Raw genomic sequence first — 115343 nt, 5'->3', positions numbered from 1 at the left:
ACAACCCCGCATGCATCTGCTCCTGCCCGAACGGTGCCTGCCGCCAGCGGAAATAGCTAACCACCTCGGCCCCATGCGCCACCGCCTCGAGCGACCACAGCCGCACCATGCCCGGTAGCGGAGCCGGGTTGTACGGCGCCCAGTTCACCGGGCCCGGCTGTTGCTCCATCACCCACCAACGACCGCGCCCCACGGCGCGGTAGAGATCATGGTGAAAAGCCTGCATGTCCGGATCGCCCTGTTGCAGGAACGCCTGCTTGTGCGCATCCTCTGCCTCGAGTCGGTCCGAGAGAAACCCGATCGGGTAGCTGTCCCAGCTGGCAATATCCAGATCCGCCCCGACCTCGAAATGATCAAAGTCGAGAACACGGCCCATATAGTTGTGGATCAATGGCGCCTCGGTATGCCGACCCAGCACATCCGTCTGCACCCGATTGAACGCCGCCACCTGATCCGAGCTGAACCGACGGAAGGCCAACACATGGGCCGGGTTCGCCTCGGTTACGGTCTGGTTCGGAGGGTCGATCTGGTCGAAGGACTGATACTCCATCGACCAGAACGCATTGCCCCAGGCCTCGTTCAGTTTCTCTACCGAGCCGTAGCGATCCGCCAGCCAGCGCCTGAACGCCGCAGCCGCAGCGTCGGAGTAGCTGACGGTGGTGTCGTGACAGCCATATTCATTGTCGATCTGCCACGCGGCCACATGAGGATTGGCCCCATAGCGCGCGCCCAGAATGTCCACGATCCGGGCACATTCTTCGCGGTATCCCTGATGGCTAAAGCAATAATGCCGCCGCGAGCCGAACTTGCGCGGGCGGCCATCTGCATCCGCCGCAAGCATGTCTGGGTGACGATCCAACATCCAGCGCGGCGGCGTTGCGGTGGGTGTACCCAGCACCACCCTCAGCCCCGCCGCGCCCAGTGTCTCGATGGCCCGATCCAACCAGTCCAGTTGCAACTCGCCGGGCACGGGCTCCGTCCGGCTCCACGCGAACTCGCCGACCCGAACCCAGCGCAGGCCGGTCTCGATCATCAGCCGCGCGTCTTCGGCCCAGCGGGCCTCGGGCCAGTGCTCGGGGTAGTAACAGACACCCAGTTCCGGTTTCATAGAATGACCCTGTGCTCCGCCTGCCCCTTGCCCGCTTGCTCGCTGGCAAAGGTCATGCCATTGCGCGGTTCAGCCTCCAATGCCTGAGCATCCAGCCCCTCTCTTGCCGTCGTGCAATAGAGCGTCGACAGGTCCGGCCCACCAAAGGCGGGGCAGGACGTGTGCTGCGCCGGAAACTCACATGCCCGAAGAAACTGCCCGTCCGGTGTATATGCGGCAATGCGGCTTGCACCCCATTGCGCAACCCAAAGATTACCCTCGGCATCCACAACCGCGCCGTCCGGGTTCAATCCAGCATCTTTCAGGTCGAGGAACGTCTCAGCCTCACTCACAGGCCAGCCGGTTTCGGCCTCCAACGCCCATCGCATGACGCGGCGCGTTGTGGTATCCGTGTAGTAGGCGCAGGACCGGTCGGGCGCGAAACAGATCGCATTGGAGATGGTGATACCCGGCACCAGCTGCCGTAACTCGCCCCGGTAATAGCGATAGATGGCACCCGCCGCCTTTTCGGCGTTCTTGCCCATGGTGCCGATCCAGAACCCGCCCCATGGATCGGCACGCCCATCATTCGAGCGGGTCACAGGATTGTCGGCCTCAAGCGCCACAACCAACTCGCGCGAGCCGTCAGCGATATCAAACCGCCACAGCCCGGTTTCCGAGGCGATCAGCAGCCTGTCGTGATCCACCCAACCCGCGGCCGAGACACGCTCACCAAAGGTCCAGCTTTCCTGCTGGTCGCCCTTCCGGGTCAAGAGTTGCTTGCCCATGATGTCGAACCAAAACAACTGTTGCCGCTCGGGATGCCACAGAGGCCCCTCGCCCAACTCACAGGCGCGGTCGTCGAAAACCATGGTCATGCCGCCGCCTCGTCATGGGCCGCCACGATCCTTGCGGCCTGAGTGGCCACCTCGGACACCGACATGCCCGGCGTGTAGAGCGCTGAACCGATGCCGAACCCATCGGCACTGGCCGCAATCCACTCACCGAAATTCTCCGGCCCAGCACCTCCCACGGCGTAGACCTGCGTGCCCTTTGGCAGCACGGCGCGCAGGGCGGACAGGCCCGATGTCCCCGCCATTGCGCCGGGAAACAGTTTCAGACCCGACGCGCCCGCCTTGAGCGCGGCAAACGCCTCGGTTGGGGTGAAAATCCCCGGCCAGCTTTCCAGCCCCAGCGCCCGGCTGCGCGCGATGACTTCGGTGTCGCAATTGGGTGAGACGATCAGCTTGCCGCCTGCGTCGGCCACGGCCTCGACCTCGTCAACGGTCAGAACCGTTCCGGCGCCGATCAGGGCGCGGGCACCACAGGCCTCTGCCATAGCGGCGATGCTCTGCAAGGGCTCGGGCGAGTTTAGCGGTACCTCGATCTGGTCGATCCCGGCGGCGATCAGCGCCTCGGCCATCGGCACGGCCTCGTCCGGGCGCAGGCCGCGTAGAATGGCAATGATAGGTCGGCTCATATCTCAGCTCTCCAGCAGATTGCGGGCCGCGGACAGCCCGGCGAGCGTCATGTCCTGCGCGTCGGCCAGAGTGACAAACGCCCCCTGTCGCCGCAACGCGGTGGCGTAGGTCTCGGCAATACCAGGCGCGCCGATCACGGCCAGTTGCTGGCCCAGCCAATAGGGCCGTGCAGCCGCAAGTTCAGCACCGATCAAGAGCCCGGACAGGCGCGCGCGCGCCAAGTTGGGATCCTGCCCCTCAAGCAGATCCTGCGCACGCAGACCGAAGAGGCGGGATGCAAGATTTTCCGGTTTCGAGAGCATGTCATCCACACTCTCGGCAAAAGCACCCGCATCCCAACCATCGCCAACCGAGTGGCGCAGAACCGACTGGCTGCCCAGCAGCTCAAACAGCTCACCGGTCATGAAGGTGCGGAAGCTTACCACCTCACCTGCGCTGATCTGCGCCCATTTGGTGTGAGTGCCGGGCAGGCAGATCACCCCGTCCCAGTTCTGGTTTTGGGCGAGCAACCCGGCGATCTGGGTCTCTTCCCCGCGCATCACGTCCGCCGGTTTGACCTGTTTGAGGCCGGGCACCACATGCGCCCGCAAGCGCGGGCCTGTGTCCGGCACCCGCACCGGCGGCACCGGAAGCGGCGCGGCGGGCACGGCGCTATAGGGCGCCTCGACCCAGCCCTGCCGGGCACCCACCATGCCGCAGGCGATCACGTCAACTGGGCCATCGCCGATCCAGTCACCGACAAGCTCCAGCAAGGCTGGCTCGAACCCGTCGCGACCCAATCGGGACATGCCGTTCCCGGATACAGCTTCGGCCACGGCAGTTTCGCCACGCATCGCCCAGGCCCGCAGGCAGGACGTGCCCCAATCTACCGCAATCCATTCTGCGTTCACGCTCATCCCTTATCCTGTCGTCACAACGCCACCATCGACCACCATGCATTGCCCGGTCATCATGCGGCTGGCTTCGGAGGCCAGAAACAGGGTCGGCGCAATCATGTCCTCGGGCGCCAGATGTTCCTTGAGGCATTGCCGCCCGAGATGCGCGGCAAGGTCCTCGGGCGTCGCCCATTGGTCGAGCTGCTTTTGCGTCAAAACCCAACCAGGCGCCATCGCATTTACGCGGATGTTCTGCGGGCCCAGTTCACGGGCGAGCGACCGGGTCATGCCGGTGATGCCCGCATTGGCGGTGGTGTAGGCCGGGTAACCCGCATTGCCCATCATGTAGCTGATCGAGCTGAAATTGATGATCGAGCCGCCATTCTCAGCCATCTGCCGGGCGGCCTCCTGACAGGCAAAGAAATAGGCCTTGAGGTTGACCGCCTGCATCCAGTCCCAGAAGTCGGGCGTTGCCTCTTCCAGCGTATGCCGCTGGTCGTTGGCGGCGTTGTTGACCAGCACCTTGAGCGGTCCGTGCGCCTCGGCGGCCTTCGTCATCGTGGCGCGCAGTTGGTCGGTGTCGGTGATGTCGCCTTGTAAAAACAGGGGAGCACGTCCGTGTTTGGCCTCCATCTCCGCCACGAAGGCACTTGCATCGGAGCGCCCGATAAAGCCAACATTGGCGCCTTGGGCCATGAACCCATCCGTGAGTGATGCGCCGACACCCGAACCGCCACCGGTGATATAGACCGAGGCCCCGTTCAGGTCCGGGAAGGTTGCGATCTGTTCCATCAATGGCTCTCCCGTGTCACTAGCCGCGTGTCCTTGCCGGTGAGGAAGTCCAGATCGGCCCCCTGATCCGCCTGCAACACGTGGTCGACATAAAGCTTGGCATAGCCGCGCGTGTAATGCGGCGGGTCCGGCTGCCAGGCGGCGCGGCGGGCCTCAAGCTCTGCCTCGTCCACCAGCAGCTCCAGTATGCCCTGGCTGGCCGAGACGCGAATGCGGTCACCGGTCTTGACCAGCGCCAGCAGGCCACCGGCCTGCGCCTCGGGGCTGACATGCAGGATCACGGTCCCATATGCGGTGCCCGACATGCGGGCGTCCGAAATACGGATCATGTCACGTACGCCCTGTTTCACCAGCCGTCCGGGGATCGGCATGTTGCCGACCTCGGGCATGCCGGGATAACCCTTGGGGCCACAGCCCTTGAGGACAAGGATTGTTTCGGGCGTGACCGGCAGATCGTCGCGGTCGATATTGGCCTTCAGGTCCTCAATGCTGTCGAAGACATAAGCCTCGGCTTCGGTCTCCAGCAGCATGTCGGTGGCGGCCGAGGGCTTCACGATGGCCCCGTTGGGCGCCAGATTACCGCGCAGAACGCGCAAACCAGCTGCCGGTTTCACCGGCGCGTCGAAGGCATGGATAACATCGCGGTTGAAGCATTCGGCGCCTTCGTAGTGGGCCGAGATGTACTTGTTCAGAACCGTCGTTGCCGGGCGCAGGTGGTCTTTCAGCTCGGACAGAACCACCGGCATGCCACCGGCATAACAGAAATCCTCCATCAGGTATTTTCCGGAAGGCATGCAGTTGACCAACAGAGGGATCTCCGAGCCGATCTCAAAATCCTGCAAGGTCAGTTCGACGCCCACGCGGCCCGCCAGCGCCAGCAGATGCACCACCGCGTTGGTCGATCCGCCGACGGCTGCATTGGCCAGAATGGCGTTCTCAAAGGCCTCCTTGGTCAGGATATCCGAGGGTTTGAGGTCCTCGTCGACCATCTCGACGATCCGTTTTCCGGTTAGATGCGCCAGCGCCATGCGGCGGGCATCCACAGCAGGAAGAGCCGCGTTGGTGGGCAGGCTCATCCCCATCGCCTCGACCAGAGAGGCCATGGTGCTGGCGGTGCCCATGGTCATGCAGACCCCGGCACTGCGGGACATCCCGGATTCGGCATTCATAAAATCCTGCAGGGTCATCTCACCGGCGCGCACGGCCTCGGAGAATTTCCACACATCGGTGCCCGAGCCGATATCCTGTCCGCGATACTTGCCATTCAGCATCGGGCCGGAACTGACCACGATGGAGGGCAGATCGACCGACGCTGCGCCCATCAGTTGCCCCGGCGTGGTCTTGTCGCAGCCACCCAGCAGCACGACGCCGTCGATACCGTAGGCGCGGATGGATTCCTCGACATCCATGGCCAGCAGGTTGCGGAACAGCATCGCGGTGGGCTTCATCTGGGTTTCGCCCAGCGACATGACCGGGAATTCAACCGGGAAGCCGCCGGCCTCCCACACGCCCCGCTTCACGCCCTCGGCCAGGTCGCGCAGGCCCGAATTGCAGGGGGTCAGTTCAGACCAGGTATTGCAGATGCCGATAACGGGCCGGCCGTCAAAGGCGTGGTCGGGAAAGCCCTGATTCTTCATCCAGGACCGGTGGATGAACCCGTCCTTATCGAGCTTTCCGTACCAGTGTTGCGAGCGACGTTTCTCATTGCTCATAGTTTTTCACCTTCGATGACCCACATGGATTGTGGGAAGCTCCACGGTAGGGTCAGCCCATAACTCATCAGATATTGTCCGCTTAACGTGACGGGCTGCTGTTTCAGGACCGGGTTGCCGCGCGACAACGTTGGCGGTGCCTCGGCTGTTCGGCGCAGTTCTACGCGGTACAGCGCTTCCGCCTCGAGCCGCGTCAACCGCAACGGTCGCGGCGCAATCTGAGCCGACGTTGCAGCCTTGCCCGCAAACACCACGAAACGCGATCCGTCGCTGGTTTGTTGCTGTTCGGCGATTACGGCTGGGTCGGGGCTGTCGAGTCGCAGAATATCCGCAGAATACAGCCAGTCGCGGTTGGCCTTCCACCATGTGGTCACGCCGCGCAGTACTGCTGCCTCATCTTCGGTCAGCTCGCGGGGGTCCATCTCGAACCCCATATGGCGCTGCGCCGCCACCCAGGCACGGAAACGGATATCCAATACGCGGCCCGAAGTGTGGCAGACGCGCGGGCCGACATGGCTACCGGTGACCGCCATGGGCAGGAAGATCGCCGCGTTGTGCTGAATGCGTAGCCGCTCCAACGCATCATTGCTGTCGCTCAGCCAGACCCGTTGAGTGCGTTTGAGGATGCCGAAATCGATGCGCCCTCCGCCTGACGCGCAGCTTTCGATTTCCACATGCGGGAAATCGGCGCGCAATCGGTCGATCAGCGCATAAGAGCCCCGCGTCTGCGCCGCGTCAGGCATCGGCAATACACGGTTGTGGTCCCACTTGATATAATCGATGTCATGCGCCGACAGGATCGCGGCCATTCGCTCATAAAGGAACTCCCGCACTTCCGACAGCGCCATGTTGAGCGCCTTTTGCTGGCGGCCTAAAATCTGATCCTCACCTCCCAGCGCCCATTCCGGGTGGGCCCTGTGGATCGAGCTGTCAGGGTTGATCATCTCAGGCTCGAACCAGATGCCGAATGTCATGCCCAGCGAGTGTACATGCTTGATCAGCGGGTCCAGGCCTTCGGGGTATTTGCGCTGATCGACCTCCCAGTCTGACAGCGACGAGGTGTCATCGTCGCGCTGCCCGAACCAGCCGTCGTCCAGTACAAAGCGTTCCGCACCCAGGTCGGCGGCGCGCGTCGCGATGTCCTTTAATTCCGGCAGGTTGTGGTTGAAATAGACCGCTTCCCAGCAATTGTAGTGCACGGGCCGGGGGCTGTCCGGCTTTGGAAACGTGACGATCCGGTCGCGCAGATGACGCTGGAAAGCCACAGCACAGCCATTGATTCCGTCATTGGAAAACACTGCGTAGAGTGGCGCGGTTTCGAACCGGGTCTGGGCATCGCGCTCCATCCGCGCGGCCTGTCCGAACTGGATTTGACGGCGACCATCAGGCAATTCCTCGGCCACCATCCTATGACCGCCGGACCAGCCGAAATGGAAGCCATACGCCTGTCCCTGGGCATTTGTTGCCCCTCGCACGGGCACGATCAGGCCTGGAAAATGCTCATGGCCCGTGCGCCCGGTGCGGTTCTCGCGATACCGGATACCGGGTGACCAGGCAGTCCGGTTCATCTGAAACTCGCCGCACCAACGCCCGGCAAAATCCAGCATCTCATCCGACAATTGCGGTGCGGGGAAAACCGGCGCGCTGAGCCAGTGGAGCAGCACGGGACGATCCGCCTCAAGGGTTGCCTGCGCCTCGATAATGTGGGTCTTGGGGTCGATCGAAAATCGCGCCGAATAGGTCAACCTATCCGTTTCGTCACGGTAAGTCAGGACGATTTGACGCTCGTCAACCTCTTCGCTTTCATAACAGAACTTGGGCAGTAGCGGCCTGCCCCCACCATCACGGACGATAAGCCCAGGCTGGCCCGGAAAACTGCGGGTGGCCTCGGGACAGATGGACAGTTCCGGGTTGGCATCCAACATGCCGCCGGTAACGTCAAGGCCGTAGGCCTGGAACAGCGTTTCCTGGTTTTCGCCATCTGGTAGGCGAGGCCCGAAATAGACGACTTCGGGAAGGTGCTCGCGATGGGCCGCGAGCACCAGGGATTGTCGCTCATCATGAAGCGACCAGGTTCTTATCATTACTTGACGGCTCCAAGGGTAAGACCCGCGATGAAGTGTTTCTGCATGAGGAAGAACATGGCCACCGGGGGAAGCGCTGCAACGATACTGCCTGCGCTCATCAGATGATAGGCGGCCCGGAACTGGGCATTGAAGCTGGTGATGCCTGCGGTCACCGGCTGGCTTTCCGCACCTTGGGTCAGCACCACCGCCCAGAAATAGTCGTTCCAGATGAAGGTGAACATCAGCACCGACAGAGCGGCCAGTGCCGGCTTCATCAGCGGCAGCACCACATACCAGAAGATCTTGATTTCGCTGATGCCTTCGACCCGGGCGGCCTCGATCAAGGCAAAGGGCAGCGCCTTGATGAAGTTGCGCATGAAGAGGGTGCAGAACCCGGTTTGGAAGGCGATGTGGAACAGAACCAGCCCGGTCTTGGTGTTATAAAGACCAAGGTCCAGGGTCAGGTCGCGCACTGGCACCATCAGGATCTGGAACGGGACGAAGTTGCCCGCCACGAACATGAAGAAGATCCACATGTTTGCACGGAACTTGTAAATCCCAAGCGCAAAGCCGGTCATCGTGCTGAGCGCCACCGCGCCGATCACCGTCGGAACGGTGATCAGGACTGAGTTCAGCATGTAGCGCGGCATGTCGCTGTTGAAGAAGACCTGCCCGTAATTATGCATCAACTCGAAAGAAGACGGCAGTCCCCAGTAGTTGGCGTTGACGAAATCGGCATCTGGTTTGACCGAGAACAGAGCCACCGCCAGCAGCGGCCCCAGCCACATCAGCAGGGCGATGGGCAGAAGCGCCTTGTAGGTGAGTTGGGCTGCCTTGGGCTGTTTTTCGATTGGTGTCGGAAACATGGCTTAGTGTCCCTTCTCTTCACTGTACATCGACCAGAGGAAGTAAACGATGAAGCACATCATGATCATGAACAGCACCACTGCGATGGCGGCGCCATAGCCCATGCGGAAACCGTATTCCGAGAGAGCCACCTCGAACATGTAATAGGCCAGCACGCGGGACGAGCCGAACGGACCACCCTGTGTCATGACCGAAATCAGGTCAAAGGATCGCAGTGCGCCGATGATGGTGACGACAAAGGCGATAAATGTGGCGGGCCGCAATTGCGGTAACACGATATACCACAGCATCCGTGCGCCTTTGGCACCGTCCAAGCGGCCAGCCTCGATCTGTTCGGGATCTACGGCGTTCAGGCCGGTGAGATACAGGATCATGCAATAGGCGGTCTGTGGCCAGAGCCCGGCCAGGATGATACCGTAGGTGACCAGATTTTCGTTGCCAAGAACGTTGATCGGACCCGCCCCGAACAGCCCTAGAAACTGGTTCAGCAGGCCAAAGGTGGGGTCGTAGAACCAGGTGAAGACCAGCCCAACCACAACCTGGCTGATGACAAAGGGAAAGAAGAACAACGACTTGTACAGCCGGATGCCCCAGATGGTCTGGTTCAGCAGCAGGGCAATGAACAGACCCGCCGGAATCGCCAGAAGATACAAAACCAGCCAGATCAGATTGTTCTTTAGCGAGACATAGAATGCGTCGCGATCAACCCACTCATAGTACAAGTCTTCATAGTTGCGCAGACCGATATACTCCGCCTCACCAAGCCCGTCCCACTGATAAAGAGACAGATTGAAGGACTGGAATACGGGGGCAATTACATAGACCAGAAAGAACAGAATCCCCGGGGCCAGAAACAGCCATGGGGCGATCGCTTGTTGGTTGCGGTGGAACCAGCTTTCGGGTTCGGCTTGGGATAGGTCTGTGGTGGCTGTCATGGCGACAATCGCTCCGCAGGTTCGGGGTGACGGGACGGCGGGACATACCCCGCCCTCCCCATTGGCCTAGGCGCGGCGGAGGTCTCACCCCGCCGCTCTGCTCGTTATTTGTAGATGCGCTTGCGGGCGCGTTCGAGCTTGGACAGGATACGGTCCAGGTTGTCGGGCTTGATCATGAACTCCTGAAAGCCTTCCATCGACACCTTGGCCATCTCGGCCGGAGCGTCGCGGTCCCAGAACTGGGCGACACCGCCAGTGCTGTTCGAACTCAGCATTTCAAAGCCTTGCTGCAGGAATTTGTCGTCATCCACGCTGGATTGCGCATTGACCGGCAGCTGACCAAGGTTCTTGCCGTTGTTGATGATCGTCTGTTCCTCTGGCGAGGCTGCAAAACGCAGGAACGCACGCGCGGCTTCCTTGTTCTTCGCAGCGGACGGGATGTGGAACGTGTCGGTCGGCGCATCCTCCGAGAGTGCGACGTCGGGATTGATCTTGACGAACTGGTAGAAGTCCAACTGATCATCGGTCAGGCCAGAGTCGCGCAGCGGTGCCACGGCGAAGTTGCCCATCAGATAGGCCGCCGCCTCACCATTGACCATGAAGGGTAGCGCCTCCTGCCAGCTGTAGGTCTGGTGGTTGTCGATGAACGCGCCCATGTCGATGAGCTCTTTCCAGTTGGCGAAGGTCTGCTTGACCCGGTCATCTTCCCAGCTGACCTTGCCTCCGGCCAGATCCATATGGAAATCAAAGCCGTTGGTACGCATGTTCAGATAGTCAAACCAGCCGCCCGCGGTCCACAGGAACTTGGTCCCGATGGTATAGCAGGCCCGGCCCGACTCGACGATCTTGGCGCAGTTGGCCTTTTCCTCTTCCCAAGTGGTGGGTTCGCTCAGGCCCAGCTCTTCAAAGATGTCTTTACGGTAGTAGACGCCCCACTGATAGTAGGTATAGGGCACGCCCCACTGCTTGCCATCGATGGTCATCGCACCTTTGGTCGATGCCAGATTGTCGGCGATTTCAGGCTCGGCCCAGAGGTCAGACACATCCTCGAACAACCCGGCCTCGACATAAGGGCGCATGCGGTTCGCCGCGTACCATGTAGCCACATCGGGCGCGTTTGCGGTCAGAAAGTTACGGATCTGCGTCTTGTAGGCCTCACGGTCGATCACCGTGATCTCGATATTGAGATCCGGGTTTTGCTCCCCAAAACGCCCAATCATCTCTTCCATTGTCGCGCGCGGCGCCGGGTTGGACGTGTCCAGGAAAATCGTGAGGTCGCCGGTCAGTTCGGCCTTGGCCGGTACGGCAAACGCAAGGCCGACCGCAACGGCGGCGGCGGTCCGCTTCAAGATGGAATGCATGGTTTCCTCCCTATTGCTTCCATTTAGTTCCAATATTTGAAACTAGAATTTATATATTGAAAACTACACATCGACTCGGGTAGGGTTGTCAACAGATTCCTGTCGGGAGGGCAGGACCAAGGGAGGAGACACCGGCAAAGTGTCAGGCGACGGAACAGTCGGAAAAGCATGTGATGTGCTGGACCTTGTTGCAGGATTCAACCGCCCGGTACGGTTCGGTGAGTTGCTCGACCACAGTCCTTTTCCCAAGGCCACACTCTATCGGTTCCTGCAGACGCTGACCAATCAGGGCATGCTGAATTTTGACCCTGACCGTCAATCCTATGCACCCGGGATCCGCCTTATGCGCCTCGCCCATGCGGCCTGGACCCAAAGCTCGCTGGCTCCTATCGCACGGCCCCATCTGGACGCGCTCAGCAGGGATCTTGGCGAGACCGTGCATCTGGCACAGCTCGATGCGTCACAGGTTCTATACGTAGACAAGCGCAACGCCGAGCAACCGGTCGAGATGTATTCGCAGGCTGGAAAGGTGGGGCCCGCTTACTGCACCGGCGTCGGCAAAGCCATGCTGGCCTTTCTACCCGAAAAGGCCCTCGATCTTGCTCTGTCTCAACAAAGCTACTTCCGGTTTACGCCGAACACCCTGGCCTCAGAAACGGAACTGCGGGCAGAACTCGAAACGATCCGTTCGCACGGCTATGCCTTTGATCGTGAAGAGCATGAGCCGGGCATCATCTGCATCGCCGCGCCGATCCTGACGCCGAACGGAAGAATGCTGGGCGCGATTTCGATCACCGGCCCAACCAGTCGGACCGATCTGACGCAGTTGGAAAAATGGGCGCCGCTCGTAAGGCAAGCCGCAGACAATATAGGGCGCGAGGCGCAGGCCTGGCGCTTTCCGGACATACAACAGGAAAAGGTAATACTGACATGACAGGTGTGACGCTGGAGCGCGCGATCAAGCGCTATGGAACTGCTCAAGTCATCCATGGGGTTGATCTGGAAATACAAGACGGTGAGTTCTGTGTGTTCGTCGGCCCCTCGGGCTGCGGGAAATCCACCCTGTTGCGGATGATCGCGGGGCTCGAGGAAACCACCGAGGGCACCATCAATATCGGCGCGCGGGACGTAACCCACATGGACCCGGCCAAGCGCGGTGTGGCGATGGTGTTTCAGACCTACGCGCTCTACCCGCACATGACAGTGGGCGAGAACATGGGCTTTGGCCTGAAGATGAACGGTGTTGCAAAGGCCGAGATCGACAAGAAAGTTCAGGAAGCGTCGAACATTCTGAAACTCGACCAGTATCTGAAGCGCAAGCCCAAGGCCCTGTCCGGCGGTCAGCGCCAGCGGGTTGCCATCGGCCGCGCCATCGTGCGGGGGCCGGAAGTGTTCCTGTTTGACGAACCCTTGTCCAACCTTGACGCCGAACTGCGGGTCGAGATGCGGGTCGAGATCGCGCGTCTGCACCAGGAAATCGGCGCGACCATGATCTACGTGACCCACGACCAGGTCGAAGCAATGACCATGGCCGACAAGATCGTCGTGCTGCGTGATGGCCGTATCGAGCAGGTGGGCGCACCGTTGGAGCTATACCGAAACCCGAAGAACAAATTCGTGGCCGGTTTCATTGGCTCGCCGTCAATGAACTTTCTGGACTGCGATGTAGCGGATGGCGCGCTGGTGCACCCAGCGTTGACCCAGCCGTTCAAACCGTCCGTTGATTTGCCGACTGGAGCCACCAAGGTGACACTTGGCATCCGTCCTGAGCATATCGAAATCGACCGTGCCGCGAACAACCTGTCGGTCGAATTGACCGAGGCGTTGGGCGGCGTGTCCTACACCTATGTCAGCGCGTCGAATGGCGACCGGATGATTGTCGAGGAACGTGAAGACGAACGTAGCACGACGGGCGAATCGGTTGGCATGACGTTCCGCCCTGATCGAGCTCTGCTGTTCGATGTGGAGACAGGCCAGCGCCTCTGACACGACGGTTCGGTGCACCCGGCGGGGATGCTCAAAATCGGCCGATCATGAAAACCGGTCGGTCCTTGCCGTTTCAAAACCCGCCAAAGCAAAGCCCTAGGGCTCAGGAGCTTCCCGGCATCTTACCCAGGATGATCATGCTGAGCAGATCGTCATCCGTGACATCGGCGGTGTTCACGGTCCCCACGAGTTGACCGTTTTTCATCACCGACGCGCGATCGCACAGTGCCATGACCTGATGCACGTCGTGGTCGATGAGGAATATCCCGATGCCCTCTGCCTTGAGCTGCTGGATCAACTCGGCGACCATTTGGGTTTCATGCGGCCCCAAGGCGGCGGTAGGTTCGTCCATGATCAGGATGCGGGCGTTGAAATAGACCGCGCGCGCGATGGCAACCGACTGGCGCTGGCCGCCCGAAAGCGCCGAGACAGGGGCCGAGAACTTCTGAAAGTTCGGGTTCAGCCGCCCCATGATCTTACGGCATTCGGCCTCCATCCGTGCGTCGTCAACGAGGCCCGTGGGCGTCACCAGTTCCCGTCCCAGAAACAGGTTCGATGCGGCGTCCAGATTGTCTGCCAGCGCAAGCGTCTGATAGATGGTCTCGATATTGTAGGTCCGCGCATCGCGGGGATTGTTGATGATGGCCTTTTCGCCGTTCACGAAGATCTCGCCGCCATCGGGCTGATACGCGCCCGAGAGCATCTTGATCAGCGTCGATTTTCCGGCACCGTTGTGACCCAGAAGGCCCACGACCTCGCCCGGATGCAGGTCCACGGTCACGTGATCGACCGCCTTGATGCCCCCGAAGGCAATCGACATGTCGCGCATTTCTACCAGAGGCGTGCTCATGAGCGATCTCCTGTGCGCTTACGGTAAACGATGTCGACCCAGACGGCGATTACCAGCACCGAACCAACAACGATGTTCTGGAACGGCGCATCGACACCAACCATGGCCATGCCGCTTTGCAGGCTCTGCATGATCAGCGCGCCCAGAATGGCGCCGTGGATCGTGCCCATGCCGCCTGCCAGTGCGGTTCCCCCGATCACCGCCGCCGCAATCACCCGCAACTCGTCCAGCGTGCCGATATCATTGGAGTGATTGGTCAGTCGCGCCGAAGCGACAATTGCCGAAAGCGCGCAGAGGAAACCCATCAGAGCAAAGATCTTCACAGTCAGCAGGCGCGTGTTGATCCCCGACAGCTCAGCAGCATCCGGGTTGCCGCCGGTTGCGAAGATGTATCGACCAAGCCTTGTGCGCTTGGCAAGCACGGTCATGGCCACCGCCACTGCGATCAGCAACAGGACCGAAATGGGCAAGCCATAGGCTGCTGTGAAGCCCTCGGGCATGGTCTCACCACGCGCTTCGAACATGCGTTGGAGACGGCGGGTGGGAATCTGGTAAGAGTTCAGGATGCCAATAAAGCCCAGAATGGCGGCAGCGATGATACCGCACATGGCAAACTCGGCCCAGAGCGGTTTGACGGGAAAGCCGTGTCCTATCTTTGACCGGCGGGCGTTCCAGAGTGCGTAGAATGCGGCAAGTGTGGCCAGAACACCTAGGATCCAGCTTCCGGTTGTGCCCAAGGTTCCATTGATGCCGCCGAATTTCATGAAGGTTCCGTCCAGCGGGCCGATGGTCTGGCCGTTGGTCATGTACCAGGCCACGTTGCGCCAGACCAAGAGGCCACCGAGCGTTACGATGAAGGCGGGAATGGTCAGGTACCCGACCAGCCAGCCATGGAACGCGCCGATCAGGGCGCCTGAGGTCAGGCCGATCAGGATGGTGACCCAGGGAGTGATCGGATGGTTCAGCCCCAAGCCAAGCCAACTGGGTAAAATCAATGTCTGCGTCATCGCCATGATGGCCGAACAGGTCGCCAACAGGGCGCCGACCGACAGGTCGATATGCCGCGTCACGATGATGAAGACCATTCCGGTCGCCATGATGGCCACGCTGACGGTCTGAATCGTCAGATTGAAGATGTTGCGCGGTGTCAGAAATCGTCCGTCGGTGGCCAGGTGAAACACCACGCACAGAACGATGAACGCCCCAATCATACCGACCAGCCGGGTGTCAATCTCCAGTGTCTGAAGCAGGGTTCGGCGGGTTTGCGGGGTGTCGGTTGCAGACGCGGTGTCAGTCATTGCAGGGTCCACCATTTTGGGGCCTTCCCGCGCCATACACGCGGGAAGGATCAGTTTTCAGCAGATTAGTTGCAAGGTGCCGGGCCAGCGGTCACGCCCTGACAGAGCGCATCCTTGCCGATCCAGCCTGCATCGACCACGGCCGAGAGGTTGTCGGCAGTTACCGGTACGGGCGCCAGAAACACGGCGGTCATTTCGGTACCGGCAGGCGAAGTCCAGGACTGCGCGCCATCGATATCCGCCATGGCGGTGCCGCCAGCCAGAGCGACCGCGATTTCACCGGCCGCGCGGCCCAGATCGCGGGCATCCTTCCAGACGGACACGGTTTGCGTTCCCTTGGCCACCCGGTTCAGCGCCGCGTGATCGCCATCCTGGCCCGAGACAGGGATGCCTTCCATGCCTTGCGCAGTCAGCGCAGCCACGACGCCCCCAGCGGTCCCGTCATTCGACGCGACAACCGCATCCACACCGTTTTCGGTCGCGGTCAGGATCTGCTCCATGTTGCGCTGTGCATTGGCCGGCAGCCAACCATCCGTGTAAGCCTCGCCCACGATGGTGATGTCACCGGAATCGATTGCTGCCTGCAGCACTTCTTGTTGGCCACCACGCAGAAAATCGGCGTTCGGATCAGTGGGCGATCCCTTGATCATTACGTAGCGTCCCTTGGGCATCGCTTCGAACACGGCGCGGGCCTGCATCCGGCCGACTTCGACATTGTCGAAGGTCAGATAAAACGCGCGCGGGTCTTCGATCAGACGGTCATAACCGACGACCGGGATGCCTTCGTCCGCTGCCGCCTGCACTGCCGGGCCAATCGCCTGCGCGTCTTGGGCCAGAATGATCAGCGCGTCCACACCCTGAGCGATCAGGCTCTCCACATCCGAAAGCTGCTTGGCCGAGGACGATTGCGCATCTGCCGAGACATAGGTTGCCCCGGCCGCATCCAACGCACCTTTGATGGCGGCTTCGTCAGTCTTCCAGCGTTCCTCCTGGAAGTTCGACCAGCTTACGCCAATCGTCAGGTCCTGCGCGAATGCAGCAGTGGAGATGGCCATCGTCAAGGCCGCTGCCGCAGCCGTTGTCAATTTCTTCATGATATCCTCCCAATCGTTCCCGCCCCGGCTTTGGGTGCGGTCCCTTGTTCTTCCACTCTTATCCGATTAAATTCGATTGTCAAATTAAATAAACAGTCTAAACTGCCGACAGTGGCCTTTAGCGCGAACTCCTAAGGACGCGCCGCTGAAACGGCAACAAAACAAGGCAGTATGCGAGCGGGGGGATAACGATGCTCAGGGACCAACGTGTGAGAGGACGCCAGGCGATCCTGGACGTAATCCGCCGGTCGGGACGGATTGCCCGTATCGATATCGCCGGTTCAACGGGAATCAGTCAGGCAACGGTAACGACAGTTACAGCCGAGCTTTTGAAGGAAGGCCTGATCGAAGAGGTCGTAAGAGAGCCTGCCTCAGGCGGAACACGGCGCGGGCGCCCGCGTGTCGATCTGAAGCTGCGGGGACCAGCTCACATGGTCGCAGGTGTCAAGATCGCAAACCAATCCATCACTGTTGCCATCGTGGACTTTGAGGGAGAGCTCTTGGGCGATTTCGAAATGCCTTTGGCCCAAAGCACGTGGTCGGCAGAAGGCCTTGCGTTGCAAATGCGCACTGCCCTTACGAACGCCGCCAAAGGTATCTCCCGCACGCTCACAGACATTTCGGCAGTCGGAGTCGGGATGGCCGGGTTTGTCGATGCAGAACATGGCTTCATTCATTGGTCGCCGTCGCTGGAACACCGCAATGTCGCTTTCGCTAAAGTGCTTCAGACTGAAATCGACAAACCGGTATTCATTGACAATGACACCAACCTTGTCGCTCTGGCCGAGCTCTATTTCGGCCTCGGCCGTGATGCGCGCGATTTCCTGGTGGTTACCATCGAGAGCGGGGTAGGCATGGGCATCGTTCTGAACGGTGAGGTTTACCACGGCGAACGCGGGTGCGGTGCCGAGTTTGGTCACACCAAGGTGCACCTGGACGGCGCGCTGTGCCGCTGTGGCCAACGGGGATGCCTTGAGGCCTATGTCGCCGACTACGCCCTGACGCGCGAAGCTTCGGTGGGCGGACTGTTGCCATCGGACATCCCCGGAGAAAACGCCGTGGAATTTGTGGTCAATGCCGCCAAGGAGGGCAATACGCTGGCCAAATCAATCGTTGACCGCGCCGGACGTATGTTCGCCATGGGGTTGGCCAACCTCGTCAACATCTTCGATCCCGAGTTGATCATCCTGGCAGGCGTGCGGATGCAGGTCGATCACCTTTATGCCAACGAAGTAATTGACAGCATTCGGAATTCCATTGTCGAGGTGGACGCACCTCCGCCCAATATCGTGATCCACAAATGGAGCGATCTCATGTGGGCCCGTGGCGCATGTGCTTTTGCACTGCAGGAGGTTGAAGCCATGTCAGTGCGTGAGTTTGGAGAGAGCGTTGCGTAGCGTTTTGGCGGCAGCCTGCCTCGCTGTTTTGCCGATAGTAGGTTTGGCAGAACCGCGTTTTGAGCAGGTTGACATCGCCGCCCACGAGTACACCGGCGGCTGGGAACATTTCGTTGGCGGCGGGCTTGCCGGCTTTGATTGCGATGGTGACACGTTGCCCGAACTGTTCGCTGCAGGTGGCGAGAACCCGGCGGCGTTGTTTCGTAACACTTCGAAACCCGGCGGGACGGTATCTTTTGTCAAGGAAACACCTGAAAGCCTCGCGATTACCGGTGTCACGGGCGTGTATCCGCTGGAAATAGATGGTGACGGCGTGACGGACCTTGTTGTCCTACGAGTTGGGAAAAATTTGCTACTGCAGGGCCTTGGCGAATGCCGCTTTGCGCCGTTCGCGGATCTGAAACTGCCCGCATTGGATCGCTGGACCACAGCGTTCTCGGCCACTTGGGAGGCTGGAAATCGCCTGCCCACGCTGGCCTTCGGAAACTACGTGGATCGCTTGAACCCCGACGGGCCGTTCGAGGCCTGTGACCGTAACGAACTGTTTCGGCCGACCGGCAACGGTTATGGTGATCCGATGCCGCTGGAGCCCGGATTCTGCGCGCTTTCCATGCTGTTTTCCGATTGGGGCCGCCATGGCCGTGCAGATCTGCGTGTCAGCAATGACCGCCATTATTATGTGCGCGACGGCGAAGAGCAGATGTGGGCGATGGAGACGGACCCACGCCTGCTCACCGCTAGAGATGGTTGGCGGAGTTACAGTATCTGGGGCATGGGCATCGGCAGCCGCGACATGAATGGTGACGGGCTGCCGGATGTCTACTTGACCTCGATGGCGGATCAGAAATTCCAGTATCTTGCCGGGCGCGAGGCGCCGGAGTTCGTGGATGCGCCCTATGCCGCCGGTACGACGGCGCATCGCCCCTATGTAGGCGGCGATGGGCGGCCGTCGACGGGCTGGCACGTGGCGTTGGGGGATGTGCAGAATGACGGGTTGGACGACATGTTCGTCACCAAGGGCAACGTGGACCAGATGCCAGGCAGCGCCATGGACGACCCGAACAACCTATTGCTCCAACTGCCCAACGGCGGATTTGCCGAGGCCGGTGACAGCGCGGGCATTGCCAGTTTCGCCCGAGGCCGAGGCGCCGTGATGGCCGACTTCAACGCTGACGGGCTTCTGGATATTGCCGTTCTGAACCGCCGTGCTGCGATGGAAGTGTACCAGAATGTAAGCGAGCCTGAGGGAACGTGGATCGGGATTCTTCCGCAACAGGCCATATCCAACACCGATGCCATCGGCAGTTGGATCGAGATCGACACCGGCGACCGCATGATCGTGCGTGAGGTTACGGTTGGCGGGGGCCACGCGGGCGGTACACTGGGCCCTCAGCATTTCGGGCTGGGGGACAGCACTCAAGTGAAGCTGCGGGTCATCTGGCCGGATGGCGCGACCAGTGCATGGCAAGGTCTGGAAGCGGGCAAAACCTATGTCGTCACCCGCAACGGGAACGATTTCGACCCGCTGCCCTACTGATCCACGGGCAATCCGCTGGGAACATGTGCTGGAATGCCCAGCCGACCGGCGGCAGCCGTTGGGTCGGTGAGCGTCTCGAGAAAAGCGATGAGATGATCGATTTCCGCCTCGGTCAATTCGACCGGGGTCAGTTCGCTCGCTCCGGCAATCGCGGCGTGTTCGCGTCCGTCCGACAACACAGAAAAGTCGTCCCCAGCGTCGAAATCCGGCAGGATCGCCTGTGCAGGGTCATACGCGCTCAGGGACGTCATCGGATCGAGATGATGGCGGATGACTCTCCGCAAAGTCGCAAACGCGCCGTTGTGTCCGTAAGGCGCCGTCTGGGTGACATTGCGCAGACTGGGCGTTCGAAAGGCGTAAGCATCCGCCGGATCGCCAGTCACCCGCATCCGCCCGATATCCCGCCGATGGGTTTCGAACCGTTCCGCCTTGCCTGGGCCGAACTGCGGCATGGCGATGGCGTGAAACGCATGATCCGTCTGAAACTGCCCGGAATGGCAGCCATTGCATCCCGCCTTGCCATAGAAAAGATCCATACCCTGTAGAGCGGTCGGGGAAAGCGCCACCTCTCCACGCAAGTGCTTGTCAAAGGGGCTGTCGTCAGCGCGCCATTCGAAAGCGATAAAGGCCGCAATCGCGTTGGCGATGTCAGTGAAATGAACCGGCTTGGCGCCTATCACCGCGTCGAAACGCTGGCGATAGACCGGGATCTCCTCGACCCGCCGGGCGATCAGATCCCATGCCCCGCCCTCTCCGGTCAGCAGCCCAAGGCGCACGGCTTTCGATATCTCGTTCTCCGAATAATGCCCGGCCATCTCGTCCGCCGACAGCACCGGAAACATAGACTGCGCCGACAGGACCGAGGCGAATCCAACTTCCATATCCTCCCCCAGCGGCGTTCGGATGCCCGAGGGCCGCGTTGCGTCCGCCTCAAGGCGACCATCGTGAAACAGCGTGACGAACTGGGCCGCGCCGAGATTGAACAGTCCCGGTGCGTTGCGGGGGATGCGTTGTTCCGGATAATTCTCAGGGTCCGGCGCCCGGTCCGGGCCCAGCCCCGAGGCTCCGTCGCCCAAACCAAGCGAGACCCCATCCGAGGTGCCGAAGCGGGGATGATGACAGGTCGCGCAAGAGACGGTTTTGTTGCCACTCAGAATGGGATCGTAGAACAGCAGATGCCCCAACTCCACCTCGGCCGGATCAGTTGGTGCGAAGACCGCATCTGCCGACGGAAGGCCCTGCGCCGAGGCGGCGCCAGACAGGCACAAGACAAGGGCTGCGATCCGTTTCATTCGACCTCCGGAGCAATTTCCACGCTCAGGCTTTGAGCGTAGGGTTGCTCAGGCGTGCAGATAATCGATGGAAAGCCGGGCTGGTTCAATGCATCGGGGAAGTGCTGCGGCTCAAGACAGACACCCGCAAAGGGCTCATGGCTTTGTCCCTCCAGTGGTCGACCATCCGGGTGCAGAAACCGCCCGGAATAAAGCTGAAGGCCAGGCTGATCGCTCCACAACTGCAGACGCAGGCCGTTGGGCGCGCTCAGGTGGGCCACTGGGCCGTTGGTTTCGTCGAGCACGAAATTCGTATCAATTCCCCCAGTCCGCGCAATGGCATCACCCAGCCGCACAGGGTTGCGAAAGTGCAGATCCTTGCCCTCGACGCCTTGGATCATGCCGGTCGGGATCATATCCTGCCCCACGGGTGTGATAGCGCTGGCCTTCAGCGTCAGAAAATGGTCCGATACATCCCCCGTTCCCATCAGATTGTAATAGCTGTGCTGTGCCAGATTGATTGGCGTTGGTCGGTCTGGGCTGGCGCGCATATCATAGGTCAGGCGATAGCCTTCCAATGCGATTGTCACCTCGAAATCCACCGCCCCCGGATAGCCCTGATCGCCGTGCGGTGAGTGTAGCGTCAATCGCACCGCACGCTGCCCGTCCCGCTCCATGCGCCAGAGTTGCCGGGTGAGGCCCCCTGCCCCTCCATGCAGGTGATTAACGCCGTCATTGGCGTCCAAGCTATATGTCTTGCCCTCCATTACGAACCGCGCACCCGAGGTCCGGTTGGCCACCCGCCCAGCGATCACGCCCTTGAAGGTTTCGGGAAACCTGCGGTGATCTTCCGGTTCGGCGTAGGATTGCACCACCGGTACCAGTTCTCCGGCAACCGGAACGCGCCAGTCATGGGTGATGCATCCCAGCGACAGGATGGTCACGGACACATCGCCCGAGATCAGTTTCACGCTTTCGATCCCCCCTTCAGACATGCCTGAGGCTCACACGAAGCGGTTGACGTAGTTCTCAAGCATCTCCTGGCGACCCGAGCGCGGTTCAGGGTTGATGCCCTTAGCCAGAACTCGGTCCGAGATCGTGCCTAGGTCGCTGGTCAGCATCGCCTGCGCCTCCGGCGTATCCCAACCGGCGTATCGCTCGGCCAACGCAGCGTCTAGCCCACCATCCTCAATCATTGCTGCGGCGGCCTTCAGACCGCGAGCACAGATGTCCATCCCGCCTACATGAGCCGCGACCAAGTCTTGAGCATCCAGCGACTGGCGCCGCAGTTTTGCGTCGAAATTGGTGCCACCCGTGGTGAAACCGCCGGATTTCAGGATGTGGTAATAGGCCAGCGCGACCTCGGGCGTATTGTTGGGAAACTGGTCGGTGTCCCAGCCGGACTGGTAATCGTTACGGTTCATGTCGATCGAGCCCAGCATGCCCTCGGCAGCAGCCACCGCGATTTCGTGCTCAAAGGAATGTCCGGCCAGAATCGCATGGCCCTGTTCGAGATTCAGCTTGACCTCTCCCTCCAGTCCGTATTTGCGCAGAAACCCGATACAGGTGGCGGCATCGAAATCATATTGGTGCTTGGACGGCTCCTGCGGCTTGGGCTCGACCAGAATAGTGCCCTGGAAGCCGATCTTGTGCTTGTAGTCCACAACCATGCTCAGGAACCGGCCCATATGGTCCAACTCGCGCCCCATATCGGTGTTGAGCAGGGTCTCATACCCCTCGCGCCCGCCCCAAAGCACGTAATTCGCGCCGCCCAGCTTGTGGGTCGCATCCATGCAGCCTTTGACCGTGGCGACGGCAAAGGCGAACACATCCGGGTCGGGATTGGTCGAGGCACCTCCCATCCAGCGCCGATGGCTGAACATGTTGGCAGTGCCCCAGAGCAGTCGGGTATCCGAGGTCGCCATCTTATCACCGATATAGTCGGTGATCTCATTCAGCGTCGCCAGATTGTCGGCGAAATTGCCCTGTTCGGGCCGGATATCGGCGTCGTGCCAGCAGAAGAAGGGCGCGCCGAGCAGGTCGAACATCTCAAAAGCCACATCGGCCTTGAGGCGGGCACGGCCCATGTCGTCCTGCGGGTGCCAGGCTCGGACGAAGGTAGGACCGCCGAACGGATCCCCCCCCTCCCACGCAAAACTGTGCCACCAGGCAACGGCAAAGCGCAGGTGATCCTCCATGCGCTTGCCCATGACGATCTCATCCGGGTTGTAGTGGCGAAAGGCCAGCGGGTTGGTGCTGTCGGGGCCTTCATAAACGACCTTGTCGATCCCGTCGAAAAATCCCGTACTCATGAAAGCTCCTTCAATGCTGGGTAGATAGCGCGCCAGTTGCGGTAGGCGGCGTCATAGGCGGCGGTCAGGTCCGCGCGGGGCAGTATGGTTTCGGCAATGGCGGGTTTGGTCATGATGTCCTCGGGGCGGGCGCCGGTGGCGGCGCAGATCCCCAGCCGCGCCGCGCCCATCGCAGCCCCGAACTCACCCTGTTCCGGCAGGTCCAGCGGCAGGTTCAGGATCGTGGCCAGTAACTCGACCCAATAGGTCGAGCGCGAGCCTCCACCGATAATCAGCAGACGCTCAGGGCGAGCACCTGCCGTGCGCAGGGCTTCGAGGCTATCGCGCAGGGCAAAGCCAACACCCTCAAGAACGGCGCGCGTCAGGTCCAGTGGGTCGTCGGCAATGCCAAGCCCTAGGAACGCGCCGCGTGTGTGGCTGTCGTTGTGTGGTGTGCGTTCGCCGGACAAGTAGGGCAGGAACCGGATGCGGCCCGGGACGTCAATTTGCTCACCCAGCGCTTGCGTCAACTCCGCCGGATTCTGCCCCAACTGGCGGGATAGCCAGTTCAGGCTGTCGGTCGCCGACAGGATCACACCCATCTGGTACCACCGGTCAGGTACCGCATGGCAGAAAGTGTGCACTGCTGTTTCCGGTTTAGGAACATAGCCATCCCGCGCGGTCAGCAACACACCCGAAGTGCCGAGCGAGACGAACCCCTCTCCGTCATTCAGCGCCCCAACACCACAGGCCGCCGCCGCATTGTCCCCGGCGCCGCCCGCCACGGTGACCGGAGCACTCAATCCCCATTCAGCGACCAGATCAGCACGCAGGTGTCCTGCGGGCGCACAACCCTCGACCAGCCGGGGCATGCGGGCCTGCCGCATACCAGAGGCCTCAAGAAGCTCTGGCGACCAGTCGCGCGCGCCCACATCCAGCCACGAAGTACCTGCCGCGTCGGACAGATCGCCAACCGTCTCGCCGGTCATCCAGAAGTTCAGGTAGGCCGCAGGGAGCAGAACCTTGTCCACACGCGCAAAAACCTCGGGCTCATGCGCCTGGATCCAGGCCAACTTGGGAGCCGTGAAGCCCGGAAAAACGATGTTGCCCGACAATTGGCGGACGTCCGGCTGACTATCCAGCCACGCAGCCTCGGCATGGCTGCGGGTATCGTTCCACAAGATGCAGGGCCGCAGAACCTGCCCATTGTCATCCAGCAGAACCGCTCCGTGCATGTGCCCTGCAACGCCGATCCCAGTTAAGTGGGAAAACGCGTCGGCATCTTGGCTCCGCAACCGCGAGACCACCGTCTGCACGGCCTGGGTCCAATCTGCGGGCGCCTGTTCGGACCAACCCGGAAGGGGGCGGGACACCTCGTATTCCGCCTCGGCTTCGGCCAAAACGCGGCCCTGCGCGTCAACTAGAAGACCGCGCAGGCCCGAGGTGCCAAGATCAAGACCGAGGAAGGTGTCATTTGCCATGCGCATACTTAGCCTCATTTTTAATTTGAAAGTCAAATTAAAACGAGATTGCTCCTTGGGTGGCCCGAAAATAGCGGCATTTGACCGAACCTATCCTTCGGCTCGATACGCGCACCTCAACTCCGCACATTGGTGGACAAGAATGCAGATGAGTTGATATTGCCCGTTCAGCGGATCAGCTCGCGCGACGGATCAGGAGGCAGGCGATAAATGAGCAGGACCCTTGCAGGTCGTACCGCCCTGTCTCTGGCCGTTGGTCTGATCGGAGCGGGCCTTGCAACCATTGCCGGGCTTCCGGCAGCCCCGTTGATCGGTGCTGCAATCACAACATCTGCCGCCGCGTGGGCAGGAGCTACTTTAGCGGTGGACGCCCGGGTCCGCGATGTGGGGTTTCTTATCATCGGCCTGTCGCTCGGCTCAGGCTTTCAGGCGGATATTCTGGATAAGGTCGGATCGTGGGTGCTGTCGCTGGCAATCCTGTGCCTGTCGATTTTCGCAACACTCTTGATCGGCAAATGGCTCATGCAATCGCTCGCCAAGGCGGATCGGGAAACAGCGACGCTGGCCAGCGCGCCCGGCACCATGTCAATGGCCATCGCCATGGCCGTCGAAGGTCGGGGGGATGCGACCCGAGTCACCGTCATACAATCCATGCGCCTGCTTATGCTGACCGCGATCCTGCCACTGGCGCTGGTGGGAACCGGCGTAAGCTTGGCGGATGCAGTGCCGCAACCCAGCATCGATTGGCTTCATCTATGCCTTTTGGCGCTGGCTGGTTGGGTCTGCGCAAGCCTTATCAAACGCACAGGTTTCCCAGCCGCCCTTTTGGTCGGGGGTATGGCCATCAGCGCGTTAGCCCATGTTTTTGGGCTGGTTCATGGTACGCCGCACCCATGGGTGCAGTTTGTCGGCTACTGCCTGATCGGTTCGGTCATCGGCAGCCGATTTTCTGGAATTACCCTGGCCGCAATTCGCCGGGAAGCGGGCTCAACCGCTCTGATCGTTGCCGTTGCCGCAATCGTGTCGGCAATTTTTGCGCTGTGCGTCAGCTTCATGACACAGCTCCCCATCGGGCAGGTCTGGGTCGCTTTTGCTCCGGGCGGGGTTGAAGCCATGGCGGCCATTGGTCTCGCCATGGGGTTCGACCCCGCCTACGTAGCCGTGCATCACCTTGCAAGGATCAGCTTTTTGACACTGTGCTTGCCGCTGGTGCTCAAACGATAGGACAGATGCCCCTGATTCAAGCGTCACAGCCCCTAAGGTAAGGTGGATTGGGCCTGAGCTACAAAGTGGTCTGGATCGACGCCCGGCACCTCGGTTATCCAGACCGGTTGTTTCCAGCTATGGGGATAGGCGGCATAGAAGGTAGCGCATTTGCCGTCAGGATCCTCTTTGAAAAAATTTCCGGAGCGCGAGATCCACAACCGCGACGACATCGCCAATGCCGATGTCATGCCCGGCCTCAAAAACTTCAAAAACCAGTTCCTGCTCAAACAGAACTGGAAGGACGTCACCAGCAGCGCAGCGGACTGAGGTTTCAAGGGACCTGCCCTCTCGGAAGGGCAAAGAGGACAGGTCCGTTCGGGATCAGTCGCCGTCGGCGACACCCTCTGCTCGGGCGCGTGCGCGGCGGGCCCGGTAGCTGGGCAGGATGACCAGGATGATGGCCAGAACCAGCAGGCCCAGTGTCATCGGACGATCGAGGATGAAACCGATACCGTCGGCCAGCTGCATCGAGCGGGCGAAGTTATCCTCAAGCATCGAACCAAGGATGAAGCCGATCAGCGCCGGGGCCAGCGGGTAATCTGCAAAGCGCAGGATCGTGGCGATCACGCCCATGCCGGTCAGCAGCAGCAACTCGGTCGCATTGTTCTGCCCGATATAGGCCCCCATCAGTGTGAAGAACAGGATGAAGGGGATCAGGTAGTTGCGCGGCACCGCCAGAACCTTGGCGATATAGGGGATCAGCGGCAGGTTCAGGATCAGCAGGATCAGGTTGCCCAGATACATCGAGATGATGACCGCCCAGAAGATCGACGGGTTGTCGATCATCAGCCGTGGACCGGGCGAGACGTTCAGCGCGATCAGCGCGCCAAGCAGGATTGCCGTGGTGCCCGAGCCGGGAATGCCCAGCGTCAGCAGCGGCACGAACGACCCGGTACAAGCCGCGTTGTTGGCCGATTCCGGCGCCGCCAGCCCCTTGATCGAGCCCTTGCCGAACTGCTCCTGTTCGTCCTTAGGCGCGATGTTGCGCTCGACCGCGTAACCAAGGAACGAGGCGATGGTCGCCCCCGCCCCCGGCAGTACGCCGATCAGGAAGCCCTGTACCGACTGACGCCCGATGACCGGCGCGATGGATTTGGCCTCCTCCCGGTTGATGCGCAGGTCCTTGATCTCCTGTGACTTGCCGTCATCCCCGCCCGAGCGGCTGGGGTCTAGGACCAGAAAGATCGCCTCGGGCATCGCGAACATGGCCATCGCCAGCGTGATGAAGCCGAAGCCGGATTGCAGGTCCTGGATGCCGCCGGTAAAGCGCGGCAGGTTGAACAAGGCGCCCTCGCCCACCGTGGCCATTATCAGGCCCAGCAAGGTCATCATCAGCGCCTTGCCCACCTGACCGGACCCGGCAAAGGCGGCAATCGCCGAGAGGCCCACCACCATCAGCGCAAAGTATTCTGCCGAGTGAAACAGCAGCGCCACCGAGGCCAGCGCCGGGGCAAAGACCATCAGCAGGATGGCCCCAATCGTGCCGCCCATGAAGGACGAAATCGCGGCTACCGTCAGCGCCTTGCCCGCCTTGCCCGACCGTGCCAGCGGATAGCCGTCGAAACTCGACGCGACCGTCGAAGCCACGCCGGGCGCGTTGATCAGGATCGACGAGGTCGAGCCCCCGAAAATCGCACCGTAGTACACTCCGGCTAGCAGGATCAGAGCCGCCGACGGATCGCCGAGGCTGATCGCGACCGGGATCATGATCGAGATGATCGACATCGGCCCCAGGCCGGGCAGCATGCCGATAAACGTGCCAATCAGGCAGCCGCCAATCACCATCAGGATGTTGGTGATGGAAAAGGCGGTGCCAAGGCCGATGAGAATTCCTTCAAGCATCTGCGACCTCCCTCACACAAACCACGGCAGGGGCCGCATGAAGATACCCAGCACCTCGTCCACCAGGTACCAGACGAACCCGGCAGCGATCACACCGATGACGCCCATCATCACCCAGCGGCGCTCCCCCAGAATGGCGGACCCGGCGACCAGGAAGATCGTTGTCGAGGCAAGAAACCCGATAGGTCGCAGCGCAAAGGCGTAGGCCACCATGAGCAGCAGAAGGCTGACCGCCTGACCCAGCTTGTACTCGGTCAGCTTGCGATAGTTGATCTCGGCCACTTCCGCAGTGTGATTGGATTTTTCGAGCCCCAGCACGATGGTCAGTGCTGTCAGGATACCCAGAACGCTCAGGACCTTGGGAAAGGTGCTGGGCCAGATCGGGTTGTTACGCATGAATGGCGGCAGCCCGGCATCCATCGTGAAAAAGGCGGTATACCCATAGACCGCGCAGATGAGCAGAAAAATGAGTGCTATGACGCGATCGAGTGCCATACCAATCCCTCCCCTAATTGGTAGTGATGCGCCCGGTCGGGCCGGGCGCACTGGTTGCTGGGCTCAGAGAAAGCCCAGCTTTTTCATCAGATCGCCGATCACCTTTTCCTGCTCTTCCAGGAAGGTCAGAAAATCGTCGCCCGAATTGTGGATGTCGACCCAACCGTTGCGGTCGCGCACTTCGGCCCATTCGGGGGTTTCATACATCGCGGCCAGCACCTCTTGGTAAGCCGCCGCCTGTTCAGCGGGCAGGCCCGGCGCGCCAAAGAAACCACGCCAATTCACGAAAGATGTTTCGATGCCCTGCTCTTTAAGCGTCGGTGCGTCCTGATAGCTGGCCACACGCTCGTCCGAAGTTACGCCGATGATCTTCACTTCGCCCGCATTGGCCAAGTCGATTGCTTCGGAGAAACCAGTCGAGAGCGCCGCAATCTCGCCCGAGAGCAGCGCGGCCATGGCCTTGCCGCCTGCGTCATACGGGATGTACTTCACCGCAGTCGGGTCCTCGCCCGCCGCCTCGAACGCCATGGCCGCAACAAGATGGTCCATGCCACCCGGAACCGAGCCACCGCCGACAGCGGTGCCTCGCGGGTCGGCCTTGTAGGCGTCGATAAGATCGCTCATCGAGTTGATCGGGCTGTCCTTGCCCACCACAAACGCCGCATAGTCGCCGATGGTTCCGGCCACCAGCGTCAGGTCGCGGAAATTATGCGGAAACACGCCGGTCAGCGAGCGGATCACGATCGGGGTCGAGTTAACCATCAGCGTGCCATGGTTGCTCTCGGCGTTCTCGATCAGGAACCCGATGGCCTTGCCACCGCCGCCGCCGGACATGTTCTCGTAGCTGGCGGTGCCCACCAGACCCGAGTTGGTCAGTGCTTCGCCGGTTCCGCGCGCAGTTCCGTCCCAGCCGCCTCCGGCTCCGCCGGGGATTAGGAAATGGATGCTTTCAACCTTCTGGTCTGCGGCAAGGGCGGCGTGTCCGCCAAGGCTCAGCACCGCCGCTGTAGCCGTGATCATGACCCGACGGGTCAGGTTCATTTTCATCATGGTGTCCTCCCTGGAACAATTGTCTGGACGTCGCAAACTCGTTGGTTCGCCTTCCGTGCAGGCGACTCTATCCGCCGACCCTGACACCCACCTGACATTAAGCCGATTCCCCGGAGATCTGTTGGTTTCTTGATTTTTACTATTAGAAACAATGAGTTTTATGCCATTATAATGCAAGCTGATTGGGGCAGACAGCATGGGCGGCGTTCAAATCCGAGCACCAGGTCTGGCGTTTGAAGTGCCCGGTATGGACACTTAGATTGCAGCTACTCGTCGCGCCAGATGGAAACCCCTTGGGGCGGAACAACCTGTCCACCGACCAGAAACTGCGGCCGCTCCGGCAACACCACATCCTCATCCCCGAAATTGAGGGCGAACCCGAGCGGGCCGCGCCGGGTTACGCGCAGATCGGGGGGACATTCGGAATGGGGCACGCCGGACCAGTCAAGCACATCCGTCATCACCGATCTGAGCAGGGCCTGACTGGGAAGCACGGCCAGATATGTGGCACGCGTGGATCTGACCACGGCAGGGCTGCCATCCTGATAACGGCTGCGGAACCGCCCGATAACCTCGTGATCCGTCTCGACGATTTCCCGCCATCCGGTGACTTCATGCGGCGCCTCTTTCCTGAACGAAACGGCTTCCGGCGCAAAATCCGGCAAGGATTCAACTCGCAACACCCGAACGCCGGTGAGATCTGCCAGCGGCCCTGGCGCAAGATTGACCGGGGTATGCAAATCCTCGGTCTTGCTGCCCGCGCGGGGGCCGATCAGCAGTTTGGCATCACAGTTTGCCAACCGCATGGCAAATTCCGGGGACAGGATTGTGTTCTGAGGCAAGACCACCAAGACATAACCGGATAGGTTCGCATCCGGCCCTACGATATCCAGATCAACCCCCAACTGCCGCAACGCCGTATACCACTCCCGATGTATCTGCGCATTGGGGAAATCCGCGTCATGCGGCAGGATGTCGGCGGCCCAAATCGAAGGGTAGTCGAACACCATGGCAACCTGCGCCTGCGCGCGCGCTGCCGGGGGTAACAATTTTCGCTCTGCCGCGACCTGAAGCACCTCAAACGCCGCCTGATCGCGGCTGCCATCAGAGCGGTGCAGAGCGGTGTGATATTGCTCTTGCGCAAAAGGCGCCTGCCGCCATCGAAAGAACATCACCGCCTCGGCCCCGTGGGCATAAGCGGCCCAGGTCCACAGGCGGATCATGCCATCTGCCGGCGAGGGGTTCTTTTGCGCCCAATCGACCGGGCCGGGCTGCTGTTCAAGAACCCACATGCGCCCCCGCCCCTGACAGCGATAAAGGTCGCAGTGAAACCCCTGATAGTCTGGCGCGCCGCTGCGCAGGTAGCGACGTTTTTGCTCCTCGGTCAGGGTCGAGCCCAAAAGGTTGCCAAGCGGGTAGCTGTCGAAACCCACGATATCCAGATCGGCGGCGACCGCGTGGTGATCGAACTCGAAACTACCCGCCATGAAATTGTGGGTGATGTCGCGGCCCGTCGCGTGTTCGCGCAGGATGTCCACCTGCGCGCGGTTGAAGAGGCGCACCCGGTCCGAGGAATAGCGAGCGAAATCCAGTGCATGAGTCGGGTTCGGGCTGGCCACGAACCCGGCGGGTAGTTCGATCTGGTCGAAGCTGGAATAGAGCGACCCCCAGAACACCGTCCCCCATGTTCGATTGAGAGTGTCAATCGAACCATACCGCTCCGCCAGCCAACGCCGGAACCCCTGCCGGGCGGCGTCGGAGTAGCTGAGAACCGTGTCGTGATCGTTATATTCGTTGTCGATCTGCCAGGCGTGGACATGGGGGGTCTCGCCATATCTGCGGGCATACTCGGTGGCGATGCGGCAGGCCTCGTGCAGGTAGAGGTCACTGGAAAAGCAATAGTGACGGCGCGAGCCGAAACCACGCACCCGTCCATCCGCCCCCACCGGCAGGATCTCTGGATGTTCATCGATCAGCCATTTGGGCGGCGCGGCGGTGGGGGTGCACATCATCACCTTCAATCCAGCCTCACCTAAGATGCCGACCACTTCGTCCAGCCATCCCCAGTTGAACTCGCCCCGTCGGGGTTCGACCAGGGCCCAGGTGAACTCGGCAATCCGCACCCAGTCGAGCCCCATTTCGGCCATTTGCGCCGCGTCGTCACGCCATTGGGACGGATCCCAATGCTCAGGATAGTAGCAGACGCCCAACTCCAGCCTGCTCATCTGTCTTCCTTCGCCGTCCGGCGCTCGATCCATTTCAGGAAGCTGGCGCAGCCCAACGTGATCACGACGTAGAAGATGGCCGCTGTGTTGAAGGGCGCGAAGGGCAGGAAGCTGGCCGCCTGAAACTCGCGCATCCGCTGGGTCATATCGCGGACGGAGAGGATAGAGAGCAGCGAGGTATCCTTGATCATCGCGATGAATTCGTTGCCCAACGGTGGGGTCACGATGCGCAACGCCTGTGGCAGAATTATCAACCGCGCGGTCTGCCAGCGGGACAGGCCCAGCGAGCCGCCCGCCTCGATCTGGCCCCGCGGGATCGCCTCGATCCCCGAGCGAAAGATTTCGGCCATATAAGCCGAATACCCGACCGAGATGGCGATGATGCCCCGGGTCATGTTGGTCATGTCGATGCCGCCGCCGGTGGCATCCTTGACCGCGCCCGCCAGCGGCAGTCCGATATAGAGGATGATCACCAGCATCGGAATGCCCCTGATCGTGTCCACGAAGAATTCCGAGCCCACTGCCAATGGGTGCAGCTTGTGCTGGGCACCACCCACCGTCAGGATCAGCAGCAAGAAGCCAAAGACGGCGAAGGCAAGCGCAGGATTGCGGGATTCGTCTGGCAGAAAACTGGTCTGCCAGAGCACCGGATAGCCCTGTGTGTGGGCGTCGACCGGAACGAAGGCGCCAGAGACGCTGTCAATGCTCTCGATCTGCTCCAATGCGGTGGCGGCATCGGTGGCGCTGCGGATCTTGATCTGGCGGTCTTCGCCGCCGTCGAACTCTCCGAACCGGATGATGTCGGCCTGCGCTTGCGGGGTGCCGCGCACGATGGCGATACGGGCCTCGGTGCTGCCGACCAGCACATAGCTGACCTGCGGTTGCATGAAGAAGAAGGTCGAGATGGCCAGTAGGGCCAGGCTGACCGAGCCATAGACGACCGTGGTTCGCGCTTTGGCTCGGAATGATTGCAGCCCTACCCAGATCAGGCCGAGGATGGCGGAAAAGATATAGGCAAAGATGGCCGCGCGGAAGGTAATGGCGACCCCGGCGGCGAATTGCCAGTGCGCCATGAACAGCAAGTAGAACAGCGCCGCGCCGGAGAGTATCTCGAAGCCGATACGGAGATACCGCCGCGCCGGACCGAACATTCGGGTCGACACCACAAACACGGCCAGAAGGGCGGTATAGCCACCGAGAGCGGTTTGCAGGCCCGTTTGCACCTGCCCAACTACTTCTGGAAACAGCACCCAGTCCTGCGAGGAACGGTCGATCAGCTTCGAAGTGTTCTCGTCAAGCGAATGGAAGAACGCGGATTCGGCAAAGGGCATCAGAACCTGCGGTGCCAGAATGGCCAGCGTCAACGCGATCAGTGCGGCTGGCAGCGCGGCCCAGGCGGCTACGCGCAGCCAGGCCGGGGCACCCTCGGCAAATCGGGCGTTGCGGGCGCACAGGTATCCAAGCGCCGCCACGGCCAGAAGGATCAGAAATCCCGCAAAAATCGGGCCTGCATTCTCACCGATTCCGATGATCGCGTAGAGCGATCTGAGATATTTCGGAGATGAGGCAAACAGATAGACAATGAACGGGGCAGCGGCGAGCAGGACAAGGTTGCTAGGGCGGATTGAGCTTAGCCGGGACATGGGACCTCTGCGCACGGAAATGGGCCCGGCGATACAAAACCGCCGGGCCAAGGTTTCACCAAAGGGTCAGTTGGTGCCCCAGTACTGGCCGATCAGTTTGTCGAGCGTGCCATCTGCCTTGATCGCGGCCAGCCCTTCGTTGATGGCATCAACGGTGGCGTCGCCTTCCTGAAACACGATACCTAGCGGGTCGGATTTCAGCCCGGTGATGCCAACAGTCAGCTCGCCCGCAAACTCCTGCTCGTAAGCCGCGGCCGAGGTGCCGTCGATGATGACCCCGTGCACATCCGCGTTTTGAAGCGCCAGAATGGCGGCCGAGAAATTGTCATAGAGGCTGACATTCTCGCGCCCCACCAACTCCTCGGCCAACTGCGCATTGGTGGTGCCGGTCTGCGCGGCCAGCTTCTTGCCGCCGGCCTTGAAGTCATCGAGCGTCATCGAGGCATCGTCGACCCGCAGCAGGATCGCCTGACTGACGACAATGTAGGGTTCCGAGAAATCCATGCTCTCTTCGCGTTCCGGCGTGATCGACACGCCCGAGATCACCAGATCGAACTCGCCCTGCTGAAGCGCGGCAAAGATGCCGTCCCAGGCAGTGTTTACGAAGTTCGGAACACAGTTGATCTGGGCGCAAATGGCGTTCATCACATCGACATCAAAGCCCACGATCTTGCCCGTGGCCTCATCCACAGTTTCCATCGGCGGATAGGTGGCGTCGGTTCCGATCTTCAGCACGCGGCCCTCTAGATCGGCGGCAAATGCCGCAGGGGCGGCCAGCGCGGCCATTGTAGCGGCGGCAAGCAGTTTCTTGAACATCTCCGGTCTCTCCTCTGTTGGTTCAGGTGGTAAGCGCCTGTTGCGGCGCGGGTATGTCAGGTTGCCGCTCGATAAGGGTGGCCCTGATCTTCTTTTGGGTCTCGGACGGGTCGGCCCCGTCCAGACATTTCAGCATGAACTCGCCCAGAAGGCGGCTCGTTTCCTCAATGGGAACATAATAGGTGGTGGGCGGGGGCACGAAATAGCGGCTGAGCTGTAAGTCGTCAGTCGATATCACCGTGAAGTCGGGTCCGACCCGTACTCCGGTCTCGGCAGCGGCTGACAACACCCCCAGGGTCATCGCTTCATTGGCACAGATACAGGCGCTTGGCTTGTCGTCTAGTTGCATCAGGGTCTGAAACGCCCGCTTTCCGGTGCGAGCGGTTGTAGGACCGCTGACGATCAGTGCCGGGTCGGTCGAAATTCTCGCCGTTGCCAGCGCGTTTTCATAGCCCTGTCTACGTTGGTCGGCATAAATCAGATCTTCGGGTGGGTTTACCAGCGAGATGCGGCGGTGGCCCAGGCGGATCAGACGTACGGTGGCGTCGAAGGCTGCTGTCTGGCTGTCGAAATCGACAAAGGCATGGGGGCGGGTGCTGTCGCTCATGCCATAACTGACGAAGGGAAAACCCTTGTCCTGAAGGTAGGCGATGCGCGGGTCGTTTTTGAGCGTTGCGGTGAAGATCACTCCGTCCGCCAGCCCTCCGCCGACGATACGGTCGAGCGTGGCCATCGCGTCGTCAGAGTTCGCGACACTGAATACGCTCAGTTCATAACGTGTTCTGGTAATGGCTGAGGAGATGCCCGCCAGAATGCGGGTGAATTCGACGCCCTCCCACTCGTCCGGAGCATCGGTCGAGACGCCGACTAGCACGGCGATGCGGTAGGATTTGTTGGTTCTGAGCTTCAGTGCGTCCAGATTGACCCGGTATCCCAGCTCGACCGCAACGCGCTGGATTTCGTCGCGGGTCTCGGGCTTGACTGATTTCGCGCCACGCAGCGCGTTCGAGACGGTGCCGACCGAATAGCCGGTGCGTTTCGAGATCGACTTGATCGTCGGCCGCGCCACTACCCGCACCTTTCCGCCATCTGATCCATGAGGAAGCGGCGACCGGTCTCCAGCGTCCGCCGGTGGTTCCCGGTTTCGTCATGTTCAACCAATAGATCGGTGCAGGCACTGTCTGCCAGCGCGCACAGGACCGGTGCCCAATCGATCACCCCCTGCCCCAGATCGCGCCAGCGCTCATCCCCGATTCCCGCTGCTGGATCGGCATCCTTGATGTGGGCGGAGACGATGCGGGACGCAAAACGGTCGAGTATCCGTGCAATGTCACAGCCCGCGACGGCCAGCCATCCGATATCCGGTTGCCAGGACAGATTTTCCTGTTCAAGGACAATATCCAGAGGCGTTGCTCCCGTCTCTCCGACTAGATCAAAATCGTGGTTGTGATAAGCGAGACGAATTCCGTGCGACGACAGATGGTCCGCCCATTCCGCCAATTGGCCCGACACCGCACGCCATCCCTCGGCGGTGTCGGGCCGCACCTTGGGCGTCAGCCAAGGCATGACAGCCACCGGGCATTCCAGCAGCCCCAGCAAGGCCACGATATCCTCAAGGCAAGTCTCAAACTCCTCCCAATCGAAATGCGCCGAGCGCACACGAAAGCCAGAGGAGGTCACGCAGGCAGCAACTTCGTTAGGGGAAAGACCGTGAAAGCCGACCGTTTCGACATCCGTGAAGCCGCAAGACGCCACCAGATCCAGCTGCGCCGCCAGATCGCCCCGTTGCCGAACCGTGTATAATTGCGCCGAAACTCGCATCTGACCTTCATTGAAACGTTTCAATGAAGGTGAAACACCGAACTCCGCCTTGTCAAGGTGGTGCTTCGAGCGCCGTGCAAGGCGGTCCGCCAGCCGCGCTGGCGAGCCGCGTGAGGACTACTTTCGCAATGACAACCCGTTGTGGAACAGATGAACCTTCTCAGGGTCCGCCGACATCGCCACCGTCTCGCCGCGCAGGTTCTTCTGCACACCGGGGAGTTTGGCGATCATCGCGTCGTTATCTGCCTCGTTTTCGAAATACAGCAGCGTGACTTCACCCAGCGCTTCGGTGAAATCCACCTTGCCCTGAAGCAGATAGGTTCCGTTGGCTGTATAAAGATCTTCGGGGCGCACACCGACATTGACGCTTTTGCCCTTGTCCTCGGGGCTAGTAGGGATTGCAGACACCGCCGTCCCGCCGGCATCCAGAGCAACGGTTGTCCTGTCACCGGTTTCAGTGATCGTTCCGGGCAGCAGGTTCATCGCAGGCGAACCGATGAACTGCGCCACGAACTCGTTGTCGGGCGTCTCATACAGCTCGAGCGGTGTACCCACTTGCGCGATCCCCTTGTTGGCCAGAACCACGATGCGGCTGGCCAGCGTCATCGCCTCGACCTGGTCATGGGTCACGTAGATCATCGTGCTGTCGGGCATCGCCTCTTTCAGCCGGGCTATCTCGATCCTCGTAGCCACACGTAGGGCCGCGTCGAGATTCGAGAGCGGTTCGTCGAAGAGATAGACCTTGGGGTCGCGCACGATAGCACGGCCAATGGCAACCCGCTGGCGCTGACCACCGGACAAGGCCTTGGGCAGGCGGTCCAGAAAAGGCTCAAGCTGCAGAATGCGGGCGGCACGTTCAACGGCCTTGTCGACCTCGTCTTTCGGCTGCTTGGCGATCTTGAGGGCAAAAGCCATATTATCGCGCACGGTCATATGCGGGTAGAGCGCGTAGCTCTGGAACACCATGGCGATGCCGCGCTGCGCGGGCGGCACATCGTTCATGACCGTATCGTCGATTTCCAGGGTTCCGCCCGAGATGCTTTCGAGCCCGGCGATCATCCGCAACAGGGTTGATTTGCCGCAACCCGACGGTCCGACAAAGACGATCAGTTCGCCACCGGAAATATCGAGATTGATGTCCTTGAGCACATCGACCGACCCATAGGTCTTGGCGACGCTGGTGAGTTTGAGATCCGTCATGCCTTACCCTTTCCTGCGTGCTGCCAGACAGAACTGCCAGGCCCCGAGCGCGACCTGCCCGCTGGCATCGGCAGCAACGCTGCCCAAATCCTGACCGATGATGTGCCAATCGCCCTGTGGTAACGTCACCTGCCCCGTCTCGGTGCCGAGGTTGAAGGCGCAAAAGATTTGCTCGCTGCCATTGTCCCGCAAGAACGAAAGAACATCGCCCGCTGCGGTCATATCCAATTGCGCGCCCGACTTTAGCGCCGGATGGCTGTGACGCAGTGCAATGGCCCGGCGGTAGTGATGCAGCAATGCCTGCGGATCCGACTCTTGCCGGTCGACAGCACTTGCCGCCTGCTCCGCGCTGACCGGCAACCAAGGCCGCGCGCCGCTGAAACCGGCGTTTTCATCCTGGGTTTTCCAGACCATGGGCGTGCGGCACCCGTCCCGGCCCTTGAACTCGGGCCAGAACTCGATGCCATACGGGTCCTGCAGACTTTCGAACGGCACATCCGCCTCAGCCAGACCCAGTTCTTCACCCTGGTACAGGCAAGCCGACCCGCGCAGGCTCATCATCAGAACCGAGTGCAGTCGCAGCGCTGCTTCGTCCAGCCCCCAACGCGAGGCGTGGCGGGCGACATCATGGTTTGAGAATGCCCAACAGGCCCAGGCATCGCCCGCTTTGCTTTCCAGCTGGTCAAAAACCTGCTTGGCATAGCTTGCGGTGATCCGCCGTTTCTCAAGAAACTCAAAGGCATAGCACATGTGCATGCGCTTATCGCCCGAGGTGTATTCCCCCATAATCTCAAGCCCACGCTGGGCATCGCCGACCTCGCCCAGACAAGCGCGGTCCTCGTGTTCGTCGGTAAGCGCGCGCAGCCGTTCCAGAAACGCGAGGTTTTCAGGCTGGCTCTTGGAATAGAGATGATCCTGGTGGTTGTAAGGGTTCACCATCGGCGCGATCGAGGCGTTGCGCTCGGACACCGGCAGGGCCGGGTTGCTGCGCAGTTGCTTGTCGTGGAAATAGAAGTTGATGGTGTCCAGTCGGAACCCGTCTACCCCCATGTCCAGCCAGAACCGTGCCACGTCCAGCAGCGCGTCCTGCACTTCCCTGCAGTGGAAGTTTAGATCCGGCTGCGAGGTCAGGAAATTGTGCAGGTAGTACTGCTCGCGCCGCGTGTCCCATTGCCAGGCCGAGCCGCCAAAGATCGACAGCCAGTTATTGGGCGGCGTGCCGTCCGGCTGCGGGTCGGCCCAGACATACCAGTTATGTTTGGCGTTGTCCCGGCCGGCGCGGCTTTCGCGGAACCACGGATGCTGGTCCGAAGTATGCGACAGCACCAGATCGATCATCACCCGCAACCCAAGCGCATGGGCCTGATCCAACAGTTCCCTGAAATCCTCCATGGTGCCGAACATCGGGTCGACATCGCGATAATCGCTGACGTCATATCCGAAATCCTTCATCGGCGACTTGAAGAAAGGAGAGATCCAGACCGCATCCACGCCCAGTGATGAGATGTACTCCAGCCGTTGTGTAATGCCCTTCAGATCGCCGATCCCGTCGCCGTTGCTGTCCTGAAAGCTGCGGGGATAGACCTGATAGATCACGCCGCCTCGCCACCATTCCGAATTCGACACGGTTGCGGCTGCGATATGCGAAGTGTTTTGCACGTTCATCTGACGCCTTTATTTTACCGACCCGGCCAGCAGTCCGCGGACCAGGTATTTCTGCATTGCAAAGAAGACGGCCAGCGGCACCGCGATCGACACGAAGGCGGCGGTGGCCAAGATTTCCCAGTTGCCGCCGCGCGTGCCCAGCAGCTCGACGATGCGGTTGGTCATCACGGTGGTCTGCCCCGATGCGTCGATCAGGAACACCTTGGCGACCAGCAGGTCGTTCCAGGTCCACAGGAACTGGAAGATCGCGAATGAGGCGAGCGCCGGGAAACTGAGCGGCAGGATCAGCTTGGTGAAGATCTGGAACTCGGTGGCGCCATCCACACGCGCGTTTTCGATCAGGTCGCGCGGCAGTCCGGCCATGTAGTTGCGCAAGAGGTAGATCGCCAATGGCATCCCAAAGCCGGTATGGGCCATCCACACGCCCAGATAGCCTTTGCCGATGCCAATACTCAGGTGGAATTTGAGCAATGGGATCAGTGCCAGTTGCAGCGGCACCACCAGCAACCCGACCACCGCAGCAATCAGCAGGGCGCGACCTGGAAACTCCATCCATGCCAGCGCATAGGCGGCAAAGGCGGCGACCAGAATGGGGATGATGGTGGCCGGAATCGTCACCGTAAGCGTGTTGAAAAAAGCATTGCCCATGCCATCGACGTTGCCCGGGTCCAACAGCACCCTGTTGTAGTTCTGGACTGTAAACTCCGGCGGAGTGGTGGCTGTGGCAAATACACGGCTGCCCCGGCTGCCGGTGAATTCCTCGGCATTCTCCATCCGGTAATCGCCGTTCGACGCAACGGTAATGGTGCCGCCCTTGCGCAGCTCGGCCGTATCGCCGGGCTCAAACGCGCCGATGGCACGGGAACTGATCCCCCATACCGAGATGTTGGCGTCTCCGGCCTCACCAAACAGATTGCCCTCAATCACATAAAGGCCGTCCTGCTGAACCTGCGTCTCCGGCGCGGCGGTGCGCAATGTCAGGTTCTGCTCAGAAGGGAACAGTGACTTCCACCACCCACTTGTGGCAATCTGGTCCGCCGTGCGGAAGGACGAGATCAGCAGACCGAGGGTTGGAAACACCCAAAGCAGCACAAGCGCGGCAACTGAAAGATGAACAACCCATGTAAGCGCCGGCCTGGTTCCTGCGATATCACTCATTGCGCCGCCCCCTTACCGCATTTCCTTGCGCGCATTGCGCACGTTCCAGATCAGGATCGGCGTCACCAGCACCATGATAACCATGGCCGATGCCGATCCCACACCCCAGTCATTCGCCCGAAACAACTTGTCGTACATGTAATTCGCCAGCACCTGCGTCTCCCACTGGCCGTTGGTCATGGCGAACACGATGTCAAAGACCTTGAGTACGGTGATCGTGATCGTGGTCCAGACCACAAGGATGGTTGTCTTGATCTGCGGCACCTTGATGCGGAAGAAAATCTGGAACGGGTTGGCGCCGTCCAGAATTGCCGCCTCGATCGTTTCCTCGGGAATACCTCGCAGGGCGGCCGACAAGATCACCATGGCGAATCCGGTTTGAATCCAGACCAGTACCACCATCAGGAAGAAGTTGTTCCAGAACGGGATGGTCAGCCAGGTCTGTGGATCGGTCCCTCCGAAAAAGATGTAAACCGCGTTCAGGATGCCGATCTGATCCTGCTCCGCCGGGCGCGTGTCATAGACCAGCTTCCAGATCACTGAAGCGCCGACAAAGGAGATGGCCATCGGCATGAAGATCAGCGACTTGGCGACGTTGCCCCAGCGGATCCGGTCGGTAAGCTGCGCAACCAGCAAACCAAAACCGGTCGACAACGCCGGCACGACGATCAGCCACAGCATGTTATTGCGCATGGCTTCCCAGAACTTGGGTTCGGCCACCATCTGCACATAGTTGTCGGCCCCGGCCCATTGATAGCCACCGCCCGGAATACGTTCGGTCAATGACAGGCGGAGGGTTTCATAGACAGGATAGGCCAGATAGAGGCCGAGTGCCGCAAGGGCGGGAAATAGGAACAGCCATGGCCGGATCATGTTGGCGCGGTTGATATTGCGCCCTGCATTTGGGCCACGTGCGGGAAACAGAACTTTGTCCAGAAACTGGTTGGAAAAATAGAAATATCCCACACAGCCCGACACGCCGATGACGATTGTGAGCAGACCTTGGATTGCCGGATGCATGCCGCCCTCCCACTTGCGACAGAGATGTCGGGGCCGCCCACAGGCGCGGGCGGCCCGGTTGGATCAGACGCCTACTTCAGCGCGTCCCAGGACGACTGGATTTCGTCGGCCACGTCCTGTGCAGACTTGCCGCCGGTGTAGTCCACCATGCCGGTCCAGAAGGTGCCGGCACCCACACCGCCGGGCATCAGATCCGAACCGTCAAACCGGAACGTCGTTGCCCCCAACAGGATGTCGTTCATCTTTTTCAGCGTCGGATCCGAGAAGACGGAGCTGTCGACACCCTTGTGGGGCGTCAGGAACCCGGTCAGCGCCATCCAGGTTTCATGCGCCTCAGGTGTCTGCAGATAGGCAATCAGGTCATGTGCGCCCGGGCTGTCGTTGGTGATGGCCCAGAGCGTGCCGGCACCCAGTACCGGGCTACCCAGATCCTTGCTTTCGTAGGCCGGGAAATAGAAGAAATCCGCGTCCTCGCCCACAACCGTGCCTTCCGGGAAGAAGGCCGGAATGAACGACGCCTGACGATGCAGGTAGCATTGCGGCGGTGAGCTGAAGAGGCCCTTGGGACTGTCGCGGAAGTCGGTCGTCGCCACAGCGCCTGCACCACCGGCCACGAAGTCATCATTGCGGGCAAAAGCGCCGAATTCTTCAATTGCCCCGACCACTTTCGGGTCGTTGAACTTCAACTCATTGGACACCCATGCGTCATAGTCCTGCGGCGATTGGGTGCGCAGCATCATGTCCTCGACCCAGTCTGTGGCGGGCCAGCCGGTCGCCCCGCCGGAACCCAGCCCGATGCACCAGGGCGTCTCGCCATCGTCCACGATCTGCTCGGTCAGTGCCTTGAGCTCTTCCATCGTGGTGGGTACTTCATAGCCTGCGTCCTCGAAATTCTCGGGGCTGTACCAGACCAGCGATTTCACATCGACCTTGTAGAAAAAGCCGTAGAGGTGATCGCTGCCGTCCGCGCCGGCATAGGTGCCCAGATCAACCCAGGATTGGCCCGCCGCATAATTGTCACGTATCCAGTCGCCGGTTCCATCAGCCAGCGGCGTCAGGAAACCGTCCTTTGCCATGTCCGAGGCCAGCCCAGGCTGTGGGAACACTGCGACATTCGGGGCCGATCCCGCTTCGGCGTCGATACGGATCTGCTGCTCGAAACTGTCCGAGCCTACATATGCGTATTCATGCCCTGTGGCCGCGGCGAACCCATCAAGCACCGCTTCAACGTTTTCCTGGTCCGGCCCCAGCCACGGTCCGAATACGGTGACCTTCTCTGCCTTCGCTGCGCCGGCCATCAGGGCAAAGGCAGCAACGCTTGCATAAAGCGAGCATTTCATGAGGTTTCCTCCCAATTGCGTTCTGGCGCTGAATATCGCCCCCGTGAGACTCATTTTCAAAGCGCTTTGGATAACGACTGTTATCCGCTAACATCACGTTTCTGTCAATGTCTGGTTTTCGCTGATTAGCAAAAAGCCTGTTTATGCCATTTCAAAGAACGAATCCTCAAAACCGGTTGACGGATCGCTCGATTGCCCACAAAACAGGAGTTGAACAAAATTTGAAGGCGCTTTGAATCCGTAATGAACCTGAAACAGCTCTCTCAGATTCTGGGCTTGTCGCAGACCACGGTTAGCCGTGCGCTGAACGGCTATCCCGAAGTCAGTGAGGCAACGCGCATGCGGGTTCAGGCGGCGGCGGCAAAGCACGGCTACCGCCCGAACAGCCGTGCCAAAGGGCTCGCCACCGGCAAGGCAATGGTGATCGGTCACGTGATTCCGAGCTCATCGCAGCACGAGATGGTGAACCCGATCTTTGGCGATTTCGTTGCCGGTGCGGCGCGGAAATATGCCGAGCACGGCTATGACATGATGTTCACGCATGCCGACGACATCTCGATCGAGGAGGCTTACCGCACGCTCTTCAAGCGCGGCGCGGTGGATGGGGTCGTGTTGCAGGGCCCCAAAGTGGTCGAGCCGCGGATTTCGGTTCTCGCTAAAATGAACGTCCCTTTCATCGTGCATGGCCGCTCGACTGGCGCGGGTGAACCCTATTCGTGGATCGATGTGAACAACAAACGGTCGTTCCTGCGCGCAACCCAGTTTCTAATTGACCTGGGCCATCGCCGCATCGCGCTGATCAATGGGCTTGAAGAGATGGACTTTGCCCAACGCCGCCGAGAGGGATATCTCGAAGCGCTACAGATGGCCGGTCTGGCGCCAGATCCTGAGCTAATGCGCAGCGCCGAGATGACCGAGATTTACGGCCATCACGAAACCCGCAACATGTTGCAACTCGCCGACCCTCCCACCGCCATCCTTGCCGCCTCGATGATCTCGGCCATCGGTGTACGCCGTGCCTTGGACGAGGCCGGGTTGAAGATGGGCCGCGACGTATCGGTGATCGCCCATGATGACGAACTCTCCTATCTGAAGAACGGGCAGGACGTTCCGATCTTCACAGCAACGCGGTCTTCTGTCAGACATGCGGGCGAAATCGCCGCAGAAATGCTGATAGACCGGATCAACACGCCGGAGGATCCGCCAAAAACCAGGCTGCTTGAGGCTGAACTGGTTCTTGGCAGTTCAACCGGCCCTACCCCTGACAGGTCGTGACATGAAACATAGCCGCTCGGATTTTCCCAAGGATTTCCTCTTTGGGGTCGCCACCTCGGCGTATCAGATCGAAGGGCACGCCCAAGGTGGCGCGGGCCGTACCCATTGGGACAGCTTCGCCGCCACCCCCGGCAATGTTGTACGGGGTGAGAACGGCGATGTGGCCTGTGATCATTATACCCGGTTCGGGCAGGATTTGGATCTGGTGCGCGAGGCCGGATTAGACGGCTATCGTTTTTCCACAAGCTGGGCACGCGTGCTGCCCGAGGGTCGCGGGCAAGTCAATCAGGCGGGGTTGGATTTCTATGACCGGCTGGCGGATGCGTTGCTGGAACGCGGCATCCGCCCGTGTGCTACGCTTTATCATTGGGAGCTGCCCTCACCGCTTGCTGATCTGGGCGGATGGCGCAACCGGGACATTGCCGGGTGGTTTGCCGATTTTACCGAAGTGATCATGGGACGCATCGGGGATCGGATGTACAGTGTCGCGCCGATCAACGAGCCATGGTGCGTGAGTTGGCTGAGCCATTTCGAAGGGCACCACGCGCCGGGCCTGCGCGATATACGGGCAACGGCGCGGGCTATGCATCACGTGCTGCTGGCGCATGGGTCCGCGATCGAGGCCATGCGCGGGCTTGGCATGACCAATCTTGGCGCGGTGTTCAACCTCGAATGGGCAGATCCGGCTGAGGACACCGAGGAGGCCCGGCGCGCGGCCGCCCTCTATGACGGCATTTACAACCGGTTCTTTTTGGGCGGTGTGTTCAACAGTGCCTACCCGGAGAACGTACTGGAGGGTCTGGAACCTCATCTACCGGACGGCTGGCAGAACGATTTCGACACCATCGGCGCACCGGTGGATTGGTGTGGCCTGAACTACTACACCCGCAAACTGATCGCTCCCGCCGACGGCGCGTGGCCCAACCTGCAAGAGGTTCCCGGCCCCCTGCCCAAAACCCAGATGGGTTGGGAGATCGAGCCTGACGCTCTTTCCCGCTTCCTGATCCGCACTGCACAGGACTACACAGGCGATTTGCCGATTCTTGTGACCGAGAACGGAATGGCCAGCGAAGAGCGTGGCCAGGACGACGCCCGCATCGACTATCTGAACCAACACCTGTCGGCAGTCCGGCATGCCCTGGACGAGGGCGTTCCGGTGAAGGGTTATTTCGTATGGTCGCTGATGGACAATTACGAATGGGCCTATGGGTATGAGAAGCGCTTTGGCCTTGTGGATGTGGATTTTGAAACCCTGACCCGAACCCCGAAGGCTTCATATCACGCGCTGAAATCGGCGCTGGCCGAGGGTGAGCCTACGAAACTGCCGTTGGCGCAACTGGTTGGCTCACTAAAGCCGCACTGGCAACTGGTGGCGGATATTGGCGGTACCAATACACGCTTGGGCGTGATTTCCGATGATCAGCTAACGGAGGTTCGCAAACACCCGACAGGATCGCTGTCTGACATGCTCGACGCTTTCCATGGCCTGCGCGACGAGATGGGAACCTCTCCGCGCGCGGTCGTCGCCGCGGGCGCGGGACCGGTCAAAGATGGAGTGATCCGCCTGACAAATGCGCATCTGGACCTATCGGAAGCGGATATTGCCAACGCGACCGGCGCCAAGCACACCTTTGTGATCAACGACTTCACCGCTGCTGCCTGGTCGGTTGCCAATATATCCGAAGACGACGTCGAAATACTGCAAGGCATATCCGAACCCCCGGTGGGGACGAGGCTTGTAATAGGACCCGGAACCGGTCTGGGCGCCGGGGCGCTGCTTTATTCGGATGGCCACTATCATACCATATCGGGTGAAGGCGGGCATGTCGGTATCTCACCGCACAACCGCTATGAGGTCGAAGTTTTTGAGGCCGCCCGGCAAATTGCACCTGAGTGGTTCTTTGGTGACAGTTTGGCGTTGGAGGCCGAGGCTTTTTTGAGCGGGACCGGCATACCGATCCTGCATCAGGCAGTCTCATTGGTGGAACATGGCCAGGCTGACAACCGGTCGGCAAAGGACATTCTCCAAGATGCACAGGACGGCTCGACCCAGGCGGCAGTCAATACCGCCCGGATTTTTGCCAGACATCTTGCGGCGGTTACCGGAGATCTCGCTGTCGCCATCATTCCGACCGGCGGCGTTTTCCTTCTGGGTGGCGTTGCGGAAAAGAACCGCTGGCTATTCGACGACGGCTTTGTCGATACGTTCAATGCAGGCGGGCGGTTCACTTCGATCAGGCAATCCCTGAACCTTTATATCTCGAAACAAGAAGAATTTGGTTTGATCGGGGCGCATAACTTCTGCGATAGAGCACTGGAACGCATTTCCAGCTGATCTGCCTCTTGCGCGCAAAGCAGTTCCCGAGGCTCCTGTGCTGAGGAGTTCTGATCGACATGATCCGCGAACCGACGCATTCGGGGCGGGACGACCGGCCGAAGCCAAAAGCGAGGCGAGCGCTTCAGGCTCCGGCAAAGGCGCGCTGGCGCACGATCTGCGGGGTTTCGCCATATTCCCGGCGGAACCAGCGGGCGAGATTGGAATAGGTACCAAACCCGGTAGCCACCACAACCTCGGACAGGGACAGGCTGGTATGGACCAGCAATTGATGCGCCCGCTCGATGCACAGGGCTCGATAAGCCGTCAGCGGGCCGGTGCCGGTACGCTCCAGAAAGCGGCGTTGCAGCTTACGGGTTGAAACGCCCAGTTTATTGGCCAACTCGCAGATCTTCAGGGGTTCTTCGATATGGTCACGCATCAGGTCGATGGTGCTGTCGATCAGCACATCGCCCTGGGCGCGCTGGCGCAGACCCAGTGAGACCTTGCTCTGCGGGCGGGCGCCATCGGCGCTCAGCCCGATATAGTCACTCAGCGCCCCGGCAATGAACTGGCCGTGATCGCGGCCGATAAGTTCCAGTAATAAACGCAAAGCAGCAAAGCCGCTGATCGCGCTGTGCACCGATCCCGAGGCCGCAAAATGGGCGCCGGGGGCCAGTTCGGCCAGTTGCTCCTCGGTTGCGGCGGCCGCGAAGTTGGGGTGGATGGCGACTGCATGCCGCTCCTGCAACCCGGTTTCGCAAAGCAGAAACACCGCACTGCCAACCAGAACCGAGCGGGTTGCCAGACGCAGGATCTGATGGACCCGATTACGTTCCTCAGCGCTCAGGCTCCAGCGGGTGTGGATATCGCCCAGAAAGATCACGGTGCGCCGTGCCCAATACCGGGCATCCTCGGACGGCTGCTCGGACAGGTCCCGCACGGTGACGCGATAGGGTGCGCCATTCACCAGATCGTTTCCGGCGTTGAAAAGGTCCGCCATCATCTGCGCCGCCGACGATGAGGTGCCCTGAGGCAGAATGATATCGATTTCGTTGACCCGCGTCTGGGTCATGGGGAGCGCCGCGACGGGCGTTGCAACCTGTGGAACGGATGCGCAATAGGTCATGTCTGCCTCCTCTTGCGGGTGTCATGCGGCGTGGACGCCGGATCATCATCGGATGATGAGATCCGCGCCGCCGGACCATACCGGCGGCGCGGCAAGGGCCTGGATCAGGCCGCTGCGTCTTCTTCCTCGTAGTCCGACATCGGCGGACAGGTGCAGACTAGGTTCCGGTCGCCATAAGCGTTGTCGACCCGGTTGACCGGCGACCAGTACTTGTCGACACCCAGCGAGCCTGCGGGGAAACACGCCTGTTCGCGAGTGTAGGGCCGGTCCCATTCGCCCACCAGATCGCGCACCGTGTGGGGCGCGTTCTTGAGCGGGTTGTTTTCCGCGTCGATCTTGCCGTCGATGATCTGCTGCGCCTCGTCCCGGATCGAGAGCATGGCATCGCAAAACCGGTCCAACTCGTCCTTGGGCTCGGACTCGGTGGGTTCCACCATCAGCGTCCCCGCCACCGGCCAGGACATGGTCGGCGCGTGGAAACCGCTATCGACCAGACGCTTGGCAATGTCGTCCACGGTGACGTTGCCCTCATCCGCCAGCGGACGGGTGTCGAGGATGCATTCATGCGCCACACGCCCCGTTTCCGAGGTGTAGAGGATCTTGTAGGCATCCTTGAGCCGCGCCGCGATGTAGTTGGCGTTCAGGATCGCGACTTTCGTGGCCTGCGTCAGCCCCGCGCCGCCCATCAGCAGCACATAGGCCCATGAGACGGGCAGAATAGACGGTGACCCAAAGGGGGCCGCCGAGACCGGACCCACTGCGGTGCCGTATTCCGGGTGCCCCGGCAGGTGCTCTTCCAGATGCGCCTTGACGCCAATCGGACCCATGCCGGGGCCGCCGCCGCCATGCGGGATGCAGAAGGTCTTGTGCAGGTTCAGGTGGCTGACATCGCCGCCGATCTTGCCCGGCTGGGCCACACCGACCATGGCATTCATGTTGGCGCCGTCGATATAGACCTGACCGCCATGATCATGGGTGATCTGGCAGACCTCCTGCACGGTTTCCTCGAACACGCCATGGGTCGAGGGGTAGGTGATCATGCAGGCCGCCAGATGGTCCGAGTGCTTCTCGGCCTTCTCGCGGAAATCGGCAACATCGATATTGCCGTTGTCGTCCGATTTCACCGGCACAACCTGATAGCCCACCATCTGCGCCGAGGCCGGGTTGGTCCCATGCGCCGAGGTGGGGATCAGGCAGACGTTGCGATGGGCGTCGCCGCGCGAAGCGTGGTAGTTGCGAATGGTCAGCAGACCCGCATATTCACCCTGCGCACCCGAGTTGGGCTGCTGGCTGATCGCGTCATAGCCGGTGATCTGACACAGCTTGTCGTTCAGATCGGCGATCATCTCGTGATAGCCTTGCGCCTGATCTTCCGGGCAGAACGGGTGCAGGTTGCCGAACTCGGGCCAGGTGACCGGGATCATCTCGATCGTCGCGTTCAGCTTCATGGTGCAAGACCCCAGCGGGATCATCGCACGGTCCAGCGCCAGATCGCGGTCGGCCAGACGGCGCATATAGCGGGTGATCTCGGCCTCGGCCCGGTTCTTGTGGAAGATCGGGTGGGTCAGGTACTCGCTTTCCCGCAGAGCATAGTCAGGCAGACGGTAGTGGCGGTTCTTCTGGCTGTCGTCCTGCTTATCGATGCCGAAGGCGCCCCAGACGGCCTCGATGGTCTCAGGCCGGGTCTGTTCGTCGAGCGAGATACCGACCTTGGTTTCGCCGATCTTGCGCAGGTTGACGCCGCGGAGAACGGCGGCCTCCATCACGGTTTTCTGCAGGTGGCCCACTTCGACGGTGATGGTGTCGAAGAACACTTCCGGCTCGACGCTGAAGCCATGCTCTTCCAGACCGGCGGCCAGACGCGAGGTCTTGCGGTGCACGGACTGGGCGATGGCCTTGATGCCGTCAGGGCCGTGATAGACGGCATACATCGAGGCGATAACCGCCAGCAGCGCCTGCGCGGTGCAGACGTTCGAGTTGGCTTTTTCGCGCCGGATGTGCTGCTCGCGGGTTTGCAGCGCCAGACGGTAGGCCTTGTTGCCACGGCTGTCGATGGACACACCGATGATACGGCCCGGCATTGCCCGCTTCAGCTTGTCGGTGGTCGCCATATACGCGGCGTGGGGGCCACCAAAGCCCATGGGCACACCGAAGCGCTGGGTCGAACCGATGGCGATATCCGCACCCATCTCGCCCGGAGATTTCAGCAGTGCCAGCGACAGGATATCGGCAGCGACGATGGCGATGGCCTTGTGCTCATGCAGAGCTGCGATTTCGTTGGTGTAGTCGCGCACATGGCCATAAGTGCCGGGATACTGGAAAATCGCGCCAAAGACCGCGCCCGCGTCCAGCTTGTCCGGATCGCCCACCTGCACGTCGATGCCCAGAGGTTCGGCGCGGGTCTTGATCACCGCGATGGTCTGCGGGTGGCAGTTCTTGTCTACGAAGAAGGCGGCGTTGTTCGCCTTGGAGCGTCCACCGCGTTTCGCCATCGCCATGGCCTCGGCGGCGGCGGTGGCTTCGTCCAGCAGCGAGGCGTTGGCCACGTCCAGCCCGGTCAGGTCGCTGACCATGGTCTGGAAGTTCAACAGCGCCTCAAGTCGGCCCTGGCTGATCTCGGGCTGATAGGGGGTGTAGGCGGTGTACCAGGCCGGATTTTCCAGGATGTTGCGCAGGATCGGCGCCGGGGTGGTGGTGCCGTAATAGCCCTGGCCGATCAGCGAGGTCAGAACCTTGTTCTTGCTCGCCACTTCCTTCATGTGGAAGAGCGCATCGCGCTCGGTCATCGCCGGACCCCAGTCCAGCGCCTCTTTCTGGCGGATTGCGGGCGGGACAGTCGCGTCGATCAGCTGGTCCAGCGTCTTGAAGCCGATCACCTTGAGCATGTCGCGCATCTCGGTCGGTGACGGGCCGATGTGGCGGCGATTGGCGAAGTCATAGGCTTCGTAATCGGTCAGTTTGAAGGCCATTTCAGCGCTCCTGTTTCGAAACTTGCGCCCGATGGAGACTGCGGGAGCCTCAGGCGGGAGTATTTGGAAAAAGATGAAGCGGTCAGCCGATCAGGGCTTTGTAACCGTCCAGATCCATCAGGTCGTCCAGTTGCGAGACGTCGGCCAGCTTGATCTTGTAGATCCAGGCGTCGCCCTCGGGGCTTTCGTTCAGCGCGCCGGGGTTGTCGGCCAGCGTCTCGTTGGCCTCGATCACCTCACCATCAACGGGGGCATAGATTTCGGATGCGGCTTTCACCGACTCGATCACGCCAATCTCGTCACCCTTTTCGAAATCGTCGCCAGCCTCTTTCTGCTCGACGAACACGATCTCGCCGAGTTGGTCGGCGGCATGCTGGGTGATGCCGATGGTTGCAACGTCACCCTCGACGGTGACCCATTCATGCTCTTGCGAGTAATAGGTTGCCATGTTCTCTCTCTCCTGACTTTAACGCTTGTAGTTCTGAGTGACGAAGGGCAGCGAGACAATCTCGGCCGGTTGCGCCTTGCCACGAATGATGAGGTTGACCTTTTCGCCAGGCTCTCCGTGGCCTGCCGAAACATAGCCCATGGCGACCGGGCCGCCGACGGTGGGGCCGAAACCTCCCGAGGTGATGGCGCCGATGGTGTTGCCCTCGGCGCACTGGATTTCGACGCCCTGACGCGCCGGGGCACGGCCTTCGGGCTTGATGCCGACGAGCTTTTTGGCCGTCCCTTCGGCGAGTTCCTTCTGGACGCGCGCGGCGCCGGGGAAACCGCCTTCTTCCTTGCGGCGTTTCTGGATGGCCCAGCTAAGAGAGGCCTCGATGGGCGAGGTCGACTGGTCGATGTCGTTGCCATAGAGGCACAGACCCGCCTCAAGCCGCAGACTGTCGCGGGCGCCAAGGCCCGCCGGTTCGCAATCGTCATGCGCCAGAAAGGCGCGGGCCACATCGACGGCCTTGTCCTCAGGGATCGAGATTTCGTAGCCGTCCTCACCGGTATAACCCAGACGCGAGATGCGGCACTCGGCACCGTTGATGTCGCCCACGGTGGTTTCCATGAACTTCAGATCACGGGCGACGGGGCACAGTTCACCCACCACATTCTCGGCCGCAGGGCCCTGCACGGCGACCAGCGCACGATCGAAGATCTCGGTCACTTCAACACCGTCCAGATTGGCGGCCATGTGTGGAATGTCCTGATGGCGCAGGGCCGCGTTCACCACGACGAAATAATGATCACCGGCGTTCGATACGATCAGGTCGTCCATGATCCCGCCCTCTTCGTTGGTGAAGAAGCCGTAGCGCGCCTTGCCCTCTTTCAGGGTCGCATAGGCCTGCGGGCAGAGCGTTTCGAGCTTTTTGCCCACATTCTCGCCCTTCAGGATCACCTGACCCATGTGGCTCACGTCGAACAGTGCGGCCTTTTCGCGGCACTGCTTGTGTTCGCCCATGATGCCCATGGGATATTGCACCGGCATCTCCCAGCCGGCGAAGTCGACCATCTTGCCGCCAAGTTCGACATGCAGGTCGTAGAGCGGGGTGCGTTTGGGCGCGTCAGTCATGACAAGTGCCTTTCTCGTGTGCGTTCGGATCAGTCGCGGACAACCATGACCGTGCAATGCGCGTTGCGCACGACACGAGCGAGGTTAGGGCCAATCTCGTAATTGGGGAAGTCGCCTTTGGCGGATGCCATGACAATCAGGTCAAATCCGTCCTTATGGGCGAGTTTCAGGATTTCGCGGTAAACGCTGCCCTCTTCGATGTGCACCGGCACATCGGCGGCATTGCCATTGGCCAGAATCGCGGCCACAGCATTGCGCACATGGTCTTTGGCGCCGGCGCCATAGTTGGCCGGCAGGTTGGGCAGTTTGATGATCTCGGGAATGACCGAAACCGCATGCAACTCGGCACCGTATAATTTTGCCTGTTCCAGCGCGACCGGCAGGGCCTTTTTCCACGAGCGGTCATCCGTGTGATCAATCGGAAGCAGGATTTTCGTGGCCATCACTCGTCTCCTCGAGATATGGAATTCTGTTTAAAGGCGGGGGGCCGGGATGGCCCCCCGTTGAGTGTCAGGGCCGAGATTATTCGGCTGGTGTGCCACCGGATTCTTCGGACTTGCCGCCCGAGGCAAAGAACTCTTTCGTCAGTTTGAAGACGATCGGACTCAGCAGCAGCAGGGCGATCAGGTTGGGCAGAGCCATCATGGCGTTCAGCGTATCCGCCAGCAGCCAGATGAAGCCCAGATCCGCGGTCGCGCCGAAGTAGATCATGACGATCCACAGGACACGGTAAGGGATCAGAGATTTGACGCCCAGCAGGAACTCGACGCATTTCTCACCGTAGAACGACCAACCCAGGATGGTGGTGAAGGCAAAGATCGACAGCGCGATGGCGATCAGGTAGCCGCCAATGCCCGGCAGGGTGGTTTCAAAGGCCAGCGAGGTAAGAGCCGCGCCAGAAACACCCAGTTCTGGGTCCTGATTGAACAACTCTACCGATGCGTCCAGTGCACCCGACGAGATAATCGCCAGACCGGTGATCGAGCAAACGATGATGGTGTCGATGAAGGTACCCAGCATCGCGATCAGGCCCTGGTTGACCGGACCTTTGGTCTCAGCGGCAGCGTGGGCAATCGGAGCCGAACCCAGACCGGCTTCGTTCGAAAACACACCGCGCGCCACACCAAAGCGGATCGCCAACCAAACCGCCGCACCAGCAGCGCCGCCTTTTGCGGCCCAAGGAGTGAAGGCAAAGGCAAAGACGTCTGCAATTGCTGCGCCGACGGAACCGATGTTGAGCAACAGAACCAACAGACCTGCGAGAATGTAGGCAACCGCCATGAACGGAACCAACTTACCGGCAACCGCACCGATGCGGGTGATACCACCCAGAATAACAGCTGCGGTCAGGACCATAAGAACAACGCCGGTGACCGATGTGTTCAGGCCAAAGTTCGTTTCCAGAACCTGTGCCACACCGTTGGCCTGAACACCGTTGCCGATGCCAAAAGCAGCGATCCCACCGAACAGGGCAAACGCCCAGCCCAGCCAGTGCCAGTTCGACGACAGGCCGTTCTTGATGTAGTACATCGGTCCGCCGACAAAGTTGCCCAGCTCGTCCTGCTCGCGGTATTTCACGGCGCAGACAGCTTCGGCATATTTGGTGGCCATGCCCACCAGGGCGGTCATCCACATCCAGAACAAGGCGCCCGGACCGCCCAGGAAGACAGCAGTGGCCACACCGGCGATGTTACCGGTACCGATGGTCGCCGACAGCGAGGTCATCAGCGCGTTAAACGGGCTGATCTGCCCTTCGCCCTGACCTTCACGGCCTGCAAACAGTAGCTTGAAGCCAGTACCGACACGCAGGATCGGCATAAATTTCAGCCCGACCTGCAGGAAGAAGCCGGCGCCAAGGATGAGCACCAGCATCGGCACCCCCCATACGATGCCATTGATGGCCCCTACTAAGTTTGTTAACGCTTCCATGGTTTCCCTCCCAATAGCGTTAGGTTTATGCCCCGGTGGCGATAGCCCGTTGGCGGGCTTGCTTGAGGGCGGCAAAGTCTTCGTCCGCGTGGAACGAGGAACGGGTCAACGGAGTGGCTGACACGTGCAGAAAGCCCTTGGACCGGGCGATCTGTTCCAGCTGGGCAAACTCTTCCGGTGACCAGAACCGGTCGATGGGGTGATGTTTCGGAGTGGGCTGCAGATACTGTCCCACGGTCAGGAAATCGACGCCTGCCGCACGCAGATCGTCCATCACCTGGCGCACGTCGTTCAGGGTCTCGCCCAGACCGACCATCAGGCCTGACTTGGTGAAGATCTCCGGCTTGGCGCGCTTAGCATCATCCAACAGCCGCAGCGAGGCGTAATAGCGCGCGCCAGGGCGGACGGTAGGATAAAGGTGGGGAACGGTTTCCAGATTGTGATTGAACACATCCGGTGCGGCTTCGAACACCACATCAGCCGCGTCGCCCTTGCCCAGGAAATCCGGCGTCAGCACCTCGACCGTGGTGCCCGGGTTCTGATGGCGGACGGCGCGGATGGTCTGAGCCATATGCGCGGCCCCACCATCGGCCAGATCATCGCGATCCACCGACGTAATCACCACGTGGCGCAGACCCAGTTTCCTGACCGCCGCCGCGACCCGGCCTGGCTCGAACACATCCAGCGCATCGGGGCGACCGGTGGCCACATTGCAGAACGAACAACCACGGGTGCAGATCTCGCCCATGATCATCATGGTGGCGTGACGCTTGGACCAGCATTCGCCGATATTGGGGCACGCGGCCTCTTCGCACACGGTCGCCAGAGCATGATCCCGCATCAGGCGGCGGGTTTCATAATATTCGGCGCTCTCGACCTTCTTCTTGCGAATCCACTTCGGTTTGCGCGGGATCACGCTGTCGGCCATTTTGGCCTTCTCCGGGTGGCGGGGGCGGAGCTGGATGGTCATCTGGCTACCCTTTGGTTACGCGTGAATTGCACGGCCCATGGCGTCGAGACAGGCCTCCTTGACCGCCTCACCCATCGCCGGATGCGCGTGACAGGTCGCCGCCACTTCGGCCACCGTGGCGCCCTTGGTCATCGCCAGCACCAGCTCGGCAATCAGATCGCCTCCATGCGCGCCGCAGATATGGGCGCCCAGGATCGTACCATCGGGTCCGGCCAGCACCTTGACCGCGCCGTCGGTCTCCCCGGTCGAGCGCGCGCGCGAATTGGCCATGAACGCGAACTTGCCGACGGTGTAGTCTGCGCCCGCCTCCTTCAGCGCCTCTTCGGTCTGACCGACCGAGGCGACCTCGGGGTCGGTGTAGACGACGCCCGGCACGGTGTTGTAATCCACATGGCTACCCTGCCCGGCCAGCATCTCAACACAGGCCACGCCATCTTCTTCGGCCTTGTGCGCCAGCATCGGACCAGGAATGCAGTCGCCGATGGCATAGATGCCGGGAAGTGACGTCTGGAACGCGCCATCCACCTCAATGAACCCACGTGCGTTCACCGCCACGCCGAGTGCGTCCAGGCCCAGCCCGCGTGTTACCGGACGGCGGCCGACGGCAATCAGCACCTTGTCAGCCTCCATCACCTCTTCCTTGTTCTTGCCGACGCGATCGAGGGTCAGGGTGAGACCGTTTTCGCTCTTATCAACAGACTTAAGCGCGCGGCCCAACTGGAACTTGAGCCCCCGCTTGCTGAGCGCCCGCTGCGCCAGCTTGGCGATCTCGCCATCGATCCCGGGCAGAACGCGGTCGAGATATTCCACTACGGTCACTTTCGCACCAAGCCGTGCCCAGACCTGGCCTAGCTCCAGCCCGATCACACCCGCACCAACCACCACAAGATGTTCGGGCACCGTGTCCAGCACCAGAGCGCCGGTCGAGCTGAGCACGTTTACCTCGTCGATCTCGATCCCCGGTAGCGGGGTCGGCTCGGACCCGGTGGCGATCAGGATATGTTTTGCCTCGTGGACATCCTCACCCACCTTCACCTGACCGGCGGCGGGAATGCTGGCCCAACCTTCGATCATGTCGACGCCGTTCTTCTTGAACAGGAACGCGATGCCCTTGGTCAGATCGCCCACGATCTTGTCTTTGCGCCCCATCATGGCGCCCAGATCGATGCTGGCCCCCTCGACCGCAATGCCATGGGAGGAGAGATGGGAGAGTTCGGCATATTTGGCCGAGGAGGTCAGCAAGGCTTTGGAAGGGATGCAGCCCACATTCAGACATGTGCCGCCCAGAGCGCCGCGGCCTTCGACGCAGGCCGCCTTCAGGCCCAGCTGCGCCGCACGGATGGCAGCCACATAGCCGCCCGGGCCACCACCGATCACGATCAGATCGTATGCGCTCATCGGTTTCCCTCCCCAAAAAACGTGTTCCAAAACAGGAATGTATGCCGTTATACGCGACGTTGCGCCCCCTATAGGAAACTTTTTCCCTATAATCAACAAAAGATATTGTTGGGAAATTTTGACTAAGTAACACACCATAGCTAAGCTGAACGAGAAACAGGAGAAAATGCGCGGATGGAGCCGGTTCAGACAGAGGAAACAGGGATCGCCAGCGAGGCGATGGAGGCCCCGGACGGGGAAATCCTAGGGCGCATGATTCGTGATGCACGCAAGGAAAAGGGGCTGACACTGGAAGAGGCCGCCAAGGCCGCAGCCATCGGCCGGTCGACTCTTTCAAAGATCGAGAACAACCAGACCAAGCCCAGCTTCGACATCATCCGGCGGTTGATGCAGACGCTGGAACTGGAAACCCCGCAACTCTTTGTTCAATCGGCCAAAAGTGACATCTCGGGACGGCGGGACTACACCCGCGCCGGTGAGGGCGAGCACCAGGAAACCCGCACTTACGACCACGAGCTGCTGTGCACCGAGCTGGTGAGCAAGCGGATGCTGCCCTACATCAGCACGATCAAGGCCCGTGACGTGACCGAGTTCGACAATTGGGTACGCCATCGCGGCGAGGAGTTCATGTATGTGATCAGCGGCGAGGTCACGCTCTACACCGAACACTACCGCCCCCTGAAGATGAAGGCAGGCGACTCGGTCTACTATGACAGCGGCATGGGGCACGGCTGCGTTTCCACCGGCAAGGAAGATGCGCGCGTGCTGTGGGTGTCGCTGGCGGACTGACCATCCTCTGAAGATCTGCTCCAACTGCTCCGGTCGCGCGGATACGGCCCAGATGCACCACCTTGAGTTGAGGCGCTGGCATGTGGCGAGTCGCCAGTGGACCAGTCGCAGATATCCATTTTGAAGAGTTTTGTCCGATGCTATGGGCCCTGTCGCACCCCGGAATCATGCGTGCCACAAATGAATTCGAATTTTTGAAGGCGCAATTCTTACAGAAATGTCAAAGTTGAGTAACGTGACCCAAGTCCCGGCAGCTGCGCACCTCAGACATCAAAAACTCAGTGCGCGCTGATGCGAACGAGATGCCGTGACGGCCTAGCGATCAACTAACTTTGTTCACCTTGCCTCAAGCTATGTGCCTGCGAATGAGAGGCAGCGTAATTCCAATATATATCAATACGATAGATCGCGGCTCGTGATAGAAAGCTCAGACATCCTAAAGCCGTCTTCCAAGCGCCTTCTAAAACCACATACGAGACTGCACAAACCTCTCCCCACACCATCTTAGAACAAGTAAGAAATCTCCTCATGGTTGAGCAAAAGATTCACCCGGCAGACACATTTCAGCCTTAATTCGAACGCCAAAATAACTCATTCAGGTCAAATAAACACCGCCTTCCGGGCAATGCTGACTCGGGTAGGAGTTAATGAGTCTTTTCCGTCCGAGAGGGCGGTGTTGCCAGTTTCAACTCAACTCCTAGTTCAAAGGTTTCTAACGTGAGCACCACTCTGCAAAATGCTACGCCGGAGCATGCACATGTCTTTCTCGCAAGGGAGAGCTTTATCGGCGAACTGAAATCACTCGACAGACACTACCCAAAAACGGGCTTTGGCGTCTCGCTGCACACTCACTCGGGCGAGCACTATCTTCTGGCCAACGCAAAGATGCCGCTGCCCGGGAAAAAGTCCGACGGCTTCCCCACCGGGCGCCGGGTTGCCTGTCTTGAAAACGGCAAACGCTTTCGATCCATCGAAGTTCTAGCAGACACACACGAGGACGAAGCATTCAACCCGCGGACGGAGGCCGAAATGCTGAGCGATGTACTGGAACTCATCGCCCAGATCGAAGGCCCCTCGGGCCTGCCCGCGGGACGTCGGAGCACCCAGCACCACGTCGCCAGCGTCGCGACAGGAACCGGAGGCTGAATATGGCGCGCAACGACCATCTGCTGTCGGTCGGGAACGAGGCGCTTGCGCCGATGACCTCGGCCATGACTGCGCTAACCACGCAGATCGACCAGTTGACCGCAGTGGCCGATGCGCGCTCTTCCGCGCGCCTTGCCACGCTCAAGACGCGCATGGAGAACTTTACCGCCAGCGTCACGCTGGTCGGTCAGGTGAAGGCCGGGAAGTCCTCGGTGGTGAACATTCTGGCCGGTCGCCCCGGCCTACTTCCCTCGGATGTGAACCCCTGGACCTCGGTCGTCACCACCCTCAACATCAACACCCGCCCCCCCGGCGATACCAAATCGCGCTTTACCTTCTTCGATCAGGAGGAATGGGACAATCTCATGGTCGGCGGCGGTCGTCTGGGAGAGCTTGCCAATCGTGCGGGTGCCGACGACGAGATGGAGGATATCCGCCGTCAGATCGGGGAGATGAAGGCGAAGTCCGAGGATCGTCTGGGCAAGCATTTCGACCTGCTCCTCGGTCAGAACCATCAGTACGACTATTTTGATGAGGAGCTGGTTCAGCGCTATGTGTGCCTGGGCGACGAGGACGATCCCGACATCGACCCCAAGACAGGACGTTTTGCGGATGTGACCAAATCCGCTGAACTGTTTCTGGACATTCCGCAATACCCGGTGGCGCTGAAACTCTGCGACACGCCGGGCGTGAACGACACCTTCATGGTGCGCGAACAGATCACCCTGCGCAGCCTGCGTGGGTCCGAGGTCTGTGTTGTGGTTCTGGCCGCGAGCCAGGCGCTGACCACGATGGACATGGCGCTGATGCGGATCATCTCGCAGTTCGAGAACCGCCAGATCATCCTGTTCGTAAACCGCATCGACGAGCTTGCGGACCCGCTTAAGCAAGTGCCCGAGATCCGCGACCGGATCACCGAAACGCTGAAGCAGAACAATATCGGCAGCGACACGACCGTCGTGTTCGGCAGCGCCATCTGGGCCGAGGCCGCCCTGACCGGCAATCCCGACATCATGACCGAGGAATCGCGGAAAACGCTCAACACGCTTTACGTCGCAGCCGGCTTTGATCCCGGTGGTGCGTCGTTGGACAAGATCTGGGCGCTCTCCGGCATGCCGGACCTGCTTCTGGCTGTGAATCAGCGGATCTCCGAAGGACCCGGCGCACGGCTCGTTGAGCGTGTCCGTCATCGCGCGCGTAACGTAGCAAGCCAAATCCGTGCGACGTCGGTCGCAAAATCCCTGTCCGGGTCTGAAGAGGTTGTCCGGGATCTGGGGGGCCAGTCGCCGGAAGAGGCAATCTCAACCATCATCTCGGAATACGAAAACAAGGCCAGCGAACTGACCACTTCGCTTCGCAACAAGGTCATGCAGCGCCTTGCGGGTGCCGAAGAGAACTTTGTCAAACGCGCAACGGACTCGCTGATTGCGCATCTTGAACAATATGGCGAGCAAGGCACCTGGCAATACGATCCGGCAGGCCTGCGGACGCTTCAGAGGGCGGCCTATTTCAGCTTTGCCCGGACCATGCGCAAAGAGGCCGGTGCGCTCTACAAGGCCGCCGCTGCCGATGTCGAATCCGTCTATCACAAGCTTCTGGGCAACCATCTGGGCGAATTCACCATCGAAGCCCCGATTGTACCCCGGGTGCCGCCACCGCTTGCCATCGGGCGCACCATCGCGCTTGACCTGCAAAGCACCTGGTGGCGGCGCTGGTGGCAGCGGCGCAAGGGATTCGAGGCATATGCGGCGGACTACACCCGTCTGATTTCGTCCGAGGCGAACTCGATCACCAAGGATATCGAAGAAAACCAGATCGCCGCGGTGCTTGAGAATGTGCGCGCCGGGCTGGCCGATTTCATGCGTGAACAGAAAGAGACACTTCTGAGCATATCGCACTCAACCGAGCAGGACCCGGAACGGCGGGCCGAACTCATGGCCGGATTGCAGCCGGAAAAATCACGCGAAGAAATTCTTGGCGACATCCTCAAAGATCTGAGCACCGAAGCAGCGTAAGAGAACATGACTACAAACAATAACACCCGCTTCGTCACCCCCAGGCAATGGACCCGGATTGAGCAGTGGTCCCGCCGCAAGCCCGTCTTTGCCCTGATGGGCGAGTTCAGCGCTGGGAAATCGACGCTGATGAACTTTCTGCTGCGGCAAAATACGTTGCCGACGCAGGTCACGGCGACACAGTTGCCGCCGGTCTGGTTCAGCTGGGGTAAACGCCCGGCATACGTGCTGCGGCCCGATGGCACGCGAAAGACGATCGGTTTGGATGAGTTGAATCAGATCGGGGTGCAGGACGCGCAGTTCATCCGCATCTATCTTGAGGCTGACATCCTCGAAGCGGTCGATTTGATCGACACGCCCGGGATTTCCGATCCCAAGATCTCGTCCGATGTCTGGCAGCGCGCTGTTGGACAGGCCAACGGGGTTCTGTGGTGCACGCATGCGACCCAGGCCTGGCGTGAGACCGAGCGCGCAACATGGGCAGCACTGCCTGAGCGGCTGCATCAGAACTCTCTGCTGCTGATCACCCGAGCCGATACTTTGGGGCCAAAAGACCGGCAGAAAGTGCTGCGACGGGTGAACCGCGAGACCGGCCAACTGTTCAACCGCTCGATACTGTTCTCGGCCCGCGACGCGATCACTGCCCGCGACAAGACCGGCGACGCCGAACTGTGGACACGCAGCGGCGGCGGCAAGATGGTCGACAGCTTCCTCGAGATCACCGAAAGCATCATGAATGCCCGCGCTGATCTTCTGACCCGCTACCAGATCGACAAAGGTCTGCCTTCGTCACCTGCGCGCACGGTGGAGCTGGCATCCGAGGCATCGGCAAATGTAACACCGCTAAAGCTGATGAACCCGGTGATGGACGAGGAGGCTCGCGAGACCAGCGATGCACCTTCGACCGCTCTTCCCATCCGCCCATCACGGGTTGCAAGGCGCGCGGATGATGAAAGCATGATTGCAGACCGCACCCGGATTGATGCCGGAGAGGCCGAGAAGCTGCGTGCGCAGGTTGTTCAGGATCAGTCAGACGGCGCCGACATTGCGGGTGGGGTGTCGGACGATGAACTGCGCGCGTTCTTCCGCACGCCCGCCGCCACACCCCTGAGCATCGAGGATCTGGCCGGTGGATATGACGTCGAGCCGCAGGACGCTCTGGTAGACGATGACTTCGACGATGAGGAAGACCTCGAAACGGAGGACCTGCTGGCAGAGGACGAGGTCGTGTCGGAAGAGAACGACGGTGTTCTGGATTCTCTGGCCATTCGCCTCGCCGACGAGGACAGCACTACGTCCGAGACCACTGAGCAAGTTGCAGAGGATGACAGAGAGGAAAATGACAAAGCCGTCTCTTCGGTAACCGCCCTGCTCGCTACCGAGACGTCAGCCGAGGCATCCGAAACAGCAACGGAGCCGGAGGCGGAGCGTGAGGCTGACGAGGAAAGCGAAGCTGAACCTCAAAGCGAGAGCGCCGAGATCCTGCCGATGCCGGATCTGAAAGCTGAGGACGACGAGCCTTCGGAAACCGATGACGTCGCTGATGAAGAAAGCGAGCCTGACCACAGCCTTGAAGCTGCAGCGGGCGCCCCGCTCAGCGCTGCATCCATGTGGCAGCAAATCATCGCCAGCGAGACTGTTCCGACAAACCCGGACGAACTGCTCGGGGTATTCCAGGCGTTCCTGGAGGAGTTCGACCAGATCGCGATCGAACATCATGCCAATCCGTTGCAGGACGGCTTGCAGGCAATCCCGAACGCCAACGCCCAACCCGGTGCCGATTGGCATGTTCTGTAACCACACTAGAGGCCAGGCGCGGAGGGGTAAATTGCCGTTCCGCCCCTGTGCCAGTCATGCTAACCACTTGAGGCAGCGGGGATTCGATCCTCGCTGCCCGAGCTTTTACGGATGGTCAGGTTCACCCAATGTCCCTTGATTCAGCTCTGAAGACCGCGATGGAAACGATCCCCGATTGCTTTGCAGCGGGTTATATCGACATGGAGACCGGAATGCTCTTGGGGCTTCAGGGCGAGGATCCGGAATGCGAGACGGCGCTGGAAACCCTGGCAGTCGCTGTTGCGAGCCTGTTTCAGGGTCAGGGAATACGTGCCTTCGAGGATATGCTCCGCAAAGCCGGGACCGTTTCGGACGATGCGCCCGGGTTTGGCGAGATCGCCATTTTTGCAGCTGATCGACTGCACGTGTTTTTGCGAACACAAGCTTATCCCGACCATGTGGTCTGCTACATCTGCCGCGACAGTGCAAATGCGGGTTTGGCCCTGACCAAGTCGCATATGAGCCTTCGAACGGTTGCGGCGGCAGTGTAGACAAGCGCGAGAGGGCATGAGCAGTGATTGACACCAACATACTCGATATGCTGGGCGACATCAGTCGCAGGGCAACCGCGCGGTTGTCTCCGGCCAACACCTTGTCCGGCACCACGGCCAGCGAGCGCCGGGTGGAAATCCTGCGCACCATCCGGGGTACCATCCTGCCCCGCAGGCTGGAATTCTCGTCAGAGAACGAAGACCGGCTCGTCCTCGAGGTCAGCAGCTCTCGCGTCACTGACGTGCTTGAGGCCACCCAAGGCGATGCTCCGGGTTTCGACGCGGACGACCGCGAGCAAGTCACCATGCGTCTGGCGCAACTGATCTCGAAATTCAGCGAAACAATCGGTCCGCTTGAGGTTTTGTCACTGCATCCCGACAAGTCGCCCGATGCAGATGACGTCGGCATCACGATGAGTGAGATCGAGACTGCCTGCGCCGAGATCGCCGTATCCGACACACCCCTTATCGAAGACACACCGACCACTGCGCAGTCCGAGGACGAGGCACCGACAGTAATCCTAGAGCCCCAGAACCTGACGACGCCTCCCACGTCGACCAAATCGGTGGCACATCTGTTTCATAAAGGGGCCGCCGCATTTGCATCAGGCAGGGTGCTGGTTCGCAAATGGAACGACACTCCGGTTGATATGGCAGGCGATTGCGCCCCAGACGGACCGCTCTACCCTGACGCGGACGTGCTGGCACAGTTCGCAAGCGATCTTGCGGCGTGGGATACCGACAGCGCCGACGCCATCTCGCACCCCCAGCTCATCGTCCTGCGACCCTCTGGTGGAAAGGCGCCGGGCATCGCGCTCTGCCGGGACGGCGAAGCCACGGCCGCGGCCATACACGAAACCCGCAAGCTGGGCGCTGTTGTCAGCTTGTGGAAGTCACTGACGCGGAAGGGTGGCTGAGCCGGACTTCTGACGTGTACAAGAGTTTAGTTTTTCAATTCATCACTGAAGGCAAGAAAACCCAGTTCATAAGGTAACAATATGAGTGAGACCAGTCGCCGGGAGTTAATCCGGCTTGCAGAAGAAATGATGAGCACGGCGAATGATGAAACCCGCCTGTTCATCTCGCGCATCCTGCGCGACCTCACCGCGCTGAAGCCCGGTATTGCCTTTGTCGGTCAGATCAAGGCCGGTAAATCGCGCCTTATCAATGGGTTCACCGGTCAGGCGGAATTTCTACCGTCGGATGTGAACCCTTGGACCACCGTCATCACGGACATGCATTTTGGCCATCCCTCCGAACGCGTCAAGGGAGCCGAGTTTCACTTCTTCGACAACCAGCAATGGCAGGCGCTGATCGCCGAGGGCGAAGAACTGCGCAACATGTTCCCCGATGACGAGGACAGCTACAAGCGCGAGATGATCGAGGAGCAGGTCGATGCGATGAAGACCCGCGCCCAGTTACGTCTGGGCCGCAGCTACTCGGAACTGCTGGGGCAAAGCCACGATCTCGATGTGCTCACCGAGGGCGATCTGGAACGCTATGTCTGCGCCGGCGACGACCCTGCCGATCTGGCCGAGGGCGAGACGCCCACGGATCGGGGCCTCTACAGCGATATCACGCGCAAGGCTGAGGTTTACTTTGAACTCGGCCACTTCCCGTTTCCGCTGACCGTCACTGACACGCCCGGCGTCAATGACCCGTTGCTGATCCGCGAGGAAATCTCGCGCCAGTATCTGAAAGAGGCGGATTTCTTTGTCGTCGTTCTGTCGGCTCATCAGGCGTTGTCACGCGCGGATCTAAAGCTTTTCCGCCTGATGCAAGCGCTGGAGCTTGGTCAGATCGTGGTGTTCATCAATCGCGTCGATGAACTGGGCCAGGGTGCTGAAGATGCTGACAAAGTGCGCGCGGATGTGCAGGACGGGCTGACCAAAGCGCTCGGCGACGCGAGTGTGGATGTCCTGATGGGCAGCGCGCAATGGGCTCATTATGCGCTTACCGGCGATGAATCCGGCGTCGATCACAATCGGGTTTTGGCCTGGTTGCGCGCACATCCCCCGCTGTTGAAACAATATCTCGAAGGCGTTGAAGAGATGAAGAAGGGCCCGGGCCCGGTCAGTCGCGAGGGTGCGCTGCGCCTGGCTGCGATGATCGCCTCGGGTCTGCCGGAACTGCGCGGCCATGTCACCCGATCGCTCGCCGACGGACCCCGCCGGGAACATCTGCAGATCGCCTGGCAGCACCTCAACGGGTTCGCACAGGGCGAGGTTGAACGCAGCGAGGCGCGCCTGAGGGTGCTCAAGGACGAAACACCGGATCAGGCGGAACCTGATGAGCGAAACGAAACCCTTGCGTCACTACGATCCATGATCGCCGAGAAATCGGCGGAAATAACCCAAGAACTGGACGATCAGTTTGCCATGCTGCGCGGTGTGCTGGATGACACCGTGGCCGAGATGGTAACCGCAGGGGTCCGCAATCCGGACGGCACTTCACCCCTGCTTGCACGTGGCAACGCGACCGAACTGGACTTCACCGCCCTGCGCGAGCAGATGCGTAAGCTTATTCTGGATGCCACCCAGATCGCGCGTCAGCGGGTTCTGAACGGTCTCTATGCCATCGACATGCAAAGCAACGCCGCCCTGCAGACCCTGCCCGGCTGGAACGAAAGCGCCGACAGCCGCATGAACACAAGTGCGATCCGGTGGTTCCGCCCCGATACCACGGCACTGACTCGCGGTATCACAGTTGAGCTGCGAATCTCCTGGCTGTCACGACTGTTTTCCCGGTCCAGCGTCGTCACCCGGGCAGAAACACTGATCACGCAGGAATTCGAGATGATCGGGGACGATCTGGTCGATACCGCCCGCACCGATCTGCAGGATCGGATAGATACCGTTCTGGAACATCACCTTGCGTTGCTGGCCGGGCACCTGGAACATGTCGACGCCGAGGGTGACGAAACGACCTGCGCCCGGTCCGAGGCGCAAAGAGCGTTTGACCGGGCCCGCAAAATCGCCGATGAACTCGACGCGGTGTTCCGCCCGGATCGGGCCATTGACATACAACCGGAGGCGGCAGAGTGATCGAATTCCCCGGAACCGAACAAGACGTACAACAATATGAACGCTTTCTCGCCGTGGCGCAGAAAGCGGGTGCATCCGCTGAGCTGGACGCGCTGCGCGACCGCGCCAAAGCGCATGTCGAGCGCCTGTCCAGCGCCGTTGCGATCGGTTTTGCAGGAGAATTCGGGGCGGGAAAGTCGAGCCTTGCAAACATGCTGGCCGGGGCAGACATCCTGCCAACGGGTCCGCAGCACCTGCAACTTCCGCTTGTGACCGTCAATTACTCGGATGAACCGCAAACGACGGTCGGATGGTGGAAAAAACCGAAAAAGATCTATGCGGGCGTCGCGCTGGAAAAGGCTGCGGCCGACGAGCCTGACTTTATCTCGGTCGGGCTCCCCTCCCCGGCGCTGCGCGAAATATCTCTGTTCGACCTTCCGGGCGCTGGCGCTTTGGATGACACCTATAAACAGACGCTTGAACTGCTGAACCTTGTCGATTGCGCAATCTGGTGCACCAACGGCACCAATGCGTGGCGCGAAACAGAAAGGCACCTGTGGTCGCAAGTCCCGGCTGAGCTGCGCGAAAACAGCCTGCTGGCCGTGACCCATTCCGACCTGCCGCCCGTGCGGGACGCGATTGACCGGGTTCTGGCGCGGCTGGAAAAAGAAAATAAAGGCATGTTCGACGCGATTGTCCCGATCGGCACGCCCATTGCCGTTCAGGCCGTGTCGCAGGAACCCGAGCCCGATTTCGACCTGTGGGAATCCTGTGGTGGCCAGGCTCTGGCCGAAGAAGTTCTGCGCGTCGCCTCGGTTCGGAGGCAGCGGGATATCGATGTCGCCCGCAAAGACTGGCAAACGCTGTTCCTGCCTGCGCTGGAACAGATCGAAGCGGCTGCAATGCCAGCCGAATCTGAGGCGCCTGACATCACCGGGGACGCACTGCAGGACAGCATTGCGGCGACACTTCCCCCGCTGTCCAACCCGATACTGGAGGAATGGCTGACCGGCGTTGCCCGAATCTACGACGATCTGCGCGAAACCTCGGATATCGATCCGGCAACCTTCCTGCAAAGCTGTCAGGAGATCGTCGAGGAGTTCGCCGAAAGATTGGAGAACGGAAGCGAAATCGATCCGGCGGCGGATTGGATTCCGGCCGAGTTCGAAAAGGCCACGGACCTGCTGCTGCTGCTGCAATTCGAGACCGGAAATACACCGCTCAGAGATGCCGTCAGCATCCTTGCGCAGCTTAGCGACAACCTCGCCTGGGCCGGCAGTTCCGTCGTCGAATCACAACCTCAAACAGGTACCTGATCGAATCCCGTTCAGATTGAGTAAACCCTTTGCGATTCGAATGCGCGGGAACCGGCCCACCGCAGCCCTGTTAGCGCGCACGAAGCCCTGATTCTCTTGCTTTTCGACACTTAGAATTTTCAAAGACAACCCCTCATCTACCGTCTTTCTGCGCCGCACACACAAGAGCTGGTTTTTTTGTGACGTACAACCATAGCGAAGTCATGAGTTGGTCCCAATTTAGTCGCAATTAATAAGTCTAAACGTCACTCAAGTATCCTGCGGTTGTTTTGTTTGGTGTGAGTGTGCGGGCCCCGGGCCTGGTTTCCATCCGCAGAAACAGGAATCACAGGCAGGACGAAATGGGCCAGAATCAGGCTGTCGGACACACTCACGACGACACACAGATCGAAGCGTTGCAACCGGGGGCCAAGCTCCTGCGTGGACAGTATGAGATTCTACGTTTCCTGAACAATGGCGGCTTTGGCATCACGTATCTTGCACGTGACAGTCTGAACCGTGACGTGGTCATCAAGGAATGTTTCCCCGCCGCGCTTTGCCGCCGGGTCGGCGACGCGGTCGAAGCGGCCGATCCCGCCTATCGCGATGACCTGCGTTCGATCATCGACATGTTCATTCAGGAAGCCCGCAATCACGCGCGCCTGGTCCACCCCAATATCGTCGACGTGCATCAGGTATTCGAAGACAACCAGACAGCCTATATCGCGATGGATTTCATCCGCGGATGCGATCTGCTGGATTTCGTGCAGGACCCGGATCAGGAGCCTTCGCCCGATTTCGTGGTCCAGGTCACCGAAAAGATGCTGTCAGCGGTCGCGTTCATCCACGAAAGCGGCATGCTGCATCGTGACATCTCGCCTGACAACATCCTGATCGATGAAAACCAGGAACCCGTCCTGATCGACTTTGGCGCCGCACGGGAACAAGCAGCCAACCGCACGGCGGCGCTGCTGACCCTGCGGGTGGTCAAAGACGGCTACTCGCCGCATGAATTCTATGTACGCGGTGCCGAGCAGGGCCCCAGCAGTGATCTCTATGTGCTGGCAGCAACGCTCTATCATGCAATCAGCGGCGAGCGTCCGATTGACGGTCAGACCCGCCTCAACGCGTTCAACAACAGCCAGCCCGATCCTTACACGCCGCTATCCGGCCGGCTCGACGGCTATCCCGACGGCTTTCTGGAGGCCATCGACAAGGCGATGGAAATCCACGCGACCGACCGTCAGCAATCGGCACTGGAATGGCTCCGGATGTTCCGTGGTCCGCGTGTTGTCTTTGACAACTTCGGTTATCGCCCCGTCTCGGTGATCGTTGCCGTTGACCGCGAAGAAGAGGAGGAGCTGAGCGAGGCGGAAAAGGAACGTATCAAGGCCGAGACCGAGAATGCCGAGGCGGTTGTCACTGCGCTATTGGCCGGAAATTCGGACCTAGCTATTGGCCCCGAAAATCACGACGTACAGCCCGCCGTTCAAGACGAACCGGTTGCCGTCGACAAGGTCATCCGCCGCTCGGACTCTGGCGGCGGCGGAAAGCTGATCACTGTTGCCGCGGTTGCCGTCATCGCTGCCGTCGCAGGTGGATATTTTGTGCTGTCCGGTAACGAAGACGCACCCACCGAAGTTGCTCCGGTTGCCGAGGCGCCAACAGCGATCACCGAAAATAGAAACCCCATCGTCGCTGCAACTGAGAATACCGACGAAGTTGCCGTAGCAACTGAACCCGAGACTGTACCGCAAGAAGCAGTCGAGCAGCCCGCGCCGCAAAGAAGCGCGGAACCCGAGGCCGTCACCGCAGCACAAAAGCCGGCAACCGAAGAACCGGTTGCTGCGGAGGACGCGCTGGCAAAGCCCGTGGCAGCGGCACAAGCAGACGCCCTCCAAGCCGCGGCAGTCCCGGCAAAGCCGGTCAAACTTCTTGAACAGCAAGTCTCGTTTGCGCACTGGGACGTTGAGATTCCCTTTGGCACCAGCCAGCGCCGCCAGTCCACGGCACATGTGATCGCGGTAACCAGCGTCGATCCCGCCGAGGACATGTCGGTGATTGGCGACTGGGTACAGCGCGGGGACCTGATCTATACCCTCAACGGCGAACCGATCCGCGGTGGAATGTCCTTTGCCGCGCAGATTCTCGACAATTTCGAAGTTGACCCCGACGGCTATATCCGTGTCGTCGCCCGCTATCGTCCCCTAGGTAAAACGCGCGTGTCCAATGGTCTCCTGGCTCTGCCTGCAGTGCGGATTTTCGGGCTGGAGAATGGCCTTGCACTTTCGGCGCGCAATCAGGGCGACGATCGCTGGGAAACGGCGGTGACCGGGGTCGGAGCCAACGCCACCGGTACCCTGCGCCAGGGCGACGTGCTGCTGCGCGAAGAAATCACGGGTCAGGCCATCAGCAGCCCGGAAAGCCTGGACAAGGTGCTTGAGGCACTGGTGGCGGACAATCAACCCGAAGCCCGTCTGACCGTGCTGCGCAACGACGCAGAAAACAGCGCGGTGATGCGGCTCGCCGAGGAGTGAACAAACAGTCTGCCAAAGCGTGTTTGTCTGCGGGCAAGGCTAACAAGTCGCCCGGGCGGGGAGCGGCCCCGCCGCAGAAAGTCAAAGGTTCTATTGGTTTCCAGATACATGTGCCCCGCCCGGTCTCCGGGCTGGCCGGGGAAGTTTTAACCCGACGGAACGCAGGTTTCGTCCTCACAGATACGGAAGGTGTCGCGCCATGTTCAAATACAAAAGCCCACTCAGCCGGCTTCTCGAAGGTGCTGGCAAGTCCAAGGAAACCACCGAGGAAGAGGCCGCAGCGCCTGAGGCTGAATCCATTGAGCCCATCGCGGATCTGAATGCGCTGCGACTGGCGCTGTCTGGCGATAACACGGCACCCGAGTCCTACGACGACGCCGAAGAACTGATGCCCGAGGCGAAAATGCCGGAATTCGATAGCGATGAGGTTATCGAAGCGCTCACCGAGGAAACGGCTGCCGCACCGGTGGAAGATGCGTCTGCGGCTGAGCCGGTGCGGAACGAAGCACCAGATCATGTCGTGACCCTGCGGCTCACCCCCGCACTGAGCGTCTCGGAAACGTCGGAACCTTTGGCCGAAGCGGCTGCGGCGCCGATTGAAGAGCTGGTCGAGCCGGAAACTGCTCCCGAAGAGCCGGTTGAGGTTGAGCAAACAACCGAGGCTCCGACCGAACCAGTAGCGGAAGCGCCAGTGGCGGCTCCGGCGTCGAACCGTCGCGACCGCGTCAAGACCACGTTCCTGGGTTTCGAGCGTCCGGATACGCACGTTCAGGACCTGATGGAAACCGCTCCGGCGGCCAAGCCCGCCGCGGCACAAGCGAGCTTCCCGGTTGGCTGGCTGGTGATCACCACTGGCCCCGGCCGCGGGACCGCCATCACTCTGACCGCTGGCCTGATGCAGATCGGCCGTAACGACGATCAGGCCATTCAGCTGGATTTCGGAGACCACGGCATCTCGCGCAGCAACCACGCAGTGATCGCATACGACCATGAAGACCGGAAGTGTTATCTGGGTCATGGCGGCAAGGCCAACCTTGTCCGCCTGAACGGTGGCCCGGTGCTGAGCACCGTAGCGCTTTCTAGCGGAGACAGCATCCGGATCAGCGAAACCACGATGCGGTTTGTCGCGTTCTGCGACGACGGCTTTGACTGGCAGGACGGCTAACGGATGTTGGCCTCACCAGCATATGACATCGCCCTTTTGGCAGAGTTGGGGCAGCGCGACGCGCAGGAGGATTCCATAGCCGCGCGCTTCTTTGACGCAGCCAATGCGGGCTACGTGGTGGTCGCCGACGGTATGGGCGGGCACGACGCGGGTGATGTGGCGGCAGAGTTCGTCACATCGTCCTGGCGATCGATGCTTGACGAATTGCTTGAGCGCGATGCTCCCGCTGATATCGACCTGATCGATGCCCTTCCCATGGCGGCCATGCAGGCAAATGCAGCAATCGCAAATTATGTCGAAGATCGTGGCAACGCTGTCCTTATGGGCGCGACGCTGTTGGGTACGCTGATGCTGGGCGATCGCCTGTTCTGGATCTCGATCGGTGACTCGCCGCTTTACCTGTTCCGCGATGAGAAGCTGGTTCAGATCAACGAAGACCACTCGATGGCCCCCCTCATCGACGCGCAAGCCGCCAACGGCCAGATCAGCGCGGATGAGGCAAAAACCCACCCGGACCGGAACCAGTTGACCTCGGTCATCATGGGGGCGCCCATCCCCAAGGTGGACTGTCCGGAAACACCGCTGAAACTGGCCCGCGGCGATGTGCTGCTGATTGCAAGCGACGGGTTGCAGTACTTGGACGATGAAAGAATTCAGGCACTTCTTCAGGATCATTGCGACGCGGCGGCACAGGATATCGCCGACGGTCTGCAACAAGCGCTGAGCGCAATAAATCACCCCGATCAAGACAACATCTCGGTCGCCGTGGTGAGACCGGTCAACATTTAAGTCCCAGGGAATGAGCACCAAAAATGAAAACAGGAACCATGAGGAAATATCTGATCGCCTCCAGCCTTGCGCTGGCTGCCGCAGCCGGATCCGCCGCCGCACAAGAGGCCTGCGCGCCATATGTCATTCAGCGTGGCGACAGCCTGCGCGAACTGGCCACCAAGGTTTATGGCACCTCCGACTATCGCCTGATCTATGACGCCAACCGCGACGTGATCGGGAAGAACCCGAACATCATTCACGTGGGCGCAACGCTGCAACTGCCCTGCGCCCCCGGTGCCGAGGTCACGACCCCCCCTGCCACCGAAGCCGAGGCGATGGCCGCCGAGATGGCCAAAGAGTTGATCAAAGCCGCAGAGGAGCGTGCCGAAAAGGCGATCGCCGACGCCGAAGCCCGTGTTGCAGCAGCGAAAGCCGAAGCGGTGAAGGCAAGCGATGCAGCCGTGCTGGCGGCAAAAGCCGAAGCAAAAAAGGAAATCGAGGCGGCCCGCGCCGAGGGTGCCGCACTGATCCGCGAAGCGGCCGTCAAAGAGCGTCCGGAAGTCCGCGACCGGCAAATATTGCTCATCACCGGCGGGGACTATGCGCCTTTCACTGACGAAGACCTGCCCAACCGGGGGCTCTACACCAAGCTGGTCGAAACCGCCTTTTTGCGTGCGGCACCCGAGCAGGCCTACAAGATCCAATTCGTCAACGACTGGAGCTCGCATCTGGACCTGCTGATGCCGACCCTTGCCTTTGACGGCACCTTCCCATGGTCACGCCCGAATTGCGAAGAAGCAGAGGCCCTGTCGCCGAGTGATCGCAGCCGGTGCGAAACCTACAATTTCTCAAACCCGTTCTACGAAGTTGTGGACACATTCTTTGCCAAGGACGGCTCCGGCTATGAGACAACCCTGACCTACGCGGACTTCGCCAGCGCCACAATCTGTCGCCCCGAAGGATGGTCACTGTCTCACATGGATGCGGTCGGGCTTTATGAGCCCGCGATCAAGCTCTACCGCCCGGTCTCGCCGGATGACTGCTTTACCGCGGTTATGGACGGCACTGCCGACATCGTCGCCATCGAAGCGCACCTGGCCGTCGAAGCCGTCGGGCGGCTGGGCTACGAACACCAAATCATCGAAAACCCCAATCTTGCGGCGATCAAGTCGCTCAATGTCATGACACATGTCGACAACCCCGATGGCAAGGCGATCCTCGAGACGCTGAACGAAGGGCTGGCGATCATGCAGCAATCGGGGGAGTGGCGCGACATCGTCTCCACCGCCCTGCGTCATCAAATGGAAAATGGCTGAGGCCGGCAAAGGCCTGAAACTCAAAGAATCTGGAGGAAACGGAAATGTTTGAACTCAACATCAAGAAAGTCGCAATGTCGGCCGTTGCCGTCACCGCGCTCACCGCCGGGACCGCTGCGGCTCAGGAGGCTTGTACCAACTACACGGTTTCGGATGGTGACACTCTGGCCACCATCGCAATCGCGGCCTACGGCACCTCGAACTACCAGCCGATCTTCAACGCGAACCGCAATACCATCACCAACCCGAACGCGCTGGAAGAGGGTCTGGTGCTGGCCCTGCCCTGTGAGGATGGCAGCCTGCCGAACGGCCAGACCGCCCAGGAAATCATCGCCGCCGAAGAAGCGCGCGCCGCCAGCGTCAAGCGGTCGAGCGTTTATGAACCGCCGATCAAGCTGGTTACCGGCAACGGCTGGGCACCTTTCGCCGACGAAACGCTGAATGGCGGTGGCTTCATTACCCGTCTCGGCACCACCGCGTTGCAGCGGGGCGGCAACGCTCGAGACTATTCGGTCAGCTTCGTGGACGACTGGAACTCACACTTGGAAACCCTGTTGCCGCTGGGTGCGTTCGACGTGTCGATGGCCTGGAACATGCCAGACTGCACCAACCGCAGCTACGAATGGTCGTGGGAAACCGAGGTGCGCTGCACCCAGTTCGACTCGTCGGTTCCGGTCTATGACGTTGTGATCGGCTTCTACAGCCTGCCTGAAAGTGACTATGCCGGTGCGACGACATTGGGCGATCTGAAAGGCTCGACCATCTGCCGGATGGACGGCTGGTTCATCCATGACCTCGAGGCCGCTGGCCTGCGGGCGCCTGATGCAACTCTGATGCAACCGATCACCGCACGCGAGTGTCTTGATGCGGTTCTGACCGGTGTCGCAGATGTCGCCACATTCGAAGTCCAGCTTTTTGCCGATACCAAAAGCGAAATGGGCCTGACCGAAAAGGACATCGTCGAGAACCCGTTCGTCACCACCCTGTCCTCGCTGCGCTTCATCAGCCACCGCAGCAACCCCTTCGGCAAGCAGTACCTTGCGATGCTGAACCGCGGAATGAACGAGATGCGTGAATCCGGCGAATGGTACGCCATCGTTTCGGACACTCTGCGGGAGCACAACGAAAAGCTGATGGCTGCATCCAACTGATCGCCTGAGAGCAAATCCGCTCCTACGCATGAAGGGCCGGTCAATTGACCGGCCCTTTACGCTTTTCGGCAATTTGGTACAGGCTTAACCCCCGATTTATCCAGAAAAAATCAAAATAATCTCAAAACTACGGGAATCCCCTAATTTCCATGATCGCCACAGATGGTAAGTTCAAATCAAGAATTCTCCCGGTCCGGCGTAGCCGAACCACTCACTCAGAAAGGGACTGGCATTGGGGTGTCAGTCCCTTTTGCTTTCAGCCATCAGATTTGCCTGTTAGGAGCGCGTTTCGGTCAGCGCATGACGAACGGATCGGGGATAGGATCATCGCTGGTGCGCAGCCACACCGCCTTGACCTTGGTATAGTCCAGCGCCGCCTGCAGCCCGCCCTCGCGCCCATGGCCAGACAAGCCGTGGCCGCCGAAGGGCACAATGGGGCTGACGGCGCGATAGGTGTTGACCCAGACGATGCCCGAACGGATACCCCGGATCATGCGATGCGCGCGGGTCAGGTCGCGGGTGAAGAGGCCCGAGGCCAGGCCGAATTCAGTATTGTTGGCGATCTCGAGCGCCTCAGCCTCGGTGTCGAAGCCGAGCACTGACAGGACGGGACCGAAGAACTCATTGGTAACGCAAGGCGCGTCCGCCGCGCCGGAGCAGTCGATGATGGTTGGCGGAAAATAGAACCCGTCGCGGTCCAATGCCGTGCCGCCGGTGATGAGGCGGGCGCCCTGTGCGATCGAAGCGTCGATCAGGCTCAGCGCATTCTCGCGCTGGCGTCGGGTGCAGAGCGGGCCTACCTCGGTGGCCATATCCTGCGGCGCGCCGATCACCACGTTCTCGGCCTTGACCTTTAGGCGGGATAGAAATTCCTCCTTGATCGTATTCTGCACCACCAGCCGCGACCCGGCCACGCAGCTTTGCCCGGTGGCCGCGAAAATGCCTGAGACCTGCGCGTTTACCGCGCTGTCCAGATCGGCATCCTCAAACACGATGAAGGGAGACTTGCCGCCCAGTTCCAACGAGGTCGAGGCCAGGTTCTCGGCCGAGTTCCGTACGATATGCCGCGCGGTCGCAGGGCCACCGGTAAAGGCCACATGCGCCACCTTGGGATGGCTGGTCAGGACCGAACCGCATTCGGGTCCGAACCCGGTGATGACGTTGAGCACCCCCGGCGGGAATCCGACCTGATCGAAGATGCGGGCAAATTCCAGCATCGGCGCAGGCCCGTCCTCGCTGGCCTTCAGCACCACCGTGCACCCCGCCGCCAGTGCCGGACCAATCTTGACCGCCGACAGGAACAGCTGCGAGTTCCATGGCACGACAGCGGCCACGACCCCGATGGGCTCACGCCGCAACCAGACCTCCATATCGGGCTTGTCGATGGGCAGATGCGCGCCCTCGATCTTGTCGGCCAGCCCTGCGTAGTAACGGTAATACTCGGCCACATAGGCGATCTGAGCGCTGGTCTCGCGGATAATCTTTCCGGTGTCGCGGGTTTCCAACTCGGCCAGACGAGAGGCGTTCTCAGCGACTAGATCGGCCAAGCGCAACAGCAGCTTGCCGCGCTGCGATGCAGTCATACCCGCCCATTCGGGCGCGTGGAACGCACGCTCTGCCGCCTCAACCGCCCGGCTCACATCCCCGGCCCGCGCCTCGGGCATCAGCGCCCAGGGCTTGCCGGTGGCCGGATCGAGGCTTTCGAACTGTGCCGCCCCATCCGAAAACGCGCCGTCGATATATTGCTGGAACTGTTGCATCGTCTGTCCCTATTGAAAGGCCGGCATCACATCGCTGATGAACCGCTCAAGCGAGGCTTTCTTGCGCTCGAAACTCATGCTGGAATCGATCCAGAACGAATACTCATCGTAACCCAGCTCTTCATACCCCTTGAGCCGCGCAATCACTGCCTCCGGCTCACCGATCACCAGATCGCGCTCCATCGCCTGCGGAGAATAGAACGGATGGGCGGCGATTTCATCGTCGGTGAGCGGGGCGATCAGGCCCTGATTGATATCGCGCTTGTTCATGAACCAGGCGCCGAAATAGCAATAGAAGCGGTTCAACTCCTCCGCGCCGCGTTTCACGTCCTCGGCGTCGCTGGCCACGTAAGTGTGCTGCAATAGCATGATCTTCGGGCGGGGGACGCCCGGAAATTTCTCGCACGCGGCGTTGAACTTACTCATGAGATCGGCGATTTCCTCATCCCCTTTCCACAGCGGCGTGACCTGCACATGGCAGCCGTTCGATACCGCGAATTCGTGGCTGTTCGGGTCACGCGCCGCGATCCAGATCGGCGGGCCATCCTGCTGCACCGGTTGTGGGGCCGAGGTGGTTTTCGGGAACTGATGGAACTCGCCCTCATGGGCGTAATCACCCTTCCACAGCCCCTGAACCGCAGGCACCAGTTCCCGCATCCGCTGCCCGGCCTCCCACGCATCCATCCCCGGCATCATGCGCTGGTATTCAAACGAATAAGCTCCCCGCGCGATGCCCAGATCCAGACGGCCGTCGGTAAGGATATCGGTCATCGCCGCTTCTCCTGCCAGCCGGATCGGATGCCAGAACGGCGCCACAACAGTGCCGGTGCCCAGACGCACATTCTCGGTCTGCCGGGCCAGATCCACCAGGTTCAGAAACGGGTTCGGCGCGATAGTGAAGTTCATGCCGTGATGCTCACCGGTCCAGACCGCATGCATCCCGCCCCGGTCGGCGATTTTGCACAGCTCGACAAACTCGTCATAAAGCTGCTTCTGATCCTCGTCCGGAGAGATCCGCTCCATATGCGCAAAGAGGGAAAATTTCATGGTTTCTGCTCGCTCCCAGAAACGATCGGGCGGACCTCGCCGCTGATCTGATTGCCGTAATACACCCCGAAATTTCCCATGCTTGCCTCGGCCGAGAACCGCTCCAGCATGGTGCACATGGCCGGATCGGCTATGTCCATCAGCGTGGTCTCGGACAGCTCGGTGAAGACCCCGCGCAAGGGCGTGCCCTCGGCGGCCTGACACAGGAACGAGATGTGCTGGTTTTCGCGCGCTTCATCTTCGTAAACGGAGTAAATGAACCCCGGCTGGGCTGTAACGCCGCTGTCGGCGATCAGCCGGGACAACGCCGCCGAGGCGCCATCCTTGCCCACACGGGTTTCCGGCAGAGTCAGCCCGCCCTGCCCGTCATCCATCAACAATACCCGGCCCTCATGCTCGATGAGCGCTGAGACCACCAAGTTGGCGCTCTGGCTCAAAGCCTCGGCCTCGGCGGCCGGGGTCACGTAGGCGCCCCGGGCGTAGCCCAGCCCGGGGGCGGTGGAGGTGTTAAAGGCCTCGACCTTGCCGATCAGGATCAGGTGATCGCCCGCCTGGACCGTGTTGAACATCGAACAGTCAAACCAAGCCGAGACGCCATCGAACAGGGGCGAGCCATGCGGGCCACAGCGCCAATCCACCGCAGCGAACCGGTCTTCGACCGGGCGGGCGAAGGTGTTCGAGACATCCTTTTGCCCTTCGGAGAGGATGTTGATGGCAAAACCTGTTGCCCCGGCAAAGGCGTCATAGTTGCGTGAGGTATTGGCCAGGCATACCAGCACCAGCGGCGGGTCCAGCGACACCGAGGTAAACGAGTTGGCGGTAAAGCCCAGCGGATTGCCCTGCGCGTCATGGGTCGTTACCACGGTCACACCGGTCATGAAGGTACCGAACGCGTTGCGCAGGGCGCGAGGGTCGAAATCGCTCATGCCGTCTCCTTTCGGGTTGCCGGGGTTTGCAGCCAGTCTCTGAGCGCCGCGTTGACCGCCTGCGGGTCGGTCAGGTTGACCATGTGGCGGTGCCCTTGCAGCACGACCGTCCGGCCATTCCGGGCCGTCTCCGCCATCGCTCGCGCCATCTCCGGGGTCGAGTTCGGGTCATCCTCACCGGTCAGCGCCAGAAGCGGGCAGGCGATATCGGCAAACCCATCGGCATAGGTCGCATCCCCCTTGGCAAAGGCGGAATAAGCCGCAGCATAACCCGCCGGATCGACAGCGGACAGCCATGCAGAGACCTGCTGCCGGGCTGCCCGGTCAGTGGGGCTGTCGCCAAACCAGCGGTTGAGCGGTGTGTCCAGATCGAACGCGCCCTCGCGGATCTCGGCCGCGCGCGCCTCAACCGCCGCGCGGGCCTGCGCCGTGCGGCAGTAGACACCGTTGAGCAGCGCCACGCGGGTCACCTTTTCGGGATGCATCACAGTATACCCGCCCGAGATCAACGCGCCCATGGAATGCCCGGCCAGATTGACCGATCGCAATTTCAGCCCCTCAACAGCGGAGTGCAGCCAAGCCACGTAGTCTGGCAACTCCGCCCCATCCGGCAGTTGATCGCTGCCACCATGCCCGGGCATGTCCAGCGCGATCACCCGATGGGTCCGGGACTGGACTTCGATCTGTGGCTCCCAGGCGGCGGATTGCATCCCGACCCCGTGGATCAGGATCAGCGGTTCCCCCTGCCCGACCTCTCGGTAGGCAACGGTACCGAACGGATCAGACAGCTGCAGGGTTGTCGACATCATGGCCCAGTTCCTTGAGGTCCTGATACCGGTCTCCGATCCGGTGATGCGGGCGGCCTCCGATGGACGCGCCAAGCGCCACAACGATCTCGTCCGGACCCGGAGCATCGGCGACGGAAAACTGGATTGTCAGGTAATGGCTTCGACGTCCGCCATCGTTCTTGTCCATCAGCGGGATCAGCAGCGGCGCGTTCGCGGGACCGCGCGTGTTGCAGAAGGCTAGATAGGATTTCGCCCCCACCGCCTCGCGGTAGTGATTGCCGAAGCGCAGGGTGTGGATCAGGCCCGATGCATGCTCGACCTCGCCATTCACCCCCACAATCGCGGATTTTCCGTAACCTTCGACCTTGTCGCCACCACCAGCTGCGTCAAGAATCATGCCTGTAAGCAGTTCCCCCAACCCCGGCGCACAATCGTGGATTTCGGGCTTCAGATCCTCGACAAAACCACGCCCGGCCCATGGGTTCCGGATCACCGCGACGGCGGCAATCATCTTCAGCGGCACCGGCGCGGCCTTGCCCCCTTCGATCAGGGTGGTTTCGACATGCAACAGCGTCTTGCGGATTTCGGCGGGCATCGAACACCTTTTTCGACCAGCGATTCTTCGTCAAGTAATATGGTATACCATCATACTATATGTCAATCCCGACTTGCCCGAACGCAGGTGCACTGATATCCCCGGGATCATGACCACACCGCCGCTGACAAGAATCCAACAACCTCCTGCGACCTTGCGCGATCTGGTGCAGGACCGGATGCGCGAAGCGATCATCGAGGGCCATTTCAAACCCGGCGAGCGGCTGGTTGAGCGCCCCCTGTGTGAGCAACTCGGCGTCAGCCGCACCGTCATCCGCGAGACTATCCGCTATCTCGAGGCCGAGGGGCTGGTCGAAATCCTCCCCGGCCGCGGCCCCATCGTCGCGCGTATGAGCTGGGACGATGCGCGCCAGATCTACGACATCCGCCGGATGCTCGAGACCTCAGCCGCAATGAACTGTGCCGAACGAATGACGCCGGACCTGGCCAAACGTCTGCAAAAGGCGTTGGACGAACTAAAGCGGGGTTTCACCCGCAAAACCCCCGGAGCGTTGTTCAAGGCCACCTCCGGATTTTACGGCACGATATTCGAGGGCGCGGGTCACGCCATCGCCTGGGAAATCGTGCAGCGGCTGAACGGGCGGATCAGCCGGCTGCGGATGATGACTCTGTCCTCGTCTGACCGCGACCAGCCGGGCCCGGACCACATGAAAACGATTTGCGAGTCTATTGTGTCGGGCGACCCCGAGGCCGCGCGTGCCGCAGTAAACCGCCACCTCGATGACGCCACTGCCGTGGCAGAGCGCCTGCTGGCCGAAGAGACGCAGACCGAGTAGGTCCGCCTATCCGCCGGTCAAGTCAGGGATCGAGAAAAGCCGCCCAAAACCCTCGATCCGGTCCGCAATGCCCGCGCGGCGCAGACAACTCCAGACCTGCGCCTGATTGCTGATGATCACCGGCTTGCTGGCAGTCTGCTCAATTTCCTCGACCACATCCAATGCCCGGATACCGCTGCAGGACAGAAAGATGGCATCGGCCTCGGGCCGATCGATCTCAAGCGCAAACTGTTTCCAATAGGCGGGCGTGACGCGCCCGAATTCCAGACCGGTGGTCAGGTTCAGGCCCTGAATGTCCAGAACATCGAACCCTTTTTGCGCCAGAAAATCGGCCTCGGCGGTGTTGATTTCGTCCAGATACGGCGTGCCGACCACGATCCGTTTGGCACCAACCACGCGCAACGCATCCACCACGCCGGTCACCAGACACATCGGCTGCGCCCAGGGCGCGCCCTTGCGAATTTCCGCAAAAACCCGCTCCTCACCGTTCACGATCGACCCGCTGGTGCAGCTATAGCTGATCACGTCCGGCCGCGCATCGGGCTGCAGCCGGGACGCGGCCTCGGCCATGTGATCGAGATGCCGCCGGAGCGTTTCGGTGGTCGTGTAATCCTCGGTCTCGAGCCGGGTGATGTGCACACCTACGCCCTTGGGCACCATCGCAAACGCGTCATCTTCGAACGCCAGATCGGTGGACATCAGGATAAAGCCCAAGCTGGCCCGGTAATGCCTGCCACCATCCATCTCGGGCGTCCGTGCATGCGAGATGATGGGTGAACGGCTTAGCTTCGGTTGCTCAGGCATCGGCTGTCTCGGCCATGATCTCCTTGAAAATCTCAGGGTCCGTGACCCCTTCGGAGCCGATCAGCAAAATCCGTGACCCGGCATCCAGTCCAAGCGCCCGTGAAAGCGCCCGGTCCTGTCGGGTAGCGATCAAGGCGGCCAACCCCGCCACGCCACTTTCGCCCGCTTCAACAACCGGATCGCCAAAGCCCGGACGCGCAAGCAACCGCATTGCCGGTGCCACGATGTCATCGGGGATGGTCACGAAATCCGAGGTCTCTTCCGCCAGTATCTCCCACGCCATCCCGGACGGCTCACCGCAGGACAAACCGGCCATCACCGTCTCTTCCTCGATCTGCACCGCTTTTGGCGCACCCGCCCGCGCACTTTCGAAAAGGCAGGCGGCCAGTTCCGGCTCGACCACGATGACGCGGGGGGCCTGTTCGCCCCAATACTGTCGCAGCAACGCCGCGACCGAGGCAGCAAGGCCACCAACACCGCTCTGCAGCAACACATGGGTGGGCGCCTCTTGCAACGCCTCGCAGGCCTCGCGCGTCATCACACCATAGCCCGCCATCACATCGCGCGGCGGCTCGGAATAGCCGGGCCACGAGGTGTCAGAGACCACAAACCAACCGTTAGCATCGGCCTCATCGCGGGCCAGCGCCACCGAGGCGTCGTAGTCGCCGTCGATACGGATCACCTCGGCTCCAAGCGCACGCATCACCGCCGCCCGACCTTCGCTGACCTCTGCATGGATGTAAATCCGGCAAGGCGCCCCGAACCGCTGACAACCCCAGGCGAGCGAGCGCCCATGGTTGCCGTCTGTTGCCGAAACCAGCGTGATCGCCCCGCAGGCCTCGCGATGCTTACCCGCCCGGATATCCGCCAAGGTCACATCTTCCCCAGTCTGCCGGGCCAGTTCCCGCTGCAGCATCCGCAGTGCGGCATATGCGCCGCCAAGCGCCTTGAAGCTGCCCAGCCCAAAGCGCGGCCCTTCGTGCTTGTAATGGATGGCCCCGACCCCGATCTCCTGCGCCAGCCCGGGAAGGGACACCAGCGGCGTCGGAGTATAACCCTCCCAGGCGGTGATTTCGTCCCACGCGCGGAAAAAATCCTGTTCCGACAGCACGCGGAAAGCGGCATCTCCGGTCGCGCGCGTTGCAGCCACATGGCCCAGTCGGGCGGCTTTGAAGGTGTTCATCATGGGTCAGTCTTTCCGCGTTGCGGGCAGCCGGTCACGGACCAGTTCCGCCCAAAAGCGCGCGCCAATCGGCAGCAGCGCATCGTTGAAATCATAATCGTTCGAATGCAGAGGCTGGCCATTCGGCCCCTCTTCTCCATTGCCCAGCAACAGGAAACAGCCGGGAACCGCGACACTGAACTGCGCGAAGTCTTCGGAAAAGCTCATTGGGGGGCGGTCCGCCAGAGTTTCAAACCCCATGGCATGGGCCACCCGCACCACGGCCTCGGTTGGCCCTTCCGCATTGAGAGTTTCGACAAAGCCGGTGTTGAAGTCCACTTCCACCGTTGCATCATGCGCCGCGGCAACCCCTTGGGCAATCTGTCGCATGAACCCGGCAATGGCCACACGGTCCTCCGGCGACCGCGCCCGCACATCGCCTTTGAGCACCGCCTGCCCAGGCAGCACGTTGCGCTGACCGTCGGTCACGAACTCGGTCACCGAAACCACTGCTCCCGCACCGGGTGCCAGCTTGCGCGAGACGATGGTTTGCAGCGCCTGCACCATCTCGGCCCCTACGGTGATCGCGTCCACTCCGACCTGTGGCATCGAGGCATGGCCTCCCTGACCTTGAATGGAAATCTCGAACAGACTTTCGCTGCTGCAAATCAGCCCCTTGCGGGTCGAAACCTGCCCAACCGGCGCGCCGGGCAGGTTGTGGATCGCGTAGACTTCCTCCACCGGAAACCGCTCCAACACCCCTTCCGCGATCATCGCCTTGGCGCCGGACCCATGTTCTTCGTCGGGTTGGAACAGAAAAACGACAGTACCGTCAAAGCTCGGGTCCTCAGCCAACAGCTCAGCGGCCCCAAGCAGCATCGCCATATGGCCGTCATGACCGCAAGCGTGCATGACGCCCTCGTTTCGCGACACGTAGTCGTGGCGGCTTTGCTCGTTGATCGGTAGCGCATCCATATCAGCCCGCAGCCCGATGGCACGGTTGCCGGGCCCGGCGCGCAGGATGCCGACGACGCCCACGCCCTCATGCACCTCAAGCCCCAGATCCTTCAAATACTCGGCAACATAGGTGCGGGTCCGGTCCTCCTGAAGCCCCAGCTCTGGATGCTGGTGTAGATGCTGCCTGACGCTCGTCAAACGCGCATGAAAGCCTGTCATGGGTTGCCCTCCATTCCCTCGAGCATAAACAGCCGGACAAGAGGGTTGGCATCGTTTTTCACTCCCTTGGTACGAAATCTGTTGCGATTTGCCGAATTCCCGACTTTTTTCAGATCATGGATGACAAGGATCTCGCCATACTCCGCCTGGTTCAGAATGATGCCCGCCTGACCGCCGAGGCGATCAGTCAGGATGTCGGACTATCCGCGCCCGCCGTTCAGAAGCGGCTAAAGCGCCTGCGTGAAAACGGGGTGATCGAGCGTGAGATCGCGGTTTTGTCTCCCGCCAAGCTGGGGCGCGAGATGACCGTGATCGTCGAGGTCATTCTGGAACGGGAAAGCCGGGCCCATCTGGACGCCTTCAAGCGCAAGATGCGGGACGCCCCGGCGGTGCAGCAATGCTATTACACCACCGGCGAAGCGGATTTCATCCTGATCCTGTCCATGCAGGACATCCAGGAATACGAGGCCTTCACGCAGGCTTATTTCTTTGACGAATCCAATATCAGCCGCTTCAAGACCTCGATCGTCATGGACCGGGTCAAGGTATCGCTGGATACGCTGTGATCACTCACCCTCGGAACGCTTTCGTGAAATAGTCGGTGAGCGGTTTGGTCAGATAGGAAAGCGGTGTGCGTTCGTCGGTCTTGATAAGCGCTTCGACCGGCATGCCGGGCAGCAGGACCTGATCGCCCAATCGGGCCACCTGATCCTCGCCAGGCAAAAGCTCGGCCCGGTAGAAACTGATCCCGGTGGCATCGTCGGTAAAGACGTCCGCCGAGATATTGATCACCTGCCCTGCAATCTCGGGCGTCTCGCGTTGGTCAAAGGCCGGGAATCGCAGGGTCGCGGGCTGGCCGACATAGAGTTGATCCACATGGATCGCCTCTACACGCGCCGCGATCAGTAGCGGTGTGTCTCTGGGCACGACATACATCATCGGCTGCGCCGGCTCGACCACCGATTGCAGGGCAAAGATCTGGCTGCCGTAGATCACGCCGGTCACCGGAGCCCGGATGTCGAGACGCATCAGCCGCTCGCGCAGGGTCAGGCGGCGTTCGGCCAGTTCGATCTCGCGGAATTGCAGGTCGCGCAGGGTAGTGATCGCCTCTTCACGCCGCGCGCTGCCAAGACGCAGGATCTCAATCTCGGCGGCTGCAATCTGCCCCTTCAGACGGGCCGTGTCGGCCTCAAGCCGCCCGATATCGCCCTTGAGTCCAGCCTCTTCGCGCTGCAATGCGGTCACGCGGCTAGCCTGAGCCAACCCCTTTTCCAGCAGCGATTGCTGGTCCGTTAGTTCCTCGGCGATCAGCATCGCCTGCTCACGCAACGCCTGCAACTGAGCCTGGGTTCCGTCGATCTGACTGCCGGTCTGGGCAATCTGTTCGCGCAGTTGCTCGGTCTCGCGGGCCAGCGTGTCGTTGCGGGCGATGAACAAACGCTTTTGGCCTTCGAACAGCGACGCCACCTCCGCGCTTTCGCGCATCATCTCGGCCAGTTCTTCGGTCGGCGTCAGTTCTTCAGCCCCATCGCGCTCGGCCTCAAGCCGCACCTTGCGCGCGAGCAACTCGTTCAGCTGCCCCTCGACGATCGCCAGTTCCGACGCAATGAATGTGTCGTCGAGGCGCACCAGCAACTCACCTGCTTCAACCGCATCACCATCCCGCACATATATCTCGCCGACGACACCGCCTTCGGGATGCTGCACCACCTGCCGGTTGCTCTGCACTTCGATCACGCCGGATGAGATGATTGCCCCCGCCAACTTGGTGCGCACACTCCAAAAGCCCAGACCGCCGATCAGAACGCCCAACGCCACAAGGCCGACAAGGGCCGGAATCGTGATGCGCCACGCGGCGCGGTTGGAATCTGGTGTCTGCCCGGTCATGCGCCACCTGCCGTTCCGATGCTGCGGCGGATCGCGCTTGCATTCTGCACCATGGCGCTCAGCACTTCTTCCCGGGGGCCGAATTTGGCGACCTGACCCTTCTCGATCACCATCAACTGATCGCATTCCGAGATCGCAGTGGGCCTGTGGGTCATGATCAGCACCGATTTGCCTTGCGTCTTGAACTCTCGCACCGCCGCATTCAGCGCCTCGCTGCCTTCGGAATCCAGCGCCGAGTTCGGCTCGTCCAGAATCAGCAGCACCGGATCGCCATAAAGCGCCCGGGCCAAAGCAACCCGCTGCTTCTGCCCGCCTGACAGCTGGCTTTCATTGCCCTCAAGCACAGTGTCGTAGCCATCCTGCAATCCAAGGATCAGCTCATGCGCATTGGCCTTCTTGGCCGCTGCAATTACCGCCTCGGGGTCGGGCTGCAGGGACAAGCGCGCGATGTTCTCGGCCACCGTTCCATTGAAGAGAGTCACCTGCTGCGGCAGGTACCCGATGTGGCGGCCCAGATCCTCGCTCCCGTACTGATCCAGCGTGGCGCCATCCAGGCGGATCTCTCCGGCCGCCGGAGGCCAGAGTCCCAGCAGCGCCTTGGCGAGCGTGGTTTTGCCAGATCCGCTCTTGCCGATCACGCCAATGGCCTCGCCCGGTGCCATGCGAAAGCTGACATTGCGCAGCGTTGGCCCCTTTGCGCCCGGCGGCACGACCGTCAGACCCTTGGCCTCAAACGCGGCCTTGGGAACGGGCAGCGCTGTTCGGGCCTCTTCGGGCGGGATCGCATCTAGAAAGCGGTTCAGTGACGTCCAGGCAGAGCGGGCGCGCTGGATCATCGGCCATTGTCCGATGGATTGCTCGATGGGCGCCAATGCGCGGCCCAACAGGATCGAACCCGCAATCATGGCCCCCGCGGTCATCTCGTTGCGCAGAACAAAATATGCCCCGACAGCCAACATCGCCGATTGCAGGAACAGCCGTAGCGATTTGGTCATCGCGGTAAAGCTGCCGGTCCAGTCGCTGGCCGAGATACTCTGCACCAACGCGGCCTGCCGCTGCCTCAGCCAACGGGCCGAGACATCGCCGCCCATGCCCTGGGCGCGGATGACCTCGGACGCCTGACGCGCCTGTTCCGAGAATGCTCCGGCCTTTGCCGCCGACTTCTGCGCCTGCTCAACCTTCTTGCGGGTCAACGCCTGATTGGTGAGCGCCACCACTATCAGAATGACGCCCCCGGCAGTCGCCAACCAGCCGAGCATGGGGTGAAAAATAAAGATTCCGGCCAGAAACAGCGGGGTCCACGGAATATCCATAACCGCTAGCAGAACCGGCGAGGCACAAAGCGTCTGGATCGACTGCAGGTCCTGAAGCGCCATGGCCGGTGCCGAACGTGCCGCCGGATGCAAGGCCTGCCGCAGGGTGGCGTCAAACACCCTCTCGTCCAGTTGCGACTGAAACCGGGCCCCAAAGCGCGCAACGATCCGGCCACGGGCATAGTCCAGTATCCCCATCAGCCCGTAAAGCAAGGCCACAAGTATCGACAACGCGGCCAGCGTCTCTTCGGAGCGCGAGCCCAGCACCCGGTCATAGACCTGCAACATGAAAAGCGGGCCGGTCAGCATCAGCAGGTTCACGAAGATGCTGAACAGAAACGCCAGACCAAGATATCCAACACCACGATTGCGCGCGGCCTGCAATTCGTGCCGGGGTTTCAGATCTTGCGCGGCGGGTTTTCTCATTCGTCGTGATCCGGCTGCTCATTCAACACAAGGGTTATGCAGGCTGCAACTCCGGACGTCCAGCGTGGGGCGGCGGAATTCGGCGCGTCTCGCCCGGAACCTGCCGTCACGGACCAGTTGTGCGCGGCCCAGAGCATCCTTGATCAACGGCAAGCCGCTTGTTCGGGTTTCCAAAGCTATGTAGGTTTTTCGAATGACCTTCCAAATCCTGATAGACAGCGATGACGTTGTGGCTCTGTCACGTCTGGCCACTTGCATACGTGAAAAAGGGTTTCGGGTTCGTGAAGTAGAACAGATGAAACATCGGGAGGACACATTTGGTTCGGAGTCTGCCGCATCGATCATTGTGGATGTGGATTCTGGCTGGGGAAACAACGTGGTCGCGGACCAGCCCGGGCAAGAGAGTGGTGACACCGGCACTTTTTTGATGACCATGCGCAAGGATCGTCCAGATGAGGTCGCGGAATTTTGCGTCGGTGGCGATCAAGATACCGAGGCCATTGAAAAGGACGACTTGCCGACCCGCATACAGGCGCTTCTGTATCAGATTTCCGGTGGCGGTTCCGAGACGCCAAGCGGCGGCGGCATGAACACAATTGGTAGCTGGCACTTTGACCGCATTGTAAACAGGCTAGTTTCAGCCGAGCAGGTTTTAAGCCTGACTGCGCAAGAGCTTAAAGTGTTGTCGATATTGGTTGACCATCCGAACCAGACGCTGAGTCAGGCAAAGATGGCCGCGCTGATGGGGCGAACCCCTGGCCAGGCCAGTGATCGTAGGATCAATCTGGTTGTCGAACACTTGCAACAGAAGCTGGAACTGGATCAGGCCAATCCCAAGTGGATTGTGTCCGAAGCCAGCAAAGGCCATCGCTTGGTCACCTCAACCCAGTCGTAGTTTCTGGCCAAAACTTTTCCGGGACCCCGATTTGCCCTACCAATTTTTCCGATTGGATGCATATTGGATCAACCAAAACGGCATAAACACACCTAAGGAACATGGAGAGACGTGTTGAATATTCTTGTCCTTCAACATGCCGAGGTGGAACATCCCGGCATCTTCCGTGAATTCCTCGCTGAGGATGGACATACTTGGGACGCGGTGGAATTGGACAAGGGCGAAGCCCTGCCTCCGCTGGGCGGGTATGACGCGCTATGGGTAATGGGCGGCCCGATGGATGTTTGGCAGGAAGATGCGCATCCCTGGCTGGCTGACGAAAAAGCATACATCCGGGATGCTGTCGAAGGCCGTGGTCTGCCGTTTCTGGGCCTGTGCTTGGGTCATCAGCTTCTGGCCGAATCGCTTGGAGGCAAAGTCGGCGCCTCTGGCACCCCCGAAATCGGCGTCATGGATGTGCAGTTGACGGAGGCCGGCGCTACCGGCGTCTTCTTTGATGGATTGCCCGAGCTGTTTCCCTGCCTGCAATGGCATTCTGCAGAGGTCACTCAGATGCCTGCCGGTGCGCAATGTCTGGCGACGTCTCCGGCTTGTGCGGTTCAGGCGATGAAATGGGGAACACGCGCATACTCGGTTCAGTTTCACGTCGAAACAGAGCCGGAAACGGTGACAAACTGGGCCGCAATCCCCGAATATAGCGCCGCCCTTGAAAAAGCGATGGGTGAGGATGCCGTGTCCCGGTTAGACAACGACGTGAGCGACCAGCTTGACCGGTTCCGCAGCATGGCAGAACGGATCTATATAAACTGGCTGCAATGCGCCGCTCAGGCCTGAGACCGCTTAGCCGAGCATTCGCTCCACCGCTTCGGTGACATCAGCAACGACAGCCGTCGGAACCGGTTTGAACCGGGTCTCGTCGCCCTCCCGGTATTTCCCGGTCCGCACCAGATAGGCAGCGGCGACCCCAGTCTTGAGAGCTCCGGCAATATCGGCCTCGGCGTCATCCCCAATCATGGCGCAGTCCGGCAAAGCGCAGCCCATGCTACGCGCAGCCAACTCAAAGAACTCCAGAGCAGGTTTGCCAAGAACCACCGGTTTGCTGCCGCTTGCATATTCCAGCGCGTGCACAAACGCCCCCGCGTCGATGCTCAGTTCCCCGTCCCTGTCCCGGAATGTCCGGTTCATTGCCAAGGCCAACAACGGCGCGCCGGAGCAGATCTCACGAAACGCTGCATTCAGACGGTCAAAGGTGAAGAATTCTCCGGCGTCACCGACAACGACCGCCGGGTTCCGACCCTCCACACAATCCGCAAAATCTTCGTTCAGATCAGGGTGGATCAGCAAATGTGGGCTCAGCTCATGCCGCGAAAGATACGCGACTGCCGCGCCCGCCGGGGTGAACAACTCCGCCTCGTCGAACTCAAAACCAAGTTGGAACAACTCGTCCAGAAGCCGTTGGCGGGGGCGGCTGGTGGTGTTGGTGACTAGGCGCATGGGTATGCCCGCGCGCCGCAGCTCTTCAATGGCAGACACCGCGCCATGGATCGCCTTGCCCTGATCCGTGAGGACCCCGGCGATATCCACCAAAACGCCGCGTATCGCCATCTTGCTTACATCCCGTCAGGTTTCGGCCGCCCGTGTCAGCGACAAGCGGGCCGTTTCCAGATGTTCCTTCATCAGGTTTGCCGCGCGCTCAGGTTCTCTCAGCCGGATTGCGTTCAGCACCTGCCGGTGCTGCGCATTGTACTTCTTGATGATGGCACCATCCAATGTCAGGTGGCGCATCCTGGTCCACTCGTCCAGAGAACGCACCGTGTTGATCTGGTCGATAATCCAGATCAGAAGGGTATTGCGGGTCGTCGCAGCAAGCGCCTTGTGAAACGCCGTATCGGCTTCGGCAAAGGCCACGGGATCATCCACAGCTTCCTCCATGCGGTCGCACAGGCCCTCCAACAGATCGAAGTCCTGACGGCTGCCATGCAGCACGCATAGACGGCAAATATGCGGCTCGAGCGCGAATCGCGCGTCGATCAGTTCCAGCGGATTCGTATCCTCAAGTGGTGCAACATTGGTCTCTTTTTCTTGAAATGTGATGTAGGTACCGCTGCCGGCCCGCGTGTTTACGTAACCTTCCACCTCAAGCTGAGCCAATGCCTCACGCAGGGTATTTCGGGCGACGCCGTACTCGTCCGCCATCTGCCGCGACGCCGGCAATCTGTCGTGTAACCTGTAAGTTCCCTTGGAAATTTCGCGGCGCAGCAACGCAGCGATATCAGCGGAACCCAGTTTTCTGCCCGTCATTTCCCACTCCCGTCAGATGATCCAAAATTAAACCAAATGTAAAATTGATGCAAGATATTGATCAATTGGTTCAGAAATAGGTTGATTTTTGGTTCTGTCCCTGCATGATTTTGACCCAACAGATCATCCACGGCCTTGCACAATGGTGAACCCCACATGGCATTCCCACAACACGTTGATTTTCTGATCATCGGAGCCGGTATACACGGCATCTCAACGGCATGGAAACTCGCAGAGCGTCTAAAAGAGCGCGGTGAAGAGGTCGAAGGCCGCATCGCAATCCTGGACAAAAGCGGGATTGCGGCTGGCGCGTCGGGTATTGCCTGTGGCGTGGTGCGCAACAACTATTTCCAACCTGCTATGCGTCGCTTGATGGCTCATTCGGTCGATGTCTGGGAAAGCGACCCTGAGGGTCTTTCCTATCACCCGGTTGGCTACATGCAAATCAGTTGCGAGGCCATGCGTGACGATATCGCCCAGATTTTCAGCGAACAGCGCGAGATCGGCTATGAAAGCGTGTTCATCGAAGGCCAGAATGCGTCGACCAAATATATGCGCGGTATTTTCGGGGACTGGCAGGCCCAGAACATCACCAGTGTCCTCCACGAAAAACGCGGCGGCTTCTCGAACCAGACCAAAACCATGTACGCGATGGCCGACAAGGTTGAAAAGCTGGGGGTACGGATCCTGACCGGCGTGACAGTCAAGGAACTGATAAGTGAGAACGGATCAAGTTCAATCAGCGCGGTCGAAACGGACAAAGGCCGGATCAGTTGCGAGCAGCTGATTATCGGTGCGGGGCCCTGGGTCCGCGACTTCTGGGACATGCTGGGGCTGCCCGGGCAGATCACCGTCAAGGATTTGAACGGCGATGTGCACGAGGGTGTGGACATGTGGCGATACTGGCAGCTGGAAGAAGGTGTGCTGCAGATTGATCCCGAGTTGGGCAAGGCCGATGACGGCTCGCTGCCGCCGGTGATCCACGTGGATACGGATGCACCACTGCACTCGACCGTTGACGGGTCTCTGATCACCGACGAGATGTGGGGGATCTACTACAAACCCGATTGGCACTTCGGCGGGATCCAGGGCGGCGCATCGCCCTACAAGGTGGATACGCCGGTCGATGAGGTGCAGATCGACCCTTATGGCCCGTCCAGCCCGGAATTCGTGGCCTCGGACGAGTTTGCCCATATGTGGGTGTCGGCGCTGGCGCATTGCCAGAAAAGATATGAGGGCACGATGCCCAAATACCATCGCGAGGCCAGCGGCGGCATCGGGTGTTTTACTGCGGACAGCTTCCCGGTGTTCGACCGATTCCACGACAACGCAACGGTCATCGCCGACTCGAACCACGGATGGAAGATGATCGGCGTGGGGCATCTTATTGCAGACGAAGTACTGGGCCAACCCCAGGAACTGTTGGAACCGTTCCGCTTTGACAGGTTCGAAAAGGGCGAACTGCACCCGGTGTCCAACAGCCCCTACCCATGGAGCTGACAGGCACCGAGACACCTGCCCCGCAAGACAAAAAAAGGCGCACAAAACGCCTGAATGTGACCAGCAAGGGAGAAGATGAATGGCCGAGACGGATCTAGAGCGATTTGTGGAGACACCCGGGCGCGACGAAAAGATCAAACAAGTTCGCGCCATGATCGACGAGATGGGGATCGAGTACCTGTATCTTCAGTTCGTATCGGTCACCGGCAAGATCATGGGAAAAGGCATCCCCGCCGATCACTGGGAATCCGTTGCCAAGAAAGGATTTCAGTTGGTTTACGGTGCCACCGTGAATCTGTTCACGGACCGGGCCGGAAACTACCTGGGCTACGGCCCCGAGGCAGCCGAGCTTGTCGGCATCCCCGAGCCTGAGACTTTCATGCAGCTGCCTTGGGCCCCTACCATCGGGCGCTTTTTCTGCACGCTGTTCCGCAACCGCGAGGAAAAGATCGACCCCGGCGGCTATCTGACCTCGGACTGCCGCGGCAACCTGCGCCGCCTGCACGAAGAGTTCACCAAGAAACACGGCACCAAGCTGCGGATCGGGACCGAGCCCGAGATGATGTGGCTCAAGTTCGACGAGAACGGCAAGCCGCGCGACGGGTTTTCCAAACCCTATTGCTATCATATCGACCAGTTCGAAAGCCTGCGGCCCGTCTCCATGCAGGTTATCCGCTATTCCCGGAAGATGGGTCTCGACATGATCCAAGGCGATCACGAAGATGCGCCAGGCCAGCTTGAGTTGAACTGGATGTTCGACGACGTGCTGCGCAATGCGGACCGGCTGACCACCTATCGCCAGATCTGCGCGCAGGTGGCGCGCGAGCATGGGATTTTCGCCTGCTTCATGACCAAACCCTTCATGGGCGTCTCCGCCTCGGGGTGCCACCACAACATGAGCTTGTGGCATGGCGGCGAAGATGAATTTGTTCGAACCGGCAACGACCCTGACAACTTGCCCGGGATGCGCGAGAATTACATGTACGTGAAGGGCGGTGAGAACACGTTCATGCCTGACACGGACGACCCGCAAATGCCCGGCAAGGAAGGGCTGAAGGCCATCGGCGGCGTGGTTACCCATCTGCAAGCGCTGACCGCGATCGGCTGTTCCACTGTGAACTCCTATCGCCGTCTTTGGGATACGGGGTTCTGGGCGCCGGTTTTCAGCGACTGGGGTTTCCAGAATCGCACGACCGGCCTGCGGGTCTCGGCACCGGGACGGTTCGAATACCGGTCGGTGGACTCGATGGTGAACCCGTACCTGATGGGCTCGACCTTGCTGGCCGCGATGGATGACGGGTTGGAAAACAACCTCGATCCGGGCGAGCCCGAGGAACGCAACATCTATGACGCGATGGCCCAGGGCAAGAAGGTCAAGAAACTGCCCATGAGTCTGGGCGAAGCGCTCGACCATCTGGCCGCCAGTGACGTCGTCAAGCGCGGCATGCCGGGCGAGATGTACCGGCTTTTCGAAGAATACAAGCGTGACGAGTTCGCCCGCTTCATGTCCACGGTGACCGAGTGGGACAACGAAACCTACATGGAGTGCCTGCCCTAAGCGGCAGGACGCGGCGGGCAGGTGACGGCCCGCCTCACTCCGGATCTGCACGGTGGTCGCGGCCCTGCCCGCCATCCGTTTCAACCAAAGGAGGCACACCGCAATGTGCGGAATTGCAGGACTGATACACAGGGGCGCAAGCTCGAATGTCGGCGGCGAGATGACCGCCATGCTGCAGGCGCTCAAGCATCGCGGACCGGATTCGACCGGCTACGCGGTTTATGGCGAGGGTTCGGAGGGCGATTATATCATGCGCCTCAAGGTGGCCGAAGCCGAAGACATGGGCAGCGGCAGCCGGATTCATGGGATTATCGAAGACCGGATCGCGGCAGTCGAGGCGATCCTCGGCGAACATGGCGCATCGGTGAAGGCCAAGGAGGCGCCCACCGAATATTCCTTGCGCTACATCCTGTCTCATGACGGCGACACGGCCCGCATGGCCAATCACATCGAGGAGACCGAGGGCGTCGAGATCCTGTCGATGGGCAATGGTCTGGAGCTGATCAAAGATCTGGGCGATGCGTCGGACGTTGCAGGGCTTTACGGCCTGAACGATTTCCAGGGCACGCACGGGATCGGCCACACCCGCATGGCGACGGAATCGGATGTGGATATCCGTTCCGCCCACCCTTACTGGGCGTTCCCTTACAATGACATCAGCGTGGTACATAACGGCCAGATCACCAATTACTGGATCATGCGCCGCGAGATGGAGCGCAAAGGCCACCGGTTTATGTCGAACTGCGACAGTGAGCTGCTGGCGGTCTACACCGCGCACAACCTCGCCAATGGCGTGGCCCTCGAGGACAGCCTGCGCCGGTCCATCGACGAAATCGACGGCGTGTTCACCTATCTGGTTGCGACCAAGGACCAGTTGGGCATGGCCAAGGACACGATGGCCGCGAAACCGCTGGTTCTCTACGAAAGCGACAACCTGATCGCCATGGCCTCGGAAGAGGTGGCGATCCGGGCCATCCTTCCGCAGGAAATCGACACCTATGACCCCTATGATGAGGAGGTCCGCGTATGGCAAGCGTAACTGACGCCGAACTCAAGGAAATGACCCAGGAGGAACGGGTCAAGGCCCTTGGCATGACCACCGAACAGCTGACCGGAAAGTCGATGTATATCGAGTTCGACCCGGACGCGACCGAGCGGTTCGAATACCCTTGGGCGCCATCGGTCGACTTCAACAAGCGTACCGAGGTCGATTGCGACGGCAAGACCACGACCGAGGTAAACAACCAGATCCGGGCGTTGATGGCCGAGGGCTACGGCACCATTGTGCTGCAGAACCCACGCGGAATGCATTCGCTGGGTGTGGGGATCCTGTCCAAGCTGAACCTGATCATCGACGGATCGACCGGTTACTTCTCCACCGGTCTGATCGACGGGCCGAACGTGCGGATCACCGGACGCGTCGGCTGGTCCTGCGGTGAGAACATGATGGCCGGAACGGTTGTGGTCGAAAAGAACGCAGGCTCCACCTTTGGTGCCGCCATTCGCGGCGGCGATCTGGTGTGCCGTGGGTCCGTAGGCTCTCGCACCGGCATCGACATGAAGGGCGGCACCATTCTTGTCGGCGGTGACACCGGCGCATTGTCCGGCTTCATGATGCAGCGTGGCCGCATGGTCGTGTGCGGCAACGCAGGCAAGAACCTGGGCGACTCGATGTATGACGGGACGATCTATGTCGGTGGCGAAATCCAGTCCTGCGGCGTGGATGCGGTCGAGGCCGAGTTGACCGATCTCGACAAGGCCTGGCTGACCCGAAAGCTGACGCAATACGGCCTGATGCCCGACAAGGGCGTGGATCACTTCACCAAGATCGTCGCCGGCAAGCAGCTGTGGAACTACGACAATCTCGAGCCCAACGAAAAGAAACTGATCCTGTGAGGATGGACTAGCCACCCGCTACCGGATTGAAAGGACGTGCAAAATGCCTGACGGAAGCCCGACCCAAAAACCCGCACTGGCCCGAGACGTAAACCGGATCGGCGACAGTTTCATCTTCCCGCCGCGTGTGATGGACGACATCCACATCAAGTCCGAGCTTGGACGCTACCGGATGCGCGGCTTTTCCCTGTTCAAGAAAATCCCGCACTGGGACGACCTGACCTTCCTTCCCGGAACGCTGACCCGGTTCGTTATCGAAGGCTATCGCGAGAAATGCGAGACCAAGACAGTGATCGGCCCGCGCGCGGGCCGCCCGCTGGAACTGGACATTCCGGTCTATATCACCGGGATGAGCTTTGGCGCACTGTCGTATGAAGCCAAGACCGCCTTGGCGCGTGGCGCGACCATGGCAGGTACCGCGACCTGTTCGGGCGAAGGCGGGATGATCCCCGACGAACGCCGCTACAGCTCGAAATGGTTCTACCAATGCATCCAGTCACGCTATGGCTTCAACCCCAACCATCTAGTTCTGGCCGACGGCTGTGAATTCTTCATCGGTCAGGGCTGCAAGGTTGGCCTCGGCGGGCATCTGATGGGCCAGAAGGTGACCGACCAAGTGGCCGAGATGCGCTCGCTGCCCGCGGGCATCGACCAGCGCTCGCCCGCCCGCCACCCGGACTGGCTGGGCCCGGACGATCTGGCGCTGAAGATCCTCGAAATCCGTGAGGCGACCGGTGGCATGATCCCGATCCAGCTGAAACTGGGGGCAAGCCGCGTTTATGATGACGTACGCATGGCGGTGAAGTGCGACCCGGATTCGATCTACATCGACGGCATGGAGGGCGGCACCGGGGCCGGTCCGCATCTGGCCACCGAAGATACCGGCGTGCCCGGCATCGCCGCAATCCGGCAGGCGCGCAAGGCAATCGACGATCTGGGCAAGCGCGGCGAGATCACGCTGATCTACGCAGGCGGCATCCGCAACGGGGCAGACGTGGCCAAGGCCATCGCACTTGGCGCAGACGCCATCGCCATCGGCCATTCGGCCATGATGGCGCTGAACTGCAACAAGGACATCCCCGAGGCCAACTATCCCGAGGAAATCGGCGCCGAGCCCGGCTATTGCTACCACTGCCACACGGGCCGCTGCCCGGTCGGCGTGGCGACGCAGGACCCGATGCTGCGTCAGCGGCTGGACCCGGATGAGGCTGCCGAGCGCGTCTACAACTTCCTCCACACGCTGACCATCGAGGCGCAGCTTTTTGCCCGCGCCTGTGGCAAGACACATCTGCACAGCCTCGAACCGGAAGATCTGGCGGCGCTGACGATGGAAGCAAGCGCGATGGCCGGGGTGCCCCTGGCTGGCACCAACCACACGGTCGGCGTTGAAGACTATCACCACCTGTGACGGGCGCACCCGCTCCCATCACCTGAAAGGAGTAAGACATGGCTGGAACACAATATCGCGGTTCCGAGATCAAGGATGTCGACCAGTTTCTGAATGACGCCGAGGGGCTTGAATCCGAACGCGAGAAAGAGATTGGCCAGCACATCGGCTATCGCTATGACGTGAACCTGGTCCCTGATTACGGGCGCCTGACCCCATTCCTGAAGCAATACATGGAAGTGATGGGCTGGGATGATCTAAACTGGTTGGAGGACATCCACATGGGGTACGAGGAAGGCAAACCTGCCGTCTTCGACCGCAACATCAACGGCTGGGTGCGCATCCCCGACAGTATCGAGTTGCCCGACAACCAGCAGGATCGGGACATGATCGCGCGCGAGTTGCTGATCAAGTTCCAGATGTCGGACCGCCACCCGCTGGTCATGCTGAGAAAAGCCTATATGAAGTTCTGATCCCATGCCGCGCCCGCTGGACATCGCCTGCCTGCAGACCCGCCCGATGCCGGATTTCGCGTCCGCGCTGGACGAGGCGCTGCCGATGGCAGAGGCAGCGGTGCAGGCGGGCGCGGATATCCTGTTTCTCCCGGAGTACTGCGGCGGGCTCAAGTCGGACGGGCAGGCCCTGACCCCGCCCAGTGCGCCAGAGAGTTCACACCCATTCCTGACGGCGATGCGCGGCTTTGCGGCTCGGCACAAGGTCTGGATCAACGTCGGCTCGATCGCTGTGGATGGCGCCGATGGGCGTATCGTGAACCGCGGCCTGATGCTGGACGATCAGGGAGAGGTGCGCGGGCGTTACGACAAGATTCACATGTTCGATGTGACGCTCTCGGAAACGGAAGTGTACCGCGAAAGCCAAACGATCGCGCCGGGGGATGAGGCCGTCCTGCACGAAACGCCCTTTGCCGTGGTCGGACACACGATCTGTTACGATCTGCGGTTTCCGCATCTGTTCCGCGACCTCGCCACTGCCGGGGCCGAGATCATCTGCTGCCCTGCCGCCTTCACCCGCCGCACGGGCGAAGCGCATTGGCATATCCTCAACCGTGCCCGCGCTATCGAAAACACGTGTTTCGTCGTCTCAGCCTGCGCCATCGGTGACATTCCGGGCGGCGGTCAAAGCTATGGCCATTCACTGGTGGTCAATCCCTGGGGCGACGTGGTTGCCGATGGCGGTGATCTGCCCGGCGTGGTTCAGGTCCGGATCGACCTCGATCTTGTCGGGCGCACAGCTGCCCGCATTCCCAGCCTCAGCCACGACCGCCCGTTTCGCAGCGCCCGCAACCATAAACGGAGTGTCGCATGAGTTCCCTCGCTACATCCCTCGGTCAGACCATGTCCGATGATCCGCTGCGCATGACATTCCTGAAATGGCAATGCCGCGTGCGGCAGATCGCCATGCGCGACGCCGAAGGCCGCCCGGACGACGCGATCTCACCCGCTGTGCTGCTGGCGGGCAAAACCGAACCGATGGGCCATATCATCACGGTCCTGAACAAGGCGCCCGGCTACTCCATGACGCCGGAATTCGAACATATGGCTGCCAAGACAAACGACCCCGCGCAACGGCGCGATCAGGCGATCCGGTTTCTGTCCGCCACCTATTTCCAAAAGGCCGCCGAGTTCTCTGACATCTTGACGGCCACCTTCCCGCCCGGCTCACCCGGCGCCGACCGGCTGCACGCGGCGCAGCGGGTGACGCTGGTGTTCGAGGCCTATGCACAGCGGTTCGATCTCGACTGCAAGGTCTGGAAACTGGCCCCGCACAACCCCCTGCATCGCGCAACGATGGCCCATAACCGCCTGTTCAATCCCAACCTGCCCGGCGACACGGTGGTTCTGGGATTTGAGCCGGATTGGGCGGCCTCAACCTCGGGGACGGGTTAGCGGCGACAGGCAGCCTGTCAAAACACAAGACAATCGTGGAGGAAGTTGAATGACCAAGCGTGTATGTGTGATCGGCGCGGGACCGTCAGGGCTTGCTCAACTCCGGGCATTCCAGTCCGCCGCGGACAAGGGCCAGGATGTGCCCGAGATCGTCTGCTACGAAAAACAGCCCGATTGGGGCGGGTTGTGGCGCTACACCTGGCGCACCGGTGTGGACGAGCACGGCAACCCATGCCACGGGTCGATGTACCGCTACCTGTGGTCCAACGGACCCAAGGAAGGTCTGGAATTTGCCGACTACACGTTTGACGAGCATTTCGGCAAACCGATTGCCAGCTATCCACCCCGGGCGGTCCTGTTCGACTATATTGAAGGGCGGGTCAAGAAAGCCGGCGTGCGCGACAAGATCCGGTTCAATACGATTGTCCGCGATGTGCGCGCCCTGCCCGACGGCGGGTTTGAGGTGGTGAGCCGGGACGCCGCAACCGACACTGAGATTTCCGAAACCTTCGATCATGTTGTCGTCGCCACCGGGCACTTCTCAGTCCCCAACGTGCCCCACTATCCGGGCTTCGAAGGGTTCAACGGCCGCATCCTGCACGCCCATGATTTCCGCGACGCGCGGGAATTCATCGGCAAGGACATCCTGATCCTCGGCACCTCGTATTCGGCCGAGGATATTGGCTCGCAATGCTGGAAATACGGCTGCAAGTCCGTCACCGTCGCCCACCGCACAGCCCCGATGGGCTATGACTGGCCAGAAAACTGGCAAGAAGTTCCCAAGCTCGAGCGCGTCGAGGGGCGCACCGCTTACTTTATTGACGGCAGCTCACGCGAGGTCGATGCGATCATCCTATGCACCGGATACAAGCACCATTTCCCGTTTCTGCCCGATGACCTGCGGTTGAAAACCGCCAACCGGCTGGCCGCGAACGATCTCTACAAGGGCGTGGTCTGGATCAACAACCCCGATCTCTTTTACCTCGGGATGCAGGACCAGTGGTACACGTTCAACATGTTCGACGCGCAGGCTTGGTGGGTCCGCGACGCAATCATGGGAAAGATCGCCCTGCCCGACCGACAGACGATGGAAGCCGATTGGAGGCAACGCCAGACCGAAGAGGATGCTCTGGCGGATGACTATGCCTGCATCGCCTATCAGGGCGCCTATACGCAGGAGCTGATCGACGAAACCGATTACCCCAGTTTCGACATCGAGGCTGCAAATCAGGCCTTCTACGAGTGGAAGAAGCACAAGAAAAAGAACATCATGACCTTCCGCGATCATGGTTATGTCAGCCCGATGACCGGCACCATGGCGCCGCCGCATCACACGGTCTGGGTCGAGGCGTTGGACGACAGTCTGGAAAGCTACCTTGAAGTCTGACGCTCAGTCTGCGCGAGGCGGCGTAAACCGCCTGCGCGCTTCACTGGCCCTGACCAGCCAATCCTCGACAATCTCCTGCTCGGCAAAGCGTTTCTTTTCGATATTCCTGAGCAGAAAGTACCCGCTTTCGGTGCGGGCATAGCTTTGCTGCACGGGCCGGACCAGCTTGCCCGCGTCCAGTAGGTGGTCGACCAGATGCCCCCACCCCAGCGCCACGCCCAGCCCGTCCACCGCCGCCTGAATGGCCAGCGGGTAGGTGTTGAAAAAGGCGGCGCGGTCAAGCGTCACGTCCTCAGCCCCCTGATGACCCAGCCACGTGCGCCAGTCCATCCACTCCGTATGGCTGCTGCGCACCTCGATCAAATCGACCTCGGGCAGATCCTTTAACCGGACGGCCTGCGGGACGCGGTGGAGATAACCCGGCGAGCAGACCGGAAACACCGTTTCCCCAAACAGCATCCGCGCCTCGAAACCGGGCCAGTTGCCTTCGCCGCGCAGGATCGTCAGATCCATCTCCTCGGACATGCACTCTTCGTCACTGTCACTGGCAACCAGCATGATCTTGACCCGCGTATTGCTGCGCCTGAAGGTGCGCAGCCTTGGCATCAGCCATAACGCCGCAACGGAATTGGTCGCGGCTAGTGTCACGGTGTTGTTGGTGTGATGCGCAAATATATCCTCGGAGGCGTCGCGCAGGATGTCCAATGACTGCCCGACCGATGACAGCAATGCCGCCCCGTGCGATGTCAAAGTGATCGACCGATGACCGCGCACAAACAGGGGCAGATCATAGTGTTGTTCCAGCAAGCGCACCTTGCGGCTGATCGCGGTTTCCGAAAGGTTCAGTTGCTCGGACGCGCGCGCAAAACTGCCAAGCTGGGCCGCTGCCTCAAACGCCAGCAGATAGTCCAGGGGCGGCAAGAGCTTTCGCTTTTTCAACATCGCGCGTCTACACTCCCCGTTGCCGAGCAGCGATCCCGGGCCGAAAGATTCGGCAACAGCCTGATCTAAACATACTTTCCGCCTCTTGCCCCTAAAATATGCAGCCAAAGCCTATCAAATCTCTGTTCTGAGCCCGGCCCGGAATTTGGCACTCTATACGCGCGCGGGATCAAGAGAATCCCAGTGGCGCAAGACGCCAGCCAGACAGGGAGCCACCATGAAACTGAAATCCGTATTACTTGCCGGTGCCATCACTCTGGCATCCGGAACAATGACGCTAGCCGAAGACAGCAGCGATCCCATCGTCATTCCGATCCACAACTGGTCCAGCCAGATCGTGATGAGTCACGTGGTCGGGCAGATCTTTGAATCGATGGGCAATAATGTCGAGTTTGTCACCACTGACAGCCAGGCCGTCTACGAGTCGGTCCGCCTGGGCGATGTCACGCTTGAGCTTGAGGTCTGGGAAGGCGCGTTTGGCGCATCCTTCCGGGCCGCGCTGGAAAAGGGCGGCTTACATGACGCGGGCGACCACGACGCGGTCACGCGCGAGGACTGGTGGTATCCGATGTGGACCAAGGACGCCTGCCCCGGCCTGCCGGACTGGGAGGCGCTGAACGAGTGTGCGCATCTGTTCGCCACGGCGGAAACCGGCGACAAGGGCCGCTATCTGGATGGTCCGGTTGACTGGCTCAAGCACGGCAAAGAGCGGGTCGAGGCGCTGGACATGAACTTTACGGTGATCAACGCCGGTTCTGCAGCAGCGCTATGGGCCGAGATTGGTGCGGCAGAGAAAGACAAGCGCCCGGTCGTTGTGTTCAACTGGACCCCGAATTTTGCCGAGGCCGTCTGGCCCGGTGAATTCGTGGAATTCCCGGAGTGGGTCGATGGCTGTGACAAGGACCCGTCGGTCGGTCCGAATCCGAATGCCCTCTATGATTGTGGCAATCCAGCCAAGGGATACCTGAAGAAAGCCGCATGGGACGGGATGCAGGACAAATGGCCCAACGCCTACGAAGTGCTGACGAAAATCTCGTTTACCAATCCGCAGATCGCTGAAATGGCCAAGTTCGTCGATACCGACGAGATGGAGCCGGAAGACGCTGCAGCGCGCTGGTTGGAGGAAAACGAGGACGTGTGGCAAGGCTGGGTAACCGGCGGCTCGTGAGCCGGTCCTTGAACACAGGCTGAGACCGATGCCATCCTCGACGGTTCGGGGGTGGCATCACTATCCAAGGGGGAACTTCCGTTGAATAGCCAAACGCCCGTCATTTCCTGCCGCAACGTCTGGAAACTCTTCGGCGCCGACCCCGAGCGCTACCTCGCCCGGATGCAGGGCGAGAAGAGCTATGACGAGATCCGCGCGGATGGCTATATCGCCGGGGTCAAGAATGTCTCGATCGAGGTCGGGCGCGGCGAAATGCTGGTAATCATGGGCCTCTCCGGATCCGGCAAGTCGACCTTGGTACGCTGTTTTTCCCGGCTTCACGACATCACCGGTGGTAATATTGCGGTCGAAGGTCAGGACATCATGGCCCTGACTGAAAACGAACTCATTGAGCTGCGCCGCAACAAGATGGGCATGGTGTTCCAATCCTTCGGATTGCTGCCGCACCGTACGGTTCTGGACAATGTCGCCTTCCCGCTTGAGATGCGCGGTCAGGACCGGCACGAGCGGCGTGCGCGTGCCCTTGAGGTAATCCGTCTGGTCGGCCTAGAAGGGCGCGAGGAGTATTTCCCGCGCGAGCTGTCCGGCGGTCAGCAACAGCGGGTGGGCATTGCCCGCAGCCTTGCCATCGAACCGGACATCTGGTTTCTGGATGAACCGTTTTCGGCCCTCGACCCCCTGATCCGGCGCGAAATGCAGGACGAGTTCCTGCGCCTGCAGGAGATGCTGGGCAAGACCATCGTGTTCATCACCCACGATTTCGACGAGGCGCTGCGATTAGCCGACCGCATTGCCATTATGAAAAACGGCGCGGTCGAGCAATGTGATACGCCGGACAAGATCGTCATGAACCCGGCCACGGATTATGTGGCCAAATTCACCGAGGAAATCGACAAGGCCCGCGTGGTGCATGCCGGCGCGCTGGCGTACCCGGTGAACGGGCACGTCCCCGACGGCCAGCCGGTAGCCGCTCGAACCACGATCCATGATCTGGCCCGCAGGCTGGTGTCGGACAGTGGCGACGAGTTGCCTGTCACGGATGACACTGGCGCTGTTGTCGGCGTGCTGAACCGTCAGGCCGCACTTGACGTGCTGATGGGCGACGGGTGATGGCCTCGGTTACCGACCATACCACCCTTCGCGATGACCGGCGCAGCTCGGGCCGTATGTCAGCTTTGCGGCTGATCTTCGGCGTTGCGCTGTTGCTGCTGGTTCTGAAGACGGTGGGCATGCTGCCCGAATGGCTGAACCGCCCGCCCGAATGGCTGATCCCGTCCTACGCCCAATGGCTGGACGCGTTTTTCAACTTTATCAAGGGCGACATGGAAACCGGGCGTCCGGGTCTGATCTATCTTACCCGGTGGTTTTCTGAGGGCCCGCTGGAGTTCATGCTGAACACAACCGCGAACCTGCTGGAAGGCAAGCGGCGCTGGCCAAATATCGGCCCGATTTCATGGTCGGCGATTGCGGCTGTGGCCACAGTGATCGGCTATTATCTGGGCGGCTGGCGTATGGCGGCGCTGGCGGGCGGTACGTTCATCTGGACGGCGCTGGTCGGGCAGTGGAAGCTGGCGATGCAGACCCTGTCAGTGATCAGTGTCGCAGCGCCGCTCGCGTTCGTTTTCGGGCTGACATTGGGCATTGTTGCCTGGAAATACAATTGGTTCGACCGGGCAATGCGTCCAGTTCTGGCGGTGCTGCAAACGCTGCCGTTCTTCACGTATCTTCTGCCCGCCGTCATCTTCTTCAAAGTGGGGCCAACCGCGGGTGCGGTTGCCACGATCATTTATGCCATGCCACCGATGATCTTGATGACTACGCTGGGCCTGCATAAGGTCAGCCCCGAAGTGGTCGAGGCCGGAAAGATGGCGGGCTGCACCGGCTGGCAGATGCTGCGGCACGTCTATCTGCCAGCCGCACGCACGGAAATTCTGGTGGGCGTCAATCAGGTCATCATGCTGTGCCTTGCCATGGTGGTTCTGACCGCGTTCATCGGCATGCCGGGGCTGGGCGCAAAGCTGCTGGCGATGATGAACTCGTTCAAGCTAGGTCGCAGTTTCGAGATCGGCGTAACCATCGTGCTGCTGGCCGTTACGTTGGACCGGCTGTCCAAAGCCTGGGTGGTCAAGCAGCCGGAGCATTTCGAGAAAGGTACGCCCTGGTGGAAGCGGCATTTCTACACGGTCCTGGGGTGCGGTGCCTTTGTCGTCTTTCTGGGTCTTGCGTACCTGTCGAACCGGGTGCCGAACTACACGCTGACCGAGGGCGCAAATCAGGGCAATATCCTGCAATACCTGTTCAGTGTCCTTGGCGACGTGCATCGCACGCAGGACCTGTCCCAAGGCAAAGAGATCGACACCGCGATCAAGTATTTCCTCGACATTGACGGGATACAGGTAACGACGGAATGGTTGCGCTGGTTTCTGAATGTGCAGGTGCTGATCCCGTTCCGCAATGCGCTACTCTGGGTTCCCACGCCTGCGTTCATTCTGGCGATCGCTGGTTTCGCCTATTGGCTGGCCGGACGGCGCGAGGCGATAATCGCCGCCATCTTCTTTTCCATCGTCGCCTCGACCGGCTGGTGGGATCGGTCAGTCATCACGCTTTACACAGTGATCTCGGCGGTGGTCCTGGCCATGCTGATCGGCATTCCGCTAGCAATCTGGACCGCAAGGGGAGCAGCGCCGCCACTGTCCCTGCAGGGCAGCGCAAAGGACTTTGCCATCGGGCTCGTGGGCCTTGCCTTCAAGCGGATCCCGGTCCTGTTCGGCGCCCTTCTGGTCTCAAGCCTTTATCACTTCTTCACGGCGGTTGAAGGGTCTGCAGCGTTTCTTTCCCCCGCCTCGCCGTCGCTCTACATCTTCGGAGTAACCTTCCTTGTCCTGTGGCTGGCCGTGCGCGACTGGCCGCGCGACAAGGTAGTGCTGACCATCGTGGATACAGCGCAGACCTTCCCGTCCTTCATCTATCTGATCCCGGCGATCATGCTGTTCGGGGTGAATGACGTGGCCGTGGTGTTCTCGATCCTGATCTTCACGCTGGTGCCGCTGACCCGCTACACGGTCGAGGGGCTGCGTCACGTGCCCCCCGAAATGACCGAGGCCGCCGACATGTCCGGGGCGACCCGGGTGCAAAAGCTGACTTCGGTGCAACTGCCGCTGGCGCTGCCCACCATGGCGGTGGGGTTCAATCAGGCGATCATGTTCGCCTTTTTCATGGTTATCATCGCCGCCTTCATCGGCACACAGGATCTGGGGCAGGAGTTGCAGCGCACCTTGGCAGGCACCGATCTGGGCAAGAACTTCGTGCTGGGCATCTGCGTGTCGCTGATGGCGCTAACCTTCGACATCACGATCAACAAATGGGCCCGGAACCGCAAAGCCGCGCTGGGGCTTGAGTGAGATGCCAATGCCCCACCCTTCGGAGTTGCCGCAATGAATGTCCAACCCATCTTCGAAGTGCCGTTCGAGCGTCACGGTGTCCTGACCCCGGGCCTGCTCATCCTGCCGCACGGAACCGAGCGCCATCCGGTTCCCGGCGGCGGCAGCCGCGCGGTGCGCGTCGAGAAGGGTGACGAGATCCTTATCCTGAACCGCGACGGGTTGCAGCAGGGCGAGATGGTGTTTTTTGCGCCGAACGGATCCTCGGACGCGGGGATGCTGGGCGCCGATGGCCTTGGCCGGCCTGAGGGCATTATCGATACGCTGACCGGCGGCGGCAAATCCGGCCTGCGGGTGCTCAAGGCGCTGACCGCATCAGGCTTTCGCATTGGGGATGGGGATGCCATCACGCTGTTTTCCAAAGACGCCCGCCCGGGCGATATGGAGACCTATGTGGCCCACAGCGACGGGTTGGTCATTCTGGCCGCACCCGGCGGACCGATGGACCCGGCAAAACAGAACCCGCCAACCGAGCTGATCCTTTATATCCGTCGCAACGCCCCCGGCGCGGCAAAGCAGGAGATCGGCCCACCCGAACCGCTTGCCGACCCGCTTCAGGACTTCAACATCCAGCCGGGCAACGCCACCTCCTACGAGGTGAAGAAAGGCGAATACATCCAGATTCTAGACGTGAAGGGCCGGGAGTGCTCGGATTTTCAGGCGTTTTCCCTGCGTGCGCTTGATCAAGGGCTGGAACGCGAGATCGACCCGACCACCACACGCAGCCTTGGTGGCAGTCTCTACCCCGCGCCGGGACTCTTCAGCAAATACTGGAGCGTCGATCAGGAACCTCTGGTCGAAATCGTGCAGGACACCTGCGGGCGTCACGACACGTTCGGACTGGCCTGCACCGCACGATACTATGAGGATCTCGGCTATCCCGGCCATGTGAACTGCTCGGACAACATCAACACCGATCTGGCCCGATACGGCATCCGCCCGCGCGGCGGCTGGCCTGCGATCAACTTCTTCTTCAACACTCTGCTGGATGACACCAATGCCATCGGCATGAACGATCCATGGTCACGACCGGGCGATTTCGTGCTATTGCGCGCGCTCAGCGATCTTGTCTGCGTCAGCACGGCCTGCCCCTGCGACGTGGACCCGGCCAATGGCTGGAACCCCACCGACATTCAGGTGCGAACCTATCGCGCGAACGAGGAATTCGACCGATCCATCGGCTACAGAAAATCTGCGGAGGCGGACGTGCAGGACACCAGGAAAACCGCGTTTCACGACTGTTTTGCCCGGCACACACGGGATTTCGTCGAATATAACGGCTATTGGCTGCCCAACACTTTCCCGGGTCACGGGACCATCGCCGAGTATTGGGCGGTGCGCGAGAAGGCGGCAATCATGGATCTATCGCCTTTGCGCAAATACGAAGTGACGGGCCCCGATGCCGAAGAGCTGCTGCAGCTCTGCGTGACCCGCAACATGAAAAAGCTGAGTGTCGGGCAAGTGGTCTATACGGCCATGTGCTACGACCACGGCGGTATGATCGACGATGGCACGGTCTATCGGCTTGGGGACACGAATTTCCGCTGGATTGGCGGCAATGACACCTCTGGGCTGTGGTTGCAGGAGCAGGCGCAGAAACGCGGGCTTAATGCCTGGATCCGCCCCTCGACGGATCATCTCCACAATGTCGCCGTGCAGGGCCGCCATTCCCGCGACATACTGGCCAAGGTATTCTGGACCCCGCCCCAGCAACCCACGATCGAGGAACTGCCGTGGTTCCGCCTGACCGTCGCCCGGATCGGAGACGTTCAGGGCACCTCGGTCGTGATCTCGCGCACCGGATATTCTGGCGAATTGGGCTATGAGGTTTTCTGCCATCCCAAAGACGCCGAGGAGGTCTTTGACGCGATCTGGGAGGCCGGTCAGGACTATGGCCTGACGCCTTTGGGGCTTGCGGCGCTCGATCTGATGCGGATCGAAGCGGGCTTGATCTTTGCCGGGTCCGAGTTCGATGATTCCACCGACCCATGGGAGGCGGGGATCGGCTTTACCGTGCCGCTCAAGTCAAAGACTGACGACTTTATTGGCCGCGCCGCCTTGGAGGAGCGCAAGGCACATCCGCACCGCAAGCTGGTCGGCTTCGAGCTTGAAGGCGGCACTGTACCCGCCCCGGGTGACTGCGTGCGCGTTGGCAGGGCGCAGGTGGGTGAGATCACATCCGCAATGAAATCGCCCATTCTGGGCAAGGTAATCGCCCTAGGTCGCATCGCAACCACACATGCAGCACTGGGCACTGAACTAGAAGTCGGGCAACTCGACGGACTGCAAAAACGCCTGCGTGCCCGTGTGACAACCTTCCCCCATTTTGACCCGACGAAGGAGCGGGTGAAGGGAAACTACACCTGATATTGACGGCACCGAATAGTTTCGAGGTCCGACCCACTGGAGTTGAGAAAGTCTAAAATTTGCCTTCCAAAAATATACCAAACTAAGAAATATTTCCGAAAACAGTCATATTTTAATCCAAAACTGAACCAAATGACCCATTTTCCCTTTGGTGAAACGGGAAATTGGTTCTAAACTTTTGCGCGGGATTCATCATTCCAGACGGGGAGAACGAGGGACGAACTCCCCCAAAAACAAGCCCGGACCGCAACGCGGATCGGGTCTACACAGAACAATATCGTCCCGAAAACCAGAGGGAGATATTAAGTGGATACCGATATTGGTGCGCTCACAGTAATCTTCACCGAATTCTACTATTGGGTCACTGTACCGTTAATGTTCCTGATCCACGTGGGATTCTGTATGTACGAGGTGGGTGCAACCCGCCACAAGAACCACATTCACACACTCATGAAGAACACGATGCTGATTCCGCTCGTGACGGTGACGTTCTTCTTCTTTGGCTGGTGGATCTACTTCGCGTTCCCGAACGGCCCCGGCATCACCGGCGGCATCACGCAAAGCGACAACGCGGTGCCATGGAGCGAGCTGATGGGCACTCATATGGGGGGACCGGGGCCCGCACTTGAGTCCGCGCAAGGCTACGGGGCCGAGTTGGGGAACAGTTTCTGGAACCGCCTGAACGGCGTCTTCTGGGCTGCTTTCCTACTGTTTTCCTGGACGGCGGCATCAATCGTCTCGGGGGCCACAATCGAGCGCATCCGCCCATCGGCCTTCTGGATTCTGGCCGTCGTGATCGGATCGTTCACCTGGATCATCGACGCGGCTTGGGGCTGGCACCCCGATGGTTGGATGGTGACGCAGTTGGGCTATCACGACGCCTATGCGTCTGGCGTGATCCATGCCATCGCCGGTGGTTTTGCGCTGGGTGTGATCGTCGTGCTGGGGCCGCGTATCGGCAAGTTCGCGCCCGACGGAACCCCGCGCAACATCAATCCGCACAACAAGTGGCTGGTGACGATCGGGCTCTTCCTGATCTACACGGGTTTCTGGGGTTTCTATGTCGCCTGCAACGTGCCGATCATCGATCATGGGTCGCTCGGCGGAGCCGAAGGAGTGGTGAGCTTCACCGCGACCACGATCTACCTGACGCCAACTACTCTGTCGGCGATTGTGTTCAACTTCCTGATGTCGCTGTCAGGTGGACTGATCATGGGCTACATCGTGTCCAACGGCGAAGCGTTCTGGACCTATTCCGCCGGTCTGGCCGGGGTTATCACGGCCTCTGCCGGTAACGACCTCTATCATCCGATTCAGGCGATGCTGATCGGCGCGATTGGTGCCTGGGCGGCGTACAAGCTGCACTTCTGGGTCGAGCGTCGCTTCAAGATCGACGATCCCGTCGGCGCGGTTGCTGTGCATGGCTATGCCGGTTTCATCGGCCTTGTGATCGCCGGCTTCATGCTTTGGGGTCACCCGGCGACGGCAGCGTATCATGCCGAAGTCGCAACGATCTCGCCATGGGGTCAGTTCATCGGTGCCTGCATCATGTTCATCGTGCTCGGCTTTATCCCCGCCTGGATCGTTTCAAAGATCCTGATGGGCCTGGGTATGCTGCGTGTGCCGCCGGCTGTTGAACTCGTCGGGCTCGACATGAGCGAGGAGTTTGCCGAAGAGGCCGACTCGATCGAGGTGTCGCAAGCCGACATCGAAGAGGCCAAGCGCCTCGGACTGCTGACGTAAGGAGGAAACACCCATGTCGACTACAGCTGTAGAAACCTGGGCAGGAGCCGACCTGTCGCAAATCGGACCGATCTATCCGATGGTCGGGACAGAGTTCATTCTTTTCCTGGCCGGGCTGGCGTTCTGGCTTTTCTTCCACATCAAGCAGGCCCGGATCGAAAAACAGGAGATGGAGGCAGACGAAGCCGCCGCACGGACGCCGGAACGATTAGCCAGGGTGTTCGAAGAGGAGGCCAAAGCCAGAATGGACTGATCCTCTGGCAAATCTTCAGCACCCAAGTGCTTTCAGGAGCTGCTGCGGCCGAGATCGAACTGCGAATACCATTTCGCCAGACGACCCGGATGACAGCAGTGGGTTTTGAGAAACATCAGGCGGACGCGCTCGACCGTAAGGGTCTCGCGCGTCCGCTTCAGTTGACGGGAAGTACGATGGTGCAGCCGCTGCAGTCGCTGATCAAGCATCTTCCGACACCTCGCATGGAGGCGTGCCGCTCAAACACGACCTATCGACTTACAAGAGTTCGGCCGCCGTCACGATAATCTCCACCTTCAAGGCCTCGCGCGCCAGTTTGGCTTCGCCGCAGGCGCGGGCGGGGGCGTGGCCTGCGGGCACCCAGGCGTCCCAGACGGCGTTCATCTCGGCAAAGTCCTTCATGTCGGCCAGCCAGATGACAGCCTGCAGGATGTGGGTCTTGTCGGACCCGGCCTGTTCCAGCAACGCCTCGACCCGGGACAGGCAGTCGCGGGTCTGGTCCGCGACGGTGTTGCCCTCCCCCACCTGACCGCACAGATAGACTGTGCCGTTATGCTTGACGATCTTGCTCATGCGCTGGCCGGTTTCCATACGGGTGATGGTCATTCTTCGTGCTCCTGTCTTCACGGGTCAAAGGACCTTGCGGTCGTAACGGTCGATGCGGAAGGCGCCAAGCGGAAACTGCGAGTGCCCGGTCGTAACCAGATCGGCCATGACCTGCCCCACCACCGGCCCCATCTGGAACCCGTGCGCGGAAAAGCCGAAGGCGTGAAAGGCGCGGGCCGCGTTCACCGCCGGTCCGATAACCGGCAGGTTGTCGGGCATATAGGCCTCGAGCCCCGCCCACATGCGGTTGATGGCGGCGCGGCGCATTATGGGAAAGAACTCGGCGGTGGTGCGGGCGGCGGCGGCAAGCTTGGCATAGTCCAGCCGGGTGCGGCCGGCGGCACGGTCGGCAAAGCCCTTGGCGCCGCCGCCGATGAGGATAGTGCCGTTCCCGAACTGCTTGAAGCTGAGTTGGCGGCTGACCGCACCCACCACCGGTTTGGCGAAATGCGGCATCCGCGCGGTGATCATCAGCATCGGTGCGGCATGGCTGAGCGGTACGTTGTCACCGATCATCAGCGCGATCCGGTCGGCCCAGGCCCCGGCGCAGTTGACGACGGTGTCCGCCTCGAACCGGGTGGTTGACCCCTGCGCCAGCCAGCTGCCGCCGACACGACGCAGACTCAGCAACTCTTCGCCCTCGACAACGCGGGCGCCATGGCGTTCGGCGGCGAGGCGAAACGCGCTGGTGGCCTTGTAGGGGATCGCATAGCCGTCCAGTTCCGAGGTCACTCCGCCCACACAATCGGGGTTCACATGCGGCAGGCGCGCGCGCAGCTCGTCGCGGCAAATGATGCGCTCATGGGCATAGCCCTCGGCCCGCATCTTCGCCTCGCGGGCGCGCAAGGTGTCCATGTCGGCCTCATCCACGGCGATGTTGATCAGACCCTGACGGCGGAACCCGGTGTCGTGACCCAATTCTTCGCTAAGCGCCTGCCACATCTCCATCGACGCCTTCGACAGCGGCACTTCGGCCATGTCGCGGCCCAGCAGACGCACGCCGCCCGCGTTCACGCCCGAAGCGTTGCGTGCCACATAGTCCTTTTCCAGCACGATGACCGAGACGCCCCGACGTGCCAGATGATAGGCCGTGGCGCAGCCCTGAATGCCGCCGCCGATAATCAGAACATCCGCCTTCATTCCGCAGCCTCCGCCCGTGCCTGCGCCGAGGCCGCGTGAAAGCGGCTGAGTTCGTCGAGGGTCAGCAGGCGCTGCGGGCTGCGCAGGCGATAGTACCCCACCGCCTCGGGCGGCTCGCCGCGCCAGTCCGAGAGCAGTCCCGCCACGATATGCCCGCATTGGCGGCCTTGACACGGGCCCATGCCGCAGCGGGTCAGCGATTTCAGCGCGTTGGGATCACTGGCGCCCTGGTCGAAACCGGCACGTAACTGGGCGAGGCTCTGTTCCTCGCACCGGCAGACCAGCGTGGCCGGGTCCTGTGGCAGCCGCAGCGCGTCGGTGGGGCGGTAGAGCCGGTCGATGAAGGCGCGGAACGGCGCCATTGCGGCGCGCGCGGCCAGATCGGGGGCGGCGGCACGGTCGCGATCCGCCCGCGGCAGGCGGCCCAGCCGGCACAGGATGTTGAGCGCGGCCAGACGGCCCGCCGCGCGGGCGCCATCGGCACCGACGATCCCCGCCCCATCACCCGCGACCGAGACATGGGGCACCGAGCTTTGGCCGAAGGCATCGGTCTCGACCTGCCAGGAGAGCTGCTCCGGGTTCCAGCGATGGGCCAGATCCATGGCGCGGGTCATGTTGAGGTTGGGCTGCACGCCATGGTGCAGAAACACGGTGTCGGCCGCGATGTCATGGCTACGGCCACCCGCGTTGAACCGCAGACCCTCGGCGCGCTCCGTCCCCAGCACCCGCAGATTGTGGGCGCCGCGATAGGTCCTGACCCCGGCGGCGCGGATTTCGCGCAACAGGCTCAGCCCCTTTGTCAGCATCGGCAGGCAGCGCAGGGCGCGGGGCAGCAGCGGGGCGGCGTCCAGATAATTCCGGCGCGGGGTGGTGTCGACCAGCGCCGCCACCGGCACACCAAGGCGCAGGTATTGCGCCACAATCAGGTATAGCAGCGGGCCGGACCCGGTAAAGATAGCGCCCCCGGCCACCATCGCATCAGATTTCAGCATCACCTGCGCGGCGCCGGCGGTCATCACTCCGGGCAGGGTCCAGCCGGGGATCGGCATGGGCCGCTCCATCGCGCCGGGGCAGAGCAGCATTTCGCGGCAATGCAACTCGCGCGTGTCGCCCTGATGCGAGAACAGGACGCGGCCGTCATCGCCCAGATGCCAGGCGTCGGCCTGCGTGAAATAGGTGATGTCGGCGCGTTCGAACTCGGCGATCAGTGCGGCGCCCTCTGTATAGTCCGGACCCAGCGCAGCGGCATCTGGCAAGGGGTTGTCCGCCGCCGCGCGGTAGATCTGGCCGCCCGCGCGGGTGGCCCGGTCAAGCACAGCGACGGTTGCACCGCCCCGGGCCAGACGGATCGCGGCGGACATGCCCGCCGGTCCAGCCCCGACGATGGCGCAGTCAAAGGCCTGCATCACCGGCCCCGGTCGTCTCGGTAATCTCCTGCGTGGTCACCACCATGCCCTCGGCAACCCGGCGCAGGCAGGCCTGCTGGTTGGGCAGCCCGTCGATCTCGACCATGCATTCAAAGCAGACGCCCATGGCGCAATAGGCACTGCGGGTCTCGCCCGAGAGGGCCGCCCGGCGGGTCTCTGTCCGACCATCCAGTGCCATGGCGGACCAGACCGATTGACCGGGCGCGGCCTCAACCTGCCGGCCATTCACGGTAAGGATCACCCGGGCACCGCCGGGTTTGCGCAAAGACTGAAACATCGGGGCCTCCGTCGGTGAAATAAGGGGGGAAAGGGGTGGGGAGGACGCCCCTTTCCCTATGGGCGGGCCAGACCGCCTTATTGAGCGATCTTGTCCAGGATGGATTGACCCCAATCCTTGCCCACATCTTCCAGAACCTGCGGCCAGACCTGCGCGCGGACGTGATCGGCGGTCGCGGCCAGCTCTTCGTCGCTGAGCGGGACGATGTTGGCGCCGTTATCGGCCAGCTTCTGTTCGAACGCGCCCTGATCGGCCTCAGCGGTTTCCCAGCGCGTGGCTTCGAACGCGACGGCGGCCTGCTCCAGCGCAGCACGGTCTTCGTCGCTGAGTTCCGCGAGGGTGCCGGAATTGATGATCATGTACCAGACCTCGAAATGCGTGTTCACCGGCACATAGGTGGTGGTCACGTCGCGGAACGAGGCATAGTAGCCCTCGGCGCCCGAGCCCACGACACCGTCAACCACACCGGTCTGAACGGCAGTGAACGCCTCGGAGAACGGGATGGGCGACGAGATATAGCCCAGCGCGTCGGCGGTCAGCTGAAAGCTTTTGATGCCGGGCACGCGCACCTTGATGCCCTTGGCGGCGGTCGGGTCGCCGGGGTTCACGGCGTCGGTGTTCAGCGCCACACCGCCGAAATAGACCGGGTAGGCGGCCAGCATGGTGATGTCCTGCTTGGCATACAGCTCTTTCATCGCGTCATAGATGGCGCCGCCGGGGCCGTAGATCTTCTTGGCCTCGGCCCAGTTTGAGGCGACGTAGGGAAAGGCCGAGATCTGCATGCGGCGGTCAACGGCGGTGGCGGCGGGCTGCACGGCCATGTCGATGGCGCCGACCGAGATGCGTTCCTGCACCGAGGTATAGTCGCCCAGCGCCGAAGCCGGGAACAGGTTCAGCTCCAGCGAGCCGTCGGTGGCACCCGACAGACCTTCAGCAAAGGCGCGCAGCTCGTTGTCGATGGTGGCGCCCTGCGGGCGGATATGGCTGATCTTCAGCGTATCGGCGGCAGCGATGCCGGCGGTTGCCAGGACGGCAGCGGCCATCGCGGTGGATTTCAGGACGTTCATCATTGGGTTTGTCTCCTCCGTGAGTGATGAAGTTTGCGGCTCAGTAGCCAAAGACGCGGGGCAGCCACATCGACAGGTCCGGCCAGAAGCTGGTCAGGAACACCACCGGCAGATAGCCCAGCAGAATGAGGGTCATGGCGGGGCGGATGACCTTGGTCACCGGCACCTGCCCGATGCGCGCGCCCAGATAGAGGATCGAGGCATAGGGCGGCGTCACCCCGCCCATGGCGGTGTTGACGCCCATGATCGCGGCGAACTGGATCGGGCTGACGCCGATCGCCTGCATCAGCGGCAACAGCAGCGGTGCGATCAGGATGATGGCGGTCACGTCATTGACCACCATGCCCACCAGAAACAGCAGGATGTTGATCAGCACCAGCAGCAGCGCCTTGTTCTCGGTGATCGCAAAGATCGCCTGCACGATGGCCTGCGGCACGCTTTCCAGCACGAACATCTGGGACAGGATCATCGAGAACAGGATCATCAGCATGATCGCGCCCACCGAGGTCGCGGCCTCGCGCCCGGCGCCGAGGAAGGTGCGGATGTCGAGCCCCTTGTAGATCAAGAAACCCACCGGGATCGCGTAGATCACGGCCAGCGCGGCGGCCTCGGTCGGGGTCATGATGCCGCCATAGATGCCGCCCAGGATGATCACCGGCATCAGCAGTGCCGGGGTGGCCCTGAGGCCGCGGCTGGTCGCCTCGAAGAGGAAAGCCCCCCCTTTCAGCGGCTCGTTCAGCTGCAGCGGGAACCGGCGGGCCATGCGGATGTTGACCGCCGAAAAGCTGGCCATGATCAGCAGGCCGGGGCCGAGCGTGGCCAGAAAGCACGCCAGGATCGAGGTGTCGGTGACCCAGCCGTAGACGATCATGGTGACCGAGGGCGGGATCAACAGACCCAGCAACGAGGCATTGGCGATAAGGGCCGTGGCGTATTCGCGGGGGTAGCCCTGTTTCTCCATCTCGGGGATCAGCAGCGGGCCGATGGCAGCGACGCCGGTTAGGCCCGAGCCGGAAATGGCGCCGATGAGCGCGCAGGACACGGTGGCCACCACACCCAGACCGCCGCGCAGGTGGCCGATGAAGATGTTGACGAAGTTCAGCAGGCTGGCGGCGATGCCCGAGACGCTCATGATGGTTCCGGCCAGCACGAAGAGCGGGATGGCCAGCAACACCGGGTTGCCCAGTTGCTGGAACCCCCAGAGCATGTTGCCCTTCATCACCACGTCGCCGACGTAATACATCACCATCAGCCCGGCGCCGAAACAATAGGGCAGCGGCACGCCGAGGGTCAGCAGGACGACCAGAACCAGAACCGCGAGGAGCGCGATTTCAACCATCTCAATTCTCCTTGCGGGGGTCTGCGGACGGGACCGGTACGGGCTGCGGCTCTGCCACGGCGGGGCCGAACACGGCACGCAGGTGCAGCAACAGGTGCCAGGCGGTGAACAGCATCATCAGCACCAGCCCGGCGGTCAGGGCGATATCGACATAGAAGGTCGGCAGGTAGAGCGTCGGGCTCTCACGCCAGACCCGCAGCGAATATTTGGTGAAATCCCAGGCCCACATGGTCAGCCAGCAGCCGACGATCAGGCTGATCACCTCGCCAATGATGGCCAGCACCTGATGCTGGCGCTCGGTCGTCAGGAAGATCTCAAGCACATTGGCCCGTATATGGGTGTTCTCGCGTGAGGCGTTGACCGCCCCCAGCATGTAGAGCCAGAGCGTGGGATAGAGCAGGCTTTCCTCAAGCCCCATCACCGGAATTTCCAGCACATAGCGGGTGATCACCTGCACGAACTGGCCCAACGCCACCAGGCAGATCAGCACCGTCAGAATGATACTCGAAGCCCTGTTCATCTCCCCCTCCGTTTTTCGGGATGCGGGTGGTGCATCCGTGGTGGAGAAACTCAAGTGCGGCGCCCATTAAGTCAAAACGAATAAATTGATTAAGGAATAGAGTTGCTTTATGGGCTTGAAGAAACCCGAGGGAAATCAAGGCGCCATGAATCTGAGTTTTCGCCAGCTGCAGGCCTTTCGCGAGGTGATGCGCACCGGGTCGGTCTCGGACGCGGCGCGAATCCTCGCCCGCACGCAGCCTGCGGTCAGCGCCCTTATCGCCAATCTCGAGGCCGAGCTGGGCATCGCCCTGTTCCGCCGCCAGCGCGGCAAGATGGTGCCGACGCCCGAGGCGCGGTACTTCATCGGTGAGGCCGAGGCGATCCTGGACCGGCTGGCGCTCTCCACCCGCACCATGCACGAGATCGGCACCATGTCGCAGGGGCGGCTGAACATCGCCTGTATGCCCGCCGCCGCGCTGGTGGTGATGCCGCAGCTGATCGCCGGGTTCCTGAAGGACAAGCCGGACGTGAAAGTGTCGCTGATGATGCGCGCCTCA

At 60.9% G+C, this 115343-nt stretch carries 100 protein-coding genes and 1 pseudogene (2 of these 101 cut by a window edge); 42 read left to right on the top strand and 59 right to left on the bottom strand.

Going from position 1 to position 115343, the window contains the following annotated elements:
• The 10 genes from AB3N21_RS05595 to AB3N21_RS05550 form a co-directional block, all read right to left on the bottom strand.
• On the bottom strand, positions 1–1108 hold the 5' portion of the coding sequence (locus tag AB3N21_RS05595; protein ID WP_367934281.1) for a beta-galactosidase. 815 nt of this gene lie to the left of the window's left edge; the window shows 1108 of its 1923 coding nt (coding positions 1–1108); its start codon is at positions 1106–1108; its stop codon lies beyond the left edge, outside the window.
• Positions 1105–1965, bottom strand: coding sequence for an SMP-30/gluconolactonase/LRE family protein (locus AB3N21_RS05590; protein WP_367934280.1), 861 nt, complete (start codon positions 1963–1965; stop codon positions 1105–1107). Before AB3N21_RS05590 ends, AB3N21_RS05595 begins: the two co-directional genes overlap by 4 nt.
• Positions 1962–2567 (bottom strand): 2-dehydro-3-deoxy-6-phosphogalactonate aldolase, encoded by a 606-nt coding sequence (locus AB3N21_RS05585; protein ID WP_367934279.1) that lies wholly within the window; start codon positions 2565–2567, stop codon positions 1962–1964. The genes AB3N21_RS05590 and AB3N21_RS05585 overlap by 4 nt, the downstream gene beginning before the upstream one ends.
• 3 nt (positions 2568–2570) lie before the next feature.
• Positions 2571–3464, bottom strand: coding sequence for a 2-dehydro-3-deoxygalactonokinase (locus AB3N21_RS05580; protein WP_367934278.1), 894 nt, complete (start codon positions 3462–3464; stop codon positions 2571–2573).
• Between the two features lie 3 nt (positions 3465–3467).
• Positions 3468–4235, bottom strand: a complete 768-nt coding sequence (locus AB3N21_RS05575; RefSeq protein WP_367934277.1) for an SDR family NAD(P)-dependent oxidoreductase — start codon at positions 4233–4235, stop codon at positions 3468–3470.
• Positions 4235–5947 carry an IlvD/Edd family dehydratase gene (locus AB3N21_RS05570; RefSeq protein ID WP_367934276.1) on the bottom strand — a complete coding sequence of 571 codons (1713 nt, stop codon included), beginning with the start codon at positions 5945–5947 and terminating at the stop codon, positions 4235–4237. Before AB3N21_RS05570 ends, AB3N21_RS05575 begins: the two co-directional genes overlap by 1 nt.
• Positions 5944–8031 (bottom strand): alpha-galactosidase, encoded by a 2088-nt coding sequence (locus tag AB3N21_RS05565; RefSeq protein WP_367934275.1) that lies wholly within the window; start codon positions 8029–8031, stop codon positions 5944–5946. Before AB3N21_RS05565 ends, AB3N21_RS05570 begins: the two co-directional genes overlap by 4 nt.
• Positions 8031–8879 carry a carbohydrate ABC transporter permease gene (locus AB3N21_RS05560; RefSeq protein ID WP_171173266.1) on the bottom strand — a complete coding sequence of 283 codons (849 nt, stop codon included), beginning with the start codon at positions 8877–8879 and terminating at the stop codon, positions 8031–8033. Before AB3N21_RS05560 ends, AB3N21_RS05565 begins: the two co-directional genes overlap by 1 nt.
• Positions 8880–8882: 3 nt before the next feature.
• Positions 8883–9815: a carbohydrate ABC transporter permease gene (locus tag AB3N21_RS05555; protein ID WP_367934274.1), complete on the bottom strand. Its 933-nt coding sequence runs from the start codon at positions 9813–9815 to the stop codon at positions 8883–8885.
• A 104-nt stretch (positions 9816–9919) separates the two neighbouring features.
• Positions 9920–11176: an ABC transporter substrate-binding protein gene (locus AB3N21_RS05550; RefSeq protein ID WP_367934273.1), complete on the bottom strand. Its 1257-nt coding sequence runs from the start codon at positions 11174–11176 to the stop codon at positions 9920–9922.
• A 139-nt stretch (positions 11177–11315) separates the two neighbouring features.
• Here AB3N21_RS05550 and AB3N21_RS05545 point away from each other — a divergent pair, with 139 nt between their 5' ends.
• Together AB3N21_RS05545 and AB3N21_RS05540 are read left to right on the top strand one after the other, a co-directional pair.
• Positions 11316–12110, top strand: a complete 795-nt coding sequence (locus tag AB3N21_RS05545) for an IclR family transcriptional regulator (RefSeq protein ID WP_367934272.1) — start codon at positions 11316–11318, stop codon at positions 12108–12110.
• A complete protein-coding gene (locus AB3N21_RS05540) occupies positions 12107–13162 on the top strand; it encodes an ABC transporter ATP-binding protein (RefSeq protein ID WP_367934271.1) in 1056 nt (351 codons plus the stop codon). The genes AB3N21_RS05545 and AB3N21_RS05540 overlap by 4 nt, the downstream gene beginning before the upstream one ends.
• A gap of 103 nt (positions 13163–13265) precedes the next feature.
• Here the strand turns inward: AB3N21_RS05540 and AB3N21_RS05535 are convergent, their stop codons facing one another.
• The 3 genes from AB3N21_RS05535 to xylF form a co-directional block, all read right to left on the bottom strand.
• Entirely contained in the window at positions 13266–14012 is a 747-nt protein-coding gene (locus AB3N21_RS05535; RefSeq protein ID WP_171173261.1) for an ATP-binding cassette domain-containing protein, read from the bottom strand.
• Positions 14009–15310 carry a sugar ABC transporter permease gene (locus AB3N21_RS05530; protein ID WP_367934270.1) on the bottom strand — a complete coding sequence of 434 codons (1302 nt, stop codon included), beginning with the start codon at positions 15308–15310 and terminating at the stop codon, positions 14009–14011. The genes AB3N21_RS05535 and AB3N21_RS05530 overlap by 4 nt, the downstream gene beginning before the upstream one ends.
• 65 nt (positions 15311–15375) lie before the next feature.
• Entirely contained in the window at positions 15376–16365 is a 990-nt protein-coding gene (gene xylF, locus AB3N21_RS05525; protein ID WP_367934495.1) for a D-xylose ABC transporter substrate-binding protein, read from the bottom strand.
• Between the two features lie 230 nt (positions 16366–16595).
• On the opposite strand from xylF, the gene AB3N21_RS05520 reads away from it, so the two are divergent.
• A complete protein-coding gene (locus tag AB3N21_RS05520) occupies positions 16596–17801 on the top strand; it encodes an ROK family protein (protein WP_367934269.1) in 1206 nt (401 codons plus the stop codon).
• Positions 17802–17844: 43 nt separating this feature from the next.
• The gene (locus AB3N21_RS05515; protein ID WP_367934268.1) at positions 17845–19338 is read left to right on the top strand and encodes a CRTAC1 family protein; all 1494 of its coding nucleotides are present in this window, start codon (positions 17845–17847) and stop codon (positions 19336–19338) included.
• On the opposite strand, the gene AB3N21_RS05510 is transcribed toward AB3N21_RS05515, so the two are convergent.
• Genes AB3N21_RS05510 through xylB form a run of 4 tightly spaced genes read right to left on the bottom strand, consistent with a single transcriptional unit; the run spans position 19332 to position 24381 of the window.
• A complete protein-coding gene (locus AB3N21_RS05510) occupies positions 19332–20630 on the bottom strand; it encodes a cytochrome-c peroxidase (protein ID WP_367934267.1) in 1299 nt (432 codons plus the stop codon). The two genes, AB3N21_RS05515 and AB3N21_RS05510, sit on opposite strands and share 7 nt — an antisense overlap.
• Positions 20627–21604 (bottom strand): aldose epimerase family protein, encoded by a 978-nt coding sequence (locus AB3N21_RS05505; RefSeq protein ID WP_367934266.1) that lies wholly within the window; start codon positions 21602–21604, stop codon positions 20627–20629. Before AB3N21_RS05505 ends, AB3N21_RS05510 begins: the two co-directional genes overlap by 4 nt.
• 9 nt (positions 21605–21613) lie before the next feature.
• Positions 21614–22921, bottom strand: a complete 1308-nt coding sequence (gene xylA, locus AB3N21_RS05500; protein ID WP_367934265.1) for a xylose isomerase — start codon at positions 22919–22921, stop codon at positions 21614–21616.
• Complete coding sequence (gene xylB, locus AB3N21_RS05495; protein WP_367934264.1) at positions 22918–24381, bottom strand: xylulokinase; 1464 nt, start codon at positions 24379–24381, stop codon at positions 22918–22920. Before xylB ends, xylA begins: the two co-directional genes overlap by 4 nt.
• A 306-nt stretch (positions 24382–24687) precedes the next feature.
• On the opposite strand from xylB, the gene AB3N21_RS05490 reads away from it, so the two are divergent.
• Complete coding sequence (locus tag AB3N21_RS05490; protein WP_367934263.1) at positions 24688–25605, top strand: AbrB family transcriptional regulator; 918 nt, start codon at positions 24688–24690, stop codon at positions 25603–25605.
• 168 nt (positions 25606–25773) lie between these two features.
• Positions 25774–25914 carry a hypothetical protein gene (locus tag AB3N21_RS05485; RefSeq protein WP_367934262.1) on the top strand — a complete coding sequence of 47 codons (141 nt, stop codon included), beginning with the start codon at positions 25774–25776 and terminating at the stop codon, positions 25912–25914.
• Between the two features lie 54 nt (positions 25915–25968).
• Here the strand turns inward: AB3N21_RS05485 and AB3N21_RS05480 are convergent, their stop codons facing one another.
• The 13 genes from AB3N21_RS05480 to AB3N21_RS05420 all read right to left on the bottom strand — a co-directional run bounded on the left by AB3N21_RS05480 (position 25969) and on the right by AB3N21_RS05420 (position 41922).
• Positions 25969–27489 carry a tripartite tricarboxylate transporter permease gene (locus tag AB3N21_RS05480; protein ID WP_367934261.1) on the bottom strand — a complete coding sequence of 507 codons (1521 nt, stop codon included), beginning with the start codon at positions 27487–27489 and terminating at the stop codon, positions 25969–25971.
• Between the two features lie 12 nt (positions 27490–27501).
• Positions 27502–27984: a tripartite tricarboxylate transporter TctB family protein gene (locus AB3N21_RS05475; protein WP_171173251.1), complete on the bottom strand. Its 483-nt coding sequence runs from the start codon at positions 27982–27984 to the stop codon at positions 27502–27504.
• 63 nt (positions 27985–28047) lie between these two features.
• The gene (locus AB3N21_RS05470) at positions 28048–29031 is read right to left on the bottom strand and encodes a Bug family tripartite tricarboxylate transporter substrate binding protein (RefSeq protein ID WP_367934494.1); all 984 of its coding nucleotides are present in this window, start codon (positions 29029–29031) and stop codon (positions 28048–28050) included.
• A 269-nt stretch (positions 29032–29300) separates the two neighbouring features.
• Positions 29301–31259, bottom strand: a complete 1959-nt coding sequence (locus AB3N21_RS05465) for a beta-galactosidase (protein ID WP_367934260.1) — start codon at positions 31257–31259, stop codon at positions 29301–29303.
• A complete protein-coding gene (locus tag AB3N21_RS05460; protein ID WP_367934259.1) occupies positions 31256–32902 on the bottom strand; it encodes an amino acid ABC transporter permease in 1647 nt (548 codons plus the stop codon). Before AB3N21_RS05460 ends, AB3N21_RS05465 begins: the two co-directional genes overlap by 4 nt.
• Before the next feature lie 66 nt (positions 32903–32968).
• Positions 32969–33718 (bottom strand): basic amino acid ABC transporter substrate-binding protein, encoded by a 750-nt coding sequence (locus tag AB3N21_RS05455; protein WP_367934258.1) that lies wholly within the window; start codon positions 33716–33718, stop codon positions 32969–32971.
• Positions 33719–33740: 22 nt separating this feature from the next.
• Complete coding sequence (locus AB3N21_RS05450; protein WP_367934257.1) at positions 33741–34787, bottom strand: LacI family DNA-binding transcriptional regulator; 1047 nt, start codon at positions 34785–34787, stop codon at positions 33741–33743.
• Positions 34787–35563, bottom strand: a complete 777-nt coding sequence (locus AB3N21_RS05445; protein WP_367934256.1) for a sugar phosphate isomerase/epimerase family protein — start codon at positions 35561–35563, stop codon at positions 34787–34789. The genes AB3N21_RS05450 and AB3N21_RS05445 overlap by 1 nt, the downstream gene beginning before the upstream one ends.
• Before the next feature lie 93 nt (positions 35564–35656).
• On the bottom strand, positions 35657–36739 hold the full coding sequence (locus AB3N21_RS05440; protein WP_367934255.1) for an ABC transporter ATP-binding protein: 1083 nt from the start codon (positions 36737–36739) through the stop codon (positions 35657–35659).
• A gap of 3 nt (positions 36740–36742) precedes the next feature.
• Positions 36743–38404, bottom strand: a complete 1662-nt coding sequence (locus tag AB3N21_RS05435; protein WP_367934254.1) for an alpha-amylase family glycosyl hydrolase — start codon at positions 38402–38404, stop codon at positions 36743–36745.
• Positions 38405–38413: 9 nt separating this feature from the next.
• Positions 38414–39562 carry a carbohydrate ABC transporter permease gene (locus AB3N21_RS05430; protein ID WP_367934253.1) on the bottom strand — a complete coding sequence of 383 codons (1149 nt, stop codon included), beginning with the start codon at positions 39560–39562 and terminating at the stop codon, positions 38414–38416.
• 12 nt (positions 39563–39574) lie between these two features.
• Positions 39575–40582, bottom strand: coding sequence for a carbohydrate ABC transporter permease (locus AB3N21_RS05425; protein WP_171173241.1), 1008 nt, complete (start codon positions 40580–40582; stop codon positions 39575–39577).
• Positions 40583–40653: 71 nt separating this feature from the next.
• Complete coding sequence (locus tag AB3N21_RS05420; RefSeq protein WP_367934252.1) at positions 40654–41922, bottom strand: ABC transporter substrate-binding protein; 1269 nt, start codon at positions 41920–41922, stop codon at positions 40654–40656.
• Between the two features lie 243 nt (positions 41923–42165).
• Between AB3N21_RS05420 and AB3N21_RS05415 the strand changes: the two genes are divergently transcribed.
• The 3 genes and pseudogenes from AB3N21_RS05415 (at position 42166) to AB3N21_RS05405 (ending at position 45532) form a co-directional block, all read left to right on the top strand.
• Positions 42166–43197: a LacI family DNA-binding transcriptional regulator gene (locus AB3N21_RS05415; RefSeq protein WP_367934251.1), complete on the top strand. Its 1032-nt coding sequence runs from the start codon at positions 42166–42168 to the stop codon at positions 43195–43197.
• Position 43198: 1 nt separating this feature from the next.
• Positions 43199–44497: pseudogene (locus AB3N21_RS05410) on the top strand (GH1 family beta-glucosidase); the annotation flags it as partial.
• Between the two features lie 69 nt (positions 44498–44566).
• Entirely contained in the window at positions 44567–45532 is a 966-nt protein-coding gene (locus AB3N21_RS05405; protein WP_367934493.1) for a glucokinase, read from the top strand.
• Between the two features lie 124 nt (positions 45533–45656).
• On the opposite strand, the gene AB3N21_RS05400 is transcribed toward AB3N21_RS05405, so the two are convergent.
• From AB3N21_RS05400 to lpdA, 8 genes are all read right to left on the bottom strand, one after another.
• Positions 45657–46640: a helix-turn-helix domain-containing protein gene (locus AB3N21_RS05400; protein WP_367934250.1), complete on the bottom strand. Its 984-nt coding sequence runs from the start codon at positions 46638–46640 to the stop codon at positions 45657–45659.
• Between the two features lie 104 nt (positions 46641–46744).
• The gene (gcvP, locus tag AB3N21_RS05395) at positions 46745–49609 is read right to left on the bottom strand and encodes an aminomethyl-transferring glycine dehydrogenase (protein ID WP_367934249.1); all 2865 of its coding nucleotides are present in this window, start codon (positions 49607–49609) and stop codon (positions 46745–46747) included.
• Positions 49610–49691: 82 nt separating this feature from the next.
• Complete coding sequence (gene gcvH, locus AB3N21_RS05390) at positions 49692–50057, bottom strand: glycine cleavage system protein GcvH (RefSeq protein ID WP_367934248.1); 366 nt, start codon at positions 50055–50057, stop codon at positions 49692–49694.
• A gap of 18 nt (positions 50058–50075) precedes the next feature.
• Positions 50076–51173, bottom strand: coding sequence for a glycine cleavage system aminomethyltransferase GcvT (gene gcvT / locus AB3N21_RS05385; protein ID WP_367934247.1), 1098 nt, complete (start codon positions 51171–51173; stop codon positions 50076–50078).
• A gap of 29 nt (positions 51174–51202) precedes the next feature.
• Positions 51203–51616, bottom strand: a complete 414-nt coding sequence (locus AB3N21_RS05380; RefSeq protein ID WP_367934246.1) for a universal stress protein — start codon at positions 51614–51616, stop codon at positions 51203–51205.
• Positions 51617–51695: 79 nt separating this feature from the next.
• The gene (locus AB3N21_RS05375; protein ID WP_367934245.1) at positions 51696–53102 is read right to left on the bottom strand and encodes an alanine/glycine:cation symporter family protein; all 1407 of its coding nucleotides are present in this window, start codon (positions 53100–53102) and stop codon (positions 51696–51698) included.
• Positions 53103–53127: 25 nt separating this feature from the next.
• Positions 53128–54072, bottom strand: coding sequence for a lipoyl synthase (gene lipA / locus AB3N21_RS05370; RefSeq protein ID WP_367934244.1), 945 nt, complete (start codon positions 54070–54072; stop codon positions 53128–53130).
• A gap of 15 nt (positions 54073–54087) precedes the next feature.
• A complete protein-coding gene (gene lpdA, locus AB3N21_RS05365) occupies positions 54088–55470 on the bottom strand; it encodes a dihydrolipoyl dehydrogenase (RefSeq protein WP_367934243.1) in 1383 nt (460 codons plus the stop codon).
• Between the two features lie 174 nt (positions 55471–55644).
• Between lpdA and AB3N21_RS05360 the strand changes: the two genes are divergently transcribed.
• The 13 genes from AB3N21_RS05360 to AB3N21_RS05300 all read left to right on the top strand — a co-directional run bounded on the left by AB3N21_RS05360 (position 55645) and on the right by AB3N21_RS05300 (position 73005).
• Positions 55645–56259, top strand: coding sequence for a helix-turn-helix domain-containing protein (locus AB3N21_RS05360; RefSeq protein WP_367934242.1), 615 nt, complete (start codon positions 55645–55647; stop codon positions 56257–56259).
• A 717-nt stretch (positions 56260–56976) separates the two neighbouring features.
• A complete protein-coding gene (locus AB3N21_RS05355) occupies positions 56977–57405 on the top strand; it encodes a hypothetical protein (RefSeq protein ID WP_367934241.1) in 429 nt (142 codons plus the stop codon).
• A 2-nt stretch (positions 57406–57407) separates the two neighbouring features.
• Complete coding sequence (locus AB3N21_RS05350) at positions 57408–59420, top strand: dynamin family protein (protein WP_367934240.1); 2013 nt, start codon at positions 57408–57410, stop codon at positions 59418–59420.
• Positions 59421–59426: 6 nt separating this feature from the next.
• A complete protein-coding gene (locus tag AB3N21_RS05345; RefSeq protein WP_367934239.1) occupies positions 59427–61217 on the top strand; it encodes a dynamin family protein in 1791 nt (596 codons plus the stop codon).
• A gap of 128 nt (positions 61218–61345) precedes the next feature.
• Positions 61346–61747, top strand: coding sequence for a hypothetical protein (locus AB3N21_RS05340; RefSeq protein ID WP_367934238.1), 402 nt, complete (start codon positions 61346–61348; stop codon positions 61745–61747).
• 23 nt (positions 61748–61770) lie between these two features.
• Positions 61771–62664 (top strand): hypothetical protein, encoded by an 894-nt coding sequence (locus tag AB3N21_RS05335; RefSeq protein WP_367934237.1) that lies wholly within the window; start codon positions 61771–61773, stop codon positions 62662–62664.
• Between the two features lie 129 nt (positions 62665–62793).
• Entirely contained in the window at positions 62794–64791 is a 1998-nt protein-coding gene (locus AB3N21_RS05330; RefSeq protein ID WP_367934236.1) for a dynamin family protein, read from the top strand.
• Complete coding sequence (locus AB3N21_RS05325) at positions 64788–66086, top strand: dynamin family protein (protein ID WP_367934235.1); 1299 nt, start codon at positions 64788–64790, stop codon at positions 66084–66086. The genes AB3N21_RS05330 and AB3N21_RS05325 overlap by 4 nt, the downstream gene beginning before the upstream one ends.
• Before the next feature lie 341 nt (positions 66087–66427).
• Positions 66428–68602 (top strand): protein kinase, encoded by a 2175-nt coding sequence (locus AB3N21_RS05320; RefSeq protein ID WP_367934234.1) that lies wholly within the window; start codon positions 66428–66430, stop codon positions 68600–68602.
• Between the two features lie 199 nt (positions 68603–68801).
• Positions 68802–69767, top strand: coding sequence for an FHA domain-containing protein (locus tag AB3N21_RS05315; RefSeq protein WP_367934233.1), 966 nt, complete (start codon positions 68802–68804; stop codon positions 69765–69767).
• Between the two features lie 3 nt (positions 69768–69770).
• Positions 69771–70556, top strand: a complete 786-nt coding sequence (locus AB3N21_RS05310; RefSeq protein ID WP_367934232.1) for a PP2C family serine/threonine-protein phosphatase — start codon at positions 69771–69773, stop codon at positions 70554–70556.
• Between the two features lie 38 nt (positions 70557–70594).
• Positions 70595–71854 carry a transporter substrate-binding domain-containing protein gene (locus AB3N21_RS05305; protein WP_367934231.1) on the top strand — a complete coding sequence of 420 codons (1260 nt, stop codon included), beginning with the start codon at positions 70595–70597 and terminating at the stop codon, positions 71852–71854.
• 44 nt (positions 71855–71898) lie between these two features.
• Complete coding sequence (locus AB3N21_RS05300; protein WP_367934230.1) at positions 71899–73005, top strand: transporter substrate-binding domain-containing protein; 1107 nt, start codon at positions 71899–71901, stop codon at positions 73003–73005.
• Between the two features lie 293 nt (positions 73006–73298).
• Here AB3N21_RS05300 and AB3N21_RS05295 read toward each other — a convergent pair whose 3' ends face one another.
• From AB3N21_RS05295 to AB3N21_RS05275, 5 genes are read right to left on the bottom strand one after another with little or no spacing between them, the layout of a single operon-like run.
• A complete protein-coding gene (locus tag AB3N21_RS05295) occupies positions 73299–74765 on the bottom strand; it encodes an aldehyde dehydrogenase (protein ID WP_367934229.1) in 1467 nt (488 codons plus the stop codon).
• 9 nt (positions 74766–74774) lie between these two features.
• Positions 74775–75812: an LLM class flavin-dependent oxidoreductase gene (locus AB3N21_RS05290; RefSeq protein ID WP_367934228.1), complete on the bottom strand. Its 1038-nt coding sequence runs from the start codon at positions 75810–75812 to the stop codon at positions 74775–74777.
• A complete protein-coding gene (locus AB3N21_RS05285) occupies positions 75809–76738 on the bottom strand; it encodes a flavin reductase (RefSeq protein ID WP_367934227.1) in 930 nt (309 codons plus the stop codon). The genes AB3N21_RS05290 and AB3N21_RS05285 overlap by 4 nt, the downstream gene beginning before the upstream one ends.
• On the bottom strand, positions 76735–77547 hold the full coding sequence (locus AB3N21_RS05280) for an alpha/beta fold hydrolase (protein WP_367934226.1): 813 nt from the start codon (positions 77545–77547) through the stop codon (positions 76735–76737). The genes AB3N21_RS05285 and AB3N21_RS05280 overlap by 4 nt, the downstream gene beginning before the upstream one ends.
• Positions 77519–78121 carry an amino acid synthesis family protein gene (locus AB3N21_RS05275; protein WP_367934225.1) on the bottom strand — a complete coding sequence of 201 codons (603 nt, stop codon included), beginning with the start codon at positions 78119–78121 and terminating at the stop codon, positions 77519–77521. Before AB3N21_RS05275 ends, AB3N21_RS05280 begins: the two co-directional genes overlap by 29 nt.
• 109 nt (positions 78122–78230) lie before the next feature.
• On the opposite strand from AB3N21_RS05275, the gene AB3N21_RS05270 reads away from it, so the two are divergent.
• Positions 78231–78917 carry a GntR family transcriptional regulator gene (locus tag AB3N21_RS05270; protein WP_367934224.1) on the top strand — a complete coding sequence of 229 codons (687 nt, stop codon included), beginning with the start codon at positions 78231–78233 and terminating at the stop codon, positions 78915–78917.
• 6 nt (positions 78918–78923) lie between these two features.
• Here AB3N21_RS05270 and AB3N21_RS05265 read toward each other — a convergent pair whose 3' ends face one another.
• Genes AB3N21_RS05265 through AB3N21_RS05255 form a run of 3 tightly spaced genes read right to left on the bottom strand, consistent with a single transcriptional unit; the run spans position 78924 to position 82059 of the window.
• Complete coding sequence (locus AB3N21_RS05265; protein ID WP_367934223.1) at positions 78924–79721, bottom strand: arylmalonate decarboxylase; 798 nt, start codon at positions 79719–79721, stop codon at positions 78924–78926.
• The gene (locus AB3N21_RS05260) at positions 79714–80907 is read right to left on the bottom strand and encodes a diaminopropionate ammonia-lyase (protein WP_367934222.1); all 1194 of its coding nucleotides are present in this window, start codon (positions 80905–80907) and stop codon (positions 79714–79716) included. Before AB3N21_RS05260 ends, AB3N21_RS05265 begins: the two co-directional genes overlap by 8 nt.
• 3 nt (positions 80908–80910) lie before the next feature.
• Positions 80911–82059, bottom strand: coding sequence for an amidohydrolase (locus AB3N21_RS05255; protein ID WP_367934221.1), 1149 nt, complete (start codon positions 82057–82059; stop codon positions 80911–80913).
• Positions 82060–82175: 116 nt separating this feature from the next.
• Here AB3N21_RS05255 and AB3N21_RS05250 point away from each other — a divergent pair, with 116 nt between their 5' ends.
• Positions 82176–82625 (top strand): Lrp/AsnC family transcriptional regulator, encoded by a 450-nt coding sequence (locus tag AB3N21_RS05250; protein ID WP_367934220.1) that lies wholly within the window; start codon positions 82176–82178, stop codon positions 82623–82625.
• Positions 82626–82629: 4 nt separating this feature from the next.
• Here the strand turns inward: AB3N21_RS05250 and AB3N21_RS05245 are convergent, their stop codons facing one another.
• Entirely contained in the window at positions 82630–83946 is a 1317-nt protein-coding gene (locus AB3N21_RS05245) for an HlyD family type I secretion periplasmic adaptor subunit (RefSeq protein WP_367934219.1), read from the bottom strand.
• The gene (locus tag AB3N21_RS05240) at positions 83943–85685 is read right to left on the bottom strand and encodes a type I secretion system permease/ATPase (protein WP_367934218.1); all 1743 of its coding nucleotides are present in this window, start codon (positions 85683–85685) and stop codon (positions 83943–83945) included. Before AB3N21_RS05240 ends, AB3N21_RS05245 begins: the two co-directional genes overlap by 4 nt.
• Positions 85686–85878: 193 nt before the next feature.
• On the opposite strand from AB3N21_RS05240, the gene AB3N21_RS05235 reads away from it, so the two are divergent.
• Both AB3N21_RS05235 and AB3N21_RS05230 read left to right on the top strand, forming a co-directional pair.
• Positions 85879–86580, top strand: a complete 702-nt coding sequence (locus tag AB3N21_RS05235) for a winged helix-turn-helix domain-containing protein (protein WP_367934217.1) — start codon at positions 85879–85881, stop codon at positions 86578–86580.
• Between the two features lie 111 nt (positions 86581–86691).
• Entirely contained in the window at positions 86692–87414 is a 723-nt protein-coding gene (locus AB3N21_RS05230) for a type 1 glutamine amidotransferase (protein ID WP_367934216.1), read from the top strand.
• Positions 87415–87420: 6 nt separating this feature from the next.
• Here the strand turns inward: AB3N21_RS05230 and AB3N21_RS05225 are convergent, their stop codons facing one another.
• Positions 87421–88185: a TIGR01458 family HAD-type hydrolase gene (locus AB3N21_RS05225; protein WP_367934215.1), complete on the bottom strand. Its 765-nt coding sequence runs from the start codon at positions 88183–88185 to the stop codon at positions 87421–87423.
• A gap of 15 nt (positions 88186–88200) precedes the next feature.
• Positions 88201–88881, bottom strand: coding sequence for a FadR/GntR family transcriptional regulator (locus AB3N21_RS05220; RefSeq protein WP_367934214.1), 681 nt, complete (start codon positions 88879–88881; stop codon positions 88201–88203).
• Positions 88882–89037: 156 nt separating this feature from the next.
• Between AB3N21_RS05220 and AB3N21_RS05215 the strand changes: the two genes are divergently transcribed.
• The 9 genes from AB3N21_RS05215 (at position 89038) to AB3N21_RS05175 (ending at position 98516) form a co-directional block, all read left to right on the top strand.
• Positions 89038–90381 (top strand): NAD(P)/FAD-dependent oxidoreductase, encoded by a 1344-nt coding sequence (locus AB3N21_RS05215; protein WP_367934213.1) that lies wholly within the window; start codon positions 89038–89040, stop codon positions 90379–90381.
• A 79-nt stretch (positions 90382–90460) separates the two neighbouring features.
• The gene (locus tag AB3N21_RS05210; RefSeq protein WP_367934212.1) at positions 90461–91939 is read left to right on the top strand and encodes a glutamine synthetase family protein; all 1479 of its coding nucleotides are present in this window, start codon (positions 90461–90463) and stop codon (positions 91937–91939) included.
• Between the two features lie 103 nt (positions 91940–92042).
• On the top strand, positions 92043–92978 hold the full coding sequence (locus AB3N21_RS05205) for a glutamine amidotransferase (protein WP_171173199.1): 936 nt from the start codon (positions 92043–92045) through the stop codon (positions 92976–92978).
• Complete coding sequence (locus tag AB3N21_RS05200) at positions 92966–93835, top strand: GXGXG motif-containing protein (RefSeq protein WP_367934211.1); 870 nt, start codon at positions 92966–92968, stop codon at positions 93833–93835. Before AB3N21_RS05205 ends, AB3N21_RS05200 begins: the two co-directional genes overlap by 13 nt.
• 43 nt (positions 93836–93878) lie before the next feature.
• The gene (locus AB3N21_RS05195) at positions 93879–95243 is read left to right on the top strand and encodes an FMN-binding glutamate synthase family protein (RefSeq protein WP_367934210.1); all 1365 of its coding nucleotides are present in this window, start codon (positions 93879–93881) and stop codon (positions 95241–95243) included.
• Positions 95244–95281: 38 nt separating this feature from the next.
• Positions 95282–95695: a hypothetical protein gene (locus AB3N21_RS05190; RefSeq protein ID WP_367934209.1), complete on the top strand. Its 414-nt coding sequence runs from the start codon at positions 95282–95284 to the stop codon at positions 95693–95695.
• 4 nt (positions 95696–95699) lie between these two features.
• The gene (locus tag AB3N21_RS05185; RefSeq protein ID WP_367934208.1) at positions 95700–96548 is read left to right on the top strand and encodes a carbon-nitrogen hydrolase family protein; all 849 of its coding nucleotides are present in this window, start codon (positions 95700–95702) and stop codon (positions 96546–96548) included.
• Entirely contained in the window at positions 96545–97129 is a 585-nt protein-coding gene (locus tag AB3N21_RS05180; protein WP_367934207.1) for a hypothetical protein, read from the top strand. Before AB3N21_RS05185 ends, AB3N21_RS05180 begins: the two co-directional genes overlap by 4 nt.
• A 49-nt stretch (positions 97130–97178) precedes the next feature.
• Complete coding sequence (locus AB3N21_RS05175; RefSeq protein ID WP_367934206.1) at positions 97179–98516, top strand: NAD(P)-binding domain-containing protein; 1338 nt, start codon at positions 97179–97181, stop codon at positions 98514–98516.
• 3 nt (positions 98517–98519) lie between these two features.
• Here the strand turns inward: AB3N21_RS05175 and AB3N21_RS05170 are convergent, their stop codons facing one another.
• Positions 98520–99458 (bottom strand): LysR substrate-binding domain-containing protein, encoded by a 939-nt coding sequence (locus tag AB3N21_RS05170; RefSeq protein ID WP_367934205.1) that lies wholly within the window; start codon positions 99456–99458, stop codon positions 98520–98522.
• Positions 99459–99675: 217 nt separating this feature from the next.
• Here AB3N21_RS05170 and AB3N21_RS05165 point away from each other — a divergent pair, with 217 nt between their 5' ends.
• From AB3N21_RS05165 to AB3N21_RS05140, 6 genes are all read left to right on the top strand, one after another.
• Positions 99676–100626 (top strand): ABC transporter substrate-binding protein, encoded by a 951-nt coding sequence (locus AB3N21_RS05165; protein WP_367934204.1) that lies wholly within the window; start codon positions 99676–99678, stop codon positions 100624–100626.
• Positions 100627–100707: 81 nt separating this feature from the next.
• Positions 100708–101736 (top strand): glycine betaine/L-proline ABC transporter ATP-binding protein, encoded by a 1029-nt coding sequence (locus tag AB3N21_RS05160; RefSeq protein ID WP_367934203.1) that lies wholly within the window; start codon positions 100708–100710, stop codon positions 101734–101736.
• Between the two features lie 56 nt (positions 101737–101792).
• Positions 101793–104027, top strand: a complete 2235-nt coding sequence (locus AB3N21_RS05155) for an ABC transporter permease (RefSeq protein ID WP_367934492.1) — start codon at positions 101793–101795, stop codon at positions 104025–104027.
• Between the two features lie 33 nt (positions 104028–104060).
• On the top strand, positions 104061–106433 hold the full coding sequence (locus AB3N21_RS05150; protein ID WP_367934202.1) for a DUF1989 domain-containing protein: 2373 nt from the start codon (positions 104061–104063) through the stop codon (positions 106431–106433).
• Between the two features lie 306 nt (positions 106434–106739).
• The gene (locus AB3N21_RS05145) at positions 106740–108176 is read left to right on the top strand and encodes an ammonium transporter (RefSeq protein ID WP_367934201.1); all 1437 of its coding nucleotides are present in this window, start codon (positions 106740–106742) and stop codon (positions 108174–108176) included.
• A gap of 13 nt (positions 108177–108189) precedes the next feature.
• Positions 108190–108429, top strand: coding sequence for a hypothetical protein (locus AB3N21_RS05140; protein ID WP_367934200.1), 240 nt, complete (start codon positions 108190–108192; stop codon positions 108427–108429).
• Between the two features lie 32 nt (positions 108430–108461).
• Here the strand turns inward: AB3N21_RS05140 and AB3N21_RS05135 are convergent, their stop codons facing one another.
• The 8 genes from AB3N21_RS05135 to AB3N21_RS05100 all read right to left on the bottom strand — a co-directional run bounded on the left by AB3N21_RS05135 (position 108462) and on the right by AB3N21_RS05100 (position 114805).
• Positions 108462–108638, bottom strand: a complete 177-nt coding sequence (locus tag AB3N21_RS05135) for a hypothetical protein (protein ID WP_367934199.1) — start codon at positions 108636–108638, stop codon at positions 108462–108464.
• A 49-nt stretch (positions 108639–108687) separates the two neighbouring features.
• On the bottom strand, positions 108688–109035 hold the full coding sequence (locus tag AB3N21_RS05130; protein WP_367934198.1) for a RidA family protein: 348 nt from the start codon (positions 109033–109035) through the stop codon (positions 108688–108690).
• A gap of 24 nt (positions 109036–109059) precedes the next feature.
• Positions 109060–110175 (bottom strand): NAD(P)/FAD-dependent oxidoreductase, encoded by a 1116-nt coding sequence (locus AB3N21_RS05125; protein WP_367934197.1) that lies wholly within the window; start codon positions 110173–110175, stop codon positions 109060–109062.
• Positions 110172–111581, bottom strand: a complete 1410-nt coding sequence (locus AB3N21_RS05120) for an FAD-dependent oxidoreductase (RefSeq protein WP_367934196.1) — start codon at positions 111579–111581, stop codon at positions 110172–110174. The genes AB3N21_RS05125 and AB3N21_RS05120 overlap by 4 nt, the downstream gene beginning before the upstream one ends.
• A complete protein-coding gene (locus AB3N21_RS05115) occupies positions 111568–111879 on the bottom strand; it encodes a (2Fe-2S)-binding protein (RefSeq protein WP_367934195.1) in 312 nt (103 codons plus the stop codon). The genes AB3N21_RS05120 and AB3N21_RS05115 overlap by 14 nt, the downstream gene beginning before the upstream one ends.
• A gap of 77 nt (positions 111880–111956) precedes the next feature.
• A complete protein-coding gene (gene dctP / locus AB3N21_RS05110; protein WP_367934194.1) occupies positions 111957–112949 on the bottom strand; it encodes a TRAP transporter substrate-binding protein DctP in 993 nt (330 codons plus the stop codon).
• A gap of 37 nt (positions 112950–112986) precedes the next feature.
• Positions 112987–114285 (bottom strand): TRAP transporter large permease, encoded by a 1299-nt coding sequence (locus AB3N21_RS05105; protein WP_367934193.1) that lies wholly within the window; start codon positions 114283–114285, stop codon positions 112987–112989.
• A 1-nt stretch (position 114286) separates the two neighbouring features.
• Positions 114287–114805: a TRAP transporter small permease gene (locus AB3N21_RS05100; RefSeq protein ID WP_367934192.1), complete on the bottom strand. Its 519-nt coding sequence runs from the start codon at positions 114803–114805 to the stop codon at positions 114287–114289.
• Between the two features lie 145 nt (positions 114806–114950).
• On the opposite strand from AB3N21_RS05100, the gene AB3N21_RS05095 reads away from it, so the two are divergent.
• On the top strand, positions 114951–115343 hold the 5' portion of the coding sequence (locus AB3N21_RS05095) for a LysR substrate-binding domain-containing protein (protein WP_367934191.1). The gene runs 522 nt beyond the window's last position; 393 of the gene's 915 nt are visible here — the first part of the coding sequence; it begins with the start codon at positions 114951–114953; its stop codon lies off the right edge, out of view.

The sequence above is a fragment of the Ruegeria sp. genome, assembly GCF_040830605.1.
Taxonomy (GTDB): Bacteria; Pseudomonadota; Alphaproteobacteria; order Rhodobacterales; family Rhodobacteraceae; genus Ruegeria.
Note: the sequence above shows the minus strand (reverse complement) of the source record. Positions and strands in the feature narration are given on the sequence as shown.

Coding starts and splice junctions, on each gene's coding strand:
- AB3N21_RS05590 (WP_367934280.1), bottom strand. CDS start 1,965: ATGACCATGGTTTTCGACGACCGCGCCTGTGAGTTGGGCGAGGGGCCT.
- AB3N21_RS05585 (WP_367934279.1), bottom strand. CDS start 2,567: ATGAGCCGACCTATCATTGCCATTCTACGCGGCCTGCGCCCGGACGAG.
- AB3N21_RS05580 (WP_367934278.1), bottom strand. CDS start 3,464: ATGAGCGTGAACGCAGAATGGATTGCGGTAGATTGGGGCACGTCCTGC.
- AB3N21_RS05575 (WP_367934277.1), bottom strand. CDS start 4,235: ATGGAACAGATCGCAACCTTCCCGGACCTGAACGGGGCCTCGGTCTAT.
- AB3N21_RS05570 (WP_367934276.1), bottom strand. CDS start 5,947: ATGAGCAATGAGAAACGTCGCTCGCAACACTGGTACGGAAAGCTCGAT.
- AB3N21_RS05565 (WP_367934275.1), bottom strand. CDS start 8,031: ATGATAAGAACCTGGTCGCTTCATGATGAGCGACAATCCCTGGTGCTC.
- AB3N21_RS05560 (WP_171173266.1), bottom strand. CDS start 8,879: ATGTTTCCGACACCAATCGAAAAACAGCCCAAGGCAGCCCAACTCACC.
- AB3N21_RS05555 (WP_367934274.1), bottom strand. CDS start 9,815: ATGACAGCCACCACAGACCTATCCCAAGCCGAACCCGAAAGCTGGTTC.
- AB3N21_RS05550 (WP_367934273.1), bottom strand. CDS start 11,176: ATGCATTCCATCTTGAAGCGGACCGCCGCCGCCGTTGCGGTCGGCCTT.
- AB3N21_RS05540 (WP_367934271.1), top strand. CDS start 12,107: ATGACAGGTGTGACGCTGGAGCGCGCGATCAAGCGCTATGGAACTGCT.
- AB3N21_RS05535 (WP_171173261.1), bottom strand. CDS start 14,012: ATGAGCACGCCTCTGGTAGAAATGCGCGACATGTCGATTGCCTTCGGG.
- AB3N21_RS05530 (WP_367934270.1), bottom strand. CDS start 15,310: ATGACTGACACCGCGTCTGCAACCGACACCCCGCAAACCCGCCGAACC.
- xylF (WP_367934495.1), bottom strand. CDS start 16,365: ATGGCCATCTCCACTGCTGCATTCGCGCAGGACCTGACGATTGGCGTA.
- AB3N21_RS05520 (WP_367934269.1), top strand. CDS start 16,596: ATGCTCAGGGACCAACGTGTGAGAGGACGCCAGGCGATCCTGGACGTA.
- AB3N21_RS05510 (WP_367934267.1), bottom strand. CDS start 20,630: ATGAAACGGATCGCAGCCCTTGTCTTGTGCCTGTCTGGCGCCGCCTCG.
- AB3N21_RS05505 (WP_367934266.1), bottom strand. CDS start 21,604: ATGTCTGAAGGGGGGATCGAAAGCGTGAAACTGATCTCGGGCGATGTG.
- xylA (WP_367934265.1), bottom strand. CDS start 22,921: ATGAGTACGGGATTTTTCGACGGGATCGACAAGGTCGTTTATGAAGGC.
- xylB (WP_367934264.1), bottom strand. CDS start 24,381: ATGGCAAATGACACCTTCCTCGGTCTTGATCTTGGCACCTCGGGCCTG.
- AB3N21_RS05480 (WP_367934261.1), bottom strand. CDS start 27,489: ATGCTTGAAGGAATTCTCATCGGCCTTGGCACCGCCTTTTCCATCACC.
- AB3N21_RS05475 (WP_171173251.1), bottom strand. CDS start 27,984: ATGGCACTCGATCGCGTCATAGCACTCATTTTTCTGCTCATCTGCGCG.
- AB3N21_RS05470 (WP_367934494.1), bottom strand. CDS start 29,031: ATGAAAATGAACCTGACCCGTCGGGTCATGATCACGGCTACAGCGGCG.
- AB3N21_RS05465 (WP_367934260.1), bottom strand. CDS start 31,259: ATGAGCAGGCTGGAGTTGGGCGTCTGCTACTATCCTGAGCATTGGGAT.
- AB3N21_RS05460 (WP_367934259.1), bottom strand. CDS start 32,902: ATGTCCCGGCTAAGCTCAATCCGCCCTAGCAACCTTGTCCTGCTCGCC.
- AB3N21_RS05455 (WP_367934258.1), bottom strand. CDS start 33,718: ATGTTCAAGAAACTGCTTGCCGCCGCTACAATGGCCGCGCTGGCCGCC.
- AB3N21_RS05440 (WP_367934255.1), bottom strand. CDS start 36,739: ATGACGGATCTCAAACTCACCAGCGTCGCCAAGACCTATGGGTCGGTC.
- AB3N21_RS05435 (WP_367934254.1), bottom strand. CDS start 38,404: ATGAACGTGCAAAACACTTCGCATATCGCAGCCGCAACCGTGTCGAAT.
- AB3N21_RS05430 (WP_367934253.1), bottom strand. CDS start 39,562: ATGAGTGATATCGCAGGAACCAGGCCGGCGCTTACATGGGTTGTTCAT.
- AB3N21_RS05425 (WP_171173241.1), bottom strand. CDS start 40,582: ATGCATCCGGCAATCCAAGGTCTGCTCACAATCGTCATCGGCGTGTCG.
- AB3N21_RS05420 (WP_367934252.1), bottom strand. CDS start 41,922: ATGAAATGCTCGCTTTATGCAAGCGTTGCTGCCTTTGCCCTGATGGCC.
- AB3N21_RS05415 (WP_367934251.1), top strand. CDS start 42,166: ATGAACCTGAAACAGCTCTCTCAGATTCTGGGCTTGTCGCAGACCACG.
- AB3N21_RS05400 (WP_367934250.1), bottom strand. CDS start 46,640: ATGACCTATTGCGCATCCGTTCCACAGGTTGCAACGCCCGTCGCGGCG.
- gcvP (WP_367934249.1), bottom strand. CDS start 49,609: ATGGCCTTCAAACTGACCGATTACGAAGCCTATGACTTCGCCAATCGC.
- gcvH (WP_367934248.1), bottom strand. CDS start 50,057: ATGGCAACCTATTACTCGCAAGAGCATGAATGGGTCACCGTCGAGGGT.
- gcvT (WP_367934247.1), bottom strand. CDS start 51,173: ATGACTGACGCGCCCAAACGCACCCCGCTCTACGACCTGCATGTCGAA.
- AB3N21_RS05380 (WP_367934246.1), bottom strand. CDS start 51,616: ATGGCCACGAAAATCCTGCTTCCGATTGATCACACGGATGACCGCTCG.
- AB3N21_RS05375 (WP_367934245.1), bottom strand. CDS start 53,102: ATGGAAGCGTTAACAAACTTAGTAGGGGCCATCAATGGCATCGTATGG.
- lipA (WP_367934244.1), bottom strand. CDS start 54,072: ATGACCATCCAGCTCCGCCCCCGCCACCCGGAGAAGGCCAAAATGGCC.
- lpdA (WP_367934243.1), bottom strand. CDS start 55,470: ATGAGCGCATACGATCTGATCGTGATCGGTGGTGGCCCGGGCGGCTAT.
- AB3N21_RS05360 (WP_367934242.1), top strand. CDS start 55,645: ATGGAGCCGGTTCAGACAGAGGAAACAGGGATCGCCAGCGAGGCGATG.
- AB3N21_RS05350 (WP_367934240.1), top strand. CDS start 57,408: ATGGCGCGCAACGACCATCTGCTGTCGGTCGGGAACGAGGCGCTTGCG.
- AB3N21_RS05345 (WP_367934239.1), top strand. CDS start 59,427: ATGACTACAAACAATAACACCCGCTTCGTCACCCCCAGGCAATGGACC.
- AB3N21_RS05340 (WP_367934238.1), top strand. CDS start 61,346: ATGTCCCTTGATTCAGCTCTGAAGACCGCGATGGAAACGATCCCCGAT.
- AB3N21_RS05330 (WP_367934236.1), top strand. CDS start 62,794: ATGAGCACGGCGAATGATGAAACCCGCCTGTTCATCTCGCGCATCCTG.
- AB3N21_RS05320 (WP_367934234.1), top strand. CDS start 66,428: ATGGGCCAGAATCAGGCTGTCGGACACACTCACGACGACACACAGATC.
- AB3N21_RS05315 (WP_367934233.1), top strand. CDS start 68,802: ATGTTCAAATACAAAAGCCCACTCAGCCGGCTTCTCGAAGGTGCTGGC.
- AB3N21_RS05310 (WP_367934232.1), top strand. CDS start 69,771: ATGTTGGCCTCACCAGCATATGACATCGCCCTTTTGGCAGAGTTGGGG.
- AB3N21_RS05305 (WP_367934231.1), top strand. CDS start 70,595: ATGAGGAAATATCTGATCGCCTCCAGCCTTGCGCTGGCTGCCGCAGCC.
- AB3N21_RS05300 (WP_367934230.1), top strand. CDS start 71,899: ATGTTTGAACTCAACATCAAGAAAGTCGCAATGTCGGCCGTTGCCGTC.
- AB3N21_RS05295 (WP_367934229.1), bottom strand. CDS start 74,765: ATGCAACAGTTCCAGCAATATATCGACGGCGCGTTTTCGGATGGGGCG.
- AB3N21_RS05290 (WP_367934228.1), bottom strand. CDS start 75,812: ATGAAATTTTCCCTCTTTGCGCATATGGAGCGGATCTCTCCGGACGAG.
- AB3N21_RS05285 (WP_367934227.1), bottom strand. CDS start 76,738: ATGAGCGATTTCGACCCTCGCGCCCTGCGCAACGCGTTCGGTACCTTC.
- AB3N21_RS05280 (WP_367934226.1), bottom strand. CDS start 77,547: ATGATGTCGACAACCCTGCAGCTGTCTGATCCGTTCGGTACCGTTGCC.
- AB3N21_RS05275 (WP_367934225.1), bottom strand. CDS start 78,121: ATGCCCGCCGAAATCCGCAAGACGCTGTTGCATGTCGAAACCACCCTG.
- AB3N21_RS05270 (WP_367934224.1), top strand. CDS start 78,231: ATGACCACACCGCCGCTGACAAGAATCCAACAACCTCCTGCGACCTTG.
- AB3N21_RS05265 (WP_367934223.1), bottom strand. CDS start 79,721: ATGCCTGAGCAACCGAAGCTAAGCCGTTCACCCATCATCTCGCATGCA.
- AB3N21_RS05260 (WP_367934222.1), bottom strand. CDS start 80,907: ATGATGAACACCTTCAAAGCCGCCCGACTGGGCCATGTGGCTGCAACG.
- AB3N21_RS05255 (WP_367934221.1), bottom strand. CDS start 82,059: ATGACAGGCTTTCATGCGCGTTTGACGAGCGTCAGGCAGCATCTACAC.
- AB3N21_RS05250 (WP_367934220.1), top strand. CDS start 82,176: ATGGATGACAAGGATCTCGCCATACTCCGCCTGGTTCAGAATGATGCC.
- AB3N21_RS05245 (WP_367934219.1), bottom strand. CDS start 83,946: ATGACCGGGCAGACACCAGATTCCAACCGCGCCGCGTGGCGCATCACG.
- AB3N21_RS05240 (WP_367934218.1), bottom strand. CDS start 85,685: ATGAGAAAACCCGCCGCGCAAGATCTGAAACCCCGGCACGAATTGCAG.
- AB3N21_RS05235 (WP_367934217.1), top strand. CDS start 85,879: ATGACCTTCCAAATCCTGATAGACAGCGATGACGTTGTGGCTCTGTCA.
- AB3N21_RS05225 (WP_367934215.1), bottom strand. CDS start 88,185: ATGGCGATACGCGGCGTTTTGGTGGATATCGCCGGGGTCCTCACGGAT.
- AB3N21_RS05220 (WP_367934214.1), bottom strand. CDS start 88,881: ATGACGGGCAGAAAACTGGGTTCCGCTGATATCGCTGCGTTGCTGCGC.
- AB3N21_RS05215 (WP_367934213.1), top strand. CDS start 89,038: ATGGCATTCCCACAACACGTTGATTTTCTGATCATCGGAGCCGGTATA.
- AB3N21_RS05210 (WP_367934212.1), top strand. CDS start 90,461: ATGGCCGAGACGGATCTAGAGCGATTTGTGGAGACACCCGGGCGCGAC.
- AB3N21_RS05205 (WP_171173199.1), top strand. CDS start 92,043: ATGTGCGGAATTGCAGGACTGATACACAGGGGCGCAAGCTCGAATGTC.
- AB3N21_RS05200 (WP_367934211.1), top strand. CDS start 92,966: ATGGCAAGCGTAACTGACGCCGAACTCAAGGAAATGACCCAGGAGGAA.
- AB3N21_RS05195 (WP_367934210.1), top strand. CDS start 93,879: ATGCCTGACGGAAGCCCGACCCAAAAACCCGCACTGGCCCGAGACGTA.
- AB3N21_RS05190 (WP_367934209.1), top strand. CDS start 95,282: ATGGCTGGAACACAATATCGCGGTTCCGAGATCAAGGATGTCGACCAG.
- AB3N21_RS05185 (WP_367934208.1), top strand. CDS start 95,700: ATGCCGCGCCCGCTGGACATCGCCTGCCTGCAGACCCGCCCGATGCCG.
- AB3N21_RS05180 (WP_367934207.1), top strand. CDS start 96,545: ATGAGTTCCCTCGCTACATCCCTCGGTCAGACCATGTCCGATGATCCG.
- AB3N21_RS05175 (WP_367934206.1), top strand. CDS start 97,179: ATGACCAAGCGTGTATGTGTGATCGGCGCGGGACCGTCAGGGCTTGCT.
- AB3N21_RS05170 (WP_367934205.1), bottom strand. CDS start 99,458: ATGTTGAAAAAGCGAAAGCTCTTGCCGCCCCTGGACTATCTGCTGGCG.
- AB3N21_RS05165 (WP_367934204.1), top strand. CDS start 99,676: ATGAAACTGAAATCCGTATTACTTGCCGGTGCCATCACTCTGGCATCC.
- AB3N21_RS05155 (WP_367934492.1), top strand. CDS start 101,793: ATGTCAGCTTTGCGGCTGATCTTCGGCGTTGCGCTGTTGCTGCTGGTT.
- AB3N21_RS05150 (WP_367934202.1), top strand. CDS start 104,061: ATGAATGTCCAACCCATCTTCGAAGTGCCGTTCGAGCGTCACGGTGTC.
- AB3N21_RS05140 (WP_367934200.1), top strand. CDS start 108,190: ATGTCGACTACAGCTGTAGAAACCTGGGCAGGAGCCGACCTGTCGCAA.
- AB3N21_RS05135 (WP_367934199.1), bottom strand. CDS start 108,638: ATGCTTGATCAGCGACTGCAGCGGCTGCACCATCGTACTTCCCGTCAA.
- AB3N21_RS05130 (WP_367934198.1), bottom strand. CDS start 109,035: ATGACCATCACCCGTATGGAAACCGGCCAGCGCATGAGCAAGATCGTC.
- AB3N21_RS05125 (WP_367934197.1), bottom strand. CDS start 110,175: ATGAAGGCGGATGTTCTGATTATCGGCGGCGGCATTCAGGGCTGCGCC.
- AB3N21_RS05120 (WP_367934196.1), bottom strand. CDS start 111,581: ATGCAGGCCTTTGACTGCGCCATCGTCGGGGCTGGACCGGCGGGCATG.
- AB3N21_RS05115 (WP_367934195.1), bottom strand. CDS start 111,879: ATGTTTCAGTCTTTGCGCAAACCCGGCGGTGCCCGGGTGATCCTTACC.
- dctP (WP_367934194.1), bottom strand. CDS start 112,949: ATGATGAACGTCCTGAAATCCACCGCGATGGCCGCTGCCGTCCTGGCA.
- AB3N21_RS05105 (WP_367934193.1), bottom strand. CDS start 114,285: ATGGTTGAAATCGCGCTCCTCGCGGTTCTGGTTCTGGTCGTCCTGCTG.
- AB3N21_RS05100 (WP_367934192.1), bottom strand. CDS start 114,805: ATGAACAGGGCTTCGAGTATCATTCTGACGGTGCTGATCTGCCTGGTG.